A 115,343-nucleotide genomic window follows, 5' to 3' on the forward strand; every position below is an offset into this window, starting at 1 on the left:
CCCATTAAGCAAAATTTTCTAGCTATTATTAAAGATGCGTTAACTTATCATTCAATGTGTAGGGCTTGGACCGTTTCCTGATTGCTCAAAGCAGCAGTTAGAGCATTTAACCTAACTTATTTTGGGGCAGCAGTGAGTTACGGATGAAGCTCTGACTTTGTACAGAGCTGTCATCCATTTCCAACTCATTTGATCCAAAAATGTGTTGCTAAAAAGAACTCAAAACACAACAAAAAAGCGCCTAGGGCGCTTTTTTAAAATCAACTAACTTAATTTAGTGTGGGCTGCACATCTAAGCCATAGCCAAACATTACAGCTAATACTAATACAACTGATGCTGCGACCATTAGTTTAATCAGCAGTGGTAAACAGAATCTAAACCAATGGCCGTAAGGCACACCTGCCATCCCTAAAATGCCCATTAGTACAGCATTGGTCGGAATGATCATATTTGAAAAGCCATCTCCAAATTGATAAGCAAGTACGGCAACTTGTCTTGGTACGCCCACTAAATCACCTAGTGGGGCCATCAATGGCATAGTGACATAAGCTTGTCCTGAACCTGATGGAATAAAGGTATTGAGCAGGGTTTGAATAACCAACATGCCTATTGCTGATATTTCAGCTGATACATAAGAAAGCGGTAACGACATACCATGTACAAGGCTATGCAGGATTTGACCGTCTTCTAAAATAAGTGCGATACCGCGTGCAACACCGATTAAAACTGCGGTGGTAACAAGATCAGACACGCCCTCTATAAATTTGTTTGCTGCTTCATCAGCAGATAGTTTGCCTAAAATGGCTACAACGACACCCCAAGCGATAAAAACACCGCCTAGCTCGTATAAATACCAGCCTTTGGTTGCTATACCCCATACTGCAATTGCAAGGGTAATGATAAAGCTGCCTAAAATAAGTTTATGGCGCAGGGCAAGTGCTGGGTAACTTGTTGCTGTTTGATTTTCCAGTGGGCAAGGCACGCCAATCATCATCGATTTAGACGGATCGTTCGCTACCTTTTTGGTGTATTGCCAAACATGATGAAAACCAATGAGCACAAATGGAATAAATATAGCTAAACGTAACCACAGACCAGAGTAAACAGGGATCCCTGCAATTTGCTGTGCGATTAATACGGTAAATGGGTTAAATGCCGATACACCATAACCAATACCATAACCTGCTACTATCATACCTACGGCAGTCATTGCGTCTAGGCGCATTGCTTTACACAGCGCAACGAGAATAATAACAAAAGGAATATATTCACCGGCGGTACCGATACTGCTTGATGCCAAGGCAAAGCAAAACACCACCATAAAGATTAATCGCTGCGGCTTTTTACCGTGTCGCTCTAAAAGCCTACCAATGAGTGCATCAACAGTGCCTGTGGCACGTGCAACAGCTAATACGCCGCCAACGATTAAGACAAAGAAAATAACATCTTGAGCAGCAGCAAATGCACGAGGTATGGCTTGTAATAAATCCCATGGGGTTAAGTAATGGCGTTCAGCAACCGTTTGATAGGTACCCGCAACGACCATTTCGCGGCCAGATTCACTCAGTGTCGTGCTGAAAAAACCTTGTGGTACTAACCATGTAGCAATAAGCGCAACAACCATCATGCCAAGCAGCAGTATCAAGGTATGTGGAACTTTAAAACGTAAACCCATTTATTCTCCGTAATTATGTTAGGTTAAATTGTTAAAATCATAACATGATAAAAGCTGATAGATTGTCTCAAAAATATATACACTGTTAAAAAATGTAATAATTTAGACACAAAAAAAGGCCAGATAGCTGACCTTTTAATAGTTATTTAGATTTTATTTAGCTAGGCCAAATGGGTCGTCAATACTATGAGCTGGCTCGGTAAACCAACGCGGGCCTTCGTCTGTCATATAAAAATGATCTTCTAAGCGAATACCAAACTCATCGGGTATAACAAGCATCGGTTCGTTACTAAAACACATGCCTGTTGCGAGTGGGGTAGGGTTTCCACCGACAAGGTATGGCCATTCATGAATATCCAAACCAATGCCATGGCCAGTTCTGTGTGGGCAACCTGGTGTTTGATACTCTGGCCCCATGCCATTTTCGGCTAAGTACTGTCTTGCAGCATCATCTACTTTGCCACATGGCTCACCAATTTTTGCTGCAGCAAAAGCGGCTAGTTGGGCATTTTTCTCGTGTTGCCAAAACATACGTTGACGTTCGGTTGCTTCACCAAATACATAAGTACGGGTAATGTCAGAGAGGTAATCATGTACTTTACAGCCAGTATCAATCAGTACCACATCACCTTTTTTAAGGGTTTGTGGGTTTTTAACGCCATGCGGGAAAGACGACGCAACACCAAATAGCACAATACAAAAATAGTTACCCGGTGCACCGACTTTTTGGTGGGCTTTTTTAATAAAGGTTTCTACTTCAGTAGTGGTGATACCTTCATAAAGCATGCTCGCCGTTGCTTTGTGTACTTCTAAAGTCATGTCCATAGCACGTTGCATTAAGGCAAGTTCATTGGCTGATTTATGCATGCGGCAGTGAGCTGTTACGCACTGTGCGTTAACAATATTATAATTACCATTAGCTTTATTAATGCCGTCGTAGATGAAAAACTGTGCGCTTTCATCAATACCAAGGGTGCCATTTTTGCTAATACCCATTTCTGACAGTACTTCAACACATAGTTGGTATGGGTTTTCGTGCTCTTGCCAGCCTCGAATTGGGCCATCAATCACCATAAAGTCGTTTAAGCTGCCGATTTCAAAAAACGGTGCGATATATTGCACATCACCTTTAGCAGGTAAAATAGCGCCAACTAAACGCTCACTTGCGTACCAACGCATACCAGTAAAATAAGCAAGGTTAGTGCCTGCATTTAAATATATTGCATCAATGTTATTTGCTTGCATATACGCTTGTGCTTTTGCGATACGCGCATGAAATTCGTCATTTTGAATAGGGGTTAAATCTGTTGTCATATCTGACAAAGAGTCAAGCGCCTGCTCTGGCGTTTGTGTGCCAATACCGTATGTTGTCATTGTGTACTCCTTGGTTTTTTGTGCATTGTGGCTTGAGTAAACACCTGATGCAAACTCACTGCGACTAATCGCATAATATTCGTATTTATGTACATAACTGTTAGCATGCGCAAAAAATAAGGAGCTACAATGCAAGTTAATTACTTAAAAAGACAAGCTGAATTTAAAGCCTTGCTAGAGCTGCAAGGTTACAGCGCGATGTTAGTACTTGGTCATGAAAATATTCGTTACTTAAGTGGTTTTAGTGGTAATGCTGCTTATGCATTAATTACTCAAAATGCGTGTGTGTTGATCACTGATTACCGATACCACCAACGTGCAATTGCTGAAACAACAGGATTTGAAGTTGTTTGTCGAGACAGAGACAACGAAACCCTTGGCCATTGCATAAATAGGCACCTTAGCCAGAACAGCCATGTCGCATTTGATGCAAGCTATGTCACGGTAGCAATTTGGCAAGGTGTGGCAGATGAGTTAAGCGGCCACACTCTAACAGCGGTAAACGGCTTAATTGAAAAACTAAGGCGCGTTAAAGATAGCTGGGAAGTTGCACAAATTAAAGCTGCTGCAGCCATCGCTGATGAAGCATTAGCACAAACGCTACCTTATTTTAAACCGGGTGTAACTGAGCGTGACCTTGCCTTAGAGCTTGAATATAGAATGCAAAAGCTAGGTTCAGAAGGAATGTCGTTTGCAACTATTATGCTGTTTGCAGAACGCTCAGCCTTGCCGCATGGTAATCCATCAAATCAGGTTTTAAAGCAAGGAGACTTTGTAACCCTTGATTTTGGCGCGGTTGTAAATGGCTATCGCTCTGATATGACTCGTAGTTACATTATTGGCGAAGCGTCAGAAAAACAAACCCGTATTTATAATACTGTTCTTGATGCGCAAAATGCGGCACTTGAAATGGTTAAACCTGGCGTTAATTGTTTAGAATTAAATGCTATGTCAAATAAGGTGATTGCGGATGCGGGGTTTGGCGAATACGCCGGAAAAGGCCTTGGCCATGGTTTAGGGCTATTTTTACATGAAGTACCATTTATCAACACTCTGACAGATTACAACCTTGAAGTAGGTAATGTGATCACCATTGAACCTGGCATTTATATACCAGGCTATGGTGGTGTGCGACTTGAAGATGACATAGTTGTCACCGAGTCTGGCTTTGAGGTGTTAACCCATGCGCCTAAGCCATTCATAATCTAATGCTTAAATTTAGCGATTACTTTTTAGCATAAGCTAAGCGGGCTAAACGTTCAGTTACATGGTAACTATCAAGCCCGCTAACTGCGACTGTATCAATGGCTTCAATATCGACAAAGCCGTCTTCTTGCAAACAAGCCTCATCTAAGTAGATATCAGTGATTTCTCCAATAATAAGCTCAGTGCCATTAATGGCAAGGTGGTGGTGTTCTTTGAGCTCAAGAGCATACTTAAGCTTGCTCTCTTTAACAAAAGGTGCTGTGAAGTTATTTAGGTATTCAGTGCAGAGCCCTGTAGCATCAAATTCAGATTCGTCTTTGTCGTAGCGTGCAGATGTTTGATGTGCTTTATCATAGATATCTTTGTTCACATCGTTAATCGTATAGTGCTTAGTCGCTAATAGGTTCTCTAGAGTATGGCGAGGAACTGAATGAGGTCTGATTATCATACCCACCAAAGGTGGATGCGCGCCGAGATGAAATACTGAACTCACGATAGCTAGATTAGTTTGGCCGTTGCAATCTTGTGTGCCGACTAAGTTGGCACTTTTAAACCCCGACAAACTATTAATTAAATGGGCGCGGTAGCGGTTTTCTAGATCTGCAATGGCTTGTTTTGTAAAATGCATAATTGTCCTGTTACCAGTCTATGGGTTTTCCTTGCCAGTCAAAGTAGGCAGGGTTTTGTGATTGTTGTAAATAGTCAGCATCACTTATCAATGAATACAATTGCTCGGCTACAAACTCAGGGGTAAATAGCTTCCCTTCGGGCACATTTGCCTGAAAAGGTTTTGATAATGGCGTATCAGTAGTTCCTGGGTGAAATAACACGCAGTGGCATTTTTTATAGCGTCTGTTAAGTTCAATCGCTGCAGATTTAAATAACATGTTTAGTGCCGCCTTAGATGCCCGATAGCTATACCAACCGCCTAACTTGTTATCACTAATGCTGCCAACACGTGCACTCAGTGCACATACAACCGTTGCTACATGCGGCTTTAAAAGCGTTGAAAATAAAGTCACGCAGCGAATCGGCAGTAGGGCGTTTGTATGCATGCTATTTATAAAATGCTGCTCAGATATTTGCTCAAGTTTACGTTCAGGTGCATTATCTGGATCATGCAGCAGGCCGTTAAATATCATCAATTGTGCTAAATCATATTGGTTACTAGTTAATTCTACGGCAATTCCTCTTAGGCTTTGCTCTGAGTAATCAGTTATAAAATGCTGGTGGCTGATCTCATTGTTTGATATTTCATCAAAAGGCGCCTTAAATTCACTTCGACTGATGGTTACGATATGACCGCTTCTGATTTGTTTTCTTAGAGTAGTGAAATAGGCTTTAGCGATTTCACTGCTTGTGCCACACAATATATAGAGTTGCATTTATGACCCGTAATAAAAATATTCGAAATTTTTTTCGCTCAAACTATCACCAATTAATAAAGTGTTAGTAACCTTGGTTGTCTTTTGCCAAAACTAAAACACATAAAATAGGTTGATAAATAATTGACCATACAAAAATGAAAGATGCCTTAATTCACAGGCATTTTATCATTTTAATTGGTAAGTCCATTTTACCAATTGGCCATATTGTAAAGTACAGTCTCTGACTAGGCTGCGTATTCATTACACTTTTATGTTTACAGATTGGTTATTCTTTTTTACGAGTATGTTAGAAAATTCGATCTATTAAATTAACGCTGACAATGATATTAATAAAAGGGATCAGTATTTAGCTGCGTTCGTGCTTGGTTAAATACTGTGCAGTAAGTACTTTCAACTTAGTTAAAGAAAGGAGTATGAGAATGAGTGAACAATACGCTGCACTTCGCGGTAATGTTAGTATGCTTGGACAAATGCTGGGTCAAACCATTAAAGATGCACAAGGACAAGCCATTTTAGATAAGGTAGAAGAGATTCGCGCTTTATCTAAATCGTCACGTAGTGGTAACGAAGCCGACAGACAAGCGCTTATCGAAGTACTACACGCTCTCACAGATGAAGAACTATTACCGGTTGCACGCTCATTTAATCATTTTTTGAATCTTGCTAATGTTGCAGAACAATTTCATACCGTTTCGCGCTTTAATGATGTTGGTTTTTGCCAACTAAACCCTCTCACTCAAACATTAAAAGCGTTAGCAACTGCATCAAAGCAAGGTCAAGTGGACCCTAATCACTTGGCACAAACACTCTCAAAACTCCACATCAATTTAGTACTCACGGCTCACCCAACTGAGGTGACACGCCGTACAATGATCAATAAACACGTTGAATTAAGTGATTGTCTTGCCTCTTTAGAGCGTAAAGACAATTTACCAAGTGAACGTGCAGATTTATTAAATCGCATTGCCCAACTTATTAGCCAAGCTTGGCATACCGACGATATTCGTCGTTCGCGCCCAACGCCAATCGATGAAGCTAAATGGGGTTTTGCAGTTATTGAGAATAGCTTATGGCATGCCGTTCCACGTTTTCTACGCGAGTTTGGTGAAGACGTAAAAGCAGAGCTTGATCTTGAATTACCGATTGATTTCAGCCCAATTGAATTTACTTCATGGATGGGGGGTGACCGTGATGGTAACCCGTTTGTAACCGCTGAAGTCACTCAGCAAGTGTTAGACCATGGCCGTTGGATGGCACTTGATTTGTATTCGCGTGACATTGAGACGCTAAGTAATGAGTTATCTATGTCTGATGCAAGCGATGAATTAGTTGAGCTTGCAGGGCAAGACTTTGAACCTTACCGTGCGGTACTTAAAAAATTAAAGAATCAAATTGCCGAAACCGTGACGCATTTGGGCGCTAAAATTAAGAAAAAGCGCACTGACTCTGAAGATTTAATTACCGATATTGCGCAAATTAAGCACCCTATTGAAGTGTGTTATCGCTCGCTAATTAAAACCAACATGAAAGTGGTGGCAGACGGTTTGCTACTTGATGTACTGCGCCGCATTAACAGCTTTGGTTTGCGCCTTGCAAAACTTGATGTGCGTCAGGACTCGTCACGTCATGGTGATGTTTTCTCAGAGCTAACACGTTATTTAGGTTTAGGAGATTACCATCAATGGCAAGAAGAAGATAAACAAGCATTCTTACTTGCGGAGCTGAACTCTCGTAGACCACTAATACCTAAACATTGGCAGCCAAGCCCTGAAGTACAAGAAGTACTTGATACGTTTGATGTGATAGCAGCGCAAGACGCACAAACATTTGGTTTGTACATCATTTCCATGGCACGTACTGCATCTGATGTACTGGCAGTGCAATTACTGCTTAAAGAAAGTGGTTGTAAGTTTAACTTACCGGTTGCGCCATTATTTGAAACGTTAGACGACTTAAACAATGGTAAAGAGGTTATCGAATGTTTACTTGATAACACTTGGTACCGTGGTCATATTCAAAATCAGCAAAATGTCATGATCGGCTACTCAGACTCAGCAAAAGATGCAGGCATGATGGCTGCTGGTTGGGCACAATATGAAGCAATGGATAAACTCGTTCAATTAGCCGAAGAGCGCGGTATTGAGCTTATCTTATTCCACGGCCGTGGTGGTACTGTTGGTCGTGGTGGCGCTCCAGCTGCACAGGCGCTTCGTTCTCAGCCTCCTGGTTCATTAAAAGGTGGCCTGCGTGTAACAGAGCAAGGTGAAATGATCCGCTTTAAGTTTGGTTTGCCTGCTGTCGCACTACAAAGCTTAAATATTTATGCCGGTGCGGTACTTGAGAGTAACTTATTGCCGCCGCCAGAGCCTAAGAGTGAATGGCGTGATGTTATGGATCTTATTAGTGCAGACTCATGCGAGCATTACCGTCAAGTTGTGCGTCATGATGAAAACTTTGTTCCTTACTTTAGAATGGCAACGCCAGAACAAGAGCTCTCAAAATTACCTTTGGGCTCTCGCCCGGCTAAGCGTAACCCGAATGGGGGTGTAGAAAGCCTTCGTGCTATTCCATGGATCTTTGCATGGAGCCAAAATCGTTTAATGCTGCCTGCTTGGTTAGGTGCATTAACAGGCCTTAAAGCTGCTTTAGATAAATATGGCATCGAAACACTTCACGAAATGAGCTTAAAATGGCCATTCTTCCGTGCTCGTTTAGAGATGCTAGAGATGGTATTTAGTAAAGCCGATACATGGTTAAGTGCTCATTATGATGATGCACTTGTTACTGAGCAATATAAGCCATTAGGTGTGAAGTTACGTCAGGAATTGAGCGAGGCTATTGAGCTTGTTCAATCGCTTAGCCCACAAAAGAGCTTACTTGCAGACCAGCCTTGGATCAAAGAGTCAATCGCGCTTCGTAACCCTTACACAGATCCACTTAACTTATTACAAGTTGAGTTACTGCGTCGTTCACGTGAAGCTGATGAAAACTCTGCAAGTGATATTGATAATGCCTTGATGATCACGATGACAGGTATTGCAGCAGGTATGCGTAATACCGGTTAATAGCCAGTGTCATCTACTAATTGAGCATCGATTGGTAGGCTAATAACAAATCGTGCGCCGTGTTTACATGACTCGGCGCCGATTTTGCCTCTTAGGTTGTATTTAACCGCGTTAAATACCACGTTTAAACCAAGCCCTAAGTGATTACCCCCTAGATTAGTGGTGTAAAAAGGGGTAAATATTTCATTTAGAATTTCATCACTGATTCCCACACCGTTATCTTGATAGATAATTTCAACCACATGCGTAAACGCTTTGACTGAAACTTCGACCACTCCCTTACCCGAATTAACAAAGCCATGCTCACAGGAATTAATAACTAAGGTTTTTAATACATCACTTAAAATAGTTGGATAAGATGTAATAGTTGCTTCATCGCCATGAATTTTAAAATCAATTTGTTTACCAAGATGTTTGCTCAAAGGACATAAACGATGGTTAAGAAAGCTTGAAAGCTGTATTTTGCTCATCGGTTTATCTAGGTGTATAGACACATTAAGCGCTTTAAATTCTTCTACAATTCCGGCAAGTCGATTAATACTGTTGATCACAAGGTCTTTAGCACTATTGGTATCGGTAATAAATTTATGAAAATGCTTGCTAGAAAGCTCTCGGGCTTTAAATTTTTCTTCTAAACCTTCCATGTAATCATCTATTAATGAACTTGCTGTAACTATGGTGCCTATAGGGGTATTAAGTTGATGCGCCATACCGGATACTAGTGCTGTTAAAGACGCTATTTTTTCTATTTCAATAAGATGATTTTGAGTATCTTTTAACTGTTTTAATGCTTTAGCTAATTTTTGTTTTTGTTTGTCTATACTATTAATTGCGATAAAAGAGCCAAATAAAATAATTACTAAACATATACTTACAACAATAGTGAGATCTTTAAATGCATTGGCTTTCGTCGCTTTTATTTGTTCAGCACGAGTCAATTCAGAAATTCTTACCTCTTTTGCGGCTACATCAGCTTCCGCTAATGCTTTAGCTAGGTTCACTTTTGCTTGTCTGGTTAAAATAGCTTCATTAATGTACGAATATTGTTTATAAGCGCTTAGTGCATTTGCATAAATTTTTTGTTGTTCGTAAAGCTCTGCAGTTAATTTTGCAATCGATAATAGGGCTTCAAAATTAGTATGGCTAACAGCTTGTATGTTAACGGATGCTAGTGTATCGAGCGCTTTCTCAGTATGACCTTGTGCTTCATACGTTTCTGCTAAGCATAAAATGATATTAAGTTGCTCATTTTCAAGCTTTTTATTTTCAATAAGAGTCGAAGCCTCGTTTAGTACCTTTTCTGAGTCTTCTAAAAAACCTTGAAAACGTAATATTTTGGCTTTTATAACTAGGCTTGAAGCAAGGTGAGTGGTGTAGTTATGTTGGTTTTGTAACCCTATAGCTTCATTGATAACCTTGAGTGCGTCTGAATACTGTTTTAATCCAATTAAAGCAAGCGCTAAGTTATTACTAGCAAATGATTCGTTCAGAGTTTGATTTTTACTGCGGGCATAATCTCGATAGTATGTGAACGAGTCAGCAGCTTCTTTGTAACGGTTTAAACGTAGCTTTACCAAAGCGATATTATTTTCGGTTTGATAAACTAAACGTTCATCTCGAGATTGTGCAAATGGCATGGCATCGCGATAGTAAGCTAAGGCTTCTTCATATAGACCTAAGCGTGCATAAATCCCCCCTGAAATATTGAAATAGCCATACATGAGGTCTTTTTCATCAGACTGAGAAACCATATTCATGTACTTAACAATGGTTTCCATGGCTTGTTCTAGCTCGTCTGTCTCTAATAAGAACCAAGCTTTATAATTAGTAGCAATAATCTTTTGTTCTAATGTTAGCTCGGTAGTTTCTATGAGGGCATTGACAAACTTTAGGCCTTCTTGTGGTGAACTTGCATAGCTTTGCCTTATTGAAAGTCTGAGTTCATTAAACTCTTTGTTAGGCATTGCATTAATTGTTGTTGAATATAATAAAATCAATAGTATAAAGCTAATGAGCAAAACCAAACGCGCTTTCATGGCACACCAATCCATTTTAAAAATGAGTACATAAAGCACTCACTCCTTTTACTGTCTTAATAACGCTTTACATTATAAATTTTAACTAAATACAGGTTTATCTGAAATTGCTTATTTGTTTAGAGGAAATCTCTTACATGTTTATAAAGTAAATAGGGTGTGAACTCGAATGGCAGATTTTCAGATTAAAACTAATCCTAAAATATGAAATATGCAACTGGTCATACCTATTTTATTGCTAGGTATTGACTGGAAGGGTGATATCAATAAAATAGCCCAGCTTTTTAGATCAGCTACCGTTGAGCCAAAAACAACTCCCACACTTTTTTAGAGTAACTTATGCCAAACGTGTCTACTTGCATCACTTATGATGCATCGACGTCACTCGTGATGATGACGTTAAGAGGGACTGCTAGTGCACAGGATGTGATTAATTTTTACCAAATTGCCCAACAATACTCGGTATTATATGGGTCAGAAAAAATACTCGTTGACGTGTCTGAATTGACTCACAACTTCGCACCTGCTGATTTATTCACCATCATGCCGGAAGTGGCAAACTCTTTGAAAGAAGCTGTAGTGGCTATTGTGGTAAGTTTTGATGGATTTATGCACGATTTATTTATGCAAAAAGCAAAGCGCTATAACTTACAAGCTGAAAACTTTGAATGTTTTAACAAAGCTAAAAACTGGTTAGTGCATCAATAAATGCTGAGCTTAGCTATTGGAAATATTTTTGTATATCTGGGCTTACAAATACCGCTAATTTTTAGCTTTTTTTGTGCTAATAATCGGGATGTTTAACGCCAAAACCTAGCAATTCAATACGTAACCTTTTAAACTGTTTAGCCAATTAATAATTATAATTTGTTATGACAGCAACTAGGATAGATGCAAGCAAACTAGCTCAAAAATCTGAGCCGTTTAGCTTCAATGAACAACAAAAAAACTCTCTTTTTGCCCAGCTTAAAAAGCAGCGTGGCATCTTATCTCAATCAGATATTTCTTCTCTTTGTCAGCAGTTCGAAGTTAGCCAACTTGAGTTACAAAAAGCCTGTGTACCCGTCGCAAGTTTATTTTCTGTCGCACCTATTTCTAAATTTTATGTGGGTGCTGTTGCAGTTGGGTTAAACAAACAAGGCGAAACAAACTTTTATTTTGGTGCTAATGTCGAGTTTTCTCATCAAGCATTAAGTTTGGTTGTACATGCTGAGCAATCAGCGATTAATAATGCGTGGCTTAACGGCGCGCAAGCAGTTCAAAAAATTGCTATCAGTGATGCACCTTGTGGTTATTGCCGTCAATTTATGAATGAATTGAGCACCGCAGACTCACTTGAGATTTTATTGCCAGAACGGGACTTTAACCTACATGAGTTGTTACCACATTCATTTGGTCCAAAAGATTTAGGTAATGAAGAATGCTTGTTTTCACATAAACAAAGAGATAAGCAATTTGCAGAAACGAGTATTAACGATGAAAAACTAGTTCAATTGGCGCTTAATGCATACGTACCATATACAGGTAATTTTAGTGCTGTTAGATTAAGTACATATACAGAAGGTGACTTTTACGGAAGCTATGCAGAAAATGCAGCTTATAGTCCAAGCCTTTCTCCGCTACAAAGTGCGTTGAGTCAGTTTTATCTTGCGGGTTTAACTTTTGATGATAAAACGGTTAAGTCAATAACCTTGCTAGAAACACAAGGGGCTGAAAATCAGTATGAGGTGGCTAAAAGTGTGCTGGCAAGTTTTGAAAACCCACCAGCATTTGAACACTGTGTTGCTAAACTAGTTAACGATTAGTTTAGCAATAGTTTTGCAGCTTCAATGACGACGGCGACTGATTTTTTCTCAATCTCGCCGTGGTCAACATTAGGAATTTCTTGTTTAGTACGATTTACTAATACACCTGCAACACACGCTGCACGCAAGCCAAGTGCTGCACACATAGTAAATAGTGTTGCTGATTCCATTTCATAATTCATCACGCCTAGTTTTTGCCATTCTTCACAGCTGCCTTGGAATGAACGAGGAACATAGCCAGAATAGGTATCGTAACGTTCTTGTCCTGGATAGAAGGTGTCACTAGATGCTGTAATACCAATATGGAAGCTAATCCCTAACTTATCACACGCATTTACCATAGCTTGAGTAGCAAAAAAGTCAGACACTGCAGGATAGCTTAGCGGTGCGAAATGCTGGCTTGCGCCGTCTAAACGAACTGAGGCTTGGCTAATTAAAATGTCGCCTTCATTAATGTGTGGCTGAATAGCACCGGTCGTGCCAATTCGCAAAAAGGTATCTATACCTAGCTGGGCAAGTTCTTCAACAGCGATTGATGTAGATGGTCCGCCAATACCGGTTGAACAAACTACAACGCTATGGCCGTTTAGCTCACCTCGGTATACATGAAATTCACGGGTCTTCGCTAAGCATTCTGGGTTATCGAGAAGTGTTGAAATGCGTGCTGAGCGGTCAGGATCGCCTGGGACAATCGCAAGGGTTGCGCCGTTTAAGTCCTGACGAGTAAGCCCTAAGTGAAATACCTTTTCCATTATTAAACCTTATTTTTGTCTAAAGCGTAATACTTTAATCATATGTGTTTAAAGTACAGGACAGATGTCCTATTAGATTACTAATGTTGCAAGAATTGCACAGATAACCTAAACCTAAAGAAGTAACGATAAAAGAGGATATATTATGCCTGCTTCATCTTCTATGAGTAAACACCATGAGTTTGCACGCTGTTTAGAAAGCTCGAAAATTTCAATCGGTGCGCCTTTTCATTGGTTGGCACTCGCATTTAAAGATATCGCTAATGCTCCCATACTAAGTCTAGTATACGGATTAGTATTTACCTTGATACCTGCGACTATCATGTATTTTGTTTATCAGTTTGATACACACTTGGTTATTTTACCTGCCGTAGTTGGCTTTGCACTAATAGGCCCTGCATTTGCCGCTGGTCTTTATGATGTTGCTTGGGAGCTTGAAAAAGGTCACAAGCCCACTTTAATGCACAGTCTTAAATCGATGTTCAGAAACCCTGCAGGTGAATGGGGCTTTGCCGTGTTGTTAATGGTGATTATGATTGTATGGATGCGTTTAGCAGCTCTTATTCATGCATTGTACCCGAACGTTGTTAACCCGACTTTTGAGCAGTTATCTGCATTCTTAACGCTCGGCAGTATTGTCGGCGGTATCTTGCTGGTGACTGTATTCGCTATTTCTGCATTTACCCCGCAAATTATGATGGAGCGCCGTGTTGATATTATGACTGCGGTAATTTCTTCTATGAACGCGGTTAAAACAAATTTTGGTGCCATGGTTGTTTGGGCTGGGTTAATTCTGTGCTTAGTGTTTGTAGGCTTTATTACTGGCACTGCTGGTTTTATTGTCATTATGCCTTTATTGAGCTACGCCAGCTGGCATGCGTATATTGCCGTTATCAAAACCAAGAAGCCAAGAGGCTATGAATAATGAGTATTCACTTCGCTTGAATATAAATCTATAGCGGCAATCGAGTAGGTTGCCGCAAAATTTGACTTTCTTTTCGCGCATGTTATACCTGCCCAAATACAGCGCTCTTATTTGACTAGAGCAGTTTAAATTCTTCTGCATTAAAATTATAACCTTTTAATTTCAGAGAGTTATAAGTTTGGTTGGGCAAGTATTTGTTTAGCCTCAAAAATCTAAACGATACACAAACCTGATTGCGTAACTTTTTTTATTACGCATGAATATGCAGATAATGATCAGCGGAGTAGAGATGAGTAACACACAAAAAGCATTCCATGAAAAACTAAGTCAGTGTCTTTGTCCTCCTGGCGATGGCGTATTTACAGTCAATACAGCAAAAGAACGTAAAGATGCGCTGCGTACTAAATTATACGGCCAAACAGACAATGTTGATGTGCTTTGGAAAGAGTCACTTGAAACACTGACTGACTCTGAACACAAAGCCGTTATTTTAGGTATTAGCTCTGACTGTGGCGGTGGTATCTTACGTGGTGCTAATTGGGGACCATTGTTTTTGCGCTCTACTTTGATTGATCAACAACCTCAAGCTCGCGCTTTTGATTTGGGTGATGTACGTGTAATCCCACATTTATTACATGATAAATACCTTAACGATGCGACTATCACAAACTGCCAAAAAGCGTTATATGCAGATGAAAACAGTGAATACCATGTATCACCTTTGTCTATCACCGAAGATGTTTGTGATGGCTTTTATGCAAACTATCCTGATAAGGGTATTTTTGGTATCGGTGGCGACCATTCAATTAGCTACCCGCTGACTAAAGCTTACTTAAAAGCAAAACGTGATGCAGGTAAACGCACCGCAATCATTCACTTTGATGCTCATACTGACTTATTAGTTGAACGTTTAGGTATCGATTTATGTTTTGGTTCATGGTGTACACATATCCTTGAGTATTTACCGGCGCCGCGTAATTTAATTCAATTTGGTATTCGCTCTAGTGGTAAGCCTAAGCAACATTGGGAAGACACTTTTGGTGTTAAACAACATTGGGCCCACGAAATCATCGAACGTGGTGCTAAAGCAGTTGCTGAAGAGGTAATTGCACAACTTAAGGCTGATAATGTAGATGAGCTTTATGTAAGCTTTGATATTGATGCACTTGATGAAAGTTTTGCTTCAGCGACAGGGACACCAGAAGCAGGTGGCTTAACACCACAACATGCTTTAGATATTCTAGTTGCGTTGGCTGACGAGTTCCCAATTACTGGTGCTGACATGATGGAAATTGCGCCATTCACAGACAGCTCATTAATCGGTCAAACAAGTTCTGAAACAACACTTAGAGAAGGTGCTAAAATCTCAGCATTTTTGATTAATGCAATAAATAAGTAATTGACTCTAGGGCGGAAACACCCCGTTTCCGCTCATTCCTTTTTACTAAATAATATTTCAATATCTGCAACTTCGAGCTATATTATTATAAAAAATAATTATAATTTATTTGGTATCGCTCATTATGCGCACAATTCTAACCCTGTCATTGCTGCTATTTCTGCAACCTTGTTTTGCAGCAATTACAGTGGTGACCGAAAATTTCCCTAATTTTCAATACCTAAATGAAAACGGCGTATTAACTGGAACTGTGGTTGATCAAGTTAAATCAGGTCTAGAAAAAAGTGGATTGGATTATGAGCTTTCTGTAAACACTTGGTCAATTTCGTATAACGCAGCATTACGTGACAGCAATACCTGTATCTTTTCTATGGCAAGGCTTCCTTCACGTGAAGACAAATTTAATTGGATAGCCCGCATTGGTGGTTTTTCGGCGTCATTTTATTCTTTTAAATCTGAACAAGTAAAAATAGCTAATATTGATGAAGCTAAAAAATACCGAATTGCAGTTTTAAAAAATAACTATTCACACATATACTTAAAAGAGAATGGCTTTGATGAGCGCAATCAGCTGATCTTACTTGATAGTTTTGACAACATTTATGATGTGCTTAAAAGCAGACGCTCAAGTATAGATTTAGTCATCCTCAGCGATGAACAGTTTAAATATGAACGTGATGGCGATAACACGCTTGAAGATTTAAAACCGATATTAAAACTGCCCGTCGGAACACCTCAGTTATACTTCGCTTGCAATAAAAACATCAACCCTGTGACTCTTGAAAAATTAAACAAAGGCTTTGCTGCTAACGATTAAAAATAGCACTTGTTGAATGCTACAAAGTGGCTATAATCAGCTGCTTTTTGTCCATTCTCGCCAAACTCTAGCTAGCCTAAACGAGCAAAAAGTTGTTTGCATTCAACACTCTGAATGCGCTTAATTATTAGGAGCTACAATGAGTGATTTACTCATTATTATGATTTTAATTTTGATCAGTGCATTGTTTGCAATGAGCGAAATAGCGATTGCTGCATCTCGTAAGATCAAATTACGAGTTATGGTGGACGAAGGAAATAAAAAAGCCCAAGCAGTGCTTAGCTTACAAGAGCAACCTGGAGCATTTTTTGCGATGATACAAATAGCCTTAAATGCGATTGCGATTTTGGGGGGGATTGTTGGTGAGCAAGCATTATCTCCTTATATCGAACAAGTTTTAGGGATGATTTATCAAGGTCCGTTACTGAGCCAAGTTAGCTTTTTGATTTCGTTTTTTAGTATTACTTCTTTGTTTATCTTATTTGCTGACTTGTTACCAAAACGCTTAGCGATGATTATGCCTGAGGCGGTTGCTGTTAATGTGGTATCTATTATGCGCTGGGTTACTTTTGCGCTAACACCTTTTGTTGTTTTCTTTAATGGTATTACTAATTTGGTTTTACGCGCGTTTAAAGTACCTGCAGAGAGAGAAGATATTGTTACCACAGAAGACATCGTCGCGATGATGGATGCAGGGGCAGAGTACGGCAGCTTGCAGCAACAAGAATATGAGTTAATTGGCAATGTATTTGATTTAGAAGCCCGCTTTTTATCGAGTGTGATGACGCCTCGTGATCAAATTGTGTTTTTTGATGTCAAAGCAGATGCTCAAGAAGTAGTAACCAAAATAATTGAGCACCCTCATAATCACTTTTTAGTGTGTGATGGCAGTTTAGATAAATTAATTGGTTCGGTTGAATCAAAAGATATTTTGCGCAAAGTACTAAAAGGACAAACTGCCGAAATAGATAATGAATTGATAAGCCGCGACATTTTCTACCTGCCAGAAACATTGAGTCTTTCAGAGGCGTTAAATACCTTTAAAAAAGCGGCAGAGCCGTTTGCCGTTGTGGTTAATGAATATGCGCTAATGGTCGGTATTGTCACTGTTAAAGATTTAATGAAAGGGTTCATGGGCGATTTAATTAGCCATCAAGGTGAAGAGTTAATTATTCAACGTGATAATTCATCCTGGTTAGTTGATGGTTTAACCCCAGTGGTAGAGCTTGCAAAGGTACTTGAAATTGAAGAGTTCCCAGAACAGTCTCATTACGAAACAGTCGCAGGATTTTTGATCTACACCATGAAACGCCTGCCAAAGCGTGCAGAGTTTATAAACTTTGCTGGCTATAAGTTTGAGGTTGTCGATGTTGAAGGGGTGAAAGTTGAGCAACTATTAGTATCTAGAATCACTAGCAATGAAGGCGCATAATGCGCCTCTATCTTTCATTTTCAGCAATCTAAAAAGTCGGTATACTTTTGTTAATTTTATACAGCTAAATACCGATACATGCGCATTTTTAAAAAGTTATCCTTATTTTCTCGCAGTGCATTACTTGCAGGTACTGCGTTACTTCCGTCATTATGTTTTGCTGAGCCTGCAAATCAAACCTTAGTTATGGTTGGTAGTGACCTAGAAATCTGTTCAAGTAGCAAACCAAAGAATTGCTCAACAAAAGAAAGCATAATCGGTAAGCAAGAGAATGTTTTTAGCGTAACAAAACAATCAATTAAAAAAATTGACCAATTTTGGCCTAACAACAATACAAAGCACCGAGACCATGTTGTTGCTGTATTAAATAAATTAACACATAAAGAGTTCCAAAAAGTCAGTAAAGCAACTTTGTTATGGGCTTGGCGAGATCTTGATAATCAGGTGCTATCGTCTCTATCTGAAAATGAATTTAATTACGTATTTGATATATTAGAAGTTGTTATTCTTAATACACAAAAACAAAGAATTACAGAGCGAGTGTATAAAGACTTAACTACAGAAACCTCTACTACAGATATTTTAGATTTTGTTGCTGCTTCATTAAAAACAACCACCAAATCACCAACAATTTTGGCTGTTACAGCCTCTAGCCGAGATCCATATGAATCAGCTGACTTTTATGAAGGGCTATTAAACTTTAAGGGGGTAGAATCAAGCTGGTTACCTCTAACCCCCGCCTTAGCAAAAGCGATTACGAGTAAGCAATGTGAAAGTTTGGATTCTTTACGCACTGACTCTATGGGGGTTTTTAACCGTGAGACTATTTACCCTGATCGAATTAAGGCCGAAAAAGTGCTTTGTGATAAAGGGGTAGATCATTTAGTTAAGCTAATTGAAAACGCGACGGGGATGATGTTTAACGGTGGCGATCAGAGTTTAACCAGAAAAGTACTGTTTGATGTTAACGGTAAGCAATATCCTTGGACTCACGCAATTTTACAAAGACCATTACTTGTTGGCACAAGTGCAGGCACTGCTGTGCAAAGTGGTGGTAAAAATGAATATGGTTCAGTGCCGATGATTTCAAATGGTACAAGTTTAGCGGCAATGAGAGAAGGCTCGTTTGCTGTTTCACCTCCAAGTGAGCGCTGTGAAAATGAGTGCAGTAATAAGCTTTCGTCTGATAGCCTAACTTATGAAAAACAAGGTGGGCTAGGTAGCTTTACGTACGGTGTTCTTGATACACACTTTAGCGAGCGCAACAGAACAATGCGTTTAGCTAGATTATTGGCAGATACAGGGCAAAAACATGGCTTTGGGGTTGATGAAACTACAGCGCTTGTATCAATACGAGCTGGTGGAACTTCCTTAATGACTGTTATTGGTAAAAGCGGTGTTGTGCATGTTCAATCAGACGCTAAAAATAGCGGAGCTATTAGTTATTGGCCTGCAGGTACGGTTATTGATGTAACAAAGGATGGCTTTAACTTAGCTAAACGAACTGTTGATAATGCACTCCCTAGTATTAAAATTCCGCCACTGCCGATGCAGCGTTTCGGCACCATATTTTCAGATGCTAAATTACGCTCGCTTGTACAAGCTATGTGTTTAACACAAGAGCAACAAGCAGTAGCACAGCATGATGAGTTTTTATTGGATTTAAATGCTACTGAAAACACTCATTACTACCGTGTAAACACAAGCAGTACAGGCTGTGCGGTAGAAAACCTAGCCTTTAAAGTTAAGACCTTTTAACAGTATAAGATACTGAAAAAGTAGTGGATTATTTGTTCATTATTAGTTAGCGTAAGACTAATAATGAACAAACCATGGAATGGAGTTATGAAATATAACGTACTACTTTTATCTATTTTTGGCTGTTTATTTGCCTATTTATCTATACCCGTTATAGGCTATGGATCAGCTATTGCGATTCCAACTGAAGTACTTTCAGCCCTTTATGAATTGTCACCTAACTTTGCTTTATCAATGGTTGATATCGTTACTTTAGGCCTTCCTTTATTAGCTTTACTTTTAGTGTTTTTACTCATTAGTAAGTCGCTGTATCTTAGAGACAAAGCGTATTCATATTTTATATTGCTGACACCATTTTTAGCGCTGCATTTATATTTTGCTGTTAACACCTTTTCTGCAAATATTGATAACACCACTTTACTGACTAGTTTGCCTAAGTATGTATTACTAGTGCTTTTTGTGGCGCTGTTTTCTACACATAAAAAACCGCGTTTTAGTTGATGTAAGTCATACGCGAAAGTTCAATATATAAGCTAATCTGTAATTAATCAGTGAACGAAGTTGGTAACACGATGAAAAAATTACTGCTATTAACAAGTGGGGGTGATTGCCCTGGGCTTAATGGGGTGATCAGAGCGGTGGTTAAAGCAGCCGAACATGATGGTAATTGGCAGGTGTATGGTAGCCGAAGAGCATATTGTGGTGTGCTTGAAAAACCAAATGATATTATACACTTAACGAGTGAAGTGGTGGCGGGTATTCATGTTCGAGGTGGAACAATTCTAGAAACCGTTAATAAAGGGAACCCAACCGCATTTCCTGCTGAAATAGCGGGTGAACAAGTGTTTATTGACCGCTCTGATGAGTTAATTAGTATTATTAAGCAACTTGGTTTTGATGCCGTTATTAATATTGGTGGTGATGGTTCACACAGAGTATCTCAGCATCTATTTGAGCATGGCTTAAATATTGTCGGCGTGCCAAAAACCATTGATAATGATTTATATGGCACTGATTACACAATAGGTTTTCAGACTGCTGTCGACACCGCCACAGAAGCCATTGATCGATTAATACCAACAGCACAAAGTCACAACCGGGTGATTGTAACTGAAGTCATGGGTCGCGATGCAGGTTGGATTTGTTTGCATTCAGCAATTGCAGCAGGCGCTGAAGTAGCCCTTATTCCAGAAATTCCTTACGATATTGAAGCGATTAAAGCAAAACTTAAATCACGTTTTGACAAAGGGCATGGATTTGCCAATATTGTCATTTCAGAGGGGGCTAAACCACTTGCTGGCAGTGTAGTGAGTAAACAATCAAATGAGTTTGGTTATGAAAACCCAATTCTTGGTGGTATTGCAGAGCATTTGGCTTCACAAATACGAGTCGCACTTGATCTAGATGTGAGAGTGACAGTACTAGGTCATATTCAACGCGGTGGTACACCTAATGCGTTCGATAGAGTATTAGCAGCCGAATTTGGTGTGCAAGCATTCGAGCTTGTTAAACAAGGCCGATTTGGTTTTATACCTGTCAGTAAAGACGGAGAAATTAAACCAATCAGTTTAAAAGAAGCTACCTCTGAATATCGTGTTATTCCTTTAGAACACTCGTTAATTTCAAGCGCTCGTGCAATGGGTATGTGCTTAGGCGAAGAGCTCAGTTAATCTAGCGAATTTAGTATAACTGATAGTTTTAAAACGATTTTTTTAACAAGCTATCAGTTATAATATCAAACCTTCTATTCGTTTTATTTCTTTTGAACAAAACATGCTTTACAGCAAGTTATTTATTTAATGTAAAGTTATTTAAATATGGTTGATCTGTGCCTTTTTTAGTTTAGAATGATCGTTCACTCTAAACTAAGGAAATACACATGCAGCGCTCTCGCATTCCATTTTTTGCAGTGTCAGCTTTGGCTGGTGCTGTTTTATTATCAGGCTGCGGCCAATCAGAATCGGCTCAAGGGCAAACGCAGGCAGCTCAAGCTGTACCTGTTGGCGTTATTGAGATGCAAAGCAAACCTCTTACGCTAACTAAAGAATTACCAGGTCGTGTTGCTGCTTCACGTATCGCGCAAATTCGTCCGCAGGTTAACGGTATTATCCAGTCGCGTATGTTCGTTGAAGGTGCTGAAGTTGAAAAGGGCCAAGCCTTATATCAAATTGATCCGTCTACATTTGAAGCTGAAGTAGCTACCAGTAAAGCTGCTATTTCTAAAGCTCAAGCAAGTATTGCTAATGCCAAAGCAAAAGCTGAACGTTACAAAGAGTTGTTGAGTATCAAAGCTGTAAGCCAACAAGATTATGATGAAGCAGATGCTGCATATAAAGGTGCAAAAGCAGACTTACTAACAGCTCAGGCACAGCTTAAAACAGCTGAAATTAACTTGAACTATAGCAAAGTATTAGCACCAATTAGCGGCCAAATTGGCAAATCAGATGTAACAGCAGGTGCCCTAGTTAGCGCTAATCAAGCAACTGCGTTAGCAACAATTACTCAGCTAGATCCTATTTATGTTGATTTAACTCAATCGAGCAGTGAATTAACACGTTTGAAAAAAGCGATCGCTGCCGGTGAACTTGATAAAGATGCTGCTTTACATTCAAAAGTTGAATTAAAGATGGAAGATGGCAGCACTTATCAACATAAAGGCACGTTACAATTCTCAGAAGTAACGGTTGACCCAAGCACTGGTTCAGTCACCTTACGTGCTGAATTTCCTAATCCTGAAAAATTACTTCTGCCTGGTATGTATGTTCGCGCAGTGATTGTTGAAGGTGTCAAAAATGATGCGATTTTAGCACCGCAGCGCGGTGTCAGTAGAAATACCAAAGGTGAGCCTACTGCCATGGTTGTAAGCAAAGACAACACCGCAGAAGCACGCGTGCTTAAAACTGATCGTACTGTTGGTTCAAACTGGTTAGTGACAGACGGCCTAAACAATGGCGATAAGTTGATTGTTGAAGGTTTACAGAAAATCCGCCCAGGTGCACCAGTCAATGCAATGCCTGCAGAATCAGCAGCTAACAGCCAGTAACGGAGAAACTTAATGTCACGATTTTTTATTGATCGGCCCATATTTGCATGGGTACTTGCTATCGTAGTTATGCTGGCAGGTATCTTAGCAATTAGAAGTTTGCCAGTTGCGCAATATCCATCAATTGCACCGCCTGCAATTAGTATTCAAGCCTCATACCCTGGTGCGTCGGCCCGTACTCTAGAAGATACGGTTACACAGGTTATTGAACAAAAAATGAAAGGGCTAGATGGCTTGCTCTACATGTCGTCAACGTCAGAATCTAATGGCTCAGCTACTCTAACGTTAACCTTTACTGCGGATACAGACCCAGATATCGCACAGGTTCAAGTACAAAACAAGCTGTCGTTGGCAACACCGTTATTACCAGAAGAAGTTCAACGTCAAGGTGTCTCGGTTGCAAAATCAGCACGTAACTTCCTAATGGTTGTAGGATTTGTTTCTGAAGACGGTAGTATGAACAACATCGATATCGGTGATTATGTTTCATCAAATGTGCTTGATATTATCTCTCGGGTTAACGGTGTCGGGGAAGTACAGCTGTTTGGTTCTCAGTATGCAATGCGTATTTGGTTAGACCCAGCTAAATTACTCAAGTACTCGTTAACTCCTGCTGATATTAGTGCAGCAATCAGTGCCCAAAATGCACAGGTTTCGGCAGGTCAACTGGGTGCCTTGCCAGCAGTGAGTGGCCAGCAACTTAATGCGACAGTGACTGCACAAAGCCGTTTACAAACACCTGAGCAATTTAGAAATATCTTTGTAAAAACTAATACTGATGGTTCAGTTGTTCGTTTAAGTGACGTTGCAGATGTTGAACTAGGTGGTGAAAACTACGGTGTTGTAGCTCGTTTTAACGGTAAACCAGCATCAGGCTTAGGTGTTAAGCTTGCCAGCGGTGCTAATGCACTTGATACAGCAGATGGCGTAAAAGCTGCACTTGCAGAGCTTGAGCCTTTCTTCCCTGAAGGCTTAAAAACGGTTGTTCCCTACGATACAACGCCATTCGTATCACTTTCAATTGAGAAAGTAGTCAGTACGCTGATTGAAGCTGTCGTGCTGGTGTTCTTGGTAATGTACTTATTCTTACAGAACTTCAGAGCAACACTTATTCCTACTATTGCAGTGCCTGTGGTATTGCTAGGTACGTTTGCTATCTTACAGGTTTTTGGCTTCTCTATTAATACCTTAACTATGTTTGCTATGGTGCTTGCTATTGGTCTACTGGTTGATGATGCAATCGTCGTCGTTGAAAACGTTGAACGTGTAATGACCGAAGAGAACTTGTCTCCACTTGAAGCAACACGTAAATCAATGGACGAAATCAAAGGTGCGCTTGTTGGTATTGCGATGGTGCTCTCAGCAGTATTTGTGCCTATGGCGTTCTTCCCTGGCTCAACCGGTGTTATTTATCGCCAGTTCTCAATTACCTTGGTCACAGCGATGAGCTTATCAGTACTGGTTGCATTGATTTTAACGCCAGCGCTTTGTGCGACCATCTTAAAACCAAGCCATGTTCACAATAATAAATCATTTATTGGTCGTTTCTTCCTTGGTTTTAACCGTGGTTTTGATAAAACAAACTCGGGTGCGCAAGGTTTTGTGTCTCGCATGATCAAACACAGTAAACGCTATTTACTTATTTACGGTTTAATTGTGGGTGGCATGGTGTTTATTTTCTCACAATTACCATCGGCATTCTTACCAGATGAAGACCAAGGTATTTTGTTTAACCAAGTAAGCCTACCTGCAGGTGCGACAACAGAGCAAACCTTAAAAGTTGTTGAAAAGATGGAACACCACTTCTTAGAAGATCAATCAGAAGCGGTTAAATCTATCTTTACGGTAACAGGTTTTAGCTTTGCAGGTTCGGGTCAAAACGCGGCAATCGGTTTTGTTGGTTTAAAACATTGGGATGAGCGTCAGCGCCCAGATCTATCAGTGGGGGCGGTTGCTGGTAAAGCCATGGGATACTTCTCAACGATTAAAGAAGCATTCGTGTTTGCTTTTCCACCACCAGCTGTTGTCGAGCTTGGCACTGCAAATGGTTTTACATTATACCTTCAAGACCGAGTTGGCTTAGGTCACGAGAAATTACTTGAAGCACGAAATATGTTTTTAGGTATGGCTGCGCAAAACCCAGTGCTATCAGGTGTACGTCCTAATGGTCAAGAAGATAAACCAGAGCTTGAGCTTGATATAGATTTAGCGAAAGCAGAAGCGTTAGGTCTTACTCAAGCAGACATTAATAACACGTTATCGACGGCCTGGGGTAGTAGCTATGTAAATGACTTTATTGACCGTGGTCGCGTGAAAAAAGTGTACCTACAAGGCACACCTGAATCGCGCATGGTGCCAGAAGACTTAGATAAGTGGTATGTACGTAATGCAAATGGTGACATGGTACCATTTACTGCGTTTGCTCATTCATATTGGACTTATGGCTCACCGCGTCTTGAGCGCTATAATGGCTTCTCTGCGATGGAAATCCAAGGTGCTGCAGCGCCGGGTTACAGTACTGGCCAAGCGATGACCGAAGTTGAAAAAATGGTTAAGAAGTTACCGCCTGGTGTGTCGTTCGAATGGACAGGTATTTCATATGAAGAACGTTTAAGTGGTGGTCAAGCACCATTACTTTATGCACTTTCATTGCTGGTTGTATTCTTATGTCTAGCGGCGTTATACGAGAGCTGGTCAGTCCCTGCGGCGGTTATGCTGATTGTACCGCTAGGGGTATTTGGTGCTTCGATTGCCTCATTTGTATTTAACTTATCAAATGATATTTATCTACAAGTTGGTCTATTAACCACTATTGGTCTTGCATCAAAAAATGCCATCTTGATTGTAGAGTTTGCTATTCATAAAATGGATGAAGGTATGAAGCTTGTCGATGCAGCCGTGGCAGCCATTCGCCTGCGTTTACGTCCAATCTTTATGACATCAATGGCATTTGTGTGCGGTGTACTACCTCTTGCAATTGCATCAAGTGCAGGTTCAGGTGCACAAAATGCGCTAGGTATTGCTGTTATTGGCGGTACACTTGCGTCATCGACCATAGTTGTGTTGTTTGTGCCATTGTTTTTTGTACTAGTGCGTCGTGTATTCCCTGGCAAAACAAAGTCAAACAATGAGGAGCAGGTATAATGAAAGTAAAACTTATCTCAGTGTCTGTTGCTGCACTTATGTTATCTGCCTGTAATATGGCGCCAGATATGGAGCAACGTGAATTACCCGTTGCACAAAACTATGATATCCAAGGTACAGCAGGTGATATCAATGCACTAAATTGGCAGTCATTTTTCAGTAATACGCAACTTCAACAGTTGATTGCGCTAACACTTGAAAACAACAAAGACATCAAAACTGCTGCACTAAATGTGCAGCAGGTAAGAGCAATGTACCAGATTGAAGATTCAGCGTTATACCCAAGCATTGATCTAAATGCGTCGGGTACGCGTCAGCGTCTTCCTGCTGATTTATCTGGTACTGGCCAAGCAACTATTTCTGAAAATTATTCAGCTACAGTTGGCTTAACTGCTTATGAAATTGACCTTTGGGGTAAAGTACGTAACCAATCTGAACAAGCTTTACAAAACCTCTATGCAGCTGAATATAGTTTAACCAGTGTGCGCATTAGTTTGATTTCAGAATTAGTGAATGCATGGCTTAACTATGCGACGGACAAAGAGCTGTTGGCGCTCGCCAACGAGACTTTAAAGTCTCAGCAAGAGTCTTTAGAGCTAACTCGTAAAACATTTGCTCTTGGCGCTGCTTCTCAGTTAACGCTATCACAACTTGAGAGTACTGTGGCAACGGCTAAGGTCGATATTGCGAATTATCAGCGCTTGTTAAAGCGCGATAAAAATGCGCTCGACTTTTTAGTGGGTAAAACCGTCACTGCGGATTTATTACCAACTGAAAGTATAGATGATGTACTGAGCTTACCAGATGTGCCGGTTGGTTTGCCGTCAGAACTGCTTACTCAACGACCAGATATTAAGGCTGCTGAGCATGATTTACTTGCAGCCAATGCAAATATTGGGGTGGCAAAAGCGGCATTCTATCCAAGCATCAGTTTAACCGCGAATGCGGGTACGGCTTCTGCTGACTTAAGTAATCTTTTTGATTCAGGTTCAGGCACATGGAGTTTTGTACCATCTATCAATTTGCCTATTTTTAACATGGGCCGCAACCAAGCCAACCTTGATGTTGCACAATCTCAGCAAGAAATAGCACTAACCAGCTATGAGCAAACCATACAGCAAGCATTCAAAGAAGTCTCTGATGCCCTTGCTGATCGTGAAGGTTATATGCATCAGTTAGATGCCCTCAATGACTTGTATCAAAGTAATGAGCTATCTTTTACTTTATCGGATGCTCGTTTTCAAAAGGGCGCAGACAGTTACTTGCAAGTATTGGACGCACAACGAAATTGGTACAGTGCTGGGCAACAGTTAATATTAGGTAAGCAAGCGTATCTGGCGAGCCAAATTCATTTGTATAAAGCACTCGGTGGCGGCTGGAATGCACAAAAAGCTGTGCAATAAATCTGCAAAAGCATAATTTATTTAAGGTTTTGCAGGTTCTTAGTTGTTTTGACTCTCCGCAAAGATTAAGATCCTGTAAACCTTGTTTAAATTAAAGTTAACTGTAGTCAGTAAAGCTTGGAGAAACCATGACGCAAAAAACGAAAAGACACAATGACCCTGCTCTTGCCGAAGCAAGACGTAATCAAGTGCTCTGTGCCGCGGCTGATTGTTTTCGACGTAAGGGCTACCATGGCGCAGGAATGGCGGAAATTTCTAAAACCGCAGGCATGAGCGCTGGCCATATCTATAATTACTTCGCCAGCAAAGAGGCAATTATAGAATCAATTGTCGAACGTGACATGGAAGAAATGTTCTCAATTTTTAAAGAATTTGCAGATAAACCCGGCGATCGTGTCACTGTATTGCTTGATGGCCTGGGTAGAGGTGTTGAACGCCATACCGATTTAAATCAAGGTGCTCTTGATTTAGAAATGCTCGCAGAAGCTGCACGCAATGAAAAAGTGGCTAATTTATTACGTGAGTCAGATAGCCATGCTCGTGATTCTATGCGTGACTTATTAGTTGGTGACAGAGGACCTTTACAAGGGACGGCACTTGATGAAGTGAATGCTCGTATTGAAGTTATGTTTTCTGTGATGGGCGGCCTTTTACTGCGTAAAATGCTCAACCCTGACCTCGATACTGATGAGTTACTAAAAGCTCTTCGCCCCGCAATGAAAACTCTATTGTTACCATTTGAATAGAGCGCTCATTAAAAGCGCTCTATAGACCATTGAATTGCCATAATTGCAATTAGCACTGATCCTGCTGGCATAATGGCTTTTTTATACCAGGGATTATTTCTAAGTAGCATTAGTAGCGGTAAACAAATGGCTAAAATAACTAGTTGACCTATCTCAACCCCTAAATTAAACGCTAAAATACTCATTAGCTGGTATTCATTCGATAAGCCAAGCTCACCTAATACACTCGCAAATCCCATACCATGCAATAGACCAAAGCAGAAGGTGATCCAACCTAAACGTACAATCATCGGCCAGATGTTATTAACGGCAGCAAATAAAACTGAAAGCGCGATACCTAATTCTACCCAACGTGTGTTTGGCGATATGATATTCATTGCAGTTGCTGTGAGGGTCATTGAGTGAGCGAGCGTAAATGCAGTGATGATCCACGCTGTATCGACAAGGATTTGTTTTTTTGACTCGACACGTTGCCACTCACCTTGCTTACGCACCAATACACAGCCAAGCAATAGAGCGATTAAAAACAAAATATGATCTGTGCCCATCCAAATATGTAATATGCCTTGCTGTACATATTCAACAAATGTTGTGATAAAGCTTTGCTCTTTAAAGTTGATAACTTGTTTTGGCGTGTTTTCTGTAAACACGCGGCTTGAGTTAGCAATAGCAGCAATTGCTTGATGATGCTCATCTAATTCAAACAAGGCAGTGTAATTAATCGTTATTGAACTATCAGAAGGGCAATCTACTTGTAGTGGCACATGAATGTACGATTGATTAAAGTGGTTATTCACGCTGAGCTCACCTTCAAAAGCGATCTTGCAGCTTAGTTGTTGCTGTAAAACAATCAAATGGCTATTTAGATAGTTAAAAATTGCTTGCTGCTGAGAGGTAATTTCATGCCATGCAATTACATTATCCTGATTTTTATCGAAGTTTACTGCTTTATCGAGATCAGTCACAGAGGCTTGCCAAGAGCCAGTTAATGAAAGTGTATGACTCGTTTGTTGTTCTAAAGTAAGGTAAGCGGTGCTTTGCTGGTGGGCATAACTGGTAAAACTAAAAATCAATAGAAATAGCGTAAACAACAACGACTTTTTCATTTTTATTCCTGAGATAATACAGGCGGGCAAGTCTTATGCTCGAATGACCGCATTTATTTAAGATAAGTAAAAAGGGGCTGTTACTATAGCAAGTACAAAGGTTTAACGGCTAGGTCATCTGTCTTAGAAATAGTGGCTTTGCTCGTGTTTTAATAATGAATCTTTAGGCTGTGTATGGTTAATTAACGTTAAGTTTAGCTGTATAAATAATTTCACTTGGGGAGCCTGATTGTGAACCGCCAGTCGGCTCGCGGCTTATTGCTAGCAACGCAATATTTTGCGGTTTAAATAATGCATTGCGGGCAATTTCTTTGCTATCTGTTTTTGGTAATAAAACAATAGGAATAGCGTTGGGGTAGCCTTTTAAACGGATCCATAACTGGTAGTCATAATCAGTTTGTATACTCATATCACTAGCCGCTTTAAGTAAAATACTGTGATCGCTTATATCTAAATTCCAAAGAGGCTTATTTGATGAATCATAAAATGTAACTGAATGACTGATTTTATCGCTAAATGACTCTTGCGGTTGCCAAGTAATCAAAACCAATACAACGCACGCCGCAGAGGCAATAGCCGCCCAAGCATTAAAAATTACAAAGTTAAAGCCTTTTGCTTTCTTTTCTGCCGGTAAAAGTATCGGGTCAATTCTTTTTGATATTTTATCCCATACTTGTTGATCGGGTGGGTTAGATTCAATCGCGTTTTCTAAATTTTTTATATACCTTTGCCATAATGAGGTTGCGTAGCGAGCTCTTGGTGAGGTTCGCATTAAGCGGCTAAATCTATCTCGGGCATGGCCATGTAATGTGCCTAGAACGTATTCTGCTGCAAGAAAATTAAGTAGCGTGTGGTCATCGTATTTCATAACGAATTAGGCTCAGGATTGATTTAAGTTTTTAAAATAAGCTTCACTAAATATAAATGTCTAGTGTGCTTAACTTTAATTTTAGACTATTAGAGAAAGCCAGCCTTAAAATTTATGATATTTTGCGTATGTAAATAATTGTAAGTTATTCAAAAAGTTGTGAAAAAATGTCCTAAACTTAAAGGGTAAGTTTTCAGTTTGAATCTAAGTCATTGATTTTAAAAAGCCAATAGTGTTTAACAAGTAGATTTAACTGGAGTGAAATTTGCATTGTTCTATTCAATTAGAATAACAAGGAGTGATTATGTGGGCAGCTTTTAGTTACTTGGCACTAGCGATTGTATTTATAATTGCGGCTATTATGGTTGAAACTGTGTATTTTGCGCTGTTCTTTTATTGGACTGCTCTGTCGTTGCTTTTAGTTAGCGGCGCTTACTTTTTTAATATCGCACGTATTTTCAGAAAACGAGAAAACGGAGTGATACCCATCTACATCCGTTGGGCATTTATTCCCTTTTTGTTGGGAGCACAACTTTATAACGCATGGTCGAGAAAGCACGACAAAGTTCCGCCACTACAACAAATTAATGAACATTTATTTTTAGCCTGTCGGTTATTTCCTTCAGATATAGACTCAATGAAAGAAATGGGTATTACGGCTATTTTAGATGTAACATGCGAATTTGATGGCCTTGAATGGTCTTCAACACAAGAGAATATTCGTTATTTAAATATTCCTGTACTTGATCACAGTGTACCTACTCGTGCCCAATTACATCAAGCCATTAATTGGATTGACCATCAAGTAAAAGCAGATAGACGTGTCGTTGTGCATTGTGCACTGGGTCGAGGACGCTCAGTATTTGTAATGGCAGCTTACTTACTTAGCCAAAATAAAGATGCAGATGTACATCAAATTCTCGCACAAATTAAAGAGACTCGACAAACAGCCAATCTAAATAAGCGTCAGCTGCGTCATCTTGTTCGCCGACATCGCTCTGGTGACTTATTAATAAAGAATAAAGCCGTACTTATTGCTAACCCAGTATCAGGCACAAAGCTTTGGGAATCAAAACGTAAGCAAATAACATCACGCTTATCTGAGTATTACGATTTAACCGTTTATACAACTTCAGAAGAAGTCGATGGTACTCAACTAGCAAAAGAAGCCCTAGAGTTAAGCCCTGATGTGGTTATTGCTTGTGGTGGTGATGGTACAGTAACTGAAGTTGCAAGTGTGCTTGTTAATACTGATTGTAAACTAGGCATTATTCCTTTGGGTACTGCTAATGCGCTTGCCCATGTTTTAATGGGTATTAAGTCTAAACTTATACCAGTAGAGCAGGCTTGTGAGCTCATTATTGAAGGTCAAGATAGTCGTATTGATACTGCAGTTTGTAATGGCGAGCGTATGTTGTTACTAGTGGGCATCGGTTTTGAACAAAAAATGATCGAAAAAGCGCATCGAGATGCAAAAAATGAGTCAGGTCAACTGGCATATTTACAGGGCTTTTGGCAAGCATTAGGCGAGCATGAAGCGCAAGACTACGATGTTACCATTGACGATAACGAGCTGAAAACCATTAATACTACAAGTTTAATCATTGCCAATGCCGCGCCATTTACCACGTTACTTGCTCAATCTGCAGGGCAGCCAGATCATCAAGATGGTTTACTTGATGTAAACTGGTTAACACCCAGTGCCGACTCTAAAGCGAGTACTTTAAGCATAGCGGAGTTAGTGTTTTCAAGTATAACCCAAACAAGTTTCGCAATTAATAGTCATCACACAAATGCTAAACGAGTGACTGTGAGCGCAGAAGATGGCTTGAGCTATGTTATTGATGGTGAGGTAAAAACAGCGGATAAACTAGATGTTGAGATATCACCGAAATCGCTTTCGGTGATTGTAGCTGCTGAAGATTAGCAATGATTACTTTTTAATGCTTTTCCACTGGAAAGAGCCATCATCGGCATGGTCACTATTGATAATGGTATCAATATATAACTGTTCTACTTTTTCACGTGCCCAAGGGGTCTTTCGTAAAAATTTAAGACTCGACTTTACACTTGGGTCATTTTGAAAGCAGCGTACATCGACGTGCGCTGCCATCCCGTCCCAACCAAGTTTTTCTACCAGTTTAGTAACTATGTCAGCTAATTTAACGCCATGTAATGGATTGTTTGGTTGATTGTCCATGATAAATCTTAGGTTATTTGCAACCGCGCAATAGTAACCTATATGCTGGTTTTAAGCTAATTGACATGAATCGTTTTAGCTTGTTTCGGATAAATAATCTCGCCATTAGCATTAAGTCTTAGCCAAGCTAAATCACTGTTTGAAAAATTAGGCTGTTTGGCGGTGCATATTAACGTAATGTCACCAACAGAAATATAAGCACCTTCGGTATAGCGTTTATTTTCATACCAACAGACTTTTTGGTTGTTCAATGCTTCTTGACCGTCGAGCACAATCACTGGATTTTCCTTTGCTAGTGCTTTATTTAAAAATACTAAAATAAACAAAGTGCTTAACAGTAAAATTTTCTTTAACAAAATACCTCTCCCGTTGGGCAGATTTGTATAACTACACTAAGCTTATGACAAGGAATAAATAATAAAAAGGTGAACACATGCAATTTGATAAAAATATGATCGACGAACTAACCCTACTTGCAAAATTTCCTCGTAATTCACAAATGCAGGGAATTAAAATTCACTCCGATGCCGAAAGTTCAATTAGAGATGCAGCACAACGTCTTTATGATAAGGGCATTACTGACAGCCCAGATGGAGGCTACTTAACCGATTTGGGACTCGATTTAATTAACCATGTGAGTGTGATTAACTCAGCGCTTAGATAAGTATTGTCATAAAAATCTTAACTCCTTCTTTAGTTTTCCAGTAAGTAAATTCTATTACTATCTGGAAAACTACAAATTTTTGGCTATATTAAAAATCCATTCATCTTAAATTCATATAAAGGGAGTTAAATGAAAAACTTCAAATTTAAAACAACTATTTTATGTACTAGCATCACACTTATCCTTTCTGGCTGTGGCTCTGATTCTGATGATAAAACTGAAAAGCAGGTTAGTATCGATTCTCCCCCAGTAATTGAGTTAAGTAGTGAAGCGACTGTCAAAGAGCAGGAGAGTATTGTTCTGACTGCAACCGTAAGTGATGACAATTCAGGCCTCACTTACGCGTGGACTCAAGATTCAGGACCAGCTGTTACTGTAATTGGCGAAACTACCGCATCAATTAATGTTAGTGCACCTTCACTTGATAGTAATGCTGAAGCTGTATTTACTTTAACAGTAACTGATTCTGCAGGTCAGTCGGAATCAAAATCTATAACGTTAGAGATGTTAAATAATGTAGCTCCAGTTATATCTGCTAATTTCGGTTCCGCACAAGAAAAATCTATAGCAACTTTAGCTGTAACTGCCTCAGATGATGATGGTGTCATCGAAAGTTATAATTGGGAGCAAACCGCAGGACCTGAAGTTAGCTTAGATAACAGCTCTAACGAACAAGTTTCTTTTGATGTACCAAGTGTATCAGAAGATACTGAATTGATGTTTAAAGTAACTGTTACTGACAATAATGGTGATAGTACTGAAATTGAAGAAACCTTTTTAATCTCTAGCATTGATAATAGTTATGTTTTATCAGGCTCAGTTGCTAGCGAAAAATTTGTAAACTCGACTGTCAATGCTTTATTTCAGGGACAGGCTTATCAGCAAACTACAGATTCAAATGGTGACTTCTCATTTACATTTACTGCGGATGATGATGAAACAAACTTATTCAGTAGGATAAACGCAATATCAGCGATGAATTCTAGTCTTGAATATAGTGCTTTTGTTCCAACCTTAGGTCTGAGTACGCAAGAAGAAACTCCTTCTATAAATAAAATGGATACAGTATCTAATACTGATCAAGCAAATAATGTTAGCTTAAGTGCTGTTTCTACTGCTTTAGTTGCCTTAATCACAGCAGCAAATGGTGATAATCCACCTGAAGATTTAGACAGCTTTACATTAGTTGAAAAAGGTGTTGATCCCGATGTACTGATTGAGGCTGCAGCAGTTGTAAAATACGCTTCTGAGAATGATATCCAACTTCCAGAAGGTACTGAAAATCTAATTGATTTAGTTCAAGACCCTGATGCCTATAACGAATTTATAACAGTAGTCGAACAGACTGACCCTGGCGCTATTGCAAATGAAGTTGCCAAAATTATTGCGGACCCAGAATTAACTCCTCCAGTTGATGAAACTTCCCTACCTTCATACTATGTAAGAACTTACCCTACAGCAGCAGGCTTTTTATCTAGAGGGGGCCAGCAATATACTTTTGAAGAGGATGGCACCGGTAAATACGTGCATAGCAATGGTGCATTAGACTATAACTGGTCATTAGATGATGGTGTCATTACCTTAACATATACAGGTGGTCAAGGCTTTATAAGCTACTTATCAGTTGAAGTTGGTAATGCAGGTCTAACACAGCAACAGGTTGATCAATTGATTGACTCTGGCATTTTTCAAGTTGAAGTGACCTATACACCTGAAACTACAACGTTGAAAAGAATTGTTGAAGGTCAAGCAATTGACAGTTATCGATTAAACGTAATTGAATCTGCAAAAATGACCCCGGTAGAGTTAGGTGATAATGTCATTGAAACTGAAAAATACACTACATCAGGTGAGTTTGATGTACCCATGCGTAAAGTGGCAGAAAACAGTGACCTTGCATTTAGTGAAGTTGATATAGCTGGTACATGGGCCATTCAACATTACAATAATGAAAGCTTGAACTTTATTCTTGACCCATATGTCCTTGCGCAGGATAAAACTGGTACATTGCAGGATTCAACAGAAGTAATAGAATGGGATCTGGTTGAAGGTGTTTTAAAAGTAACATTTGCAGATAATAGCTATCAAACAAGCACAATCATCGATCAATTAAATGGTGATCTACAACTATTGAATATTGCTTATAGTGCTGCTGGTGAAATTGAAGCAACAGAAGTAATGTACGGATTCAAAGTTGATACAGATGCTGCTGCATTAGTCGATGTTAAAAATGAGCCATCTACATTTTGGCAGGGTATGGTGAACCAATGGACTAAAGATAATTGGACTGATGGTAAGCTTGAGTTTTACTATGCAGGTGAAGTTAATAATGGATTGAATCTATTTGGCTTTCAACTGACAGAGTCTGATAGTCGTAGGATCAATTATTTAGAAGGTACGCAGGAAGACTACACATTACAGGGAGTAAATGTTGGTTGGATGCAGGAAATGAGGGATGTAACAATCAACTACTTTGGAAACTTTTCATGTAGTGATGATCTTTCAAAACCATGTAGAACAAGGGAATGGGAGATATTGAAGTCTCAGCCTGGTGTTGCGGGTGAGCGTTTATACGTTAAAGAAAGAGACTATTACCTATTGGATGAAAATGGTTGGTACAATAGCCAAGGTGAGCAGTGGGAGATTATTGCTCCAAGAATTAACATATACGAAAATATTCCTGAAAACTACTGGATGAATGAAATGGTTAACGGAATTACACCTTCAACTAATCTCAGTAACACAGGCACTAAATTAGGATATAAAGTTTTAAGTCCTAATGATAAACATTCAAGTAAGTATTGATCACTTTAAAAAGGCCCGAAGTGTTCGGGCCTTTTTCATGAATAATTGAAAAGCTTAAATTGCATCCGGCTGATTTTGTGGTGCAGCATCAATAAATGCATCAAGCTTATTACATTGCTCATAAACTGCGGCAATTTTAGGGTACTTACTCATATCAACCTTAAAGCGCAGAGCATTAAATACTTGCGGCACTAAGCACACATCAGCAAGCGTTGGTTTGTTGCCCACACAAAAGGTGTTCGCTTCATTGAGAAGTTTTTCGATACTCTCAAAACCAACTTCTACCCAATGTTTATACCAGGTGGTTTTTGCCTCTTCGTCAACACCAAGATCGTTAGCTAAGTACTTTAATACGCGCAAATTATCGATAGGGTGGATATCACATGCTACGGCATAACATAAATTGCGTATTTGAGCTTTTTGCCAAGCATCTCCAGTTAAAAGAGGTGTTTCAGGGTGGGCTTCTTCAAGCCATTCTAAAATAGCCAGTGATTGCGCAAGTACACCTTGTTCAGTTTCAAGTGCTGGCAATAATCCTTGAGGGTTTTTTGCTAGATACTCGTCGCTTTGCTGCTCTGATTTTAATAAATTTACAGTCACCAACTCGTGATCAATATTCTTTAAATTAAGAGCAATGCGTACTCGGTATGCAGCTGATGAACGAAAATAGCTATAAAGTTTCATTATGCGTCCTGTTTACCAGTGAAATATTTTTTAATCGTGCGCCAACAGTCTGTGTAGTTAGGCTGACGCTCTTTGCCTTCAAGGGCATATTTAGTTGGTGAAATAACGTAACGCGATTCGAACATAAATGCCAAGGTGTTTTCGTAACGTTGTGGTTCAAGCTCAGCATTTGATGCCTTTTCAAACACATCGGCTTCAGGACCATGTGGCGACATGCAATTATGTAAGCTAGAACCGCCTGGTACAAAGCCATGCTCTTTAGCATCGTAAACGCCTTCAATTAAGCCCATAAATTCACTCATAATATTACGGTGGTAATAAGGTGGGCGGAATGTGTTTTCAGCCACCATCCAACGCGGAGGGAAGATAGCAAAGTCGATATTAGCAACCCCTTCTGTTCCCGATGGTGATGTTAATACGGTGAAGATTGATGGATCAGGGTGATCGTAACTTACAGTATTCATTACATTGAATCTTGCAAGGTCATACTTATAAGGGGCGCTATTACCTGTCCAAGCTACGACATCTAAAGGAGAGTGACCAATATCACAGCGAAACATATTGCCGTTGAATTTAGCAACCAGTTCGAAATCACCTTCAATATCTTCATAAGCTGCTACAGGGTAGTGGAAGTCACGATCATTTGCATAACCGTTTGCACCTACAGGGCCGCGCTCAGGTAAAATATAAGCATGTCCGTAGTTTTCGCAAATATAGCCACGGGCTGTATCAGTAAGCAAATCAACAGCAAATTTAATCCCTCGAGGAATAACAGCAATTTCACCAGCACGAACGGTTAGTTTTCCGCACTCTGTTCTTAGTAACAGTTCACCTTGTTGCGGTACAAACAGCATTTCACCATCAGCATTATAAAAGTAACGGTTTTGCATTGATTTATTAGCGACATAGATATGAATACCAATACCTGTTTGTGCATTGGCACTGCCGTTGGCAGCCATAGTAACTAAACCATCAATAAAATCAGTTGGCTCTGCTGGAATTTCAATTGGATCCCAACGTAGCATTGTCGGTGGTGTTGGCACTTCTGTTATAGGTGCTGTACGAATAAGGCCATTGTCGATTGGCGTGTAATCACCTTGTACTACTGATGGGCGAATGCGGTAAAACCAAGTACGTCGGTTATCTGCACGAGGCGCTGTAAATGCCGTTGTGCTGAACTGCTCTGCATATAAATCGTATTTTACTTTTTGTGGGCTGAATTGACCGATAGGTAATGCACCGGGTAATGCTTCGGTTTCAAATTCATTACCAAAGCCTGTCATATATTGTAATTCGTTATTCATCACTAGACTCCTGAAAGGTTTTAGGTAAGATACTCTCATGTGAGACTAAATTCAAACCGCACTGAATTTGCTTGTGTAAATATTTTTTGACAGTAGTGTAACCATGACAATAGATAAACAGCCAACGCTCGATTTACAGCAATTCTTACCTTACTCATTAACCAATATTGCAATGCAGATGAGTGAGCAATTTAGTGAGCTATATCAAAAGCAGTTTGATTTAACCGTGCCACAATGGCGAGTAGTCGCGAATCTTGCTCAATACGGTGAATGCACTGCTAAACAGTTGTGTGATATGGCACAAATGGATAAATCAACGGTGTCCCGTGCAGTAAAGTCGTTATTAACAAGAAACCTTATTGCAGCAAAAGCGAACCCAACAGATAAACGCGCAAACCTGTTATCGTTATCAGAGGCAGGAGTAGGTTTGCATAAACAAATTGTTCCACTAGCAAATGAGTGGCAATCAAGTTTAGTCAGTGGCTTAGATAGCCAAGAAATTAAACAATTTATGAACACTCTTAGTAAGCTTTCCAGTCACTTAAATAAAAATGTGTAAATCTGTAATCAAGGCTTTATAGCAATTGATTTAGACAATCGATACGTATATGATAATGGCTATCATTTACAATTAGAAACTTGGATGTCCCCCCTATGAAATTAGCGTTAAACACCGTTAAAACACTAGGTCTTAGCCTAGTATTAGCATCTACTTTTATTGCCCAACCTGTATTGGCAAATGGTCCAATTGGTGAGCACGTTAATCATCTAAAAGAAAATTTAAAAGATTACTCAGAAGACGTTGAGTGGATGATCGGTAAAGTTGACACCATGGTTACCGATTATGAAACAAAAGGCGCAAAAGCGGTTAAAAGCGATGATTTAATTGAATACTGGGAGTCAGTTAAGTTTCACAGTGCAATTGAAACTAATTATGTGCCGGTTTATGCATCAATCTGGCAAGGTATTTATGGTATCAAAATGGCCATTGATGACAAAAAGCCAGCAAGCGAAGTTCGTGAGCACCAAAAGGCCTTAAATGCTGCCTTGTGGCAGGGTCTTGGAGCTGTTAAACTTGCTGCCGATTTTCAGCAAAAAGGCTTATTAAAAGCTGTAAAAGCAACTGCTTCTGAGACAATGACGCAAAGCGCTACTATCGATGAGATTAAACACAAATTAGATCGTGTTGTTGCAAAATATGCAGAACGTTTAAGCGATGAAGCAACACAAATCGTACACGATACTTACCTTCATTTATTCGAAGGTGTTGAAGGTACACTTATTGAAAAAGATGCGAAGTTAGTAGAAGTTCTCGAAAAAGATTTTAATGTAACCCTGCCAAAAGCTATTTCTGATAAAGGGTCTGTTGACCAAGTACGTGCAGTGGTTGTTGATATGCAAGAAAAACTAGATCGCGCTAAGGTGTTACTAGAAGAAGCCGAAAAAGCACGTAAGGATGTATTTTAGTGAAGCGTAGGACCTTTATTCAAGGCCTGGCTGCGTTTGGGGTAGTGGGCGCAATGCCACTACCTCTTTCTCGTGCCTTTGCAGCCTCTGCTGCAAGCCCAATTTCAGTGAAAGACTTACCAGCCCTTGAGGGTGACCTAACATTATATTTAGGCCGTGGTGAAGGTGGTTTGTACGAAAACGTACTGCAATCAATTCAAAAGAAAAACCCAAAACTTAACTTATCTATTCGACGAGGGCCAACTGCTGCATTAGCCAACATGATTGTGGCTGAAGCGAAAGCAGGTGTAAAACGTGCTGATTTATTTTGGGCGGTTGACTCAGGTGCTATTGGCTTAGTAACAGACGCGGGTCTAGCTAAACCTTTACCATCTGACTTAGTAGCGCAGTTACAGCCGCAGTTTCGTTATCCTGGCTGGGCACCAGTGACAGGCCGTATTCGTACATTGCCTTATAACACTAAGCGTCTAAGCAAAGAGCAGATCCCAGATAGTATAATGGCAATTGCTGACAGTGATTTATCAATTGGTTGGGCACCTGCTTATGCATCTTTCCAATCATTCGTGACGGCAATGCGCATACTTGAGGGGGATGATAAAACAGCTAAATGGCTTAAAAAAGTTCAAAAACGCTCTAAAAATTATGCTGGTGAACTCGGTGTCGTCATGGCTGTTGAACGTGGCGAAGTGGATATTGGTTTTGCTAACCATTATTACACATTACGCCTTAAGGCAGGTAAACCGGATGCTAACCTTGATCTTGCTTTTACAAATCAAGATGCAGGTTGTTTAGTTAATGCATCGGGTGTCTTATCGCTGACAGATAATCCTAATGCAATGAATTTTATGCGTTACTTACTAAGTTCAGAAGTACAAAGTTACTTAGCTCGTGAAGCATATGAAATCCCATTGATCCAAGGTATTGACCAGCCAGCTGGGCTACCTGCGTTAACTGATATTTCACCTCCGAAAATCGATTTAACTCAATTGGCAGATTTAAGGCCAACTCTCGACCTTATGCGCAGTAGCGGTGTTTTATAATGCGCATACCTGCTTCTTATCCCATGGCGCTGCTTGCAGCGCTTTTGGCATTAGTGCCAGTATATATTTTAATCACTTTAGCCAGTGATGCGACTGCTGTTTTTGATAGTCATAATTTAAAAATTCTTGGTAACACCTTATCACTTATGGTGTTAACGGTAATAGGCTCTATTTTAATTGGCGTGCCTCTGGCGTTTATTAGTGCTTATGTTCAACTTCCATTTAAAAAGCTTTGGCTTGTTCTATTTGCAGCTCCGCTTGCAATCCCAAGCTATATTGGTGCGTTTACTTTGTATGCTGCATTTGGTCCCGGCGGTGAGATAAATCAGCTGTTGGGCTTTAAAACGCCCCCTATGTATGGGTTAACTGGTGCTGCCATTGTAATGACGCTATATACATTTCCGTTTGTAATGCTTACAACGCGTTCGTCTTTACTGAGCCTTGATGCGAGCATGGTTAATGCCGCGCGTACATTAGGTATGTCGATGCCGATGAGTGTATTTAAAGTAATACTGCCACGCGTAATAAATGGGATAGCTGCGGGTTCATTATTGGTTGCACTTTATACTTTATCAGATTTTGGTACACCAGCTATGATGCGTTTAGATACCTTTACTCGTGTAATCTATGTTGAATATAACGCATTCGGTTTAAGCCGCGCAGCTATGTTGTCGCTACAATTAATGGTGATAGTTGGCTTTTTACTGTTCATTGAGTCACAAATTAAAACAGCATCTGAGCGCCACGGCAGACCGCTGATGTTATTCCCATCTAACGGTCAAAAATTAGCAATGCTGGTGACTTTTTTGCCTGTTTTGTTACTTGCGATTTGTTTGCCGTTAGCCATTTTTACCCTTTGGCTTGCCCGTGATGGTGTTGCTGATTTTGATTTTAGCATAGCTTGGAATTCGGCTTATGCGTCTGGTATTGCAGCTACTGTGGCTGTTGTTGTTGCAGTACCTGTAGCCCATGCTGCATTAAGCGGCAAAGTAGGGCGTATTATGGAACGGGTAACTTATTTTGGTTTTGGTATTCCTGGTATCGTGATGGGTACTGCTCTTGTGTATGGTGGCCTGCAATTGCCGCTTCTATACCAAACTCTAGCATTATTAGTGATTGCCTACGTATTGCGTTTTTTACCGCTGGCGGTTGGTTCTGTGCGTACCAGTACTGAACATTTAGATTCCAGCTTAATCAAATCAGCACGCGTTCTGGGGGCAAGCCCTCGCGAAGCATTTATGCGTATTACCTTGCCTTTAACAATGCGCGGTATCATTGCCGGTGCCGCCTTGGTATTTTTAGAATCAATGCGAGAACTTGAAGCTACGTTGTTACTTGGTCCTACAGGGTTCGAAACCCTATCAACCTATTTATGGCGTGTTTATGAAGCCGGTTACTTTGGGCGTGCTGCAATACCTGGCTTATTGTTGGTAGTGATATCAGCATGTGGCTTAGCTATAATGCTCTCAGGTGAAAAACGCAGTCAATTAGAACATTAAGGATCAGTTTAATGCTATCAGTTAGTAAGCTGTCTATCGATTATGGTAGCAATCGTGTGGTAAGTGAACTTAACTTATCACTTGGGGAAAGTGAGATCCTCATGCTAGTTGGTCCAACTGGCTGTGGTAAAAGTACAATTTTACAAGCGTTAGCTGGGCTAATTCCCATTAGCGAAGGTGAAATTAATTTAGGCTCATGGCGAGCAACGCCAAAGTTAAAAGTACCACCTGAAAAGCGAAAAGTAGGTATGGTATTTCAAGACTTTGCGCTATTTCCGCACTTAACGGTACAGCAAAATATTTGTTTTAGATTGACTGATACCTCAAAAGCAGATCATTGGATTAAGCTACTGGGTCTTGAAGCTTTTCGAAATAAAAAGCCAGCTACATTATCAGGCGGTCAAAAACAGCGCGTAGCGCTTGCTCGTACGCTTGCCCATGATCCTGAGTTTGTATTACTAGATGAACCCTTATCTAACCTTGATGCAGCTTTAAAAGATACCCTTCGTTGGGATATCCGTAATGCATTAAAAGATGCTGGTGTACCTGCAATTTGGGTAACCCACGACCAAGAAGAAGCTTTATCTGTTGGTGACCGTGTCGGCGTGCTTAAAGAAGGTATTATTCAGCAAATCGATACCCCTGAACGCTGTTTTAGCTTACCAAGCAATCGCTTTGTTGCGCGTTTTTTAGGTGAAGCAAGTTTCATTGCCGGCAATTGTGAAGGTAATATTGCCACTACTGATTTAGGTAATGCACCAGCTATTAGGGTTGATCACGATACTGCGAAGGTTGATGTATTACTTCGCCCTGATGATGTTCACCTTATTCAAAATGCAACTACTAGCAATGGAAAAGTGACATGGGTGCGTTATGAAGGTGGCAGCCGTTTATGCGCGGTTAAATTAGCGTGTGATACTGTGGTGACAAGCCGAGTAAGCCATGAAGTTATGGTACGCCCAGGTGATGCAGTACATGTATCTATTAACACAACACATCCACTTGCGGTTTTCGCAGCTTAAATAAAAATATCTGTGCAGGTCTAAATGGCCTGCATTTTTTAGAAAGCTTTCAGCCATCAGCTGTCAGCCATCAGACGCGAGTAAAATCTGCTACCTAGCAACTTGCTAACTTTCCTCTTAAAGCTTTACTCTCGTAACTCTTATCTCGTATCTCGTTACTACAACCATTCCCGGCTAAAGCCCGTCCTACGGAAATTTTATGAGGTATTAGGCTCTAGTTTTTGGTACTTGGTTTCAGATACAAGGACGCGATGTAAAATCGCTGCTACCTTGCAACTTTCTAACTTTACTCTTGTTCCTTGTTAACTTTCCCCTAGTAGCTTTACTCTCGTAACTTGTAATAGCTAACTTTCTCAAAACGTAAAAAGCCCGCCAGTAGGGGCGGGCTTTTGCTTTATAACAAGGTTAACTCGTTATTAGAATGTGTAACGTACACCTACACGCATTTCCCAAACTGATGCGCTGCTTTGAGTTGCAGTTTTACCATTGTTAGGGTTAAAGTCTGAGTATACGTAGCGACCTTGGTCGTCAAGGTCTACAGTCACCATGCTGTTACCAACAAAACTACCTTTCTTAAGTACGCCCCAGTCATCGTTTAGCATGTTTGTTAAATTATCGATAACGAAGAATACTTCACCTTTGTGACCAGGCATGAAACCAGGTAACTCTTGAGTCATCTTGAAGTTAACTTTAGTGAACCAATCAGCATTTTGACGATTACGACCAGAGATTTCACCGCGTTCAAGGCCTTGAGCAGAGATCCACTCGTTGAACTCAGTTACTTCTTCAGGAGTCATGTTGTAAACAACGTTAGAGTCATCAACTTCAGGGATATACATTAGCTGACGGCTACGGTTTGAGTTGCTATCACCCCAAACACCGTCAGAACTATCAAATGTGTAGCTGTAAGGTAGACCTTTGTACGTTTCGCTGAATAGGTTGAAACGTGTGTTGTAACCATCGAACAGCTCAGTTGTGTAACCTAATGTCATAGTAAAACGATGTGGGATCTCGTAATCAGATGTGTGCGCACCTGGGTTAGTCGGATCGTATGTCGCTAAGTTACCGTAGTTTGAGCTCGCTACAGAGCTAGTCATAGGGTTAACATCAGTTGAATCAGTGTAAGCGTAAGCTAGTTGTACGCTAATGCCGTTATCAAAGCGTTTGCTCATTGCAGCAGAGATAACATGAGACTCACCGCTATCGCCACTTACGTTTGTAAGTAGTAAATCACCGTAACGACCTTCTTCTTTTTCTTCAAGAATCGGACGACCATCAAACGTTGTTTCACCAGAATCTTGTAACGCGATGTCTTCTAGGAAAGCAGCATCTTTACGTTTAGTGAATAAGTAATCAAGTGAGAATACATACTCATCTTCAGTTGTGTATGTTGCACCTACTGAGTATTTCCACTCTGATGGCATTTCGAAGTCTGGGTCAACAGCGTTTACAGATGAATCACCTGAACCAATAACTGTGTTTGCAACTTGATCGTACAAGCTTTGTGGTACTTCGTAACCTGGCGTGCCGCCGTTTACGTTTGGCGTAGCGAATAGGTCAACACCACCTCTGATTGATGTACCAATGTTAGTGATACCATCATTCGAGTATGAGTTAGATAACCAAACGTTCGGGTTACCACCAGAGAATAGGCCAACACCTGCGCGAACTTCTAATGCATCCGTTGCATACCACTCAAAACCAACACGTGGTTGAATTAAGTCAATGCCGTCGAATGTTGCTTGGTTACTGAAACCGTAGCGGTTAGTAAAGTTTTCATTGTAGTTAGGTTTGTCGTCACTTGTGTATTTGTCGTAACGAAGACCAAACGTTAATGTTGCATCTAAATCTGTGAAGCTGTACTCATCTTGCACATATAAAGTGTGTTGTGCATAAGAGAAGTTAGCCGCAGCATCTGTTGGATCGTTAGTACCAGCCGCATTGTTGTAATAAACACGATCTGCAAAACCAGCTTCAAAATCATCTACAGATTTAAAGCGCCACTCACCTTGAGTGTGCTGAACGAATTGGTTGAATACGTCTAACTCTTCAAACTCATAGCCAGCAGTAATCGTGTGTTGATCAAGGTAGTATGTACCCGCAATTTTTGCTGTCACTGTTTCGTAGCTAAGAGCATTTGATTGACGAGAGTCATCTGGACCAATGTAGATAGTACCGCCATCTTCTGTGCGGATTTGCATTTCACCAAAGCTACTTGCTGCATCTAAAGAGCGAACTGTCTGGTCTAATTCTGATTTACCTAGACGAACCTCAGTTGAAAATTCATCAGACCAATCTGAGTAAAGTGAACCAATGATTGATGTAAACTCAGCACTTTGCTTGAAGAAGTGATTATCTAAAGTAACAGTGTTGCTGTAAGCATCTGACTGAGACAGTGTAAAACCATCGTTATAGTTATAGATTAAGTTAGCACGGTGATCATCGTTGATGTTCCAGTCAAGTTTAACTAAGATTTTTTCATCTTCAACTGGTGCGCTTGATGGCATACCACCAGCATCATAACCATAAACGTCTTGAGCGATTTGTTGTACACGAGCAACGTCAGTAGCTGTAACACTACCTGTGTCTAGGCCGCCGTAGTTGTATTGTTTTACACCTTCCAGTTTTTCGTAAGATGTGAATAAGAAAAGGTTATCTTTGATTAGTGGTAAACCAACGTTGAAGCCGTAACGTTTTTCAGTGTAATTACCGTTATCGTAGTCTTCACCTTCGATTTTGTCGCCTTTCATTGAATCATTTGTATAATCGAAGAACATACCACCGTGTACTTCGTTACCACCAGATTTAGTAACAGCGTTGATGTTACATGATGTGAAACCACCGTATTGAACATCAAAAGGTGCAAGCTCAACGGCAACCTGCTCGATTGAATCGAAAGAGAAAGGAGCGCGGATTGTCGGGTAACCGTTTGAGCTTAGACCGAAGTTATCGTTCATACGAACGCCGTCTAGCGTTAAGCTGTTAAAGCGTGGGTTACCACCACCACAGTTGATAGAACCACGGCTATCATCGATTGTTACACGTGGGTCGATACGAACGATATCTTTTAAGTCACGGTTGATAGCTGGTTGGTTTTCTAAATCTTCAAGTGTGAACGTTGCAGCTGGACCTGTACCACCAGACATACGGCTGATAGGACGACCTGTAACTACGATTTGTTCTACATCAGATTGTCTCTCTAACGTAACATTAACTGGGTAGTCAGCACCCACTTGTAGGTTGATGTTGTTGAATGTTTGATCTGCGAAAACGTCAGAATCTACAACAACGCGGTAAGGACCACCTACACGTAGGCCTTTTGCTGTGAAGTAACCCGCATCGTTCGTTTCAGTTTCTTTAGTTGAACCTGAAGGTAAGTGAACGATTGTAATCTTAGTGCCTGCAGCAGGGTTGCCGCTAGGACCTTTGATTTGACCCTTGATAGCAGATGTTGTTTCATTTGCTAACGCTGCACCACTCACACCAACACATGCTGCAATAGCAAGTGATAGAGCTGTTTTGCGGAGTTGGATTTTCATTATGTTATTTCCCGTGTTAGAGGTTATGTTTCATTTATAGTTTGCTGTCAGTTGGCATCTTGAGCGCCTTTACTAACGGTTTTGCCGATTTATCAAATAAATTATTTAATAAACCAGCTAATCTTATGCCACCTTGTTGTAGGCGAGTTTTAACAATCGGTAAGTTTTTATAGATATAACTATAACTTACGTTTGTTTCATTTTCATTATACAGAGAGTTTGCAATATTATTTGATTCGATTAACCAATCGCTAGGTGAACTGGCAAGGTAGTCCGTTATTAACGCTTGATTTGTTGTATTTATAAATTGCGCAAACTCAGTATAGGACAAATTTTCATTCTCGATGAGTTTTGAGTCCCATAAACTATGCAAATTGGTATCTTGCCCGAAGAATGTTACAGAAATATTGTTGCCACCACGATCTTCAGCGCGACCTGCGTGAAAAGGTTGGTGGCTGTCACCAACTAGGTGAACCAAAAAGCGCAGTGCAAATTGCTTTTCAGCTAATGAAGCTTTTTGATTTTTTAATACAGAAATTGAATATTCCATGCCTTCTAGGATATCTGACACGGTTTCTTTATTGTGATGAGAGTGTGAGTCGTAATGAGGTTTGGCATCGCCTTCTTTGAAATTAATGTAATGCCAGCGCGAGGATTTCTTTTGCCAAAAACTCTCTGGAGCAGATCGCATTTCATCAGCCCAAGTCGCAATTTGAGGTAATGATTCACCATCAAGTAATGGAACTAATGCTTGTTTAGTCGTATCAGTAATATGCTTAGATGCAATTTCACCAACAATACGGTGACCATTCTGACCCCATGCATTAACTGGGGTACTTAACACTGCTGAAATAACAGGTGTCGATAACAGCAACATTTTTATTGTTTTTTGTAACATTGACTCAGTGTCCAAAAATGAATGTGCCATGAAGCACGATTTCTTGGTGAGTATTTTCCTGAATTTAAAAGCAAATAGAAAGGACTCAATAAGATTCATAATTTCTTGTTCATATATCTTATATTTCAATGGGTTAATTTATTCAAGTAAAGTTACCTATTGCAATGAGTAAGAATAATTGTTCAAATAGAGACAACGGAGCGTTGTTGGCTATTAAAATTGAATTTAAGAACAATACTAATAAAAAAATCGTCGATTGTTACATTTTTGTTTCTATCATTGATTTTGTTTTTTTATATTGGAATTTTGCAGGGTAAACCAGCTGTTTCTGATATCAATGCATTTATTGAAACGTCTTTCCAATGTGATACCAAATCAGATGTTAATCTAAATGAGCTAGTTGTGTACTCATCTGGCAAAGTGCTGGCTGAGGACGTCGCTAAAACCTTATGTTCTGACGACACTATCAGTAAACAATATGGTAAGGTAACATCTTATTGGGGCTATAAAACCTCAGACACTATTGAGTTTTTAGGTAAAGGGATCGCTGATCTGATCCTTGCTAAAGAAAACTTAATTAACGCCTTTATGGCCGAGTCAACCTATAACTACCAAGCTGTTGTAGGGTTTCCTGATTACACAGCGTATTTAATTTCTAGTAAAGAAAAGCCAAGAATTGAAAAAAGTTACTTTTTAGATAAACGCATAGGTTTGCTTGACTATCCAACCAGCCGTTCAGGCCACATTTTGCCCAAACAATTATTTAAAAAACTGGATATAAACTTAGAAAACCTAAATATTAATTATGCTAGTTCGCATACGGAATTAAGAGAATTGCTTGCCAGTGGTAAAGTCGATTTAATTTCTTCTTATTGGCAAGACAGCGATCAACAACGCTTTTCTAAAAATTACATCACACCAATACGCGATAATATAAGCGGAAGTCGTTGGTATTTAAAAATGCAAGACGAGAACACGGATCTTTTATGTGCAGTTCAAGCACGCCTTACACAGTTGGCTCACAATCAGAATTCTCATTATTTTAATCATGTAGAGTCATTTTGGAGCTGTGATTCACAGCAGACAGCTAAACTAGGGGATAGCAATGCTACCAACTAGAATTAAACTTGCATATAGCGCAGTGTTTCTTACCTGTTGCATGGTATTTTTTGCTACTTTTATTGCTGCAAAAACCTACCAGACAACAAGTAATGATGAATTGACCCTAGCTAAAGTTGAAAACCGTATTGCTCTTGACTTGAACCATTTAAATTTACCTGATGATTTTTTAAAGCATTCAGGTAGTAAAGATATGGTACTTAATTATATAGCACGACTTAATGCACAGCTGACAGACTCAGGAATGATGGTCTATTCGATCGAGGGTATAACGGATTATCCTGCGCGTGCTAACTTAATTACCAAGCAATTACATGCCCCACAAAAAACCTTATCGGTTAGCTTTGTTGTGACATCCTCTTTATTTTCTAAAAACGATATCGCAGTATTAATTCTTGTATGTTTAATTTCAGCGGCTTTAACTTACTTATTATTTATTAGTGAGCGTACTAAGATTCAAATAGCAAAACATGAACCGGAAATTGAGCTTCAAGCTGAAGAAAAGCCAAGATTAATAGTCGATCTGCAAAATAAAACCTTGGCAGCAAGTTGTGCTATTGATAAAACCGTTGCACTTGCTAATAAACCACTGTGCTTCTATCTAGCTTTGGTTGAGTTTTGTATAGAGCACCCGGATGTAGTGCTCAATCAGAATAAAGATGTTCCAGAAGAATTACTGACGCTTGCTAACAAGTATTTTTACCGGTTAGTCGAACTTGGGCATACTATTAGAAAGAGACCAAACTTTACTAACAGTTTAGAAAAAACCTTAAGTGAAATTCGAGCAGCCCTTGATGAAGTTTGGCAAGATCAGCTTGAGATAAAAGAAACCTATTATCCGCCAAAAGCCCATGGTGAAGGTTCGCGTTCTCGGTTACATCATTATGGATTGAAAACAATTGAGATTGCGGACATCGAGGTCATAGGTAAGTAATTTAATCTTATTGTTAACTAAAAAGGGAAGTCACTGACTTCCCTTTTAACATAGAGATATTATTTACAAGACGTTTATTGTTACTTAGGCGCGTAATCAGCCGCTTTAACAGGACTATTTTGTTCAAAGAAACGTTTTAGTGCCTGTGCATCCGTATCATCAGTGCTAACAAAGCCTTCTTTATTTGTAAGAGTAGGGTAGCCATCACCGCCCGAGGCATTATAGCTGTTAATACTCATACGATATGTTTTTGCCATATCAAGCGGTTTGCCGGCAATTTTAACATTAGATAATGTGTCGTCATCGCGCTTAAAGCTTAATTTATAGTATTGTAAGTAGGCACCAGAATCAGGTGGGAAAGAAGTGACAACCGACAAGTAATCGAATAACTCTTGGCCTGTCATATCAATATAAGTGATACGGTTTTTAAAAGGATGTACTTTTAAAATATCTTTATAACTGACATCGCCTGCTTGAATACTATCGCGAATACCGCCGCCGCTGATCAAGCCAAAGTCAGCTCCGACAGATTGCATTTGTGCTGCAATAATTACGCGAGCTAAGTTTACTTGCTCGTAGCGTACTTTGTTACGATCACCTTCTAGTTTTGCATCAACAGAACCTATCTTACCTGCAATTTGAGCTGCGCCTTTTTTCTGATAAACTGCGAGTACATCTTGTAATCCTTTGTTAGGTTCGATGTAATCAGCAGCAAGCTTTTTATTACCATTTTCATCATCGATATAAAGATTTACTGGGATCAGTTCGTAATTAAGCAGTGTTAATTCATCATTTTCTAATTTAAACTCGGCTTTACCAACATATTTACCCCATTCATGAGCTTGCATGATCCAAGTACCATTTTGTTGATCTGGCTTACAAGCTTTCCCTGGCATGAAGCTCTCGTCTGCCACATTGGCCTCTTTCATACAAACAGGCTCTTGTGAATGGCCGCCAACAATAATATCAAGCATGCCTTCGGGTAAGTTACGGGCCATTGTTACATCACCCGGCGCATTAATACCAAAGTTTGCATCAACATAGTGACCCATGTGTGTCACTGCAATCGTAATATCAGGGTTATATTTAGCTTTGATTTTAGGAACTAGATTGGCTGTTACTGTCACAGGTCCTTTAAAGTCAAGGCTACCAATATATTGCGGGTTACCGATTTTAGCTGTATCTGTTGTTGTTAAGCCGATGACTGCTATTTTAAGACCGTTTTTCTCAAAGATTTCGTAAGCTTGGTAGCGTGGCTCACCTGTTTTCTTATCAATAATGTTGGCAGATAAAAATGGAAAGTTTGACCACTGTTGCTGTTGTTCAAGTACAGTTAATGGATTATCAAACTCATGATTACCAATTGCCATGGCATCATAACCTATTAAAGACATACCCTTAAAATCTGGCTCTGCGTGTTGTAAGTCAGACTCTGGAATGCCTGTGTTGATATCGCCTCCAGAAAGAAGTAATACGGCATGTCCTTGTGCTTTAGCATTGGCTCTTAGTCGATCGATCAACGTTTTACGAGCTGCCATGCCGTACTCGCCTTGTTCATTGTGCCAAAAGCGACCATGGTTATCATTCGTATGAAGCAGAGTTAAATATTGTACTGAATTTGTATTGTTAGAGGATGAGCTACACGCGGTTAAGGTAACCAGTAGCGATATTAGTAAAAAAAAGCGCATAATTGTTTGCCTGATTAAAGCAGTAGGTTAATTATGCGCATAGTTTAAACGACTTAAGTTTAAATTAAATGTCTTTTATAAATTTTTATTGTCATTTTCTACATTTAGTTGCCCTGTTGCGGCAAGTTGTCGGCGTTGTAGTTCTTGTTCTGCATAGTGTGATTTCTGATGATTATTGCCTACCATCCAGTTTAAAAAACTAGCTGGTAACTTACTGTATGGCTCACCTTGGTGTAGGCCAAAATCGCATATCGCGTTCTCTTCATTCGCCATGGTTATTTCCTGTGTGTTCATTGTTGTCGTGCAAATACTAACAAACTCTGTCTATTTGATAAGACGATTTTGATTTAATGTTCAAACTTTTTATAACCAAAATGAATACACTGTGTGAATATATGTAACTGAGTTGTAATTGCTTTGGCGTGTTTTGTGTAACTATTTTGTTTGCTATTTAAGCGCATATTATTTTTGTTTAAGCTTCAAGCAGTTTTATAATAAAAATTATCAGGAAAGATAAACAATGAAAAAACACTTACTTGCAACAGCACTATTAACAAGCTGTTTCTCTGCCAATGCTACAATTGTAGAAATGCAGACTGATCTTGGCAGTATTACTGTTCACCTTTATGACCAACATACGCCTGTTACCGTTGAAAACTTTTTAAATTATGTGGCTGACGGTAGCTATGATGGTACGGTAATCCACCGTTCAGTTGATAATTTTGTTTTACAAGGTGGTGGCTTTAAATTTGAAACTGATTTTACAGAAATTGAAACCAAAGACTCTATTATTAACGAGCCTGAACTATCGAATGTTAAAGGTACTATTGCAATGGCCAAAATTGGTGGCAATGCTAATAGTGCGACAAGTCAGTGGTTTTTTAACTTAAAAGATAACAGTGCTAATCTAGACCTGCAAAACGGCGGCTTTACAGTGTTTGGTGAAGTTACTGTAACAAGCATGGATGTTTTAGAACAAATTACATCTTTAGTCCACTGCGGCGAAATTCCTGTCGTAAATTTAAATGAAGATCAGTGCCCAACTACAACATCAGGTTTTAATGGTGAGAACTTATTTTATATAAATAGTGTCACTGTGGTTGATGATGATCCTAATTCTTCTGCTTCTTTATCACCAAAAGAAAATACATTAATTGATCAAGATAATTCATCTGATAACGGCGGAAGTAGTTCCGGTGGTAGTCTTGCGTGGATGTTATCTTTATTGGCCCTAGCAGGTTTTACTCGTCGTAAATAATTCCAACCAACAAAGTATACCCAAACCACCTCAAGATGCGAGTTTCAGTTGGAATTAAAAGCGATTTAGGCAAGGCATTGATTGCAAGTAATAGTGGTTCTATTGTTAAAATCAATAACGCAGTATAAATCGCTTTTAAACCAACCCTTTGGGCGCTTCACAGGCACTTACTCTCATCGTTGTTACTTCTTAAAAGGGACTGCCATTCTTGCAAAGTAACGCCTTGATATTAAGCACCTGTGAAACGCTGAATTCTGCATCTTGAGGTGGCTTGGGTATATATAAGGCGCTAAAAAGCGCCTTATTTTTTGATGTTCCTGATTATTAGAAGATTCTTACTAAAATTAGAACCCACATTATTAGCATAATAAAGCTACTGACAACGAAACTATAATAGCGAGATTTTAAGGTATTTGATGTTAAGTGTATTACGCTATGAATAATTCTTAATACAACATAAACCCAAGCAAGTGCAACAAAAACAGTACCCACAGCATTTACTTGCAGGGCTGTTAAACACGCAATAAAAAACAGCACAGGCATTTCGAATTGATTAATAAAGTTACGATCTGCTACGCGAACGTTATCCCCAGCCTTTTCAAGTTCCATTGTTAAGAAGTCTTTCATTTCAATAGTTTTTTGTTTTGCTGCACGAAAACGACGTTTACCCATAATGTACATCACAGTAAAAGTCAGAAAGACCTGAGTGAACATTGCTACAATTAGCCACTTTTCCATAGCTCATCCTTTGTTGTAATTATTGCTATTAATCTTAACCGTAAGTACTGCATTTTCACAATGTGTTACAAAGTTTTGCTGTAACTTAGCTGAAAAGCATTGAATTGCGGCGCTCGAAAACACATGATAAATAAAAATTTATTCAATTTCTAATGGATACAAAATAATGAAAAAAATAATAGGACTTAGTGCAATCGCATTTGCAGTGCTAGCAGGTTGTTCTTCTACTTCTACCACAACGCCTCCTGCTGCTAATACTAACCTTATTCCTGATTCGTTGGTAATCAGTCCAAACGACACCCGCGAATATAAAACATTAAAACTCGATAACGAAATTGATGTAATTCTAATTTCCGATCCAAGTGCTGAGAAGTCAGCTGCTGCACTTAGTGTTGGTGTTGGTTTATTGCACGACCCTATGTCGCAACAAGGTATGGCTCATTATCTAGAGCACATGTTGTTCCTTGGTACAGATCGTTACCCAGACACTAAAGGTTACAGTGATTTTATGACTAAAAATGGTGGTGCACATAATGCTTACACCTGGTTAGATATCACAAACTACATGTTCAAAGTTAATAACGATGCCTACGACGAAGCACTTGATCGCTTTGCAGATTTCTTTAAATCACCAAAGCTTTACCCTGAATACACAGACAAAGAAAAAAATGCGGTAAACGCTGAGTGGTCAATGCGTCGTGAAATGGACTTTTTTGGTCAGTTTAAACTGGCACGTCAAATGATGGGCTCACATCCTGCAAACCGCTTCTTGATTGGTAACCTAGAAACCTTAGGGGATAAAGAAGGCAGCAATTTACATAAAGAAACCGTTGCTTTCTATAACAAATATTATTCATCGAACATTATGAAAGTGGCGATGATCTCAAATCGTCCACTGGCTGAAATGGAAGCAAAAGCTAAACAGTATTTTGCTGATATTGAAAATAAAAACATCGAAAAACCTACTGTGACTGATAAGTTAGACTTTTCTGTTGCTGGCGGAAAGCGTGTTTACTACTCACCAAATGAAGATGTAAAACAGCTACAGTTAGAGTTCACAATTGCAGATAACAGTTCACAATTTGCTGTAAAACCAAATCGTTTTGTTTCTTATCTTTTAAGTAACGAAATGCAAGGTAGTCCTGCACAAATTTTGCGTGATAAAGGCTGGGTATCACGTTTATCAGCTTCAGATGCACCAACACAATATGGTAACTACGGCAGCTTAACGGTTAATATTGAATTGACTGATGCTGGCATGCAAAACCGCGAAGAAATTGTCGCTATGGTTATGCAATACATTGCGCTTATTAAAGAGCAGGGGGTTGATAGCAAATACTTTAATGAAATTCGTACCTCTCTAAATAACGAATTTCAATTCCTCGAAAAAGGTGATGAGTTTGGTTATGTGAGTAACCTTACTGATAGCATGCAAAAGTTCCCTGTGAACAACGCAATAAACGCACCTTACTATTATGCTCAGTTTGATGCAGATGCGGTGCAAAATGTACTTTCGCAATTAAATGAAGATACTTTACGTATTTGGTATATTTCAAAGCAAGAAGAAACAGATTCACAGCTACATTTCTATGATGGTAAATATCGTATAGAAGACATCAGTGAAGCAGAAGTTGCAAGTTGGAACAAACCAAGCGAATACGCTTTAGCATTACCAACAGTAAACCGCTTATTACCAGAAAGCTTTGCAATTAAGACTGCTGAATTTAAACAACAAGCGCACCCTGAACTGGTATTTGATAAGCAAGGTGTTAAAGTTTGGCGTCAAGCTAGTCAGCAGTTTGCTGAGCAACCAAAAGGCCTTGTAGAAGTTTACATCAATACGCCAGATGCCCTTGTGAATGTAAAATCGCAAGTTCTTTACTCAATTTGGGCTGATCTTTATAACTTACAACAAAGTAAATTAAGTACAGAAGCAGCAGTTGCCGGTATGAGTTTAGGGTTACAACCAAGTAATGGCCTAGTGCTATCGCTTAGTGGCTTTACAGATAAGCAAGATGTGCTTCTAGCTCAGGCTCTTGAAAATCTAACGTTAGATGTGTCTGAAGAAGGCTTTGCACAAGCTATCGATCGTTTTAAGCGTGATTTACTAAATCAGCAAAAGCAGTTCCCTTTCTATCAAGCATTTGGTGAGTACTCGAAGCTTACTCGTAGCGGTAAATTTGATACTGAAACCTTGATTGCAGCGGCAGATGCGCTAACTCTTGCAGATTTTGCTGCTATCAAGCAATCAACTCTTGCTGCAAATGATTTACGCGTATTCACGTTTGGTAATTATAACCAAAATGACGTTGAATCTATTGCTAGTAAGCTAACAGCTATTCTGCCTAAAGGTCATAAAGCAACGGAGTTTGCCAGAAGCAAAGCATGGTTACCTCAACCTGGTGAGCGCATTGTGCTGCAAAAAGATATCGATGTAGCTGATGTGGCTATCATTGATATGGTTGTTCACCCAACTCCTGGCTATAAACAAAAAGCGCAAGCGCAAATCTTACAAAGTCACTTTAGAACCGTTGCGTTCGATAAGTTACGAACAGAAGAACAACTTGCTTATGCAGTTGGTGCTTTAGCTCGTCCTATTGAAGATTATTCTGCTTTAGGCCTTTATATCCAAACACCAGTGAAAGGCCCTAAAGAAATGCAAGCGCGTTTTGATGAGTTTAAGAAGCAATATGCTGTAGAGCTTGATAACATGACAGAAGAAACATTTGCACAACTTAAAAATGCAACTCTTGTGTCTTTAAAAGAGCAACCTAAGAACCTAAGTGATGAAATGTCACCGCTGATTTCTGATTGGTACCGTGAGAACTTTAAGTTTGATTCTAAGGAAAAGCTTATCGCCGAAGTTGAAAACGTAACCTTGGCAGATCTTAAAGACTACTACAAGAAAACCATGCTAAATGATCAAGCTTCGCGTTTGAACATTCAAATGCGTGGTAGTAAGTTTGCTGATAAACCATTCGCAGATCTTAAAAACCAAACTAAAGTCGACAGTTTAGAGACTTACTACAAAGGAATTAAATTCCAAAAGTAACTTAATAGTTGATAAACAAAAGCCCAAGCAATTGCTTGGGCTTTTCTTTTTTCGAAAAGTAAACTTAGGAGAAGTAATCCTGAATATATTTTTAGTCAATAAGAATTTTTATTGTGGGGATAATTACTTTACACTCATCAATTATGTCGCATAGTTATTTAAATTGAGCAAAGAGTTTATGGCTTTTTCAGATACTTACAGGCTCAGTAGTCATGCAGTTATCACCAATAGTCAAGGTCAGGTGTTGTTACTAAAAGCTAACTATGGTCAAAAAAGTTGGGGGCTACCTGGCGGGGCTTTAGATAAAGGCGAAACCATTCATCAAGCGCTACTGCGCGAATGCCAAGAAGAACTTAATTGCGACGTTGAAATAGGTTATTTAAGTGGTGTCTATTATCACACTGTGTTCAACTCACATGTGTTTATTTTTCGTGCTTATATGGATGATGATGCTGAGATAATGTTAAGCAATGAGCATACTGAATATCGTTATTTCCCTATTGATGAGCTTTCAACAGTTCAAAAAGAGCGAGTGCTTGATTGCCTTAATTTTACTCATGAAGTCGTCAGTAAGGTGTTTTAACAAGTGTTAGATATATATTTAAGGGCAGGGCATCCAGATGATGCCACCTTTATTGTTGAGCTATTAAATCAAGCAACATTTTTAGAGCATATCGGCAATAAAAATATAAATACTCCAGCACAAGCTGAACATTATATTCAACAAACGTTTATAAATAGCCACCAGCAATTTGGGTTTGGTAGTTACATAGTATGTTTATCTGATGGTACACCTGTTGGCATGGTGGGTCTCTTTCAGCGAGATGCGTTAGCTATTCCTGATTTAGGATTTGCACTGCTAGCCAAATATGAAGGCAAGGGTATAACAACATCAGCTGCAAAGTTATTGCTGGCTAAAAAGCATGTATTAGAGTTTGGTATACTTACAGCAATCACCTCGCAAACAAATATTGGTTCGCAGAAAGTTTTACAAAAACTTGGTTTTGAGTATATCGGTGATGTCATCATTAACGAAGACAATCAGCCACTAAAACTTTTATTAAAGAGCAAGCTTTGAAATGTCGCTTGCTACTTGTTTGTTGACTTTAAGCCAAGAAGATTCAAGTGTGGCAACAAGTCCTTCGTAGTCACTCTCTTTTAAAGGCGTAAGCTCATTAAAATAGTTTACAGCTTTTAATTTTCGGCCCGTGTCTGGCGTTGTATAGTACAAGCGCCAAAGCCCAGCAATGTTGGCATTACCTTTCTCATCACCGTTAAAGTGATGTAGTTCAAATTCTAATTCATAAAAGCTTTGCTGATCTAAATCAGTAATTACAGGTAAACCTTTTATTACCATCCAATTATTAAGTTCAGTGTAAAGTTGTTGATGGGCACTTGCAGTTAACATTAAATCAGGTGATTCACTCCATAGGTGATAGTTAGCAGCGTTCACTCTGTTGTTATCTAATACCATAGCAATACCACGATTATTTAGCGCACCGCGTAATTGTACCGTGTTAATCCTGAGTTGAGCTTGAGTGTTCTCAGCTAAGCGTTGCATTGTAACTATTGGTTGCGAAAATTGATAATACTCAATAGTTGAAAACGAAGTTTGGCTGCAGGCCGATAGTAATAGCACTGATGCAATTGAAGCACAGAGTTTATAGTTCATTATTGTTTCCTCGGCGTTGGATCTGCTGGTAGCTCTTTATCAAAAATCAACATATTAGGTTGCTGGTTTAAGCCACGAGTGAGCGGTTGGAGCTCTTCACTTAAACGTTTAAATTCAGACAATGTTGTTTGCAACTGCTGGTGGAACGTTGAACCTTGCTCGTAGCTTGCCATGGTTCTTTCAAATTGTTTCATGGTTTTATCGAATTGTTGCATGCTCTTTGTCATTTCTGCAAAGTTGCGATTAATATCACCCGGTAAGTCTTGAGTATCTTGTTTATTTAGTAGCTCTCTCATGTCTTGAGCAAGTGCTTGATACTCGGCAAATGTGGTCTGCATTTGCGCTAAGCTATCTTCAATTTTAAGGTTATTAACTTTATTCAATACATCAGATACTTGGTCGGCTAATACTGTTATGCCGCTCGACACACTAGGGAATACTGTGTACTCAGCTATGGTCTTTAATTCGGCGGGTTCTGCGTTATCATATATGTCTAAGTCGACATACACAGCTCCGGTCAATAAATTACCTGGTTTCAGCGAGGCACGAAGGCCGCTCTTGATCCAGCCATCTAAACTTGAATGCCAAAACTCACGCGCTGCAGTGCTGTCGTGGTATAGGCGACCATATTCAATTTTTACAAGGGCAGGTACTGCGGTGTTATCGGTTCTAAAGTGCGCAGGTTTGCCATCTATGATTACACTTGCAGGTGCTTCGACCACACTACCGATGCGCATACCTCGGTATTCAACGGGGGCGCCTGGGCGTAAGCCACGAATTGATTGTTCAAAGTCTATTAAGTAATAGTCAAAATCATAAAAACGTTCCTCAAGAGCAGCTTTATAACTATTACTTAATGAAAAACTATGGCCATTACTGGCAACTTCACCGGGTGCTTGCTGTTCAGGAATACCAACTGAAATTCCCCCTTTTAGTAGTTTGCTTAATGAGCCAGTATTTACATTAATACCATCAGCCGACAGGTCTATTTCAATGCCTGAGTTAACCCAAAATATGGAATTTAAGGTGATCAAATTTTGATAAGGCTCCTTGATGAAAATACCATATTTCATCGCTTGGTTTTTCCAATCAAAGGTTGCTGTTTCTATTTGACCAATTTTATAATCTTTGAAGTAAATGCCAGTGCTGACATCAAGCACCTCTGCGTTATAGCTAAGCAGTGTAAAGCGTCCACCTTTAACATCTTTACCAATTAATGCTGGTTCATCCTGAAGTTCAAAACTCTCGGCAAGTCTTTTACTCTCTCCGGGTGCAAATTCTAAATACACCCCTGACAGTAAGGTACTCATTCCGCTTATACCGGTATCATCAATACGTGGTTTTACAACCCAAATTTTTGCATCATCTGTGAGTAGGTTGTCATAATGTTTATCAATTTGTGCACGTGCTATTACACTATTTTGTTTATCAGACAAACGTACATGGTCAATTTGGCCAATCTTCACGCTACGCACTTTTATTTCTGTCTTACCAGCCACAATCCCTTCTGCATGAGGCATTTTTATAAAGATGGTGGTGCCTTTATTCGCTTGATACTGGTACAACATCCATGCGCCAATTAATAAGGCAATAACTGGTATGATCCAGATTGCTGATATATTTGGCGCTGTTTTTATTTTAGCAGTTTCGCTCATGCCAAGGTCTCTTGTTTCGCAGTACTTAAATTATCTGGGTTATCCCACAATAAACGTGGATCAAATGCATGGGCTGCCAACATTTGGCAAATAACCATGGTAGTAAAAAAGATTGTGCCAATGCCAGGGGTGACCGACATTAGGTTTCCTAGTTGTACTAAGGCTACTAGAATCGCCACAACAAATACATCGATCATTGACCATTTGCCAATAAATTCAGTCAATTGATATATGCGTGTATAACTTTTTGTTTGCCTGTTTGCAGGCCTCATAACCATAAAACACAAAAAACTTAAAATAAGCGCTTTTGCTAGAGGGACAACTACACTCGCTAAAAAGATAATCATCGCGATGGGGTAAGATCCACTATTCCATAAAATCATAACCCCACCAATAATAGTCGATGGCATCTCATCGCCAAGACTCGTTGTATACATAATTGGGTAGACATTGGCTGGTATATAACAGGCGACTGAGGTAATTAACCAAGCTGCAGCTTTTTGCACACTAAATGGGTTACGGCTGTATGTTTTAGAGTGGCAGCGTGAACAGGTTTTTGTTGCACATAGCTGTCCACATACATGACAAGCTCTTAAACCTTGATCAATTGCACGCATATTCGGTTGTGTTTGTTCTATATAGTCAGGCTCTTTTAGTTGGTGCCACAAAGAGTGTTTATTTAATTTTGCTGTAACCGCTACATAGCAAATTACAAAAGCACTGTAAGCCCAAAAGCTCACACCAAACTCGATATCGGCCATCGACATAATTTTGACCATGCTCACCATTACGCCTATTAAAAAAATTTCCGACATGATCCAAGGTTCTAACGCAAAGGTAATTTTTAATATTCTTTTTCCCCATTGGTATGGTAGCGCTTTTAGTAAACCTAAATGCAGAGGAATTATTAGTACCAATAAAAGTAGGGGCAGACCGATAATACTTGTGTCAATGAACAAACCTAAAAAGTCGTTGTCGTAATTAAAGAGTATTCGTGCGGCATCGGGTAAGGTGATTGTTTGGGTAATACCGCTACTTGTAAAAGATAGAAATGGATAAAACATACTACTAAAGAGCATAACGATAGCACTTAAACTCAGTGCGACAACCATGCTATCTTGATTAGCTTGCGACGCCGAAAGCTTTGTATTGCAATGTGGGCATAATGCCACTTGTTTTGCACTTAAGTGTGGGATCTCTATAACAAGATCGCAGCTAGGACAGGCTGTTTGCAAACTTATGGTCTCTTAAACAAGAACTTAGTTTAGTTTGCATCAAATAGTGTATAAATTCAAATGCACCTTTGTTCAATATAAGCTAATATTTGTACAAAGTGATTACGCTTTTTAATACAGTTAATTTTTAAGGTGAGCAGTGAAGCAATTATTTATCCTTTTAATGTTGTTTGTTAGTGTTAAAGGCGAGTGTTTATCAGAGCCAAATACGCAAAAGCCAATTATTGTTGCTGCAAGCTCCTCTTTACCTCCTTATGTTATTGAAGACACGAACAGCGGAATCCAACTCGAAATACTAAAAGCGGCTTTGAAATCTCAAGGTATTTCTAATATCGATATCCATTACATGTCGAATAAGCGTGCTGAGCAACAGCTAATGCATGGTAAGGTTGATATTGTACTTAACTTTCCTGATGCACTTACGACACGAGTCTATAAAAGTGACGAACTGCTGCGCTACCAAAATGTAGCGGTCAGCCTTGCTAATAAAGAGTTAAAAATTAACAGTATTTATGATTTAGCGGGAAAGAGTGTTTTGGCGTTTCAAAACGCAACCAATTTTATTGAAGCACCATTTAAATCGGTTACCAATATTTTACGCTCATACGAAGAAGTCGTTAATCAAGAAGCACAAGTTGATCACCTTATGAAAGGCTGGGTTGATGTTATTATTTTAGAGCGTCGAGTGTTTTTGTATTATTTTGAAAAATACAAACAAAGCGGTGAAGTAAAACCGTTTGTTGTGCATGCAATATTTAAAGAAGCACCAAGACCTGCGTATTTTCATAGTAAAACGTTAAAGAATGTCTTTAATTTAGGTCTTGATGAGATCATTGAGTCAGGCGAATATCAAGCTATTATTCGCCTTGATGGAACTGAATATGCCCAGCTTTTAAATTCTAAGTTACGCGAATAACGCAACGGTCTGGCGACTGAGAGCGATAAGTTTGCCATCTTCACTCCAAATACAGCCATCTTCTAGACCGTAGCCATCTTTACTATGATGTGTAATTGCTTCATAGCCAAGCCACCCGTTATGGGCAATGGCAGGTTCTTCTACAAATTCAATGTACCATGACATGCTACTCGCCGGTGCTGGTTGCTTATACATTTGCAACAGGGTGGGTGGCCATGCATCTGCTAACGCGATTATATGTGCCTCTTGCATCTGTTCTGGTATGTGCTTGAATTTCATCCAACCGCCTAAGTGAGACGTATCTGAGTTAGTAAATGGCATATTGCCTTGTTGTAAGCAAAGGGAAATATGTTGGAAGAAAGCTGGCATCTGCCCTTCTAAATATGGAAGAACAAATTGCTCATTCACAGGAGTTAGTTGCATTGTTTTTGTAACATCAACCTTAACTCCTGATTGTCGTTGTGCGCCAAAACAGGCTTGAGTTATTACACAGACTTCACCACCCTGAATCACTTTTGCTAGTACTTGAGCGCTATTCTTTCCTTCACGTAATACGTCGACATCAATAGTAAAGTCAGTTTCGGCAAGAAGCGGTCCAACAAAATTAGTGCTTAATGAAAGTAGCCTACGAGAACTATCAATATGTTGACGAATTGCTTGGTAGAGTAGTGCTGCAGATAAGCCACCAAAGGCAGTTCTACCTTGGCACCAATTTTCTGGAAACTGCATCACTTTTGTGTTGTCTTTACCAAGCTCTGTTGCCATTGCGAGCAATTGTTCAAAATGCATAATTTTCCTTGTTATTTATCATACTTATTTTCTTATAGCATAGCTAAGCTCATCAGACCAGTTTGTTTGATTTTAAGAATGTATCTGAAAACTTATTTTTTTGAGGAAAAAATGCCCATTTAGAAAATATTTCAAAAAAAAGTATATTTTTTTCATTTTTACAGTTGAATTCAGTTTCCTGCACCCCTATTTACTAGTCATCGAACGTTTTAACGAATTTTGAAGTTGGAGAAGATTCATGGGTAGAATTATTGGAATCGATTTAGGTACTACTAACTCTTGTGTAGCAGTACTAGACGGTGATAAAGCACGTGTTATTGAAAACGCGGAAGGCGATCGCACAACACCATCGATCATTGCTTATACGCAAGACGGTGAAACATTAGTTGGTCAACCTGCAAAACGCCAAGCAGTAACGAACCCAACTAACACATTATTTGCAATCAAGCGTCTAATTGGTCGTCGTTTTGAAGACGAAGAAGTACAACGCGATATCGGTATCATGCCTTTTAAAATTGTAAAAGCTGATAACGGTGATGCATGGGTTGAAGCACGTGGCGAAAAACGTGCTGCACCACAAATTTCAGCAGAAGTGCTGAAAAAAATGAAGAAAACAGCAGAAGACTTCCTAGGTGAAGCGGTTACTGAGGCAGTAATCACAGTTCCTGCATACTTCAATGACTCACAACGTCAAGCTACTAAAGATGCTGGTCGTATCGCAGGTCTTGAAGTTAAACGTATCATCAATGAGCCAACAGCCGCTGCACTTGCATACGGTATGGACAAAAACAAAGGTGAAAACGTTGTTGCAGTATATGACTTAGGTGGTGGTACTTTCGATATCTCTATCATCGAAATCGACGAAGTTGAAGGTGAGCACACGTTTGAAGTTCTTGCAACTAATGGTGACACTCACTTAGGTGGTGAAGACTTTGATAACCGTGTTATCAACTACTTAGTTGAAGAGTTTAAGAAAGATCAAGGCATCGATCTTAAAAATGACCCACTTGCAATGCAACGTGTTAAAGAAGCTGCTGAAAAAGCGAAGATTGAACTTTCTTCTGCACAGCAAACAGAAGTTAACTTACCGTACGTGACTGCTGACGCAACTGGTCCTAAGCACATGAATGTTAAAGTTACTCGTGCAAAACTTGAGTCACTTGTTGAAGACTTAGTAACTAAGTCAATCGAGCCACTTAAGCGTGCACTAGCTGATGCTGATTTATCAGTAAGCGACGTAAATGACATCATCCTTGTTGGTGGTCAAACACGTATGCCTTTAGTACAAAAAACAGTTGCTGAGTTCTTTGGTAAAGAACCTCGTAAAGATGTTAACCCAGATGAAGCAGTTGCAGTAGGTGCAGCGATTCAAGGTGGTGTTCTAGCTGGTGACGTTAAAGACGTACTACTACTTGACGTATCTCCGTTATCACTAGGTATCGAGACTATGGGTCAAGTAATGACAGCATTAATTGAGAAAAACACGACGATTCCTACTAAGAAATCACAAGTTTTCTCAACAGCTGAAGACAATCAATCAGCGGTAACGATTCACGTACTACAAGGTGAGCGTAAGCGTGCAAGCGACAATAAATCTCTAGGTCAATTTAACCTAGAAGGTATTCGCCCAGCACAACGTGGTACACCTCAAATCGAAGTAACATTCGACGTAGATGCGGACGGTATCTTACATGTATCGGCTAAAGACAAAGATACAGGTAAAGAGCAGAAGATCACAATCCAAGCTTCTTCAGGTTTAAGCGATGAAGAAGTAGAAAAAATGGTTCGTGACGCTGAAGCGCACGCTGAAGAAGATAAGAAATTCGAAGAGCTAGTAGCGACTCGTAACCAAGCAGATGCAATGGTTCATGGCACACGCAAGCAAATCGAAGAAGCGGGTGATGCATTACCAGCAGAAGATAAAGAAGCAATTGAAGCTGCGCTTACTGAGCTAGAAGCTTCGATTAAGAGTGATAACAAAGAAGAGATTGAAGCGAAAACTCAAGCTCTAGCTGAAAAATCACAAAAGCTAATGGAAATTGCACAAGCTAAAGCACAGCAGCAACAAGGCGGTGCGGATGCTGGTGCACAGCAATCTTCTGCAAAACAAGACGACGATGTTGTTGATGCAGAGTTCGAAGAAGTGAAAGACGACAAGTAATTGCTTGTTTCGCTTCTGCCTAACGCAATAATGGCTGCTTTGTTTAGCCAATTAAGTTAGGATGAAATGATTGAGGCGCGCCAGCGATTTCGCTTGACGCGCCTTTTGCATGTATATAAACGGTAAATTGATAAGAGACCAATCTGCTTAGATTTAACTTAACACGATTGGTATGAATCGATTTATCTTACGCAGTGTAGCTGCAGTAAAAAGAGTAGTGTGATAGATATGTCAAAAAGCGATTATTATGAAGTTCTCGGCGTGAGCAAAGATGCCAGCGAACGAGACATAAAAAAAGCGTATAAGCGCTTAGCGATGAAATATCATCCAGACCGTACAGCAGGCGATAAAGACCTTGAAACTAAATTTAAGGAAGTAAAAGATGCCTACGAAGTACTGACTGATCCGCAAAAACGTCAGATGTATGACCAATACGGCCATGCAGCCTTTGAACAAGGTGGCGGCGGCCATGGCGGTGGCTTCGGCGGCGGTCAGGGTGATTTTGGCGATATTTTCGGTGATGTGTTTGGAGATATCTTTGGTGGCGGCGGTGGTCGTCGTCAATCTCGTCAACAACGTGGTTCAGACTTACGTTACAATATGGATTTAAGTCTTGAAGAAGCGGTTCGTGGTAAAGACGTTGAGATTAAAGTTCCAACATGGGTAAGCTGTAAGCCGTGTGATGGCAGTGGTGCAAAAGCAGGTTCTAAACCAAAAACGTGTACTACTTGTCATGGTGCAGGGCAAGTACAAATGCGCCAAGGTTTCTTCGCGGTTCAGCAAACCTGTCCTACGTGTCAAGGTACGGGTCAAATTATTTCTGATCCTTGTGACAGCTGTCATGGTCAAGGTCGTGTAGAAAAAACTAAGACCTTATCAGTGAAAATTCCAGCTGGTGTTGATACCGGTGATCGTATTCGTTTATCTGGCGAAGGTGAAGCGGGTATGCATGGTGCGCCTGCAGGTGATTTATACGTACAAGTGTCTGTGCGCGAACACCCTATTTTCCAACGTGACGGTAATAACCTGTATTGTGAAGTACCTATTGGCTTCACAACAGCTGCACTTGGTGGCGAAATTGAAGTGCCAACACTAGATGGTCGCGCAAAGCTGAAGATTCCATCAGAAAGCCAAACGGGCAAAATGTTCCGTATGCGTGGCAAAGGTGTGAAGTCGGTTCGCAGTGGCGCACAAGGTGATTTGATCTGTAAAGTAGTTATTGAAACACCGGTGAATTTAAACGAACGTCAACGTGAGTTACTTGAAGAGCTTGAGCAAAGCATGGGTAAAGATGGTTCTAAAAACCGTCCAAAAGAAAAAGGTTTCTTTGACGGTGTAAAGAAATTCTTCGATGACCTAACTAAGTAACTTTAGTTAGATAGTAAGAAGGCGCTAATTAGCGCCTTTTTTTATTGGTAATTGCCTACTTTAGTGATCTAAGAATAGGTAGTTTTGCCAACTTTTCATTCTGATCAACACTTTACGCATCACTGAGACATGTTCGAAGTGTTCAGAATAAACAGCTACCTCAGTGCTTGTTCCTTGTGGAAGATGGTACTGGCTCATATCATCTGTAATTTTTAAGGTGACAATAGCGCGGCCTTGACGGGCAAAAAACTCACTGCCCATAAGTGTGCCTTGTGCTTGTACTTGTCCCTCACCAATAGCGGGTAACACATCGATTACTTCGCCCGCAAATGTTTTACCAGGAATTGCTTTAAAGATAAAATCAGCTTTATAGCCTGGTTCAAGTCTTAATAGCGAATTTTGTCTAAACGCAGCCACATAAACAGTGTCTTCTTTGTGCACAAAAGTCATTACCGGACGTAGTGGCATAGGGACCGCAATCATCCCAGGACGTAATGTAAGTTGTGTAACATAGCCATCGGTTGGTGCATGTACGCGGGTGCTATCTAAGTTAAATTGTGCTTGCTCTAAATTAGCGCGAGCAGCAGCGATTTTGGTTTGTTCGCCGTTTATTTCTGATTCAAATGCCAGCTTCTGACGTAATTCTTCTGCTTGTGCTGCTTCATAACTTGCCTTTGCTGCTAAGTAGACTCCTAATTTATTATCCACTTGGCCTTTTGAGTAGGCGCCGCTTTTTGCGCCTTTTTCATAGCGCTCGTATTCTTTCTTGCTGCGGTCATATTCAGCTTTAGCCATCAGAGCACTTGCTTGCGCTGATTTATAGGCCGCTTCCAAACCAAGAACTGACTGCTTTGCATCTTGTAAAGCCGCAATTGCTTGATTTAGTTTTGCTCGATACAAGGTGTCGTCTAGACGAAATAGTAAGTCACCTTTCTTAACTGGCTGATTTGGCTTCACTGCAACTTCTTCTACCGTGCCACGTACATTTGGCACAATCGGCGTTGTGACATAGGCACTGCTAGCCATATTTGAATGTGGGTGGTTATAGTTCATTAAAAGAATTAAAGCACCAATCAGCACCACACCACCGAGTACTGCTGTGGGTACGGTCCATTTATTAAGCGGGATCTTAAAAACTTTAAATATGCCTATGCACAATGCGGTATATGTGAGTATTAATAACAAATCCATATTTTATTTCTCTTTATTATTCGATTGAGCATTAACCTGTGCTTGTAGTGCTGCGACTGTTGCTGTCAGACTAGCCACCTTCTCAGCTAAGTCTTCTTGTTCCTTTTGAATCTGGTTGAAGCCCCAACCGCGGTCATCACGCCATAATGTGGCCCAAACCCATAAAAATGGCCACAATACATGCAGTGTAAATAGGCTAACCCAGCCTGCATAATGGATGGCATCTTGATGAGGGTGATTACGTTTTTTCGCAATTTCGTAGGGAATATCGTGGATAGCGATTACACCATAAAATATTACAACCGTCACAAACACGAGCATGACTAGCGCAAAGTAGTCTAAAAACATGTACTTTCCTTTGTTTAACTTATAATCAATTTAATAATACGTGAAATTTATCTAATTCCTAGTCGGTATTTTCAGATTTAGTTAAGCACAACGTAGTAGTCTGTATCGGCAAGACAGCGACATAAAGTCACATCTTCTGAAAATGTTGTGCTTTGTATTTTACCTTTTTCTAAGCCAAGCGTATGGCATTTGCTTTGACAATTCATGTAGGCATTCCATGCGAGGTATTCGTTGCACACAAAATTAACTGCATACAAAAGGGTGAGTATGATGAATAATTGCTTGGCTAGATACAGCCCTGTGCGTCTAGACATACTTGTTACCTTGCCCAGGATTCATTATTCAAGTGTAGTTCAATTAGAGCCATTAAGTGCTTTTTGAAGTCGTTTTTCTATTGCCTTATGTTCCTTTTTCACGATATGTTTTATAAGTTACAGAAAATTAATCAGTTATAGGAAAATCAATGACGCCGGCTATAAACTTATTAAAAAAGAAAGGCATTAGTTTTGATGTGCTCAGCTATCAGCATGAGCCTTCACAACAACAGTTTGGCCTTGAAGCGGTTGAAAAATTGAATCTTCCTGCTGAGCAAGTATTTAAAACCTTAGTACTCGAAGATACAGAACATCAACTCTTAGTTGCTATTGTCCCTGTTAGTCAGCAAGTTAATTTGAAAATGTTGGCAAAGGCTGCGTGCGTTAAAAAAGTGCAAATGGCTCCACAACAGAAAGTCGAAAATACGACTGGTTATATTTTAGGTGGTGTAAGCCCACTTGGTCAGAAAAAACGTCTTTTGACCTATGTTCATGAATCTGCACAAGAATTTGATGTTATGTATGTCTCGGCTGGTAAACGTGGTTTAGAAATTGCCCTGTCTCCGCAGGATCTTTGCAGTTTACTTAATGCTAAATTTGCTAATTTTTAGCAATGTATTTTTGGTAGGTTATGCCACCGAGTTGTGTAGTGAGGCGATAGATACTCACGCTTCATATGCCAACGAGTTGTGGGTGTTTGGCTGGCTATCGCAAGCGTACCAACCCCATAACGAGCATTGATGTTATCAAGGCACTGCATCAGTTTAGGGTTATCTATAGGTGCTTGAAATAAATCTGGTTGCTGAAACATTTGACTTGATAACTCAAGTGCACCCACACCACATTTGTAAAATTGCACACCAGGCTTATAGAGGTGTTTAAATATCTCGCTGATGGCATTCGCAAACACGCAGCTATCAGCTGTGGCGACACTGAACTCATAAATATAAGATTTTTTATAATAGTCGTCTTGATGAGGCGAGCTGGCGACAAACAGTAATAAGCGTTTAGTTTGTGAGCCTTGCGTACGCAGCTTTCTTGCCACAATAGTGCCGTGATTGATCAGTGCAGTTTTTAGCGCTGTGGCATCAGTGATACGTTCCCCAAAACTGCGGGTCGAGAAAATCTCTTTTTTGTCTTGGCGCACTTCATCCCACGCTAAACAACTTTTACCACGTAACTCGTTCACTGTTCGCTCTAGGACTATACTGAACAAGCGTTTCATTTTTCGTGGCTCTTGCTCAGCTAAATCAAAAGCCGTATTTATATTTATTGCTTTAAGCTTTTTAGCTAAGCGTCTGCCAACTCCCCATACATCTTGTACATCCATCGCTTTTAAAATGGCTAACCGTGAAGGTTCCGAATCAATCACTGCAACGCCATCAAAGCCGGGTAGCTTTTTCGCTGCATGATTAGCCGCCTTAGCAAGGGTTGCTGTTGGGCCAAATCCAACACCGACTGGCAGCTTTGTTTCGCGCCACACGGTACGACGAATATCATGGCCATAACTATGCCAATCGTGAACAAAGCTGGTGAAACCTGTAAAGTTTAAAAATGACTCATCTATAGAGTATATATGTTGGTTATCGCAAAAGCGGCCAATTACATTCATCATCCGCTCGCTTAAATCGGCGTACAGCTCATAGTTAGATGAGCGGATCACTACTTGGTTATCTTCGAGTATTTTCTTTACTTGAAAATAAGGCTGAAACTTTGGAATAGCCAGCTTTCGTGCGATTGGACACACGGCACAAATACAGCCATCGTTATTGGTCAGTACAACGACAGGTTTACTGCGAATTGCTGGATCAAACACTTTTTCTGCGCTGGCATAAAAAGCTACGGCATCGACTAAGGCGTACATGATAATAACTCTTTACTACTGCGATGTAAGCGAATAGAGCGAGTGACCACGCCTTCTAGTTGAAATTCATCAGATTGACGTAGTTGCACTGCAGGGTATTTGGGCGATGCTGATAATAACTGTGCATTGTGTTTATCTAACAGTTTACAGACAAATAAACCATTTAGATTTGCCACAATTACATCGCCATTTTTAACGTCTTCGGCGCGATCAACCAGCAATAAGTCGCCATCAAAAATCCCCACACCTTGCATTGATTCGCCAGAAGCAATACCAATAAATGTTGCATCAGGGTGCTTAATCAATAGTTGATCTAATGATAAGCCTAGCTCTTTGTATTGTGCTGCCGGTGATTCAAAACCACACACGCCAGCTTCGATATAAATAGGAATAACACGCATAACAAAACCACTATACTGTATGTCTGTACAGTATAGTGGTTTGTGGTTATCTTGCCAATAAGATCACGGGGTGTTGTTATTGATATTTTCGATCATGGTTGTGGCAATAGCGATAAAATTACGTACTTGTTCATCAGTTAAACCTTGGCAAAGTTTAGCATCGACCTCTTGCTCTGCAACTTCTAAGCGCGAGAACAGGGCGTTACCTTGATCAGTAAACGATAAAATTAAACAGCGCTTGTCATTTTCGTCGGCACATTTATAGACCAGTTCAAGCTTTATAAGCTCTTTTACTAAGCGTGCTATTTGTGCTTTATCACGGCCTGTTTTGGCGACAATATCATTCGCGGTACAGTGCTGTGTTTGGGCAATAATATGTAAGCAGCGTACATGCAATGCGTTAAGACCAAGCTCGTTGGCGTTAATTGCTTCTCGTACAGTGACACGATAACTTTGTGCCAGTGTAAATAAAGCAGAAGAAAGAGAAGTTTGTGACATGGCTTACCTAAATTATGCTAGTTGGCATTAGTTGACATAATCAACTAAAAGTGTATAGTTGACTATATCAACTATTGGGGCGTTGTGCAATTTAACCAGCTAGGAGACCAACATGGCTAGAAAAGTTCGTCGTGCAACTGTATTAAGTACTACGCGTATTTCCCCGCATCTACAAAGAATTGTCGTTGGATCAGATGAGTTTGCCGATTTCCCGCAAGACGCAAAAGGTGCGTACGTAAAAGTACTGCTACCTCACTCGGGTGAATCTAAGGTTGAACTTGATCTACAAGCTAAGCGTCCTGCATTAATGCGCTCTTATACTATTCGCAATATTCATCCTGTTAACGGTGCAATTACCCTCGACTTTGTAGTTAACCAGCACATAGGCGTGGCAAGCAACTGGGCACAAAATGCGGTAGTAGGCGACGAGGTAGGTATTGCAGGACCTGGGCCTAAAAAACTCACCGACTTAACTCAAACACATTATCTAATGTTGGCTGATTTAACTTCAGTGAATGCAATAAATGGCTATTTACAAGTATTACCGAAAGACGCAATTGTTGATGTCATTATTCACGTTGCAGATAAAGCTGATATCATCGAGCTTGAGCAAATTAAAGCTAACACTCAGCACAGCATTAAATGGCTAGTTACAAAAAAGCCTGAAACAGAACTACTCGATCAAGTAATACGATTTTGTGCAGGATATAACACACAACCTATGGTATTTATGGCATTGGAAGCAAGCTTAGTAAAATCTGTGCGCCGCTTAATAACAAACCGCTTTGCTGTTGACCATGAGCATATTGTTGCATCAGCATATTGGAAGCGAGGTATTGATGCCGATGGCCTAAAGGTGGAAAAACAGCAACAAAGTCGTGCTTAATTAGCATTTGAAAAATAGTCATTCGCTCTCATTTACTAAATATAATGAGTTTAATTTTGGAGAGCGAATGTCTGACCTTACCAACACGCCTTTTTCATTGCTTGAGTTGAGCCCAATGAAAGAGCACGAAACAGTTTCGCAAACATTAGCTAATAGCGTTACTTATGCACAAACAGCTGACAGACTTGGCTTTAATCGGTTTTGGATGGCAGAGCACCACAATATGCGCGGTATTGTTTGCGCTGCAACCTCAGTACTGATTGGTCACATAGCAGGTAAAACCCAGAATATTCGCGTAGGTGCGGGTGGGGTGATGTTACCTAATCATCCACCGCTGGTGGTTGCTGAACAATTTGGTACTCTTGAAAGTTTATATCCCGGTCGAATTGATTTAGGGCTTGGCCGTGCTCCAGGCAGCGACCCAATTACCAGCCGTGCCTTGCGCCGAGACGAACAACGCGCTGAACACTTTAATGATGAAGTAACTGAGCTTCAAGGTTTGCTTGGCCCATACAAAGGTGATTCACCAGTACGTGCAATCCCAGGTGAAGACACGAATGTGCCTATCTGGTTACTTGGCTCAAGCCTTTATAGTGCACAATTAGCTGCTAAAAAAGGCTTACCATATGCATTTGCAGGACATTTTGCCCCGCGTTTTGTTGAAGATGCTATTGCATTATATCGCAGAGAGTTTCAACCATCCGAAGTGTTAGATAAGCCATACGTAATGCTGGGCTTACCTGTTGTAGCCGCTGACACAGATGAACAAGCACGATTTTTATCAACAACCGCGAAACAGCGCATTTTAGCACTTATGCGTGGTAAGCCGCTTTGGCTTAAAGAACCTGTAAAAAGCATGGATGGTTTATGGACAGCGCAAGAAAAAATGCAAGTAGAAAACTTTTTAGGACTTTCTGTCGTTGGTGATCAAGCGAGCGTTAAGCATAAGCTGAGTATGATTAAACAGACGCTACAGGTTGATGAGTTTATTTTTACTAATGACCTGTATGATTTGAGTGACAGACAACATGCGCTAGAAATATTAGCAGACATCATGAACTAATACAGTCAAACGAATGATGAAAAACATGATGCGTATAACGATTTATTATACGCATAAATTGGACTCTGACACTCATGCAATAAACGGTTTTATAGATTGAAACAATTTAATTATTCCGTTTTAAGGATTGAAATTAACTTTATACAATACATTTATAAACTATTACCCTAGGAAGGTGCACCGTGAAATCTCAAACAATTGCCGCAGTAGAACCCCAATCAAAAACAGCATTAATCGCTGAGGGTGGTGGGCAACGAGGGATTTTTACAGCAGGTGTGCTCGATGCATGGTTAGAAAACAATTACGATCCATTCGATTTATTCATTGGCACATCGGCAGGCTCACAAAATTTAACGAGTTATTTAGCGCGTCAAAAAGGCTATGCAAAACGTTTGATCAGAGGGCTTTCTCGTCATAAACGTTTTTTCCAACTTGGCCGTGGGCTGTTTGGTAAAAGCATTGTCGATCTTGATTGGTATTTTGATAAAACCAAAGAAGTAAACCGTGCCCTTGATTTTAAAACAGCAACGCAAAGCCTAGGCAATCGCGAACTATTGATCACAACTACTAATGCGGCTGACCGTAAACCTTATTACTTGAGCCCAAATGGTGAAGATATGCAATGGTTGGCACTGTTAAAAGCATCAAGCGCATTACCGTTTTTATATAAAGATGGGGTTAACTTAACTCCTTGGCTGACAACTAAAGCTGCGAACGATGCAATTATTCAGAGCTCTAATACTGATTTAGTTCATGATATGTATCTAGATGGTGGTTTAGCAGCTCCATTACCAGTAAAAGAAGCCTATAATCGGGGAGCCCGAGATATTGTGGTTATCCGCACTGTGGATGAAAACTTTCAAGTTCAGTCAGAGTGGATGAATAAGATAAAATCGATAGTACGTGTATCGGGTTATTGTCCTAAAACAATCGATTATTTAGTACAGCACGAACAAGCTTATCAAGATGAACTTGATTTTATTGCCAATCCTCCAAGTGATGCGCGGATCACGCAAATTTTTGCAGGCGATAAACTACGCAGTAAGCTACTTGGTAGTACAGACTATGATCTACGCTACGATCACAAATTGGGATTAGCGGCGGGTCGTGAATTTTTACAGCAACAACTGCTAAATTAGTCGGGCGTAAGTTCGGTTAATTAATCACATTGCCTACTTGAGATATTTGTAAATAGAGTTAAAGTGGTTAGCTATTCACTTTTTGTGATTTGTTATTCTATAAGAAAAATAAAGGCTTGCCATGTTTAACACTTTGGTATCGACAATCAATGGTCTTCTCTGGGGAGAAGGCCAAATTCTTATCTATATTCTTCTGTTTGCCGGAATCTGGTTTTCGGTGCGACTTAAAGCGATTCAATTGGTTAAATTTCGTCATATGTTTAGCCTATTAAAGACGAGTAGCAGCACAGATAAAAACTCAATCAGCTCGTTTCAAGCCTTATGTACTGGTCTTTCAGCCCGTGTTGGTACTGGTAACCTTGCTGGGGTTGCCGTTGCTATTTCATTAGGTGGCAGCGGAGCAATATTTTGGATGTGGGTGATTGCCATTTTGGGCATGGCCACAGGCTTTGCCGAAAGCGTACTTGGGCAAGTGTACAAAGTAAGAGATGCTAATGGCGAATTTAGGGGCGGGCCAGCTTATTATATTCAACAAGGGTTAGGTAGTAGGGCGCTTGCGGTGAGTTTTGCCTTTTGCTTGTTTCTTGGGTATGGCTTTACGTTCAGTGCTATGCAGACTAATACAATTACTGATGCTCTCAATTACGCATTTGAAATTCCAACATTGTATTCAGGTATTGTGATCACAATACTAGCAGGCTCAATTATTTTAGGTGGTTTTAAAGCGATCGCCCGCTTTGCTGAACGAATTGTGCCAGTAATGGGCATTTTATTTGTGCTAGCCGCTATCATTATCACCTTGCTTAATATTGGTAAAGTGCCCGAGATGATTGAAGATATCTTACTTTCAGCCTTTGGCTTACAAGAAGCTGGAGCCGGGGCTATGGGCGCAGCAATAAAAAATGGCATTCAGCGTGGCCTATACTCTAATGAAGCTGGCGCCGGTAGTGTACCGCATGCATCAGGCTGCGCATCGCCAGTTCCGAATCATCCGGTCACTCAAGGCTATATTCAAATGCTTGGGGTGTTTTTTGACACCATTGTATTGTGTAGTTGTACTGCGGTAATTATTCTACTGGCTGATATTGATATAAGCGGCGAAATGGAAGGAATACGCTTAACTCAATCTGCAATGACAGCGCATATGGCTGCTGGTGGCATTTACTTTGTAGCGGCTGCGATTTGTTTATTTGCGTTTACTTCTGTGGTTGCAAATTATGCCTATGCAGAAAGTAACCTACATTTATTTAAGCTTGATAATAAACTTGGCCGTGGCATTTACACCTGTTTATATTTATCAATGATGATTTGGGGAGCTTCAGCAACTATTAAACAAGTGTGGGATCTGGCAGACATTGCTTTAGGTTTAATGACAGTGGTGAATGTAATCGCTATTATACGCTTAACGCCAACCATCTTATCTGTGACAAAAGACTATCATAGTCAACGTGAAGCAGGGCAAGAACCGAGCTTTGATTCTGAAAAAGTGCAGGTTCAAGGTCAAACAGAGCAAGGAATTTGGCGCAAATAAGCTAAAACAATAACGAGCAAAGTAACCATGATAGATATTTACGCAGGGCCAAGTGCTGCAAAAGTTATTCAAGAGCAAGGCCTATCTGCCGATTTGTTTAATACCTTTTTAGGGGCAAGCGGCGGGCCAAAGTGGTTTACTTTATTTGGTCTGGATAAATATCTATTTGGTGAATTTTTTAAAGACCGTAGCACACCTTTAAACTTATTAGGGTCAAGCGCTGGCGCGTTTAGATCTGCCTGTTTTGCACAAAACGATCCTGTTGCTGCTATATCAAGATTAGCAAAGTCATATTCTGAAACACGTTATTCATCCAATAAAGCAAAGCCTGAAGAAATAACAACAAAAGCCCGAGAGTTGTTACGCTATGTGTTTGCCGAAAAAGGCATTCAAGAAATTATTAATAACCCAATTTTTAAAGCCCACTTTATAGTTGCAAAATCGAATGGATTTACAGCATCAGAAAACAAAGTAATGCAATTAATGGGTTTATCAAAAAGCTACTTACTAAACAGAATGAATAGACGTTTTTTAAGTAAGCAATACGAGCGTTATGTGTTTCAGCCTGCTGATAGTCAGTTATCATTTTCAGATAACAATACTTTTAATACCCATACTATAGAGTTAAACGAAGATAACTTACCGGATGCTTTACTTGCTTCGGGCTCTATTCCATTAGTAATGCAAGGCATTAAAAATATAACAGGAACACCGCCTGGTATGTATCGCGATGGTGGTATCATCGATTATCACTTTGACTTAAATATACATAATGATGGGCTTATTCTATATCCACATTTTAATAGCAGCCCTAAAGCAGGGTGGTTTGACAAAAGCTTAAAGCGCGGTATAACCTCAAGTAACTATGATAAGGTGGTGATGATCACCCCATCAGCTGACTTTGTTGCTTCATTACCCTATGGCAAAATCCCTGATCGTAAGGATTTTACTGAGCTTGGTGCAGATACACGGATAAAATATTGGCAGCAGGTATTCAAAGAAACCGAACGGCTAGCAGATGCTTTTGATGCAGTGTGTACTAAAACGCACACACCGAAAGTAAACCTTATCAATTAAAATAAAACATTGATAGCCGTTATTTAAACTGATTAATCAGCGCAGTCTGCTCAGTAACTTTACTGAGTAACGCTTCGCATAACTGCTGTGAAGTATGGCCAAGCTCAGTACATTTATGAGCAAAATCTTGTGCTGCGGTTAGGTTTGTAGCAATAACCTGACTCGCAGTCAGTTGCTCATTCATAGCATGAGCTATAATACTATTGAGCTCACTTAATTTTATTGATTGTGCTTTTATGTGGTCCAAACTATCACCGCTTTGATGTGCAAGCTCTACACTTTTAGCTGACAAGTTTAGCCCGTCTTTCATGGCAACTTGGGCTTCCTTTGAAGCATGAGTAAGTTGATTCAATACATTGTTTATCTCTTCTGTTGATTGTTGAGTTCGTGAGGCCAGTGCACGTACTTCACCTGCAACAACCGCAAAACCTCGGCCATGATCACCCGCTCTGGCAGCTTCAATAGCCGCATTTAAGGCAAGTAAATTAGTTTGATCAGCAATAGCGTTTATTTCAGATAAAATTGCCACAATATGTTGGTTACCTTCTATTAAGTTTTCTAATTGGCTACTAGCTGTCTTAAGCTTTTTATCAAGCTCGCTGATTGAGTTTATGGTTTGCTTGACCGCAAGTGAGCCTTCTTCGGTTGCTTGATTAGACTCTTCGGCAGCTTGATTAGATTGTTTAGTACTTGAAGATAGTTCATTAATAGACGCGGTCATTTGTTCTGTTGCGACAACAATTTGAGAAACTTCATCCGTTTGTTTATTTAAAAGCTCAGTAACATTATGGCCGGACTCTGCACACTGCTGAGCATTTTGATTAACGCCCATGGTCACATCATTAACACGGCCAACGACAGCCTTTAATTTAGCTTGTTGCATCTCTAAAGCAAGATTTAAAAAACCAGAAAGATCATTGGTACCAGAATAGAGGTAAGCCATTAAAGGATTATCGTATACTTGTTTTGCTTTACTGATCAGCGCTAAGTATTTTTGACGCCAAAAATACATGAGCCCATTAGCTGATGCTAAGAGGAGTACAAGTAAACAGTTAAAAATATCGAATCTAGAACTAAATACGCCAGCCAACGAACCTAAAAAACTAATGAGTAATAGGGCACTTATGTAAAGAGTGGCATCGAACTTTGCCGCAGTAGCATGGGATTTTTGATTATCGTTTATTTTAGCGTATTCCGCTGTTGCTCTTTGTACAACATCATCGCTTTGCTTGGTTCTTACAGATTGAAACTCAACAGTACGACCACTTTTATCTTTAATTGGTGTTACAAAGGCATTCACCCAATAGTAATTACCATTTTTACAACGATTTTTAACGGGCCCCATCCAAGATTGACCATTTTTAAGGTGTGTCCATAAATCAGCAAAAGCAAGTTTTGGCATGTCTGAGTGGCGAACGAGGTTATGAGGCTTACCCTCCATTTCATCAAGTGTATAGCCAGCTATTTTACAAAATTCATCATTGGCATAAGTAATAAAGCTTTGTAAATCTGTAGTCGATAAGAGGATGTCAGATTCAGAAAATTTAACTTCGGTATCGGTTTTAATTCTATGTTTCACGTCAAAATCATCCAAGTACAGCTTTGGTTTCAGAAAGTTAAATTAGCGTTTAACAAAACAACCTAAAATCAAAAAGAAAGTTAGTGCTAAATTAGCTACTAATGTTTATAAACAATTTAGCGATAAATTCATGAAAAAAAACTAGGAAAATTCCGGTTTTATGTTACAAAAGTTAATATTATTTAACTAAGAAAAGTTAGGAAGATGGGTTAAAAGTTGGCTAAAATTGTAAACTTTTAGCAAACTTGATTTTTAAAATTACATTAATCACGCAAAAGGAAGTTACTCTGGCAGGGCGCTTCACCAGGGCTTTGATCTAACTTTGTATTAGGGCAGTTTTTAGTAAAAAATAGCGCTTCTTCTAGTGAGTTCATTTGGCTGCAGTATTGTCGGCCATCACACTCATATTTTGTCTTCTCGTAATCAGAAATTGTGATGTCACGATTATGGCTGTACTTTGATTTTACAGGATCAATAATTTTTATTTTTATCGCTTCCTTCGGCGAGATACCACCATAATTCACCGCATAATGATCCCATGCAAAATAGCCAATGATGATAATTAGAAAAAATTTCCTCATTATAAATCCTTGTTATTATTGTTTAGACTAAAGTGAAGAGCGAATAGGCTTTGAGGCAGTAAGCCATATGTACAATACAGTAGCCGTACTATAATAAGGTGAAGAGGTAATATTAAGTAAAATTAGAGGCTTATAAGTTAAATGTGAAATTTCTGATAGGTTAGATAAATCTAAAGTTTGAACTTAATAGATGTTCCGAGTATTTAATTATTAGAAATACTGTCTTTGTAAAACAAACTGAAGGTATCTTCTTAAGATATGAAATATTAGGACTTACAGGTAAACCTATTAAATACTACCCATAAATTACGTTATGTTAAATAGGTTAAAATAATTAAAAGTGGGAGTTAAGTTGCTAACTAGCCCACTTTTAGAAGGGTTTTTGAAAGGTTAATTTAGTTCAGAATCCACCCAAAACTTAGTGCCTTTGAGTACTGCTTGAAGAGCAAGTCCATTTTCGGTTAAAGAATAAACCGTAACTTGGTCTGCAATTGCTTCGGCAACTAAAGCACCACCTTTTTCTTCATATTTTGCTGCTGCATCAGCATTTCCACCGAATGCCCAACCATGTTCAATAAAGCGATTTACTGCTGCTTGGTTATGAAAAACCATTACTACATTAAAGTCTTTTACACCTAAACCGAGTCCCAAACCAGCTTCACCCATATTCATATAAGTTGATTTACCAGTTAGGTTATTTTTAACGACACCATAACCGCCACCAAAACTGGCTAAAACAACGTTAACATTGGCATTATCAAAAACGGCATAACCAGCAGAGTTAGCAATTTGTTGTTTAACATCTGGCTTTTGTGCGTACAATTCACTTAATGTGTTATTTTTCATACTTTGCACTAAAGCACGTTTTTCATTAGGGGACGCACTACCTGTAGTGGCGCAACCGGTTAAAATTGTGGTCATTAAAACTAAACTAATAACGATATACTTTTTCATACATATTCCTTGAATATTAGTATGGCAATCTAATTAATGATTAACTGTTGCAAATATTTAAGATATCTTAAGTCCAATACTAGACAGTATCGGACTTTATGGTAATCTTATAACTAGTTATTTTACAAGATTTTTCATTATTATGCTCGTTGCTCTCGTTGATACACTTAAACAACTGCGATACCAAATTGCCCATCTAGAAGATGATACTCTTGCAATAGAATATCCTGAACTTGATAACTTTATACAACAAGTAGGATTGACAGTTGCTGAATCAAAAAGTGACTTATCTTTTGTTTATCAATTTTTATATGTGTATGGTCGAAAATCAGAAGCAACTTTTAATCGCTTTCGAAATGAACTTGAGCGATTTTGTTTATGGTCATGGTTGATTGCTGAAAAATCGGTTTTTGAACTAAAACGCGAAGACATAGAAGCATATGTTGATTTTATGGTTGAGCCAGATTCAGCTTGGTTATCAAACTCAGTGCAATGGCGTTATAAAGATGAACAAGGTATTAGAAAGCTTAATAAAAATTGGCGCCCTTTCATTAATAAAGAAAATATAGCAAGCCAACAAACACTAGCAGCTATGTTTACTGCACTAAATGTATTTTATAAATTTGCGATTTTAGAAGAAAAAACGTTTGCTAATTTTGTACCGGTAGTTAAAAAGAATAGTCCATATTTAGTAGTGCAATCACAAATTAAGATTCCAGATACACTGAGTGACATTCAATGGGAGTATGTGTTTGGTGTAACACGTGACCTATGTGAGCAACAGCCTGATTTAGAAAGAAATTTATTTACACTAGCTTGTTTGAAAGGTTTGTATTTACGTATTTCTGAGTTATCTGAAAGACCACAGTGGTCGCCGGTGATGTCACATTTTTGGCAAGACAATGATGGCTTTTGGTTTTTAAGAATTATGGGTAAAGGTAATAAATTACGTGATGTCACTTTAAGTGAAGATTTTATCACTTACCTAAAACGTTACAGATTATACCGAGGCTTACCTGCCCTCCCCCGTGTTGATGAAGCCGAACCATTAGTACACAAAATTCGTGGTAAAGGTGGTATGACTGTTCGACAAATTCGTCGGTTAGTACAGCAAAGTTTTGATTTAGCAAAACAATCATTATTAGATGATGGTTTTAAAGACGATGCGGAACAACTTGAAGCGGCAACGGCTCACTGGTTAAGGCATACAGGTGCAACCCATGATGCTCAAACAAGACCGCTTAAACACTTATCGGAAGATTTAGGTCATGCAAAAATTGCTACGACTGATCAAATTTATATTCAAACAAATATAAAAGAACGCGCAAAGTCTGGAATTAAAAGGAAAGTTTAATGGAATATACCATACTCGCATTAGTTGGTTTAGCTTTGTTATTTTACTCACTGACAATTCGTCAGTTAGAACGAACAGAAATAACCGGGCCAATGTTTTTTGTTCTAGTTGGCATCGCTATGTCTTACTTTTTGCCTAGTGAGTTCAAGTTAGGTGAAGCGGGACTCAGTGAAATATTACCTTTAGTTGAATTAACTCTTAGTATTTTTTTATTTACCGATGCAGCAAAATCAAAACTGGCAGTATTAAAACATAGTTATCAATATCCTAGTCTTTTACTTTTTGTAGCTTTGCCAATGACATTACTATTAGGTGTTGCAGGTGCGTTGTTTTTCTTTTCTGAGTTATCACTTTTTCAATCTGCTTTGATTGCTATTATTTTAACGCCGACTGATGCAGCTCTTAGTAAAGGCATTTTAGAATCCACATCTGTACCTGAAAATGTTCGCGAAGGTATAAATACTGAGAGTGGTTTGAACGATGGACTTTGCGTACCAATATTTTTAGTTCTACTTTTATTAGCACAAAATCCTGAGAGTGCAGTAACAACGGTTGATACCCTACTCGTTTTTGGTCGAGAATTAGGAGTCGCACTCGTTATTGCCGGCGTGTCTATGGCTGTGTTTATACCTCTATTAAAAATTGCATTAGCACGTCATTATTTTGCAAATAACAGCAGCCCATTTTTATTAATTGGCTTGGTAATGGCTATTTTCTCTTTAACACAAAATTTTCATGGTAGTGGTTTTATTGCCGTTTTTGTAGCGGGACTATTATTTGATTACTTAGCACCTAAAAAAATTCGTTCAACATTAGTTAAAGACTCTGAACATATCGCTGAATTTGTTGCACTACTTATTTGGTGTTTATTCGGTTTTGTTTGTGGGCACTTAATTGTGAATGATATTACATGGCCAATTGTATTTTATGCCTTACTAAGCGTAACGATTTTTAGAATTGTGCCAGTTTTAATTTCGCTTATATTCACTAATTTAAATTTCAAAGACAAATTTACTTTTGCTTGGTTTGGTCCTCGAGGTTTAGCGTCTATTGTTTTTACTTTAATGGTTATGGACACAGCAATTGTGAACAAAGAACAAATTGCTACAGTGACATTAACGACAATTTTATTTAGTGTATTTATTCATGGCATGAGTACCAAGCCAATTGCAAAAAGTTACCAAAAATAAAGGCGCGTTAAGTGCCTTTATTTTTTTAATGAATTTAATAGCACTTTAATTTTTAAAGTAGCTCAGCAATTAATTGTAATGGATGTTTTGGTTTGAATTTTTCATAGCGCTTTACTTGGCTGCGACATGAGAACCCTGTTGCTAAAATTGTTTCAGGTTCATTGTCGGCAACAATTGGTTGCCAACTCATTTCATAAAGTGCGCGTGAATTTTCTTGGTTCTGTTTTTCGTGGCCATAGGTTCCTGCCATTCCGCAACAACCAGTACTTGTTGTGTCTAATTGTAAATTCAGGTCAGCAAAAATAGTTTGCCAAACTTTAGACGCATTTGGCATTGCTGTTGTTTCAGTACAATGACTTAACAGCTTAAATGGCGAAGTCTTATTAGTGGTAAGTGAAACTTGTTTGAAGTTTTGCGTTTGAAGCCATTCATGGGCAAGTTCAACTTTAAAATCACCACGGTCTTCTTTTAAGATTGATACATATTCATCTCGGTAACACATAACCAAAGAAGCATCGAGTCCAACTAATGGTGCATTGATTTCACTCAGTGAATTTAAAAACTCAGCAGCATTTTTTGCTGTTGTTCTAAATTCATTTAAAAACCCTTTCACATGCTGTGCTTTACCATTTGGTTTAAAAGGTAATAGCATTGGTTTTTTGCCTAACGCTTTAATTACTTTAATAAAGCTTTCGACTAATTCGGCTTCATAAAAACTAGTAAATGGATCTTGTACTATCAGTACATATTCGGCTTGCTCTTCTTTTGAAAGCGAATTAAGTAATTCAAAATTGAAATGCTGCTCTTTTGAAATACGTTTTGAAAGTTGCGGGACGCTTAAACTGGGCGTATCAACATAACCAATCGTATTTTTGATTAACCCAGAAACAAGTTTAGTGTTTACTATTGGGTTAACAACTTTAGCAAATTTTGCCATAACAGGTGCAGTTTGCTCGATACCCGCAACTAAGTAATCCTTAGCTGGTCGTGCATAATAACTGTGATAGAAATTTAAAAACCTTGAACGAAATGTTGGAACATCCACTTTGATTGGGCATGCAGTGGTACATGCTTTACAAGCTAAACATTCGTCCATAGATTCTTTCACCTCGTGAGAGAAATCATAAACGCCCTTTTTCTTATCATGACTATGTTGATAGCGCTCCCACCAAGTGATGACTTCGCCATTGATCAATTCTTTTTCAACATTGAGCAAATCAATATTTTCTGACTCTTGAAGTCGTAGCCATTCACGCATTAAACTTGCGCGCCCTTTTGGTGAATAACGGCGGTCACCAGTAACTTTATAAGATGGGCACATTGGTGATTTTTCGTCATAGTTAAAACACAGGCCATTACCGTTACAGGTCATAGCGTTATTAAATTCTGTTTTAACATCGATAGAAATTTCTTTGTCGAACCAAGCTCGCTTTTGATCATCAACAGAAACTAGTGAGTCTTTACTTTCAAGTGGAGTACAGATTTTACCTGGATTTACTCTATTATTTGGATCAAATGCCGCTTTAATTTTTCTTAATTGTGTAAATAAATGTTCGCCAAAAAATTCAGGGCCATATTCACTACGATACCCTTTGCCATGCTCACCCCACATTAAGCCGCCATATTTGGCAGTAAGTTTAACGACTTCATCTGAAATATGTCGAAGTAATTTTTCTTGTTCAGGGTCGCACATATCAAGAGCTGGTCGAACATGTAATACGCCAGCATCAACATGGCCGAACATACCATATTGTAGGTTGTGTTTATCGAGAAGTTCACGAAACTCGACTATAAAATCGGCTAAGTTTTCTGGTGGAACCGCAGTATCTTCAGCAAAAGCTAACGGTTTTTGACTGCCTTTTACATTACCTAAAAGGCCTACTGATTTTTTACGCATTGCATAAATTTTTAAAATATCAGCTTTGTCATTCGTTAACTGATAACCGATCACCCCATTAGTTTGTTTTTCAACACATTCATCAAGTAACTTGCAAAGAGTATCTACTTTATCTTTAATATCTTCAGGTGAAACAGCATTAAACTCAACCATGTTGAGTCCTTGCATTTCTCTGTTTTCAACATCGGTTATTAAGTCCGATACTGAGTGCCAAATAATATCTTCACGAGCAAGGTTAAGTACTTTACTGTCGACAGTTTCTACAGAAGTTGCATTTGCTGCAACTAAGAATGGTGAATGACGCAGAGCAGAGTCAAAGCTATCATATTTAATGTTAATTAAAGTCTTAAATTCTGCAATTGGTGTAATGTTTAGTTTTGCTTCAGTTACAATACCTAATGATCCTTCAGAGCCAGTAATTAATCGGCTCATATCAAAGGTTTGTAAATCATCAGAAAAAATATGTTCTAAATCGTAGCCGGTAAGAAAGCGGTTTAAACGCGGGAACTTTTCTAAAATAGCATCACGGTTCTCAAGGCCAATATCGATAACTGTTTTATATAATTTACCTATGGTTGTGTTTTGTTCAGCAATTATTTTTGCTTTTTCAACGCTCATAGGTGTTGTAGACATTTCTGTTCCATCAACAAGATAAGTAGTAAGGCCTAAAACATGATCACTTGTTTTGCCATAAACTAAAGAGCCTTGACCTGAGGCGTCTGTATTTATCATTCCACCAATTGTTGCTCGGTTACTAGTTGACAGATCAGGTGCAAAGAAAAAACCGTAAGGACGTAAAAAGTCATTTAATTGGTCTTTTATTACACCAGTTTGAACGCGCACCCAGTTTTCTTCGACATTGATTTCTAAGATTTCACGCATATAGCGAGATAAATCAACAATTATTCCTGGCGTTAGCGATTGGCCATTAGTACCCGTGCCACCACCACGTGGACCAAAAGTCAGTGATAAAAACGGATCACGTGACGCAATTTGCATAGCAAGTTGTATGTCTTTTGCTGACTTTGGAAAGATGACACCTTGAGGTACTTGTTGATAAACGCTGTTATCGGTCGATAAACTTAAACGTGTCGAAAAGCTTGCATCGGTATCACCACTAAAACCTTGTTTTTTAATTGTTTCTAAGTAATTAGATACGAGTTCTGTGGCAGCTTGTTGTTGGCTTATTGTTGCTATCATGACAGTGATAAATTAAGGCATTTTGCAAATTATATCATGCTAATAGCTAAGATAAATTGAAGATTTTACAGTTTGTAACACTCTTTTTATCGATTTCTGGAGTAATGCTTTTATACTGTGTAATAAAGCAGCAGATGAGATAAACAGATGAAAAAGATTGCATTAATCAGTTTAGGTGCCTTATGCATGTTATTGGGATTAGTTTTTGTTATTATTCCCGGACCGTCGCTGATCTTTTTTATTGCAGGACTTTTCTGTTTATCTTTTTATTATCCTAAAGCGCGTGATTATTTAGCCTTGTGCCAAAAGGCACTTACTAAGTCATGTGCCTATATAGATAAAAAACTTGCTCGCTGATTTCTAATTGAGTAACAAAAATGCCAGCTAAATGCTGGCATTTTTTATATTAGAATCTTTATTTTAGATAAATAAAGTACTTAGTCTGCTAATTTCTTAGCAAGATATAACCAAGTTTCTAATACTGTATCAGGGTTTAGAGAAACAGAATCAATACCCTGCTCTACTAACCAAGCTGCAAAATCTTCATGATCTGAAGGACCTTGACCACATATACCTACGTATTTGCCTTTTGCTTTAGCAGTTTGAATTGCCATTGATAATAGTTTCTTGATTGCAGGGTTACGCTCATCAAATAGATGTGCAATTAAACCAGAATCACGGTCAAGACCTAATGTTAACTGAGTTAAATCGTTTGAACCGATAGAGAAACCATCGAAATACTCTAAGAACTCATCTGCTAGTAAAGCGTTTGATGGTAATTCACACATCATGATTACTTTAAGACCATTTTCGCCACGTTTAAGGCCATGTTCTTCAAGTAGTTCAATAACGCGTTTACCTTCTTCAAGTGTACGAACAAATGGGATCATGATTTCGATATTAGTCATACCCATTTCGTTACGAACACGTTTAATCGCTTCACACTCTAGCGCGAAACAGTCACGGAAATCTTCAGAGATATAACGTGCTGCACCACGGAAACCAATCATTGGGTTTTCTTCTTCCGGCTCATATTGCTGGCCGCCAACAAGGTTTGCATATTCGTTCGACTTGAAGTCAGACATACGAACAATTACACGCTCTGGTGCAAACGCACAACCTAGTGTTGCAATACCTTCAACAAGCTTAGAAATATAGAATTCAACTGGCGATTCATAACCAGCCATCATTTCTGAAATTTCAGCTTTAAGCTCATCAGATTGCGCATCAAAATTAAGAAGCGCTTTAGGGTGAACACCAATCATACGGTTGATTACGAATTCAACACGAGCAAGACCAACACCAGCATTCGGTAAACGTGCAAAGTCAAATGCACGATCAGGGTTACCCACGTTCATCATAACTTTCATTGGTAATTCTGGCATTTCATCAACGCGTGAAGTAAGTACTTCGTAATCTAAAATACCTTCGTAGATGTAACCTGTATCACCTTCGGCACACGATACTGTTACATCTTGGCCTGCTTTAATTAAATCAGTTGCATTACCACAACCAACAACAGCAGGAATACCTAATTCACGAGCAATGATCGCTGCGTGACAAGTACGGCCACCACGGTTTGTAACAATCGCAGCGGCACGTTTCATGATTGGCTCCCAGTCTGGGTCAGTCATGTCAGTAACTAGAATGTCACCTTGTTGTACTTTGTCCATTTCGTCAATTGAATCTAGTACGCGAACTGTACCTGAACCAATTTTATGGCCAATTGCACGGCCTTCAGCAACAACTGTGCTTGTACCATTTAATTGGAAACGCTCCATTACGTTAGCGTCTTCGTTTGAACGAACTGTTTCTGGACGCGCTTGAACGATGTAAAGCTTACCGTCGTTACCGTCTTTTGCCCACTCGATGTCCATTGGACGACCGTAGTGTTTTTCAATGATCACAGCTTGCTTTGCAAGTTCTTGAACTTCGGCATCTGTGATTGAGAATTTGTTTGAAAGCGAAGAATCTACATCAACAATTTCAACTTGCTTACCGTGTGATTCATCCGCAGAGTAAATCATTTGAATTGCTTTTGAACCAATATTACGGCGAACTACAGCAGGTTTACCGTTAGCAAGTGTTGGTTTGTGAACATAAAATTCATCTGGGTTTACAGCACCCTGTACAACCATTTCACCAAGACCATAGCTTGAAGTTACAAATACAACATCTTCAAAGCCAGATTCAGTATCAATACTGAACATAACACCTGAAGCTGCTTTATCTGAACGAACCATGCGTTGGATACCCGCTGATAATGCAACACCACGGTGATCATAACCTTGGTGTACACGGTAAGAAATAGCGCGGTCATTAAATAGTGAGGCAAACACGTGTTTGATGGCAGTCATTACTGCATCAATACCACGTACGTTTAAAAACGTTTCTTGTTGTCCTGCGAATGAAGCGTCTGGCATGTCTTCTGCTGTAGCAGATGAGCGAACTGCAAATGAAACATCTTGTGATGCGTCGCCATGTAATTGGCTATATGCGTCGCGGATGGCTTGGTCTAGGTTAGGTTGGAATGGTGTATCAATAATCCATTGGCGGATTTCGGCACCGACTTTAGCGAGTGTATTTACATCATCCACATCCAAAGTGTCTAAAATGTCGTGGATTTTTGAGTTTAACCCAGATTGCTCTAGAAACTCGTTGAATGCATCAGCGGTTGTAGCGAAACCACCTGGCACTTGAACACCAGCGTTAGCTAGGTTTGAGATCATTTCACCCAGTGAAGCGTTTTTACCGCCAACACGTGGAACATCTTGCATACCAAGCTCTTGATACCAGAGAACGTATTCTTGCACGGATCTTTCTCCATAAACAAATTGTAGTACTAACTGTGAGAGTTAAGAAAGAAAACCTTCTAAAAAGGTCGTAGTCATTCTACACTGGCAACAGACCTCACGTAAACCGTGAAGCCCCTATTTTGCAGATAAAGGTAATAAAAAGGTTAAATATGAGAACTGCATTTTATATTTCTGATGGAACAGCAATCACTTCTGAAGTATTTGGTCATGCGACCTTATCAATGTTTCCTGTGGATTTTAATCACAAAACAATTCCTTTCGTTGAAACTGAAAAAAAAGCGAATGAAGTTAAGAACTTGATCAATTCAACCGCACAGCGTGATGGCGAACAGCCATTAGTATTTTTTACTTTTGTTAATCATGAGCTAAGTGAGATAATTAAATCTTCTTGTGCGGTTTGCTATGACTTTTTATCACAATATAGCGATAAAATTTCTCAAGAATTAGAAGTTGCACCTGTACCAAAAGTACATAGAACTCATTCAATGCACGAGAAAAGTTATGATTTTCGCATTGACGCAGTTAACTATGCGTTGACTAATGATGATGGTGCTAATATTAAAAACTACTCAGAAGCAGATATTATTTTAGTAGGTGTAAGCAGAAGTGGTAAAACACCGACTAGCTTATACCTAGCATTGCAATATGGTATTAAAGCGGCTAACTACCCTCTTACAGAAGATGATTTAGAAAGAGGCACTTTGCCTGAATGTTTAAAGGCTTACAAACATAAACTATTTGGTTTAACTATTGACCCTGTTCGCCTTGCGGATATTCGACAGCGTCGTATGGCGAATTCAAAATATGCGTCTTTAAAACAGTGTCGTATTGAAGTACGTGAAGTAGAAATGCTTTATAAAAAACAGAAGATTCAATATCTCAATTCAACACATCATTCAGTTGAAGAAATATCTGCGAAAATTATATCTGATACAGGTCTTGAAAGACGTAAGTACTAACTTAATTTAGTATCGGACATTAAAAAGGCTGCACGTTGCAGCCTTTTTGGTTAACTTAGGATGTTACTTACGTGCGTCTTTTAATAAATCAGCAACTAAGAAACCAAGTTCTAATACTTGATCCGCATTTAAACGTGGGTCGCACTGTGTACGGTAACGTTGAGCTAAATCTTCATCTGATAATCCATACGCACCACCAGTACACTCTGTTACATGTTGGCCTGTCATCTCAAGGTGAACACCACCTGGGTAAGAACCTTCGGCCTTGTGAACTGCAAAGAACTGGCTGATTTCACGAAGAATATTATTAAAGCTACGTGTCTTATAACCTGAACTCGCTTTTTCTGTATTGCCATGCATTGGATCGGAACTCCAAATAACTTTACGGCCTTCTTGTTGTACTTTACGGACGAGAGCCGGTAACTTTTCTGGAAGAACATCAGCACCCATTCGTGTGATTAAAGTTAAGCGACCAGGGATGTTATCTGGGTTAACTGCATCAATAAGCTTGATAAGTTCATCTGGGTCCATACCCGGGCCAACTTTTACGCCTATTGGGTTTTTAATACCTTTAAAGAATTCGATATGCGCGTGGTCTAATTGTCGAGTACGCTCACCAATCCAAACAAAGTGTGCAGAACAATCGTACCAGTCACCTGATAAGTGGTCACGGCGTGTAAGTGCCTCTTCGTAACCTAGTAATAAGGCTTCGTGTGATGTAAATAAGTCTGTTTCTTTTAGGCTTGGAGCAACAGTTGAGTCAATACCACACACTTCCATAAACTCAAGTGCATCTTGAATTCTATCCGCTAACTGTTGGTACTTCTCTTTAAGTGGGTTTGCTGCAACAAAACCCATGTTCCAACGGTTTACTTGGTGTAAATCCGCTAAGCCACCTTGAGCAAATGCGCGTAATAGATTTAACGTTGCTGCACTGTGATGATATGCCGTCATTAGACGCTGTGGATCTGGTACTCGAGCTTGCTCTGTGAATTCAAAATTATTGATGATATCACCACGGTACGAAGGTAATGACACACCATCAATTGTCTCGTAATCTGACGAACGTGGTTTAGCATACTGACCAGCCATACGGGCGATCTTAACTACAGGGCACTTACCACCATAAGTTAAAACAACGGCCATCTGTAAAAGTGTTTTAAATGTATCGCGAATGTTTGCAGCATTAAAGTCACTAAATGACTCTGCACAATCACCACCTTGTAATAAGAAAGCTCTGCCTTCACATACAGCTTCTAGTTGTTTGTATAAGCTACGCGTCTCTTCAGCAAATACTAAAGGTGGTGCGCTTTTTAATTGTCCCTCAACTGATTTAAGGGCTTCTTGATCTGGGTACTCTGGCTGCTGAAGTATCGGCAGTTTTCTCCAGCTGTCTGGGTTCCACGATTGCATGTTCTTTCCTCATTCCTAACATAGACCGTTAACGAAAACTAACTTATTGCACGTAGTAAGTTCAAGGACAATATTCAGGTATTTGTAATTATTTAGTTATTTAATAAATTCTTTAAGTATTAATGATTAAAACCGAAGAGTTTAAACCATTTAAAACAGATAGTTATCACTATTCTTATGCGTTTACTCTTTACAACAAAGGAAGAACACATCTTACCATAAGTTACTATCTATGTAACCTCAGCTTTACGCTAGATAAATACACTTTTCTAGCACTATATTGAAAAATAATAAAAGCGTGCTATGGAATACTATAAAGAACACATCATACTTTAGTTGTGCTTGAGGTTAGGTCTGCAATGTTAAAAATGGAAACTTCAAATTATCAAAAGAAAAAGGTAAACTTGAAACATGAATATGTAAGATGTGTTCTTATGAGTACAAAGCTAGAAATTCGCAGTCAGTTTGATTTGGTAAGTGAGCTAACCCATTTATTTTGTGAAGAATTAAAACAGATGGGGTTTTATAAAGCGTCATATTATCAGTTGCCAGATATAAATATTAACGATGAAAAACAAGTTCCTTCTAATATCCCTGTTAATAAATTTGAGGGAGAGGAAGCTCAAAAGCAAATTCTTAATTCTTTTGGGGACTTTTACAAGAAAACGGGGTTAAGTAGCCGTGTATTAAAAAGGCATCCTGGGTTGTTAGTACTAAAAGATGTCGATAAGCAGTTTATTACCGCACGAATAAATCAGTTAAATAAAGCTAAATCCGATTTTAAAAACTGTGTGTTAGCAATTGATAATAATGATGCACGCTTTGAAGCTGTTCACAACGCAGTGCCAAACCTTATTACTTTAGCTGCTTATCGTAAAATTCATTTTGAAACTGAGTCCCCCTACTCTGTTCGTTTTACCTGGATGCACAAACATGCAACAAAAACGCTTACAAAAAAAATGGCGTTAGCTATGTTAGAAAAGTCGGCAGGTTATTCAAATCCAAGAATGATCGACCAACATTCTTGGCAAGCACTTGTAGCACAAGAACAAAGTCGTGTTGCAAGTTTGGGTGATAAAGAAAAATTACGAATTCGCAGGCCTACAAGAGTAAGTCCACAAGTAAATGTAAGATACACAGCGCAAAACCGATATCATGTTAGTGCAGCTCTCCCATTTATTTTGATAAACCCAGAACCAGATGTAAAACTTGGTACATTATCAGATTACCAAAAACCGGAGAGTCATCCTCGGAAAAGAGAATATGATTTCTTAGTAGATAGACTTTACTTAGAACAAGTAACAGATTGATTATGTTAAAAAGGCCACATGCGTGGCCTTTTTTCATAGTATGTATTATTAATGAAATTAATCTTCTACTATTTCTTCAATTTTATCTTCATCGATTAAAACTGCATTCTCGACAATACGTTTACCACCTTGAATTTCGATTCGTTTATTATGCTTATTAAGCGTAAGAATCTCATCGCAAAATTGATCAGACGGATGCATCTCGTAAGTGTAATCAATAATATTACCGGTTTTGTCATCTTTAACATTGGTAATGTTATATTCAGAAATTGCACCTTTCTCAATTAAGTCTTTCATTGTAGTTGTCATATCACGACGTAATGCTTTTAATTTATTCTCGGTAATTTCGTCGGTTGAATAAATTGAGCCGTACTTTTCCATGATAGATAAAAGGCGGAAATGGTAAGTTTTACCCGGAGCAGCGTAGCGCCATAAATGATATAAACGAAGCATCATCCAACGAGATAAACCACGTTTTAATTCTTGAGCACTATTGAAGTAGTAGCCTTTATATTCAAGGTTGTCGATCATGTTATGAACAAATGCGTTCAAACATGCCACACATTTCACGTTACCACCCTGACCTTTTTTGCCACTAAAATGAAGTGATGACAAAAAGTTCATGTTCGATTCGTAAAATGAATCATCAATATCTGAGTTACGGGTATCTGTCGCTGAATATTTAAAAGAAAGTTTAGAACCTTGTAATGCCTCTAATGATTCTTTAATTTGTGGATACGGCATCGATTGACCAACCGCTTTTAATTCTTGCGCTAATTCATTCATCGAAAAAACAACCGCGTATTGAATTCCCGATTTAAAATTAATTTTTACAATCTTACCTTTTGAGGCTAATCGAATTAAGGCTCGTTCCACCTTTTCTTCACGATCAGATGGCCAAACAAGGTATTCTACATCTTCACCATCTTTACGTGTACTTACCACTGCAGGTGTTATTTTAATTTCGCCATCATAAAGAATGCCATCTACTTTTTCAGAAATTTTTCGAGTAACAATTGTTTTCTTTGGTGCTTCTTCAACAGGAAGCTTCTTATGACCAGAACGAACAAAACGTCCCCATAAATCATAATGATTAAAAGTATTCGAGTAAGCTCTCAAACCATGTGCTGCATTTTCAATTGAAACGCGCACATCTTTATTGTCTGTAAATAGTGCAAGACTTTCATTATCAATCGCACTTTCCACCCCGTGGATCTGCCCGCGTAAAGTATCGGGTAAGTTATCTACCGAGATGTTGACCTTTCGGCTCATTGTTCTTATTTCCAATTTTTCTTCGACAGTTAATAACAACACATAAAACTTCAAAAGTTAAATGTTTAAGTTAGTATAAACTTGATCCGTTCATAATTTATTTCTTTGGATCAGATTTATACCAACTAATTCTTACTAGCTAATTTTCAGATCAGATTTTTACTAAGTTATAGTTCATAGGTCGTGATTTTACTAACTCAGTTCAAAGTATGTCCTACAAAACGCCTTTTTATAGCAAATTAACACGACATAAATCCCATTTTCAAAACACCATGTGGATAAAGCGACTTCAAGTTAGCATAGATCTGATCTGTACCAACTATAGATCAGATCCATACCAACTTATTGCTTGATTTGATTAGGTTGTCAGTGCATAACTTTATAATTTGGTTAGTAAAAAATTGATCTATACCGATGTTTTTGTGAATAAACTCGTGACTAAGCTGTGCATAACTCAAATGCTCATTTTTTGCTTAGTATTAGGCTGATCTGTGAGTAATAAGAGATCTGATCTTTACCAAGTAAAAGTATGATCTGGCTTTTTACTAAATATTCAATAAAATCAGTTAGATATTTCTATATTTTAGCATCTTAACCTTATATACCTATATATTTAACCGATATTAATCTTATTTATTTATACTTAGCTTCAAGAAAGTTACAATTTTTTATTAAATGTCTTATAAATAAAAGGTATGTCGTCTTAAATACTTGTTTACAGCAATTTGAATGGACATTATACTTAAAGCATAACTTTGAGGAAGAAAGTATGTCTATCAATAATAATGCGCTAGCCACTTATAGGTTACTAAAAGCGACAGCAGAAGTTGCTGAAAAATCGCTAGAAGGACGTATTCAACATTATCGTGCTCATCTAAAGTCTGAAGAAAAAGAACTTCGAACTTATACCCAAAAAGCAGCAGCTGATTTATTAGGCTGTAATAATCGTACCTTAAAACGACGCCATGATAATGGTGACTTTGATAAACTTAACATTAAACGTGGTGCAAATGGTCACTATGCATATACCTTAGTAAATATTTTTGCTATGGCCGATATCATGGATATTAAGCCTGATCACCGTACAGAGGACGATAAATTACAAGTTATCGTTATCAATTCATTAAAAGGTGGCTGTGGTAAAACAACAAGCATGGTAAATATTGCCGCTGCACTTGCTACTACCAACATTAAACGCTATCGAATCGGTATTATTGATCTTGATCCACAAGGCTCTTCGTCAAGTTTTTTCCCACCAAGTGAGCCAGACCCGATCACTGTGGGTGACTTGATGCGTGATTGTATCGAGCTTGAAGAAAATGAAACCTGGCATGAGCTAGTAGGTAATTCTTTTTTACCTACCCACATTCCTAATATTCGTATTTTACCTTCAGGTATGGATGACTTTTACTTTGAGCATGAAACAGCAACTTTATTAAAAGATAGCTCTAGTTACGATAAAACACGTCACTATCATAAGCTGCTAGAAAAAGTTATCGAGCCAGTAAAAGACCAATTTGACATTATTCTAATTGATACAGCTCCATCCCTTAACTTCATGTTTTATAATGCATTAATGGCTTCAACTGCGATGCTTATTCCGGTTCATCCTGAAGCTGTCGACTTTGATGCAAACAATAAATACTTAAAACGATTAGGTGAGATTTACCATACAGTTGCAGCACTTGGTCACCAAGGTTGGGATTTTATGCAATTCTTGGTAACTAACTATGTTAAGGGTAACCACTCACAACGAGATATTGTTAAAGATGTTCGTAGTGCATTTGGTCGCCAAGTAATGAGCTATCCAATTAATCATAGTTCTGCTATCACAGCTAGTTCATCATCTTTTAACACCATTTTTGATCAAAAAACCTCTGACAGCTTAGCTAGTCGTGAGTCTTTACTTCGTGCTCAGGAAAATATCAAAGATGTAGTAGATGAGCTTGAAATGCTGATCCGCTCGAATTGGCAATCAACTCAGTCGTCTCTAAATTCAGCTAAGTAAGGTAAAGAATAAAAATGGCTAAAAAACGTAAAAATGATACCAGCTTAGACCCTTTTTCAACCTCAATTGAAAGTAGTAGCTTAGATGCTTTGCTTGAACAGGCATCGGCTGGCGATGTTATTAGTATGCCAGCACCTAGTGATCCTACTCGCCAAATTACCCTGGTGTGTAAGGTTATTCCTAGCTCAGAAATTGAAGCAAGAACAAAGGTCTATGGTAAAAACCGCCGCGTACAATCATTACTAAATGAAAAGTCAGTTGCCGATATCCTTCCCGCAATTGCCGAAGACGGCCGCAACCAGCACCCTGCACTATGTTGGGATAAAGGTGACGAAATGCTTGTGTTAGCAGGCTCTCGTCGTCGTAAAGCATGTATTTTGAGTAACTCTGATTACTTAGTTTTAAGCTCTGAAGATTTTACAGATCAAGATGCTAAAATCCTTGCTGTATCATCAGACCAATACATTGCCCCAAGTCTGTGGGAGCTTGGTCAAGCTTATCAACAAACCCGTGATGAACTTATTGCTGAGGGTAAAAAGGGCTCTTATCGTGAGATTGCGGCAATTGAGGGCGTATCTCACACTGCGATTGCTGATGCTATCAAAGCTTATGAGAATCTCCCTGCAACAGTTTTGAGCCTTTATCCTACAGCTAACCATGTTGGCCGTGAAGTGGCCAAAAAGCTAATTAGTGCCAAAGAACGTGATGAGCAGTTATTCACTAAGTTAGTAAATGATGTGAGTAGTGATGCTGAAATAGCGCAAATTAGTAGTGATGATAAACGTGCTCTGGCAATTACGAAATTATTAACCGCTGAGCCTGCAACGCCAAGTCGCCGAGAAGCGCTCATCGACAGTGAGTTTGTTAGCGTACAGCGCAATATCAAAAGCGGCGATTTATCTGTCAAAATCGATAATAAAGTGATGACAGACAAACGGTTAGAGCAGTTAACTAAACTTTTAAATAGCTTTAATTAGTTAGTAAAATAATGATCTATCGCGCTTTTACTGTTAGTAAAAGCGTGATCCCAACCTCCCATTTGTTAGTAAAATAATGATCTAATAATGTAAAAATAGCTACTTATTAGCCTCTCAGATCAGTTTTTTACCAACTAATAACCCCTTTACAGGCTTTTAACTCCATAAATTTGTTTACTTAGTAAAAAAGCGATCTGTAAAGCCCCTGCCTTGTTATTAAGCTGTTTATATCTTGTGCGATTGTTGTTTGTTAAATGCTCAGAATGTCAATTTTCAACTTTCATTTTCTTTTAAAGCAGTTTTTTACTAAGTTATCAGCTCCAACCAGTCCAATATTGCTCAATAGTGCTTTAGCTCTGGGTCGATAGATCATATACTGGCAGAATTATTTTTTGTTTTTACTGCCATAAGCGTTATGTCTGCTAACTTATCCAAAAATGACTTATTAGCTATCTTTGAAGAAATAAAACAAGAGCAAGAAACTCAGTTTCCCCTGTCTGAGCGCTTCATTAAACAGCTGTTTAAGCCACATGTGTTAAGTAAAGCAAAAGAGTATCATCAGAACGGCCAAATCAACTGGTTAGAACATAACAGTGACTTTAGTGTTATTGATGCGTCGATGTTTGGTAACGAAGGAAATACCTTCACTCAGCATATTGAGATCAGTAAATTACCAAGTGGATTTTCGGTCGATTCACACTGCACTTGCGGATCTAAAACCAAATGTCGTCATATTGCCGCCGTTTTACTTAAGCTCAAAATTGAACATTCAGGCGACTACGGTGAAGACTACATCATTAACGATTGGTTTAGTGAACTTAAGACGCTTAAGCAGATTGCCAACGAAGATGCCAAACAGGTTTTATTATTTGTTCTTGATGTAGAGAAATCTATAGTAACTATCACCCCGAAGATTGCTAATTATGACCCTGAACATAATTATACCCTAGGTCGAAATCTTACAGAGCAGCAATTAAACAGCTTTGTAACTCCTACTGATTTACTAGAGTCAGACTTTCGTTTATATAGTTGGATACGCTCACAAAATGCACTCGGTAAATTAGAGCTCAAAGGTCAATGGGGGTTTGCTGCACTACAGCAATTAATCGCCACGCAACGTTTGTTCTTAGGTCGTTCACGCCAAGCTATTAAAGCTGATAGCATGCAAGCTCTAGAGTTTGATTGGAAACAAAATAAAGACTTAACCTCATTGAGTATGACGCTAGCAGGCCAAGATAATTGGTTATTATTAAAAACAACACCTCCGACCTACCTTGATCCAGAGAAACTAAAAGTAGGTCGTATTCGTACTCCATTAACAGCTGATGAAATAGCTTTACTCGCAAATATGCCTGCAATTCACACTGAGAACTTTGACCGTGTTTATCAGCAACTCAATGATAACTTCGGTGAAGGGGTTATTCCGCATGCTTTTAAGCAAAGTAAAAAAAGCCTAGCTCGAACTGTATTCCCAGTCATCAGTATTAATAATGACGAGGGTACAATCCGCTTATCATTGCAGTTTAATTATCAAAACTCCTTGTATGATTTAAGCCAAGCTCCAGCGGATATACTCAACCAGTCATTAGAAAATACCGTTGTAAATGAATTAACCAATCTCGGTTTTGAATTATGTAAAGGGGCTTTACAAACTGAGTTTATCTTTAATAAACAATCAGTTATTCATGAGCACTGGCTAAAGTTTGAAATTATTCCTAACTTATTAAAACGTGGTTGGAAAATTAATGATGAGTTAGAGGTCGGCAAAGCTCTAAAACAGCTTTCACTGCAAGTTGAGCGTGGTAAAGGACATCAGATAGTTAGTAAAATCGTGATCTCTGGAGTCAAAACGCAACAACTATTTATCACTGATAATAATATTTATCAGTCACTTAATAGACAAAGTGAGCGTTTCTATTATTTTACTGTAGGTAAACGCTTTGCGGTAGTTGAAAAGGTCGCGATGATGCAACTTAACGATTATCGTGAACGTTTTGAGCATATCAAAACGCGTGACGAAATCTTAATGCCGCTATCGTTTTTGCCAAAGCTTATTGAGCAAAAAGCGATTAAGGTGAATATTGTTGACGATGCGCTAGATGCTTACTTAGCTGAGTTAAGTGACTCACAACAGTTAATTAAAAAGTCCGATATTCAAGGCTTAAACAAAGGTGTGCAGCTAAGAGAGTATCAGCAACTTGGCGTCGACTGGCTCAACTTTTTAAAACGTCACCAGCTCGGTGGTATTTTGGCTGACGACATGGGACTAGGTAAAACCTTACAAGTTATCGCCTTTTTAGCTAACGCAAAACAATCACCTCAATCGGGTCCTACATTAATTGTTTGCCCAACAAGCCTTGTTGGTAATTGGCAAAGCGAAATTAATAAGTTTGCTAGCAACTTAAAAATCACCACAGTATTCGGTGCTGCTCGCAGCGACCAATTACAACAGCTGTCGCAAGCTGATTGTATTTTAACGACTTACCCACTGCTTAAGCGCGACATCGCTTTTTATTCGCCGCTTTATTTTGAAAATATCATTTTAGATGAAGCCCAATATATTAAAAATGATGCAGCTCAAGTTTCACGTTTGGTTAAGCGCCTTAATGCTGACTTTAAATTGTGTTTAAGCGGCACCCCTATTGAAAATAATCTATTTGAGCTTAAATCCTTGCTCGACTTTGCTATGCCGTCTTTACTTGGTTCGCAAACACATTTTAAAAGCTACTTTCAAACGCCTATTGAGCGTGATAACGATGTACAACGCGCTGACGAATTGAAGTCATTGATCATGCCATTTATCTTACGCCGAACTAAAGCGCAAGTTACTCAAGAGTTACCAGAGAAGACAGAGCTAGTAAAAGAATTTGAATTTGAAACTAAACAAAAAGAAATTTATACCGGTATAACTGAATCATTAGAGCAGAAATTGGTCGATCTATTTGCTCAGCAGGGTGTGCAAAAAAGTAAGCTGGCTTTTCTGGATGCATTATTAAAATTAAGACAAATTTGTTGTCACCCCAAATTGATAGATCCAACATCTCAAGCTGGCAGCGCTAAGCTTGAATGGCTTTCTAAACATTTACCTATCATGCTTAGTGAAGGCCGAAAGGTGATTATATTTAGTCAATTCACCATGGCACTTGATGTGATTGCGGAGCGATTAAATGAGCTTGGCATCAGCTTTAGTATGCTAACAGGGCAAACAAGACAACGCGATCGTGTTATCGAAGAGTTTACTCAAGGTGATACATCTGTGTTCTTAATTAGTTTAAAAGCCGGTGGTACAGGGTTAAACCTGACTCAAGCAGATACCGTGATTCATTTTGACCCTTGGTGGAACCCTGCTGTTGAGAAACAAGCGACAGATCGTGCTTATCGAATTGGTCAAACTAATCCTGTGTTTGTTTATAAATTGATTATGGCTAACTCAATTGAACAAAAAGTATTTAAAATGCAGCAGCATAAGCAAGCGCTTGTTGATGCATTATTTACTGAAAAATCAATGAGTTTTACTCAATTTGATGAAGAGCAAATGCTTGCGCTGATAAAAAATTAAATTTTTTTAAAGTTTTTTTGAACTAATCAAATTTTAGGGCGTCTATTATTATGCTTGTTGTTAAATTGCAGTTTACATAAGCATTATGTTGATTTCCCATTTGGTTACTAAATTTTAGTAATGTTAGAGCCAGCTCTTCTTGAGCTGGCTTTTTTTATGCCTGATCCCCCTACTCTGTTGAGAACTATTTCGTTATGATGATGTGTCTTTAAGTTATTGAGTTTTCGATATGATTACAGAGCTAATTGCACAGATTAATTGGCAAAGTGTGGTGCTTGGTGCTGCTACAGGTGCACTCGCAAGTGGTGTTATTTTTGCTCTGCAAAAAAGCCGCTTAAAAGAACAGTTAGCTGAACTGCAAAATAGTCATCAAATTCAGCAAAGCCATTTAGAGCAAACGCAGTTGCAATTACAAGAAAGCCAACTCTCGTTTTCTCAATTGCAGCAAGATTACGCTGAACAACGTGATGAATCTCAACACTTTAAAACCCGTTTTGTAGAACAAGAAAAACAAGCACAGCAATACAACCAATTTTGGCGTCAAGTCGAGGCTGAGCTTGCTGCTACCAAAGCGACTCTCAATCAACGTGATATTGATTTAAGTACTTTACGCAGCACGGTAGAGCAAAAAGAGCTGCACTTTAAAGAACAGCTCAGTCAAATCAAAGAAAGCAAAGAGCAACTTAAGAAAGAGTTTGAAAATCTTGCTAACCAAATCCTTGAAGAGAAATCTCAGCGTTTTAAAACCTTAAATCAAGAAAGCATTGAGCAATTATTAAAACCTGTTCAGGGTGAGCTAAAAGGCTTTCGCGATAAAATGGAATTGATCCATGTTGAAGATCTCAAACAGCGTGCTGCACTTAAAACTGAGTTATTGCATTTGCAAGCTAAAAGCCAAGCTATTACTGAACAAGCTGATAGACTTAGCACTGCGTTACAAGGTCAAAAGAAAACCCAAGGGAATTGGGGTGAGTTAATGCTCGAAAATGTATTAGACAGCGCAGGACTGCGTGCAGGTGTAGATTATCAACGTGAAGTGTCGTTTAACACCGAAGATGGTCGTCTACGCCCTGATGTGGTGGTGTATTTACCACAACAGCGTCATTTAGTTATCGATGCTAAAACCTCGTTAAACGCTTACACACGCTACGTAAATGCCGATTCAGAGCTTGAGGCACAGCAAGCGCTAAAAGAGCATGTCACGGCAGTGCAATCACGTATTAATGAGTTAGCAAGTAAAGCCTACGATAGACTACCGGGTATTAACTCCCCTGAAGTGGTGATCATGTTTGTACCGATAGAGTCGGCTTTTGTTGAAGCGCTCAAATATCAAAGTGATATTTATCAGCAGGCAATCGAAAAAAATATTTTAGTTGCAACGCCGACTACCTTATTGACTAGTTTGAATATCGTTAAACAATTGTGGCGTTTTGAAGAGCAAACTAAATACTCAAAAGAGCTTGCTGCCCGTGCAGAGCGCTTTTATAACAAGCTAAATGGTTTTCTTACTAGTATGGAAGGGGTTGGTAAGCAATTAGACCGCGCCAAAGAAAGCTATGATAAAGCGTTTTCTCAGCTGTATCGTGGTAAAGGGAACTTGATTAAGCAGGCCTCTGAGTTCAAAGAGCTGGGGGTTTCTGTTCAAAAAGAGTTACCCGCGGAAAGTGTTGAAAAAGCCCAATTAGAGTTAGATTAAATGCGATACAAAAAAGCCAACGTCATGTTGGCTTTTTATTAGTTAATTAGTTCAGCTGACACGATATCGTTGAGCATCAAAAAGTGGTTAAGTACAGACTCCTCAAGCTCGAATACTTGCGCTACTTTTTCGCCACTTGCTGACATCCCTGTTTGCGTTCCTGCAAACTCGATATGTAACCCTAAACGCTTCAGAGTTTGGACATCGTAACTATAAATAGCTGAATCACGTTTTTCGGTAATGCCAGGCATCATACCTATGATAGTAACCGCTTGTTCAACATTGATGATTTTAAAAAATTGTCGTTCTGCTGTTTGCCATTTTGCAATATAGCTAGCGACCTCGGGAGATTGCTCCATCGGCACGTATAATGGCTGTAATGAGCCCCCATGCCAGCCTATAACGGCTTGTTCTTCAACGAGAACATGTGGACTTGCGGTAAGTACGTAGTTGGCGCAAGACGATGCACAAAGCTCGTGTACTACAACATTGAGTTGATACTCATGCACTAAGCCACCTAAATGTAGACCCGCCATCACATCACCCCCTTGGCTATTAATAACCAAGGTATTGATTTGTTGATCGCTACTTACTAATAATTGTTCGAACTTTTCAACATTTTGCTTTGATGTTTCGCCCTGAAAATAAATAGTGCTCGGCGATACTTCACTGATTTCAGCAACGTTTTGCTGTGTTGTTTTACAACCAACCAGCAGCACGCTCAATAATAATAAAAAACGCATTAACAATGCCTTGAAGTTTTGTTTGTATACAGTGCGCAATTTAATAATATGTTATTAACGAACTGCAAAAATGGCATAGTACGTTTTTTTGCTTGAGAAATAAATCAACATAACAGGAACAATTGTATGAATATTGGAATTTACATTTATGATGATGCCGAAGTGCTCGATTTCTCAGGTCCATTTGAGGTGTTCAGTACCGCTAAGCGCCTAGCGGATAATGACTGGCAAGTGAGTTTAATTGCCGAAACTACTGGTCCTGTTCTTGCCCGTGGTGGTTATAGTGTAAACCCCCATTACAGTTTCGCTGACTGTCCTTCGCTTGATTTACTTATTGTGGTTGGTGGTGATCATACTCTAGAACTTGAAAAAGCAGAGGTTATTGCGTGGTTAAAAAATACTGCTACTAAAACCAAACGTGTTGCCAGCGTTTGTACAGGAGCATTTTTGCTTGCTAAAACGGGGCTTTTAAACGGTAAAAACGTCACGACCCACTGGCAAGATCAAACCCATTTGGCTGCTATGTTTAAAGATCTTAATGTGATTGCCGATACTCGTTGGATCACCGACGATAAGTTTACCTGCTCAGGTGGAATTTCTGCCGGCATTGATATGAGTTTAGTGTTAGTCGCTGAGCTTATTAGCTACGAACATGCCTTATTGACTGCTAAACAGATGGAATATGAATGGCAGACTTTATAATTGTTCAGCAATATAGTCGGTTATAAACTGTTTTAAACAGACAGCCTTTTTACTCAGTAAACGTGCGCTTGGCCAGATAGCATAAATGTCGCGGTTTTCCCCTCGCCAGTGTGGCAGTACTTGAACTAACTGCTGAGATTTTAATTCATCTATAACCTCAAACCGAGGTAACAAAGCAATACCTTGCTCATCACAAACTAAGTATTTTACAAATCCGGTATCGTTAAAAGTAGTAGCAAATCGGCACATGTGCGTATAAGTTGTATTCGTTTGTGTATTGGTTAGCTGCCACTTATTTCTCAACGTGGTACCAATTAACCTATGCTGTTTTAAATCAGTTGGCTCTTCTATGGAAGGTGCCGAATCAAGGTATGCTTTTGTGCTTACAAATAAGGTATCAACACTGCCTAACTTTTTTTGATGGAGCATAGAATCAACCTGCGGCCCGACTCTTATTGCTAGATCAGCTTGGCTTTTACTCAGATCTTCAAGTTTATTATTAAGCAATAGCTCAAGTTGAATATCAGGGTACTGTTTAGTAAATGCTAGCCACATTGGCTTTAAGAAACCATGACTAATATTCAGAGGTGCTAAAACTTTAAGCTTTCCTGATAATTGTGCTTTTTGATCATTAAGCTGGCGGTGAGTTTGTTCAAACTGCTCAACTAATTCAACATAACTTTGAAAATATACCTCTCCTGCTTGCGTTAACGTGCATTGCCTTGCTGAGCGATTTAAAAGCTGCTCGCCTAGGCGTTGCTCAAGTCGTTGCAAGCGTCTCGATACAGTTGCGGTAGGCAACGACAAGCTCTCAGCCGCATTACTTAGGCCGCCTTGTTTAACAATCTGTATGAATAGGGCAATATCGTCAATCATGTTCTCATTTATGCAATCATAGTTTGTTTATCTTGCTATTTTTAGCATTTTTGCAATTAGATATCATGTCTTTTATTAAATCATTTAAGAGCATCTAATTATGAGTGTTAATGATATTTATGTGATAACTTTTGTAGGCATAGCGGCGACTTTGTTCATTGATCTTTATGCTTTTCTGCTGGCTAAAGTGTTTAAGATACCGTCATTAAACTTTTGTTTAGTTGGCCGTTGGGGCTTGGGTTTATTAGATGGAAAGTTTAAGCACCTGAATATAGCAACTAGTCCAGTTAAGCAGTTTGAGTGCGTGTTTGGCTGGTGTTTACACTACTTTATTGGTGTTTTATTTTCGTTTCTATTTATATTATTGGTCGGTATTGCTTGGCTTGAACAGCCCACCTTAATCGCTGCATGTATATATGGATTAGCTAGCGTATCTATGCCATTTTTTGTTATGCAGCCCGCTTTAGGGATGGGGATAATGGCTACGAAAACAGCAAACCCACTTCAAGCCCGCTTAAAAAGTGCTGTAACTCACCTACTTTTTGGTGTCGGAATATATTTATCAGCTCAATTCATTCAATTTATTTAGGAGTATGTAATGGACGCAAAGCATTGGCATCAACGTTGGGAAAATAACGAAATTGGTTTTCATGAAGGAGACGTTAACCGTTATCTAGATCAGTATTTTACTAACTTAAATTTGCAGCAAGGCGATACTGTTTTTGTACCACTGTGCGGAAAAACTCACGACATTCATTATTTGCTAGCGCAAGGTATGCGTGTTGTTGGGGCAGAACTTAGTGAGATAGCCATTAAGCAGTTATTTGATGAGTTAAAGCTAGAACCCGAAATTAGCCAACACGGCGAACTATTACGTTACCAAGGCGCAAATCTAACCGTTTGGGTGGGTGATATTTTTGCACTTACTGCAGCTGATCTTGGCCCTATCAACGCAGTTTATGACCGTGCCGCTTTAGTTGCGCTACCAAAGCCAGTGCGCATTCGCTATACCCAGCATTTACTTGAATTAACTAATAGAGCTAAACAGTTAGTGGTGGTCTTTGAGTATCAGCAAAGTGAGTTTTCGGGTCCGCCGTTTAGTGTAGTCGCCGATGAACTACATCAGCACTACGATGCTTTTTATCAACTAACATTACTGTGCAAAGAACCTCTCGAAGGTGGCTTAAAAGGGCAAGTCCCTGCCATGAACGTAGCTTGGCATTTAAGTTAGTACTTACAAACTATTGGTGTGTAAATTCACACCCTAGTTGTGCGTTTTTGTGGCTAGTTATTGTACCTCTGTGCGTGCACTATAGAGATACCAATCCGCAATAATACTTAATCATTTTGAGGGATTAAACCTGTCGCTACCTGCGTTAAAAATTTCTGATTTAGAACAACTAAATAACGAAATTTTTGCCTTGTTATCAACGAGGTTTCCTTGCCTCAAAATAGACTACTTAATTAAGCGAATTGGTATGAAAAGCATATTTAAGGAGTACATTTATGCAAAAGCCACGCGTTTTCTTTGTTTCACATGGCGGCGGTCCTATGCCTTTACTTGGCGATCCAAGTCATGCCGATATGGTCACTTGTTTGCAGTCCGTTGCTGCTAAAATTAAAAAGCCATCTGCTATTTTGATGGTGAGTGCGCACTGGGAAGCGAACCCTATTAGTATTACTTCGAGTGCTGCTCCTGAGCTAATTTATGATTACTATGGTTTTCCTGAGCCTGCTTACAGTATTGAGTACCCAAGCCCAGGTGAACCAGCCCTTGCCGAAAAAGTACATCAGGCATTGGCAAAAGCTAATATCGATAGCGCATTAAACCCATCTCGTGGCTTTGATCACGGTATGTATGTGCCTTTGAAAATTATGTATCCAGAAGCAGATATACCTTGTGTGCAATTGTCGTTACATCCAAGCCTTGAGCCAAGCTTACACCTAGCGATAGGTGAGGCTTTACAACAACTTGATTACGATAATTTATTGATCATTGGGTCTGGCTTTACTTTTCATAATATGCGCGCATTTTTCACCCCTGAAACCGCTGAAATTAAAGCGCAAAATATGGCTTTTGAGCAATGGTTAGTTGATGTATGTGGCAATACTGAGCTGAGTGAGCAGCAGCGACAAGCTAAGCTATTAGAATGGCAAATGGCCCCTGCGGCGCGTTTTAGTCATCCTCGTGAAGAGCACTTATTGCCGTTACATGTTTGCTATGGTGCGGCGATGCGCCCTTGTAATGATATTTACGAGCTACGTATTGCCAACAAGCAAGCCAGTATGTTTTTGTGGGACGATTGAGTTTAAGTTCAACCCCCCTGATAACACGATAAAAGCTCAGATTTTATTCATCTAATTTGGTACGCTAGGTAAGTTAAAACCTAGGAACAACAAAATGAATTTAATAAAAACATCAACCCTTGCGTTTGCTGTGGTTGCGGGTTTAGGTTTGCAGGCATGCTCAACTGCAGAGCAAGCTAGCACCCCATCAGCAACAGTGAACGCAACGGCTAATCCACTCTCGCTTGCACAAATTTATAAAGAAAAAGACTTTAAAGCTGAGCGTAGCACCTATTTTACGTGGCTCGATGATGGTACTGGCTATACAGTACTTGAAGAGCGCGAAAGCGATAAAAATACTCAAGACGACAAAGCTAAAGACGATGAACACGGCGTAAAAGGCAATGATATTGTGTTTTATAACGCCGATGGGACGGGTCGTAAGGTGCTTGTTAGTTACGAAAAATTAATTCCCAAAGGTGATAAAGAGCCACTCACCGTTGAAAGCTATCAATGGTCTAAAGATGGTAAATGGCTGATGGTTTTTACCAATGGCGAGCAAGTGTGGCGCTCACGTAGCCGTGGTGATTTTTGGCTATTAAACCTTGAAACAGATTCGCTATATCAGTTAGGTGGCGAAAACATCGAAGCGAAAAAGCTAATGTTTGCTAAGTTCTCACCAGATAGCTCAAAAGTAGCTTACGTGCGTGATAACAACATCTACATGGAAAAAGTCGGTAGCAAGGCTGTGACTGCTTTAACCACTGATGGTAACGACACCATTGTTAATGGTAATTTTGACTGGGTATACGAAGAAGAATTTACTATTCGTGATGGTTTTCGCTGGAGCCCAGACAATAAATCAATTGCCTATTGGCAGCTTGATACCAGTGGCGTGAAATACTTCACCATGATCAATAACACCGATGATCTCTACCCTACCCTTAAAGAATTCCCGTATCCAAAAGCCGGCGAGATGAACTCTGCGGTTAAAGTGGGTGTGGTCAGTCTTAGCGACAAGAAAACTCGCTGGGCTGAACTTGGTGGCGATAATCGTGATCGTTATATTCCACGTATTAGCTGGGCAGGCACTGGTGAATCTTTGATGATCCAAGATCTTAACCGCCCGCAAAGCCACAACAAGGTTTGGTTATTCGACTGGCAAAAACAACAGCTAACTAAAATCCTCGAAGATAAAGACGATGCCTTTATTGAGTGGTTTTATAAAGCAAACTGGTCAAAAGACGGTAAGTTCTTTATTTGGCACAGTGAGCGTGATGGCTGGCGTCATCTATACCGTGTATCTCGCGATGGCAAAACGGTTGTTGATTTAACGCCGGGCGACTATGACATCATTGATATGTTAGCGCTTAACGAAGATAAAAACGTTATGTACTTTACTGCATCACCGGATGATCCTAGCCAGCGGTATTTATTCCGTACGTCGTTAGATGGCAGCTCTAAACCTATGCGCGTAACGCCAGCGTCATTTGATGGCTCAAACAGCTATTATATGTCTAAAGATACCTCTTGGGCGATGCACACATTCTCTAAATTTGGCACTCCACCAATGAAAGAGATCATCAAAGTAAGCGATCATAGCAATGTGAAAACCTTAGTTGAGAACAAAGCATTAAAAGAGAAATTAGCGACTGAGCAATTACCGACTCACGAGTTCTTTACAGTTAATGCCCGTGATGGTGTTGAGCTTGATGGCTACATCATGTTCCCAGCGAATATGGATAAAAGCAAAAAATACCCAATCGTTTTCTATGTTTATGGTGAGCCATGGGGCTCAACAGTACAAGACCGCTGGGAAGGTAACAGTTACTTATACAAGTCGTATCTAACTCAGCAAGGCTTTATTGTTGCCTCAGTTGATAACCGCGGCACGCGCGCACCAAAAGGCAGAGATTGGCGTAAGTCTATCTACAAAAAAATAGGCTCTATTACCGTACGAGACCAAGTTGACGCCCTTGATGCAATGGCAAAACGTTGGGATGTCATTGATACCGACCGTGTCGGTGTATGGGGTCACTCTGGTGGCGGTAGTTCAACACTTAATTTGTTATTCCGCCATGGTGATAAATATAAAGTTGGTATTGCCTCAGCCCCAGTGCCAGATATTCGCTTGTACGATACTATCTACCAAGAACGCTATGCGGGTAACCCAAATACCGATCCTGAAAGTTACGACAACACGTCGCCGATTACTTTTGCAAAAGATCTGCAAGGTAAGTTGCTACTGATCCACGGCACCGGAGATGATAACGTACACTACCAAGGTTCAGAGCGTTTAATTAACGAATTAGTTAAGCACAATAAACAGTTCGAGTTTTTCTCTTACCCGAACCGTTCTCATAGCCTACGAGAAGGTAAAGGCACTACCCTGCACTACCACACTATGATGGCTAACTTCTTCGAAAAGCATTTACTTAATACCAACCCACAATAATACTTAATCATTTTGAGGGATTAAACCTGTCGCTAACTGCGTTAAAAATTTCTCATTTAGAACAACTAAATAACGAATTTTTTGCCTTGTTATCAACGAGGTTTAATTGCCTCAAAATAGACTACTTAATTAAGCGGATTGGTATAACAAGTAAATATGCTTTATAAAAAATGCCGCAGCTTCAACGTTAAGCTGCGGTCTTTTTATGCAAACTGTAAACCCCCGTTACACAAAGAAAGCGTTTAGATGAAAGCTATCAAATGTTCGATGTAAATTTTCAGTGCTGGCAATGGCGGCTGCGAGCTATTGGATTATCGAGCAAGCGTATAATGAATATCTTGTATCACAGTTAAGTCGGTGAAAGAGGCTAACTAATACCCTGTTACAATTGTCTTATTAACTAATATTTATAATTGAAGTAGTGTCATTAAGTTATTGATTAAGGATATAAAATGGCATTACTAAAATTTAGATTTCAGTATCTAGCTTGGCTTATTACATTTGTTTTGTTAGCTACAGGCTTGTATATCGCGATGAAATACCAACAGCACTATAGTTCACGCTTTATTGATATAGATATAAAGTCGAATGCGCTTTCAGAAATGCGCCGAGTTTTCATTCGCTTGCCCAAAAACTACAACCCTAACAAAGCTTATCCGCTCATAATTAAAACTGACGGCAATTTTAACCTTGATACTTGGGATGACGCTTTAAGTTTTCTTGAAAGCACCGATGACAAGCATGAGGTTATTCTCGTGGCCATCCCGAACCTTTTTTGGCATGACACACGAAATCGTGATTTAGTGCCACCTTACGCCCGTAAGGATGTGGCGATAGAAGCGCGCCCAATCAATCAAAATCAACAAGAAATATTTGGTAAAGCTGATGTGTTTTTAAAGTTTATTGAAACAGAGCTAATACCCTATTTAGAGGGAGAGTACCGTATTAGCGGGCAGCGCACGCTAACAGGTTTTTCGGCGGGAGGTAGCTTTGTGTTATATACCATGGTTACTAAACCAGAGTTATTTAATGCATACTTTGCTTTTAGCCCTGCGGCTTGGTATGACGATAATGTTGTCGTAAAACAGTTCAGTAAAAGTTTACCTAATACAGCAGGCAGCACTCACTATTTTTATGTCACATTAGGTGGTGATGAGAATCCAATCATAACCGGTGCATTTAATGGCTTAGTGAATGCTCTTCAAAAGCATGCACCAAACGACCTTACCTGGCAGCACCACATCAACAAAGGAGCTGACCATGAACAAAACGCAGAGCAATCCGTTCGCAGTGCGCTAGATGGGGCGTTTAATCATTTTGATATGGCTAAGTAATGATTAAATAGGGCCTTTTTGGCCCTTTTTACTTTCAAAAAAGTTACAAATAAGTGTTAAACCAACTAACTAGCTCTGCTTCTAGTTGCTTTTTATGGCTCATTAAGAAGTGGTTGTCACCTTCATACACCACGAGTTTATGGGGGATATGATGCTTATCTAGTGCTTTGGCAAATTGAATTGAGTTATCGACCGATACTCGTTTATCGTCACTGCCATGAATAAGTAATATGGGCACTTTAGGTGAGAGCTTATCAACCCAGTTCATAACAGAGCGTGCTTTAAGCTCTGCTTGTTTATTTTCTTTATAGTTGGGGATACGACGCACATACACGTTATTTTCCATGTTAGGTCTAAACGTAAGCTCTTTAACTAAATCGGTCGCCCCTGCAATGGTTGCAATGGCTTTAATCTTGTTTGTGTGTTGCATCGCAACGTGGGTTTGCATGCCGCCTCTACTTACTCCTAACATGCCAATACGGTTTTCATCTGCACTTGCTATGTGCGGAATAAAATCAATAAGCGCAAGTACGTCATTAACATCTTTGCCACCAAACTCATCTAAATCATCATTTTTAGTTGATGTACCGCGGTACTGGCTGCCGATAACCACAAAGCCTTGCTCTGCTAAAGGAAATAAATTGCGCATCATTGCTGCAAAATAAACACTGCCAAAATTACCATTGCCGCCGCGGTTATAAATTAATACTGGTAGCTTATTCTTGATGACTTTAGGTTTGATGATATAACCAAGCACCTCAACATCATCAACCTTATATTTAAAGTTATGGCAGGTTAAATTTGCTTTAAAGTTATCGAACATATCTTGTGGAAAGGTTTCTTCAAAGGCTTTAATACGCTTTAAGTACTCAGTCTCGGTTTTAGCTTTGCGTTTATTCTTTTGCGCTATAAATTGGTGCCACGAATCATAGTCAGCAAAGATGCCTGTGAAGCAGTCTGTTTCTTTTGTTACGTGTTCATCATTGATAATTTTCGTTGCGCTGGTAGAAAAAACAGCAAGAGATAGGCTGGCAAAGAGTAGTAATTTATACACAACAACATCCTTTTTGGTGGCTAAAAGTTACTAAACCACAGTAACTTAAATGAAGGTTATTTGTACAACATTAATTTAGTAAACGCTCAAGCCAATTAATCACAACTTTTTGTATAGATGTTTCAAAGCGATTTTTTTCGGGGATGTAGTAACATAGTTTTGATTCAACGTCTTGGCTATTAAATGGTGTTAGTAACCCTGCATTTAAATAAGGTTGAACCAAGGTTTTTGAACAAAACACCACGCCTTTATTGGCGAGCACCTGATTTATACCAAATAGCTCTTGATCAAATGTTTTTATCTCGAAACATGAGTCATTTAGGTTATTTACTTTGAGCCACTGCGCTAATGGTGGAGCAGGTAGCGCATTATTTTTCCACTGGCTTGTGTATAAAGTGACCTGTTCATCAAGCCAAGGGGGGCTTTTATCTGAGCTTGCTGCAAACACATCAAAGCGCTCATACTTGATGATATCTGATTTGTTTACTTCCTCACTATTTCCTAGCCGAACAGGCAAGGTATGAAGCTGCTTATCTAAAGTTTCACTGGTTGATATATCAAGCTGTAAATGTGGTTTTTTGTTATTTAGCTCTTCTAAAGCGGGTATTAATCTTAGGGCTGCTAGAGAAGATGTTGTGGTGATACGTACTTGGTTATGTGCTTGGCTCACCTGTTCAATTGCCGCAAAAATAAGCTTAAAGCCGCTAGTTGTGTTTTGGCTTAGGTACTCGCCTGATGGAGTTAAGGTTATCTTTCTCACTTCGCGATGAAATAAATCAGTATTCAAGCGGCTTTCTAGATTAGCAATGTGGTGCGATACCGCTGTAGGCGTAATCGCAAGCTCAGCGGCGGCTGCTTTAAAGCTACCTAATCGTGCAGCTGATTCAAAGGCTTTTAAAGCTTGTAATGATATATGCATAGTTGAACCCACCTAAATTTATAGATGAGTATAACTTACTTATAGTGAATTATAACTCGTTTGTTAAATGGCGCACATTTAATGATGATACCAACACATTAACTAATGAGGTATTTACTATGATTACTCTGCTACACATTGATGCTAGTGTGCGTTCAGCTAAAAATGCAAACCCTAATCACGACTCAATCTCTAAAAATATTGCTAAGCAATTTGTAAATCATTTACAGCAAAACAATGCTATAGCTGAGTATATTTACCGTGATGTTGGAATGAATCCACCTTCATTTATTAATCAATCTTGGATTGGTGCTGTGTTTACGCCTGCCAACAAGCTAACGCTAGAGCAAAAAGAAGTACTGGCCGAATCAGATGAATTGATAAATGAATTGGTTAACGCTCATACCATAGTGATATCAACGCCTATGTATAACTATGGCATGCCCGCACAACTAAAAGCATGGTTTGATCAAATCGTTAGGATCAATAAAACATTTGACTTTGATTTGCAGCGGGGGGATTACCCTTTGCAACCATTATTAAGTGGTAAGCGTTTGCTGGTTATAACCTCAACGGGTGAGTTTGGCTTTGAGGCAGGTGGTATACGAGAGAGTATGAGTCATTTAGTGCCGCACATTAAAACGTTGAGTAAGTATTTAGGTGTTCAGCATATTTATGAAATTGCTTGTGAGTATCAAGAATTTAACGACAGCAGGCATCAACGTTCTTTGACTAATGCCTATGCTAAGGCTGAACAGTTAGCACTGAGATACATCAATTAAGATTACAAAACAAAGCCGCAATAAGCGGCTTTGTTGTGTAATGGGGCTTTACATTATAAATTCGATTTAACGTTATTCTACCGAAATGAACACCTCAACTTCTTCACTGCTTTTATAAAACTCATAGTCAGTTTTATATGCTCGGATGTGTGGGCATTGTTCATTACTAAAGTACTGCCAAACTTGACCCCAAACATCTATAACGGTTTGTGGCATGGCTCCTTTGGCGCTAAAGCGAAGGTAGTTACCTGTGGCAAGTGTAGTTTGTTCTGTCTCTGGTGAAGTGACTTGCTGGTCAGTACAAGCAAATACATCAAACTCCCCTGTGACATCTGACTCATAGTGAGTGTATACGCCATATACTTTGCTAGATGGCGTTAAATTTGGCGCTATGTCTGTGTAAAATTGCTGCCATAAGCCTGCAATTTTGGCACCTTTACCACTCATTTCGTTCATATTACTGGTGCGAACCTTGAGGCCAAATAAAGTCGTTGGGTTGTCGATATTGATTTTCGTTACTTGCTGATCCATTGCATTTATCCTTGTTTTTTGTTCCCGCTAAAATACCAGAGCATATGTGCTTTAACCTAGCCTTTTTCATTATTTATTTTATTACCCCTCATTTTGTCAACGGCCTTTACAGCTTAAAAAACAGTCATAGCATCCTTATCAGCATCAGGTTAAGATGGGCAAAATAACAATAAAATCAGCGGGTGTTTAATGAATAAGATCAATGCGCTTATCTACTTTTTGGCCTTTAGTAGCGGCTTTTGTATTATGGGAATTGAGCTGTTAGGCGGACGAATTTTAGCGCCGTACTTTGGCAGTAGTGTGCATATATGGGGCAGTATCATCACTGTATTTATGTTGAGCTTATCGATCGGCTATTTGCTTGGTGGCAAGCTTTCAATCCGCAACCCGTCATTAACTAAATATGGCCTAATATTCTTTGTGGCTAGCATTATGGTTGTGCCGATCGTACTGTTTGCTGAGCCAATTATGACCTTTATTTTCACCTATATTGAAGACAGTCGTTACGGCTCGTTACTGGCTTCAACGGCATTGTTTTTTATCCCAACAACAATACTCGGCATGATCTCACCTTACTCAGTGCGATTATTGGTTACCGATCATGAAAAAAGTGGTCAGGTTGCCGGTGGTTTGTATTTTGTGAGCACTCTAGGAAGCGCCCTTGGCACGATTATTACCTCTTTTTATATGGTGCTAGCATTTGATGTTAACGACATCATTAAAACCTTTGCCGCGGTTTTAGGCTTGCTTGGGTTGCTTGCAATTGTTGTTAGTCAAATAAAAACGAAGGAGCGTACTGTATGTTTAGAGTCTTAATGGTTTGTTTGATCATGACACTACCCTTTAATGGCTTTGCCGAAGTAATTCATAAAGAACGCTCGCTTTATCGCAATATTTTAGTGGAGAAGTCTGGCGATTTATTGTGTTTAAAATTTAACGAAAAAACCCGTAAAAGTACGCAAAGTTGTATGTATAAAAGTAAGCCTAAAAAGCTGGTGTTTAATTACACCAAAATGACGTTTGCAAGCTTACTATTTATTGATGACCCTCAGAATGTATTGATCATTGGGTTAGGGGGCGGTTCGCTTTCTAATACCATTCATGAGCTTTACCCAAGTGCTAGTATCGAAAACGTCGAAATTGATCCCGCGGTAATCAAAGTTGCCCGTGATTTTTTTAGTTTTGTAGAAACTGATAACGTAACGTCTAAAGTGCAAGATGGTCGTATTTTTATTAAACGAGCTGCCCTTAAAAAACAAAAGTATGATTGGGTAATTCTTGATGCTTTTAATGGCGACTATATCCCAGAGCATCTACTCACTAAGGAGTTTTTTACGGAAGTAAAAAGTGTTTTGGCTGATGGCGGAATTATCGCTGCAAATACTTTTTCATCGAGTAAACTTTACCAGCATGAGTCAGCAACTTACTTCGATGTGTTTGGTGACTTTGTCAATGTTGTGACCGATGAAAACTCTAATCGCATTATTTTAGCTGGCTTCGATACTATGCCTAGCCAGCAACAGTTAGCTGAACGAGCCAACAATCTAGCAAATAAGTTAACACCTTACGATGTTGATTTGCAGTTACTCAGCGAGCATTTGTTTTATACTAAGGGTAATCAAGATTGGCCTGCTGATACTAAAGTACTCACTGACCAATATTCACCAGCGAACTTATTAAATTATCAATGATCAAATACGGCTTAATTGCATTTCTTTTATTTGCTTGCTCTGCTGCTACGGCAGAGCACCCTTCTACCGCTCCTTTAGCGGCAAGCCAGCAACAATTGTCTAAACTTTTGAATCAATATAAAGGGAAAATCGTGTTACTCGATTTTTGGGCATCTTGGTGTAGCCCTTGTAGGCGGTCATTTCCTTGGTTTATTGCCATGCAAAGTAAGTATCAAGAGCAAGGACTTAAAGTGATAGCTGTAAACATTGATGTTGAGCGCAGTGATGCTGATGTGTTTTTAACTGAGTTTGCTGTGAACTTTAATATTATTTACGACCCTGATGCTGTTATTGGTAGGCAATACCAACTGAAAGGGATGCCGAGCAGCTTTTTAATCGATAAAGAAGGTATAGTTCGATATCAACACACTGGATTTTTAGCTGATAAATTAGACCTCTATGAAAGCCATATCAAAGAGTTAATTGCTAATTAGTATTATTAAGCAGATAACTTTTGCTGTTATTCGTTTTTGTCGAACATTGCTATCTATTTTATTAATTGCACTAATATTTACTTAGCATGCTAACTACATTAAAATAGTTAGCATGCTAAGTAAATGGAGCGCATCATGTCCTCTACTCCCCCTTTTCACGAAACTCTTGATTTAACATTATGCGGCAGTATGGGCCGTGTGCATCGATTATGTCGCGATGCAGTAACTTTGGCGGTCGAGCCTCTTGGACTCACTCAATCTCGTTGGACTGCAATGATGCACCTGTCTCATTTAAACCAAGGTTGTACGCAGCAAGAGTTGGCAAGCAGCTTAGGTATTGAAATGCCATCGTTGACTCGCACTATTAAGAAGCTTGAGCAACAAGAGATTATTGCTCGCAAAGCTGATGCTGAAGATAAACGCAGTAAACGTCTGTACTTCACTGAGCAGGGTCTACAATTGTTAGACACATTACAAGTGATTATCGCTGATGTGAAAGAGCATCTTTATGCCGATTTGACCACAGAACAACTCGATACTATGGCACATGGTTTAATTCAGATGGAGCAAAACGCTCGCCAGTGTATCCGTCATTATTCAGGAGATGAGTAACTTTATGACGCCAGATCAAAAATTTGCCCGTTACGTAAAAATCTCTTTGGCGGGTTTCATTGTTTTATTTTTATATTTTGTGATTGCTGATCTATACATGCCTGTCACACCACAGGCCCGTGTGTATCACCCTGTTGTGCAAGTGACGCCACAAGTAA

98 protein-coding genes and 1 pseudogene (1 of these 99 running past the window's edge) are annotated in these 115,343 nt (G+C 39.3%); 60 read left to right on the forward strand and 39 right to left on the reverse strand.

Annotated features, from left to right (window positions below):
* Positions 1-269: 269 nt before the first annotated feature.
* Together HCZ11_RS00005 and HCZ11_RS00010 are read right to left on the reverse strand one after the other, a co-directional pair.
* Positions 270-1,676 (reverse strand): YfcC family protein, encoded by a 1,407-nt coding sequence (locus HCZ11_RS00005; protein ID WP_167657259.1) that lies wholly within the window; start codon positions 1,674-1,676, stop codon positions 270-272.
* 153 nt (positions 1,677-1,829) lie between these two features.
* Entirely contained in the window at positions 1,830-3,050 is a 1,221-nt protein-coding gene (locus HCZ11_RS00010) for a Xaa-Pro peptidase family protein (RefSeq protein ID WP_167657260.1), read from the reverse strand.
* A gap of 129 nt (positions 3,051-3,179) precedes the next feature.
* On the opposite strand from HCZ11_RS00010, the gene HCZ11_RS00015 reads away from it, so the two are divergent.
* On the forward strand, positions 3,180-4,259 hold the full coding sequence (locus tag HCZ11_RS00015) for a Xaa-Pro peptidase family protein (protein WP_167657261.1): 1,080 nt from the start codon (positions 3,180-3,182) through the stop codon (positions 4,257-4,259).
* Between the two features lie 16 nt (positions 4,260-4,275).
* On the opposite strand, the gene HCZ11_RS00020 is transcribed toward HCZ11_RS00015, so the two are convergent.
* Both HCZ11_RS00020 and HCZ11_RS00025 read right to left on the reverse strand, forming a co-directional pair.
* A complete protein-coding gene (locus HCZ11_RS00020) occupies positions 4,276-4,884 on the reverse strand; it encodes a flavin reductase family protein (RefSeq protein WP_167657262.1) in 609 nt (202 codons plus the stop codon).
* A gap of 10 nt (positions 4,885-4,894) precedes the next feature.
* A complete protein-coding gene (locus tag HCZ11_RS00025; protein WP_167657263.1) occupies positions 4,895-5,641 on the reverse strand; it encodes an SDR family NAD(P)-dependent oxidoreductase in 747 nt (248 codons plus the stop codon).
* 422 nt (positions 5,642-6,063) lie between these two features.
* Between HCZ11_RS00025 and ppc the strand changes: the two genes are divergently transcribed.
* Positions 6,064-8,709 carry a phosphoenolpyruvate carboxylase gene (gene ppc, locus HCZ11_RS00030; protein WP_167657264.1) on the forward strand — a complete coding sequence of 882 codons (2,646 nt, stop codon included), beginning with the start codon at positions 6,064-6,066 and terminating at the stop codon, positions 8,707-8,709.
* Here ppc and HCZ11_RS00035 read toward each other — a convergent pair.
* Positions 8,706-10,745, reverse strand: a complete 2,040-nt coding sequence (locus HCZ11_RS00035) for a tetratricopeptide repeat-containing sensor histidine kinase (protein ID WP_167657265.1) — start codon at positions 10,743-10,745, stop codon at positions 8,706-8,708. The genes ppc and HCZ11_RS00035 overlap by 4 nt on opposite strands.
* Positions 10,746-11,084: 339 nt before the next feature.
* On the opposite strand from HCZ11_RS00035, the gene HCZ11_RS00040 reads away from it, so the two are divergent.
* On the forward strand, positions 11,085-11,453 hold the full coding sequence (locus tag HCZ11_RS00040) for a hypothetical protein (RefSeq protein ID WP_130052448.1): 369 nt from the start codon (positions 11,085-11,087) through the stop codon (positions 11,451-11,453).
* Between the two features lie 164 nt (positions 11,454-11,617).
* Complete coding sequence (cdd, locus tag HCZ11_RS00045) at positions 11,618-12,550, forward strand: cytidine deaminase (protein ID WP_130052447.1); 933 nt, start codon at positions 11,618-11,620, stop codon at positions 12,548-12,550.
* On the opposite strand, the gene udp is transcribed toward cdd, so the two are convergent.
* Positions 12,547-13,302 (reverse strand): uridine phosphorylase, encoded by a 756-nt coding sequence (gene udp / locus HCZ11_RS00050; RefSeq protein WP_130052446.1) that lies wholly within the window; start codon positions 13,300-13,302, stop codon positions 12,547-12,549. The genes cdd and udp overlap by 4 nt on opposite strands.
* A gap of 145 nt (positions 13,303-13,447) precedes the next feature.
* Between udp and HCZ11_RS00055 the strand changes: the two genes are divergently transcribed.
* The 11 genes from HCZ11_RS00055 (at position 13,448) to HCZ11_RS00105 (ending at position 27,969) form a co-directional block, all read left to right on the forward strand.
* Complete coding sequence (locus HCZ11_RS00055; RefSeq protein WP_130052445.1) at positions 13,448-14,227, forward strand: DUF2189 domain-containing protein; 780 nt, start codon at positions 13,448-13,450, stop codon at positions 14,225-14,227.
* A gap of 289 nt (positions 14,228-14,516) precedes the next feature.
* Positions 14,517-15,626, forward strand: a complete 1,110-nt coding sequence (locus tag HCZ11_RS00060; RefSeq protein WP_130052444.1) for an arginase family protein — start codon at positions 14,517-14,519, stop codon at positions 15,624-15,626.
* Positions 15,627-15,750: 124 nt separating this feature from the next.
* Positions 15,751-16,443 carry an ABC transporter substrate-binding protein gene (locus HCZ11_RS00065; RefSeq protein WP_167657266.1) on the forward strand — a complete coding sequence of 231 codons (693 nt, stop codon included), beginning with the start codon at positions 15,751-15,753 and terminating at the stop codon, positions 16,441-16,443.
* Positions 16,444-16,582: 139 nt separating this feature from the next.
* On the forward strand, positions 16,583-17,875 hold the full coding sequence (locus HCZ11_RS00070) for a hemolysin family protein (protein ID WP_167657267.1): 1,293 nt from the start codon (positions 16,583-16,585) through the stop codon (positions 17,873-17,875).
* 78 nt (positions 17,876-17,953) lie between these two features.
* Positions 17,954-19,633 (forward strand): cyanophycinase, encoded by a 1,680-nt coding sequence (locus HCZ11_RS00075; protein ID WP_167657268.1) that lies wholly within the window; start codon positions 17,954-17,956, stop codon positions 19,631-19,633.
* A gap of 87 nt (positions 19,634-19,720) precedes the next feature.
* A complete protein-coding gene (locus tag HCZ11_RS00080; protein ID WP_167657269.1) occupies positions 19,721-20,134 on the forward strand; it encodes a hypothetical protein in 414 nt (137 codons plus the stop codon).
* A 71-nt stretch (positions 20,135-20,205) separates the two neighbouring features.
* Entirely contained in the window at positions 20,206-21,303 is a 1,098-nt protein-coding gene (locus tag HCZ11_RS00085; RefSeq protein ID WP_167657270.1) for a 6-phosphofructokinase, read from the forward strand.
* 209 nt (positions 21,304-21,512) lie between these two features.
* Entirely contained in the window at positions 21,513-22,676 is a 1,164-nt protein-coding gene (locus tag HCZ11_RS00090) for an efflux RND transporter periplasmic adaptor subunit (RefSeq protein WP_167657271.1), read from the forward strand.
* A 12-nt stretch (positions 22,677-22,688) separates the two neighbouring features.
* Positions 22,689-25,820 (forward strand): efflux RND transporter permease subunit, encoded by a 3,132-nt coding sequence (locus HCZ11_RS00095; protein ID WP_167657272.1) that lies wholly within the window; start codon positions 22,689-22,691, stop codon positions 25,818-25,820.
* On the forward strand, positions 25,820-27,223 hold the full coding sequence (locus HCZ11_RS00100) for an efflux transporter outer membrane subunit (protein WP_130052436.1): 1,404 nt from the start codon (positions 25,820-25,822) through the stop codon (positions 27,221-27,223). Before HCZ11_RS00095 ends, HCZ11_RS00100 begins: the two co-directional genes overlap by 1 nt.
* A gap of 128 nt (positions 27,224-27,351) precedes the next feature.
* Positions 27,352-27,969 carry a TetR/AcrR family transcriptional regulator gene (locus HCZ11_RS00105; RefSeq protein ID WP_130052435.1) on the forward strand — a complete coding sequence of 206 codons (618 nt, stop codon included), beginning with the start codon at positions 27,352-27,354 and terminating at the stop codon, positions 27,967-27,969.
* An 8-nt stretch (positions 27,970-27,977) separates the two neighbouring features.
* On the opposite strand, the gene HCZ11_RS00110 is transcribed toward HCZ11_RS00105, so the two are convergent.
* Both HCZ11_RS00110 and HCZ11_RS00115 read right to left on the reverse strand, forming a co-directional pair.
* Entirely contained in the window at positions 27,978-29,075 is a 1,098-nt protein-coding gene (locus HCZ11_RS00110) for a HupE/UreJ family protein (RefSeq protein ID WP_130052434.1), read from the reverse strand.
* Between the two features lie 178 nt (positions 29,076-29,253).
* A complete protein-coding gene (locus HCZ11_RS00115) occupies positions 29,254-29,943 on the reverse strand; it encodes an anti-sigma factor (protein ID WP_167657273.1) in 690 nt (229 codons plus the stop codon).
* Positions 29,944-30,247: 304 nt separating this feature from the next.
* Between HCZ11_RS00115 and HCZ11_RS00120 the strand changes: the two genes are divergently transcribed.
* The gene (locus tag HCZ11_RS00120; protein ID WP_167657274.1) at positions 30,248-31,870 is read left to right on the forward strand and encodes a diacylglycerol kinase family protein; all 1,623 of its coding nucleotides are present in this window, start codon (positions 30,248-30,250) and stop codon (positions 31,868-31,870) included.
* A 6-nt stretch (positions 31,871-31,876) separates the two neighbouring features.
* Here the strand turns inward: HCZ11_RS00120 and HCZ11_RS00125 are convergent, their stop codons facing one another.
* On the reverse strand, positions 31,877-32,143 hold the full coding sequence (locus HCZ11_RS00125) for a VF530 family DNA-binding protein (RefSeq protein ID WP_130052431.1): 267 nt from the start codon (positions 32,141-32,143) through the stop codon (positions 31,877-31,879).
* 56 nt (positions 32,144-32,199) lie between these two features.
* Positions 32,200-32,499, reverse strand: coding sequence for a DUF1496 domain-containing protein (locus HCZ11_RS00130; protein ID WP_167657275.1), 300 nt, complete (start codon positions 32,497-32,499; stop codon positions 32,200-32,202).
* A gap of 77 nt (positions 32,500-32,576) precedes the next feature.
* Here HCZ11_RS00130 and HCZ11_RS00135 point away from each other — a divergent pair, with 77 nt between their 5' ends.
* Together HCZ11_RS00135 and HCZ11_RS00140 are read left to right on the forward strand one after the other, a co-directional pair.
* The gene (locus HCZ11_RS00135; protein WP_130052429.1) at positions 32,577-32,807 is read left to right on the forward strand and encodes a TIGR02647 family protein; all 231 of its coding nucleotides are present in this window, start codon (positions 32,577-32,579) and stop codon (positions 32,805-32,807) included.
* Positions 32,808-32,936: 129 nt separating this feature from the next.
* A complete protein-coding gene (locus HCZ11_RS00140) occupies positions 32,937-35,612 on the forward strand; it encodes a hypothetical protein (RefSeq protein ID WP_167657276.1) in 2,676 nt (891 codons plus the stop codon).
* A gap of 54 nt (positions 35,613-35,666) precedes the next feature.
* On the opposite strand, the gene maiA is transcribed toward HCZ11_RS00140, so the two are convergent.
* Complete coding sequence (gene maiA / locus HCZ11_RS00145; protein WP_167657277.1) at positions 35,667-36,296, reverse strand: maleylacetoacetate isomerase; 630 nt, start codon at positions 36,294-36,296, stop codon at positions 35,667-35,669.
* Positions 36,296-37,600, reverse strand: coding sequence for a homogentisate 1,2-dioxygenase (gene hmgA, locus HCZ11_RS00150; protein WP_167657278.1), 1,305 nt, complete (start codon positions 37,598-37,600; stop codon positions 36,296-36,298). Before hmgA ends, maiA begins: the two co-directional genes overlap by 1 nt.
* A 103-nt stretch (positions 37,601-37,703) precedes the next feature.
* Between hmgA and HCZ11_RS00155 the strand changes: the two genes are divergently transcribed.
* The 5 genes from HCZ11_RS00155 to HCZ11_RS00175 all read left to right on the forward strand — a co-directional run bounded on the left by HCZ11_RS00155 (position 37,704) and on the right by HCZ11_RS00175 (position 42,628).
* Positions 37,704-38,159, forward strand: coding sequence for a MarR family winged helix-turn-helix transcriptional regulator (locus tag HCZ11_RS00155; protein WP_167657279.1), 456 nt, complete (start codon positions 37,704-37,706; stop codon positions 38,157-38,159).
* A gap of 95 nt (positions 38,160-38,254) precedes the next feature.
* Positions 38,255-39,067: a hypothetical protein gene (locus HCZ11_RS00160; protein ID WP_062565497.1), complete on the forward strand. Its 813-nt coding sequence runs from the start codon at positions 38,255-38,257 to the stop codon at positions 39,065-39,067.
* Positions 39,067-40,107 carry an extracellular solute-binding protein gene (locus HCZ11_RS00165; RefSeq protein ID WP_167657280.1) on the forward strand — a complete coding sequence of 347 codons (1,041 nt, stop codon included), beginning with the start codon at positions 39,067-39,069 and terminating at the stop codon, positions 40,105-40,107. The genes HCZ11_RS00160 and HCZ11_RS00165 overlap by 1 nt, the downstream gene beginning before the upstream one ends.
* Positions 40,107-41,606, forward strand: a complete 1,500-nt coding sequence (locus HCZ11_RS00170; protein WP_167657281.1) for an iron ABC transporter permease — start codon at positions 40,107-40,109, stop codon at positions 41,604-41,606. Before HCZ11_RS00165 ends, HCZ11_RS00170 begins: the two co-directional genes overlap by 1 nt.
* 11 nt (positions 41,607-41,617) lie before the next feature.
* Complete coding sequence (locus HCZ11_RS00175; protein WP_167657282.1) at positions 41,618-42,628, forward strand: ABC transporter ATP-binding protein; 1,011 nt, start codon at positions 41,618-41,620, stop codon at positions 42,626-42,628.
* Between the two features lie 416 nt (positions 42,629-43,044).
* Here the strand turns inward: HCZ11_RS00175 and HCZ11_RS00180 are convergent, their stop codons facing one another.
* Positions 43,045-46,167, reverse strand: coding sequence for a TonB-dependent receptor (locus tag HCZ11_RS00180; protein ID WP_167657283.1), 3,123 nt, complete (start codon positions 46,165-46,167; stop codon positions 43,045-43,047).
* A 34-nt stretch (positions 46,168-46,201) separates the two neighbouring features.
* On the reverse strand, positions 46,202-47,065 hold the full coding sequence (locus tag HCZ11_RS00185) for a S1/P1 nuclease (RefSeq protein ID WP_167657579.1): 864 nt from the start codon (positions 47,063-47,065) through the stop codon (positions 46,202-46,204).
* A gap of 219 nt (positions 47,066-47,284) precedes the next feature.
* On the opposite strand from HCZ11_RS00185, the gene HCZ11_RS00190 reads away from it, so the two are divergent.
* Together HCZ11_RS00190 and HCZ11_RS00195 are read left to right on the forward strand one after the other, a co-directional pair.
* Positions 47,285-48,184 carry a hypothetical protein gene (locus HCZ11_RS00190; protein WP_167657284.1) on the forward strand — a complete coding sequence of 300 codons (900 nt, stop codon included), beginning with the start codon at positions 47,285-47,287 and terminating at the stop codon, positions 48,182-48,184.
* On the forward strand, positions 48,171-49,118 hold the full coding sequence (locus HCZ11_RS00195; protein WP_254869041.1) for a hypothetical protein: 948 nt from the start codon (positions 48,171-48,173) through the stop codon (positions 49,116-49,118). Before HCZ11_RS00190 ends, HCZ11_RS00195 begins: the two co-directional genes overlap by 14 nt.
* 80 nt (positions 49,119-49,198) lie before the next feature.
* Here the strand turns inward: HCZ11_RS00195 and ushA are convergent, their stop codons facing one another.
* Positions 49,199-50,806, reverse strand: a complete 1,608-nt coding sequence (gene ushA, locus HCZ11_RS00200; RefSeq protein ID WP_167657285.1) for a bifunctional UDP-sugar hydrolase/5'-nucleotidase UshA — start codon at positions 50,804-50,806, stop codon at positions 49,199-49,201.
* A gap of 75 nt (positions 50,807-50,881) precedes the next feature.
* On the reverse strand, positions 50,882-51,079 hold the full coding sequence (locus HCZ11_RS00205; RefSeq protein ID WP_167657286.1) for a hypothetical protein: 198 nt from the start codon (positions 51,077-51,079) through the stop codon (positions 50,882-50,884).
* Positions 51,080-51,326: 247 nt separating this feature from the next.
* Between HCZ11_RS00205 and HCZ11_RS00210 the strand changes: the two genes are divergently transcribed.
* The gene (locus HCZ11_RS00210) at positions 51,327-52,064 is read left to right on the forward strand and encodes a peptidylprolyl isomerase (protein WP_130052415.1); all 738 of its coding nucleotides are present in this window, start codon (positions 51,327-51,329) and stop codon (positions 52,062-52,064) included.
* A 324-nt stretch (positions 52,065-52,388) separates the two neighbouring features.
* Here HCZ11_RS00210 and HCZ11_RS00215 read toward each other — a convergent pair whose 3' ends face one another.
* The gene (locus HCZ11_RS00215) at positions 52,389-52,802 is read right to left on the reverse strand and encodes an MAPEG family protein (RefSeq protein WP_167657287.1); all 414 of its coding nucleotides are present in this window, start codon (positions 52,800-52,802) and stop codon (positions 52,389-52,391) included.
* Positions 52,803-52,968: 166 nt separating this feature from the next.
* On the opposite strand from HCZ11_RS00215, the gene HCZ11_RS00220 reads away from it, so the two are divergent.
* From HCZ11_RS00220 to HCZ11_RS00230, 3 genes are all read left to right on the forward strand, one after another.
* Positions 52,969-55,854 (forward strand): insulinase family protein, encoded by a 2,886-nt coding sequence (locus HCZ11_RS00220; protein WP_167657288.1) that lies wholly within the window; start codon positions 52,969-52,971, stop codon positions 55,852-55,854.
* 178 nt (positions 55,855-56,032) lie between these two features.
* Positions 56,033-56,437, forward strand: coding sequence for an NUDIX hydrolase (locus HCZ11_RS00225; RefSeq protein WP_130052411.1), 405 nt, complete (start codon positions 56,033-56,035; stop codon positions 56,435-56,437).
* Between the two features lie 3 nt (positions 56,438-56,440).
* A complete protein-coding gene (locus tag HCZ11_RS00230) occupies positions 56,441-56,932 on the forward strand; it encodes a GNAT family N-acetyltransferase (protein WP_167657289.1) in 492 nt (163 codons plus the stop codon).
* Here the strand turns inward: HCZ11_RS00230 and HCZ11_RS00235 are convergent.
* The 3 genes from HCZ11_RS00235 to HCZ11_RS00245 are packed head-to-tail and all read right to left on the reverse strand — an operon-like array spanning position 56,915 to position 60,416.
* A complete protein-coding gene (locus tag HCZ11_RS00235; protein ID WP_167657290.1) occupies positions 56,915-57,526 on the reverse strand; it encodes a membrane integrity-associated transporter subunit PqiC in 612 nt (203 codons plus the stop codon). The genes HCZ11_RS00230 and HCZ11_RS00235 overlap by 18 nt on opposite strands.
* Positions 57,526-59,181, reverse strand: a complete 1,656-nt coding sequence (gene pqiB / locus HCZ11_RS00240; protein ID WP_167657291.1) for an intermembrane transport protein PqiB — start codon at positions 59,179-59,181, stop codon at positions 57,526-57,528. The genes HCZ11_RS00235 and pqiB overlap by 1 nt, the downstream gene beginning before the upstream one ends.
* The gene (locus tag HCZ11_RS00245; RefSeq protein ID WP_130052407.1) at positions 59,178-60,416 is read right to left on the reverse strand and encodes a PqiA/YebS family transporter subunit; all 1,239 of its coding nucleotides are present in this window, start codon (positions 60,414-60,416) and stop codon (positions 59,178-59,180) included. The genes pqiB and HCZ11_RS00245 overlap by 4 nt, the downstream gene beginning before the upstream one ends.
* 139 nt (positions 60,417-60,555) lie before the next feature.
* Between HCZ11_RS00245 and HCZ11_RS00250 the strand changes: the two genes are divergently transcribed.
* Positions 60,556-61,332: an ABC transporter substrate-binding protein gene (locus tag HCZ11_RS00250; RefSeq protein ID WP_239977856.1), complete on the forward strand. Its 777-nt coding sequence runs from the start codon at positions 60,556-60,558 to the stop codon at positions 61,330-61,332.
* On the opposite strand, the gene HCZ11_RS00255 is transcribed toward HCZ11_RS00250, so the two are convergent.
* Positions 61,321-62,121 carry an acyl-CoA thioesterase II gene (locus tag HCZ11_RS00255; protein WP_130052406.1) on the reverse strand — a complete coding sequence of 267 codons (801 nt, stop codon included), beginning with the start codon at positions 62,119-62,121 and terminating at the stop codon, positions 61,321-61,323. The genes HCZ11_RS00250 and HCZ11_RS00255 overlap by 12 nt on opposite strands.
* A gap of 238 nt (positions 62,122-62,359) precedes the next feature.
* Here HCZ11_RS00255 and dnaK point away from each other — a divergent pair, with 238 nt between their 5' ends.
* Both dnaK and dnaJ read left to right on the forward strand, forming a co-directional pair.
* Complete coding sequence (dnaK, locus tag HCZ11_RS00260; RefSeq protein WP_130052405.1) at positions 62,360-64,282, forward strand: molecular chaperone DnaK; 1,923 nt, start codon at positions 62,360-62,362, stop codon at positions 64,280-64,282.
* A gap of 228 nt (positions 64,283-64,510) precedes the next feature.
* Positions 64,511-65,650, forward strand: coding sequence for a molecular chaperone DnaJ (gene dnaJ, locus HCZ11_RS00265; RefSeq protein ID WP_130052404.1), 1,140 nt, complete (start codon positions 64,511-64,513; stop codon positions 65,648-65,650).
* Between the two features lie 60 nt (positions 65,651-65,710).
* Here dnaJ and HCZ11_RS00270 read toward each other — a convergent pair whose 3' ends face one another.
* The 3 genes from HCZ11_RS00270 to HCZ11_RS00280 form a co-directional block, all read right to left on the reverse strand.
* Positions 65,711-66,841: an HlyD family secretion protein gene (locus HCZ11_RS00270; RefSeq protein WP_130052403.1), complete on the reverse strand. Its 1,131-nt coding sequence runs from the start codon at positions 66,839-66,841 to the stop codon at positions 65,711-65,713.
* A gap of 3 nt (positions 66,842-66,844) precedes the next feature.
* Positions 66,845-67,189 (reverse strand): DUF3302 domain-containing protein, encoded by a 345-nt coding sequence (locus HCZ11_RS00275; protein WP_063703726.1) that lies wholly within the window; start codon positions 67,187-67,189, stop codon positions 66,845-66,847.
* A 77-nt stretch (positions 67,190-67,266) separates the two neighbouring features.
* A complete protein-coding gene (locus tag HCZ11_RS00280; protein WP_130052402.1) occupies positions 67,267-67,503 on the reverse strand; it encodes a hypothetical protein in 237 nt (78 codons plus the stop codon).
* 149 nt (positions 67,504-67,652) lie between these two features.
* On the opposite strand from HCZ11_RS00280, the gene ybaK reads away from it, so the two are divergent.
* Positions 67,653-68,114, forward strand: coding sequence for a Cys-tRNA(Pro) deacylase (ybaK, locus tag HCZ11_RS00285; protein WP_167657292.1), 462 nt, complete (start codon positions 67,653-67,655; stop codon positions 68,112-68,114).
* On the opposite strand, the gene HCZ11_RS00290 is transcribed toward ybaK, so the two are convergent.
* The 3 genes from HCZ11_RS00290 to HCZ11_RS00300 all read right to left on the reverse strand — a co-directional run bounded on the left by HCZ11_RS00290 (position 68,111) and on the right by HCZ11_RS00300 (position 70,266).
* Positions 68,111-69,367, reverse strand: coding sequence for a Y-family DNA polymerase (locus tag HCZ11_RS00290; RefSeq protein WP_130052400.1), 1,257 nt, complete (start codon positions 69,365-69,367; stop codon positions 68,111-68,113). The genes ybaK and HCZ11_RS00290 overlap by 4 nt on opposite strands.
* Positions 69,355-69,768: a LexA family transcriptional regulator gene (locus HCZ11_RS00295; protein ID WP_130052399.1), complete on the reverse strand. Its 414-nt coding sequence runs from the start codon at positions 69,766-69,768 to the stop codon at positions 69,355-69,357. Before HCZ11_RS00295 ends, HCZ11_RS00290 begins: the two co-directional genes overlap by 13 nt.
* A gap of 63 nt (positions 69,769-69,831) precedes the next feature.
* Positions 69,832-70,266 (reverse strand): MarR family winged helix-turn-helix transcriptional regulator, encoded by a 435-nt coding sequence (locus tag HCZ11_RS00300; protein WP_130052398.1) that lies wholly within the window; start codon positions 70,264-70,266, stop codon positions 69,832-69,834.
* Positions 70,267-70,378: 112 nt separating this feature from the next.
* Between HCZ11_RS00300 and HCZ11_RS00305 the strand changes: the two genes are divergently transcribed.
* From HCZ11_RS00305 to HCZ11_RS00325, 5 genes are all read left to right on the forward strand, one after another.
* Positions 70,379-71,152: a siderophore-interacting protein gene (locus HCZ11_RS00305; RefSeq protein ID WP_130052397.1), complete on the forward strand. Its 774-nt coding sequence runs from the start codon at positions 70,379-70,381 to the stop codon at positions 71,150-71,152.
* Positions 71,153-71,219: 67 nt separating this feature from the next.
* Entirely contained in the window at positions 71,220-72,215 is a 996-nt protein-coding gene (locus HCZ11_RS00310) for an LLM class flavin-dependent oxidoreductase (protein ID WP_130052396.1), read from the forward strand.
* Positions 72,216-72,397: 182 nt separating this feature from the next.
* On the forward strand, positions 72,398-73,354 hold the full coding sequence (locus HCZ11_RS00315; protein WP_130052395.1) for a patatin family protein: 957 nt from the start codon (positions 72,398-72,400) through the stop codon (positions 73,352-73,354).
* Between the two features lie 121 nt (positions 73,355-73,475).
* Entirely contained in the window at positions 73,476-74,885 is a 1,410-nt protein-coding gene (locus tag HCZ11_RS00320) for a sodium:alanine symporter family protein (RefSeq protein ID WP_167657293.1), read from the forward strand.
* A gap of 27 nt (positions 74,886-74,912) precedes the next feature.
* Entirely contained in the window at positions 74,913-75,962 is a 1,050-nt protein-coding gene (locus tag HCZ11_RS00325; RefSeq protein ID WP_167657294.1) for a patatin-like phospholipase family protein, read from the forward strand.
* Between the two features lie 19 nt (positions 75,963-75,981).
* On the opposite strand, the gene HCZ11_RS00330 is transcribed toward HCZ11_RS00325, so the two are convergent.
* From HCZ11_RS00330 to HCZ11_RS00340, 3 genes and pseudogenes are all read right to left on the reverse strand, one after another.
* Positions 75,982-77,541, reverse strand: a complete 1,560-nt coding sequence (locus HCZ11_RS00330) for a methyl-accepting chemotaxis protein (protein WP_167657295.1) — start codon at positions 77,539-77,541, stop codon at positions 75,982-75,984.
* 263 nt (positions 77,542-77,804) lie between these two features.
* Positions 77,805-77,951 (reverse strand): annotated as a pseudogene (locus HCZ11_RS19530) (cold shock domain-containing protein); the annotation flags it as partial.
* Between the two features lie 561 nt (positions 77,952-78,512).
* Positions 78,513-79,076 (reverse strand): YSC84-related protein, encoded by a 564-nt coding sequence (locus HCZ11_RS00340; RefSeq protein ID WP_130052373.1) that lies wholly within the window; start codon positions 79,074-79,076, stop codon positions 78,513-78,515.
* A gap of 142 nt (positions 79,077-79,218) precedes the next feature.
* Here HCZ11_RS00340 and HCZ11_RS00345 point away from each other — a divergent pair, with 142 nt between their 5' ends.
* Positions 79,219-80,430 (forward strand): tyrosine-type recombinase/integrase, encoded by a 1,212-nt coding sequence (locus HCZ11_RS00345; protein ID WP_167657296.1) that lies wholly within the window; start codon positions 79,219-79,221, stop codon positions 80,428-80,430.
* Entirely contained in the window at positions 80,430-81,620 is a 1,191-nt protein-coding gene (locus HCZ11_RS00350) for a sodium:proton antiporter (RefSeq protein WP_167657297.1), read from the forward strand. Before HCZ11_RS00345 ends, HCZ11_RS00350 begins: the two co-directional genes overlap by 1 nt.
* Before the next feature lie 52 nt (positions 81,621-81,672).
* Here HCZ11_RS00350 and HCZ11_RS00355 read toward each other — a convergent pair whose 3' ends face one another.
* Complete coding sequence (locus HCZ11_RS00355) at positions 81,673-84,717, reverse strand: FAD-binding and (Fe-S)-binding domain-containing protein (protein WP_167657298.1); 3,045 nt, start codon at positions 84,715-84,717, stop codon at positions 81,673-81,675.
* A gap of 147 nt (positions 84,718-84,864) precedes the next feature.
* Here HCZ11_RS00355 and HCZ11_RS00360 point away from each other — a divergent pair, with 147 nt between their 5' ends.
* The gene (locus HCZ11_RS00360) at positions 84,865-85,074 is read left to right on the forward strand and encodes a PGPGW domain-containing protein (RefSeq protein ID WP_130052369.1); all 210 of its coding nucleotides are present in this window, start codon (positions 84,865-84,867) and stop codon (positions 85,072-85,074) included.
* 80 nt (positions 85,075-85,154) lie between these two features.
* On the opposite strand, the gene ppsA is transcribed toward HCZ11_RS00360, so the two are convergent.
* Entirely contained in the window at positions 85,155-87,530 is a 2,376-nt protein-coding gene (gene ppsA / locus HCZ11_RS00365) for a phosphoenolpyruvate synthase (protein WP_167657299.1), read from the reverse strand.
* Between the two features lie 152 nt (positions 87,531-87,682).
* Here ppsA and HCZ11_RS00370 point away from each other — a divergent pair, with 152 nt between their 5' ends.
* Positions 87,683-88,492: a pyruvate, water dikinase regulatory protein gene (locus tag HCZ11_RS00370; protein WP_130052367.1), complete on the forward strand. Its 810-nt coding sequence runs from the start codon at positions 87,683-87,685 to the stop codon at positions 88,490-88,492.
* A gap of 63 nt (positions 88,493-88,555) precedes the next feature.
* Here the strand turns inward: HCZ11_RS00370 and HCZ11_RS00375 are convergent, their stop codons facing one another.
* Positions 88,556-89,905: a class II 3-deoxy-7-phosphoheptulonate synthase gene (locus HCZ11_RS00375; RefSeq protein WP_054563102.1), complete on the reverse strand. Its 1,350-nt coding sequence runs from the start codon at positions 89,903-89,905 to the stop codon at positions 88,556-88,558.
* A 434-nt stretch (positions 89,906-90,339) separates the two neighbouring features.
* Between HCZ11_RS00375 and HCZ11_RS00380 the strand changes: the two genes are divergently transcribed.
* Positions 90,340-91,215, forward strand: coding sequence for a DNA replication terminus site-binding protein (locus HCZ11_RS00380; protein WP_130052366.1), 876 nt, complete (start codon positions 90,340-90,342; stop codon positions 91,213-91,215).
* 57 nt (positions 91,216-91,272) lie between these two features.
* Here HCZ11_RS00380 and HCZ11_RS00385 read toward each other — a convergent pair whose 3' ends face one another.
* Entirely contained in the window at positions 91,273-92,487 is a 1,215-nt protein-coding gene (locus HCZ11_RS00385) for a hypothetical protein (RefSeq protein WP_054563104.1), read from the reverse strand.
* Between the two features lie 769 nt (positions 92,488-93,256).
* On the opposite strand from HCZ11_RS00385, the gene HCZ11_RS00390 reads away from it, so the two are divergent.
* The 4 genes from HCZ11_RS00390 (at position 93,257) to rmuC (ending at position 100,727) form a co-directional block, all read left to right on the forward strand.
* Entirely contained in the window at positions 93,257-94,495 is a 1,239-nt protein-coding gene (locus HCZ11_RS00390; RefSeq protein WP_167657300.1) for an AAA family ATPase, read from the forward strand.
* Between the two features lie 14 nt (positions 94,496-94,509).
* Positions 94,510-95,472 carry a transcriptional regulator gene (locus HCZ11_RS00395; RefSeq protein WP_167657301.1) on the forward strand — a complete coding sequence of 321 codons (963 nt, stop codon included), beginning with the start codon at positions 94,510-94,512 and terminating at the stop codon, positions 95,470-95,472.
* A 415-nt stretch (positions 95,473-95,887) separates the two neighbouring features.
* On the forward strand, positions 95,888-99,031 hold the full coding sequence (locus HCZ11_RS00400) for a DEAD/DEAH box helicase (RefSeq protein WP_167657302.1): 3,144 nt from the start codon (positions 95,888-95,890) through the stop codon (positions 99,029-99,031).
* Positions 99,032-99,260: 229 nt separating this feature from the next.
* Positions 99,261-100,727 carry a DNA recombination protein RmuC gene (gene rmuC, locus HCZ11_RS00405; RefSeq protein ID WP_167657303.1) on the forward strand — a complete coding sequence of 489 codons (1,467 nt, stop codon included), beginning with the start codon at positions 99,261-99,263 and terminating at the stop codon, positions 100,725-100,727.
* Positions 100,728-100,765: 38 nt separating this feature from the next.
* On the opposite strand, the gene HCZ11_RS00410 is transcribed toward rmuC, so the two are convergent.
* A complete protein-coding gene (locus tag HCZ11_RS00410) occupies positions 100,766-101,470 on the reverse strand; it encodes a hypothetical protein (protein ID WP_167657304.1) in 705 nt (234 codons plus the stop codon).
* 126 nt (positions 101,471-101,596) lie between these two features.
* Between HCZ11_RS00410 and HCZ11_RS00415 the strand changes: the two genes are divergently transcribed.
* Entirely contained in the window at positions 101,597-102,172 is a 576-nt protein-coding gene (locus HCZ11_RS00415) for a DJ-1/PfpI family protein (RefSeq protein ID WP_167657305.1), read from the forward strand.
* Here HCZ11_RS00415 and HCZ11_RS00420 read toward each other — a convergent pair.
* Positions 102,167-103,048: a LysR family transcriptional regulator gene (locus HCZ11_RS00420; protein WP_167657306.1), complete on the reverse strand. Its 882-nt coding sequence runs from the start codon at positions 103,046-103,048 to the stop codon at positions 102,167-102,169. The two genes, HCZ11_RS00415 and HCZ11_RS00420, sit on opposite strands and share 6 nt — an antisense overlap.
* A 100-nt stretch (positions 103,049-103,148) precedes the next feature.
* Between HCZ11_RS00420 and HCZ11_RS00425 the strand changes: the two genes are divergently transcribed.
* The 6 genes from HCZ11_RS00425 (at position 103,149) to HCZ11_RS00445 (ending at position 109,123) form a co-directional block, all read left to right on the forward strand.
* Positions 103,149-103,637 (forward strand): DUF2938 domain-containing protein, encoded by a 489-nt coding sequence (locus tag HCZ11_RS00425; RefSeq protein WP_130052358.1) that lies wholly within the window; start codon positions 103,149-103,151, stop codon positions 103,635-103,637.
* A 9-nt stretch (positions 103,638-103,646) separates the two neighbouring features.
* The gene (gene tmpT, locus HCZ11_RS00430; protein ID WP_130052357.1) at positions 103,647-104,279 is read left to right on the forward strand and encodes a thiopurine S-methyltransferase; all 633 of its coding nucleotides are present in this window, start codon (positions 103,647-103,649) and stop codon (positions 104,277-104,279) included.
* A 151-nt stretch (positions 104,280-104,430) separates the two neighbouring features.
* The gene (locus HCZ11_RS19560) at positions 104,431-104,664 is read left to right on the forward strand and encodes a hypothetical protein (protein ID WP_256854170.1); all 234 of its coding nucleotides are present in this window, start codon (positions 104,431-104,433) and stop codon (positions 104,662-104,664) included.
* Positions 104,555-105,355 (forward strand): class III extradiol ring-cleavage dioxygenase, encoded by an 801-nt coding sequence (locus HCZ11_RS00435; protein ID WP_167657307.1) that lies wholly within the window; start codon positions 104,555-104,557, stop codon positions 105,353-105,355. The genes HCZ11_RS19560 and HCZ11_RS00435 overlap by 110 nt, the downstream gene beginning before the upstream one ends.
* 94 nt (positions 105,356-105,449) lie before the next feature.
* Entirely contained in the window at positions 105,450-107,789 is a 2,340-nt protein-coding gene (locus HCZ11_RS00440; RefSeq protein WP_167657308.1) for a S9 family peptidase, read from the forward strand.
* 452 nt (positions 107,790-108,241) lie between these two features.
* On the forward strand, positions 108,242-109,123 hold the full coding sequence (locus tag HCZ11_RS00445) for an alpha/beta hydrolase (RefSeq protein WP_167657309.1): 882 nt from the start codon (positions 108,242-108,244) through the stop codon (positions 109,121-109,123).
* Between the two features lie 43 nt (positions 109,124-109,166).
* Here HCZ11_RS00445 and HCZ11_RS00450 read toward each other — a convergent pair whose 3' ends face one another.
* A complete protein-coding gene (locus HCZ11_RS00450) occupies positions 109,167-110,177 on the reverse strand; it encodes a prolyl oligopeptidase family serine peptidase (RefSeq protein WP_167657310.1) in 1,011 nt (336 codons plus the stop codon).
* A 70-nt stretch (positions 110,178-110,247) separates the two neighbouring features.
* Complete coding sequence (locus HCZ11_RS00455; protein ID WP_167657311.1) at positions 110,248-111,096, reverse strand: LysR family transcriptional regulator; 849 nt, start codon at positions 111,094-111,096, stop codon at positions 110,248-110,250.
* A 119-nt stretch (positions 111,097-111,215) separates the two neighbouring features.
* Between HCZ11_RS00455 and HCZ11_RS00460 the strand changes: the two genes are divergently transcribed.
* Complete coding sequence (locus HCZ11_RS00460; protein WP_167657312.1) at positions 111,216-111,878, forward strand: FMN-dependent NADH-azoreductase; 663 nt, start codon at positions 111,216-111,218, stop codon at positions 111,876-111,878.
* Between the two features lie 72 nt (positions 111,879-111,950).
* On the opposite strand, the gene HCZ11_RS00465 is transcribed toward HCZ11_RS00460, so the two are convergent.
* Positions 111,951-112,409, reverse strand: coding sequence for a GyrI-like domain-containing protein (locus HCZ11_RS00465; RefSeq protein ID WP_167657313.1), 459 nt, complete (start codon positions 112,407-112,409; stop codon positions 111,951-111,953).
* 189 nt (positions 112,410-112,598) lie between these two features.
* Here HCZ11_RS00465 and HCZ11_RS00470 point away from each other — a divergent pair, with 189 nt between their 5' ends.
* The 5 genes from HCZ11_RS00470 to HCZ11_RS00490 all read left to right on the forward strand — a co-directional run.
* The gene (locus tag HCZ11_RS00470) at positions 112,599-113,225 is read left to right on the forward strand and encodes a fused MFS/spermidine synthase (protein WP_130052349.1); all 627 of its coding nucleotides are present in this window, start codon (positions 112,599-112,601) and stop codon (positions 113,223-113,225) included.
* Positions 113,210-114,100 carry a spermidine synthase gene (locus HCZ11_RS00475; RefSeq protein WP_167657314.1) on the forward strand — a complete coding sequence of 297 codons (891 nt, stop codon included), beginning with the start codon at positions 113,210-113,212 and terminating at the stop codon, positions 114,098-114,100. Before HCZ11_RS00470 ends, HCZ11_RS00475 begins: the two co-directional genes overlap by 16 nt.
* The gene (locus HCZ11_RS00480) at positions 114,097-114,573 is read left to right on the forward strand and encodes a TlpA disulfide reductase family protein (protein ID WP_130052347.1); all 477 of its coding nucleotides are present in this window, start codon (positions 114,097-114,099) and stop codon (positions 114,571-114,573) included. Before HCZ11_RS00475 ends, HCZ11_RS00480 begins: the two co-directional genes overlap by 4 nt.
* A 135-nt stretch (positions 114,574-114,708) precedes the next feature.
* Positions 114,709-115,185 (forward strand): MarR family winged helix-turn-helix transcriptional regulator, encoded by a 477-nt coding sequence (locus HCZ11_RS00485; RefSeq protein WP_167657315.1) that lies wholly within the window; start codon positions 114,709-114,711, stop codon positions 115,183-115,185.
* A 4-nt stretch (positions 115,186-115,189) separates the two neighbouring features.
* Positions 115,190-115,343: the 5' portion of an HlyD family secretion protein gene (locus tag HCZ11_RS00490; protein ID WP_130052345.1), read on the forward strand. Its footprint extends 908 nt past the window's final position; only the first 154 of its 1,062 coding nucleotides appear in the window; its start codon is at positions 115,190-115,192; its stop codon lies off the right edge, out of view.

The organism is Pseudoalteromonas sp. HF66, assembly GCF_011806445.1.
Classification (GTDB): domain Bacteria; phylum Pseudomonadota; class Gammaproteobacteria; order Enterobacterales; family Alteromonadaceae; genus Pseudoalteromonas; species Pseudoalteromonas apostichopi.

Coding starts and splice junctions, on each gene's coding strand:
- HCZ11_RS00005 (WP_167657259.1), bottom strand. CDS start 1,676: ATGGGTTTACGTTTTAAAGTTCCACATACCTTGATACTGCTGCTTGGC.
- HCZ11_RS00010 (WP_167657260.1), bottom strand. CDS start 3,050: ATGACAACATACGGTATTGGCACACAAACGCCAGAGCAGGCGCTTGAC.
- HCZ11_RS00015 (WP_167657261.1), top strand. CDS start 3,180: ATGCAAGTTAATTACTTAAAAAGACAAGCTGAATTTAAAGCCTTGCTA.
- HCZ11_RS00020 (WP_167657262.1), bottom strand. CDS start 4,884: ATGCATTTTACAAAACAAGCCATTGCAGATCTAGAAAACCGCTACCGC.
- HCZ11_RS00025 (WP_167657263.1), bottom strand. CDS start 5,641: ATGCAACTCTATATATTGTGTGGCACAAGCAGTGAAATCGCTAAAGCC.
- ppc (WP_167657264.1), top strand. CDS start 6,064: ATGAGTGAACAATACGCTGCACTTCGCGGTAATGTTAGTATGCTTGGA.
- HCZ11_RS00035 (WP_167657265.1), bottom strand. CDS start 10,745: ATGAAAGCGCGTTTGGTTTTGCTCATTAGCTTTATACTATTGATTTTA.
- HCZ11_RS00040 (WP_130052448.1), top strand. CDS start 11,085: ATGCCAAACGTGTCTACTTGCATCACTTATGATGCATCGACGTCACTC.
- cdd (WP_130052447.1), top strand. CDS start 11,618: ATGACAGCAACTAGGATAGATGCAAGCAAACTAGCTCAAAAATCTGAG.
- udp (WP_130052446.1), bottom strand. CDS start 13,302: ATGGAAAAGGTATTTCACTTAGGGCTTACTCGTCAGGACTTAAACGGC.
- HCZ11_RS00055 (WP_130052445.1), top strand. CDS start 13,448: ATGCCTGCTTCATCTTCTATGAGTAAACACCATGAGTTTGCACGCTGT.
- HCZ11_RS00060 (WP_130052444.1), top strand. CDS start 14,517: ATGAGTAACACACAAAAAGCATTCCATGAAAAACTAAGTCAGTGTCTT.
- HCZ11_RS00065 (WP_167657266.1), top strand. CDS start 15,751: ATGCGCACAATTCTAACCCTGTCATTGCTGCTATTTCTGCAACCTTGT.
- HCZ11_RS00070 (WP_167657267.1), top strand. CDS start 16,583: ATGAGTGATTTACTCATTATTATGATTTTAATTTTGATCAGTGCATTG.
- HCZ11_RS00075 (WP_167657268.1), top strand. CDS start 17,954: ATGCGCATTTTTAAAAAGTTATCCTTATTTTCTCGCAGTGCATTACTT.
- HCZ11_RS00080 (WP_167657269.1), top strand. CDS start 19,721: ATGAAATATAACGTACTACTTTTATCTATTTTTGGCTGTTTATTTGCC.
- HCZ11_RS00085 (WP_167657270.1), top strand. CDS start 20,206: ATGAAAAAATTACTGCTATTAACAAGTGGGGGTGATTGCCCTGGGCTT.
- HCZ11_RS00090 (WP_167657271.1), top strand. CDS start 21,513: ATGCAGCGCTCTCGCATTCCATTTTTTGCAGTGTCAGCTTTGGCTGGT.
- HCZ11_RS00095 (WP_167657272.1), top strand. CDS start 22,689: ATGTCACGATTTTTTATTGATCGGCCCATATTTGCATGGGTACTTGCT.
- HCZ11_RS00100 (WP_130052436.1), top strand. CDS start 25,820: ATGAAAGTAAAACTTATCTCAGTGTCTGTTGCTGCACTTATGTTATCT.
- HCZ11_RS00105 (WP_130052435.1), top strand. CDS start 27,352: ATGACGCAAAAAACGAAAAGACACAATGACCCTGCTCTTGCCGAAGCA.
- HCZ11_RS00110 (WP_130052434.1), bottom strand. CDS start 29,075: ATGAAAAAGTCGTTGTTGTTTACGCTATTTCTATTGATTTTTAGTTTT.
- HCZ11_RS00115 (WP_167657273.1), bottom strand. CDS start 29,943: ATGAAATACGATGACCACACGCTACTTAATTTTCTTGCAGCAGAATAC.
- HCZ11_RS00120 (WP_167657274.1), top strand. CDS start 30,248: ATGTGGGCAGCTTTTAGTTACTTGGCACTAGCGATTGTATTTATAATT.
- HCZ11_RS00125 (WP_130052431.1), bottom strand. CDS start 32,143: ATGGACAATCAACCAAACAATCCATTACATGGCGTTAAATTAGCTGAC.
- HCZ11_RS00135 (WP_130052429.1), top strand. CDS start 32,577: ATGCAATTTGATAAAAATATGATCGACGAACTAACCCTACTTGCAAAA.
- HCZ11_RS00140 (WP_167657276.1), top strand. CDS start 32,937: ATGAAAAACTTCAAATTTAAAACAACTATTTTATGTACTAGCATCACA.
- maiA (WP_167657277.1), bottom strand. CDS start 36,296: ATGAAACTTTATAGCTATTTTCGTTCATCAGCTGCATACCGAGTACGC.
- hmgA (WP_167657278.1), bottom strand. CDS start 37,600: ATGAATAACGAATTACAATATATGACAGGCTTTGGTAATGAATTTGAA.
- HCZ11_RS00155 (WP_167657279.1), top strand. CDS start 37,704: ATGACAATAGATAAACAGCCAACGCTCGATTTACAGCAATTCTTACCT.
- HCZ11_RS00160 (WP_062565497.1), top strand. CDS start 38,255: ATGAAATTAGCGTTAAACACCGTTAAAACACTAGGTCTTAGCCTAGTA.
- HCZ11_RS00170 (WP_167657281.1), top strand. CDS start 40,107: ATGCGCATACCTGCTTCTTATCCCATGGCGCTGCTTGCAGCGCTTTTG.
- HCZ11_RS00175 (WP_167657282.1), top strand. CDS start 41,618: ATGCTATCAGTTAGTAAGCTGTCTATCGATTATGGTAGCAATCGTGTG.
- HCZ11_RS00180 (WP_167657283.1), bottom strand. CDS start 46,167: ATGAAAATCCAACTCCGCAAAACAGCTCTATCACTTGCTATTGCAGCA.
- HCZ11_RS00185 (WP_167657579.1), bottom strand. CDS start 47,065: ATGTTACAAAAAACAATAAAAATGTTGCTGTTATCGACACCTGTTATT.
- HCZ11_RS00195 (WP_254869041.1), top strand. CDS start 48,171: ATGCTACCAACTAGAATTAAACTTGCATATAGCGCAGTGTTTCTTACC.
- ushA (WP_167657285.1), bottom strand. CDS start 50,806: ATGCGCTTTTTTTTACTAATATCGCTACTGGTTACCTTAACCGCGTGT.
- HCZ11_RS00205 (WP_167657286.1), bottom strand. CDS start 51,079: ATGGCGAATGAAGAGAACGCGATATGCGATTTTGGCCTACACCAAGGT.
- HCZ11_RS00210 (WP_130052415.1), top strand. CDS start 51,327: ATGAAAAAACACTTACTTGCAACAGCACTATTAACAAGCTGTTTCTCT.
- HCZ11_RS00215 (WP_167657287.1), bottom strand. CDS start 52,802: ATGGAAAAGTGGCTAATTGTAGCAATGTTCACTCAGGTCTTTCTGACT.
- HCZ11_RS00220 (WP_167657288.1), top strand. CDS start 52,969: ATGAAAAAAATAATAGGACTTAGTGCAATCGCATTTGCAGTGCTAGCA.
- HCZ11_RS00225 (WP_130052411.1), top strand. CDS start 56,033: ATGGCTTTTTCAGATACTTACAGGCTCAGTAGTCATGCAGTTATCACC.
- HCZ11_RS00235 (WP_167657290.1), bottom strand. CDS start 57,526: ATGAACTATAAACTCTGTGCTTCAATTGCATCAGTGCTATTACTATCG.
- pqiB (WP_167657291.1), bottom strand. CDS start 59,181: ATGAGCGAAACTGCTAAAATAAAAACAGCGCCAAATATATCAGCAATC.
- HCZ11_RS00255 (WP_130052406.1), bottom strand. CDS start 62,121: ATGCATTTTGAACAATTGCTCGCAATGGCAACAGAGCTTGGTAAAGAC.
- dnaK (WP_130052405.1), top strand. CDS start 62,360: ATGGGTAGAATTATTGGAATCGATTTAGGTACTACTAACTCTTGTGTA.
- dnaJ (WP_130052404.1), top strand. CDS start 64,511: ATGTCAAAAAGCGATTATTATGAAGTTCTCGGCGTGAGCAAAGATGCC.
- HCZ11_RS00270 (WP_130052403.1), bottom strand. CDS start 66,841: ATGGATTTGTTATTAATACTCACATATACCGCATTGTGCATAGGCATA.
- HCZ11_RS00275 (WP_063703726.1), bottom strand. CDS start 67,189: ATGTTTTTAGACTACTTTGCGCTAGTCATGCTCGTGTTTGTGACGGTT.
- HCZ11_RS00280 (WP_130052402.1), bottom strand. CDS start 67,503: ATGTCTAGACGCACAGGGCTGTATCTAGCCAAGCAATTATTCATCATA.
- ybaK (WP_167657292.1), top strand. CDS start 67,653: ATGACGCCGGCTATAAACTTATTAAAAAAGAAAGGCATTAGTTTTGAT.
- HCZ11_RS00290 (WP_130052400.1), bottom strand. CDS start 69,367: ATGTACGCCTTAGTCGATGCCGTAGCTTTTTATGCCAGCGCAGAAAAA.
- HCZ11_RS00295 (WP_130052399.1), bottom strand. CDS start 69,768: ATGCGTGTTATTCCTATTTATATCGAAGCTGGCGTGTGTGGTTTTGAA.
- HCZ11_RS00300 (WP_130052398.1), bottom strand. CDS start 70,266: ATGTCACAAACTTCTCTTTCTTCTGCTTTATTTACACTGGCACAAAGT.
- HCZ11_RS00305 (WP_130052397.1), top strand. CDS start 70,379: ATGGCTAGAAAAGTTCGTCGTGCAACTGTATTAAGTACTACGCGTATT.
- HCZ11_RS00310 (WP_130052396.1), top strand. CDS start 71,220: ATGTCTGACCTTACCAACACGCCTTTTTCATTGCTTGAGTTGAGCCCA.
- HCZ11_RS00320 (WP_167657293.1), top strand. CDS start 73,476: ATGTTTAACACTTTGGTATCGACAATCAATGGTCTTCTCTGGGGAGAA.
- HCZ11_RS00325 (WP_167657294.1), top strand. CDS start 74,913: ATGATAGATATTTACGCAGGGCCAAGTGCTGCAAAAGTTATTCAAGAG.
- HCZ11_RS00340 (WP_130052373.1), bottom strand. CDS start 79,076: ATGAAAAAGTATATCGTTATTAGTTTAGTTTTAATGACCACAATTTTA.
- HCZ11_RS00345 (WP_167657296.1), top strand. CDS start 79,219: ATGCTCGTTGCTCTCGTTGATACACTTAAACAACTGCGATACCAAATT.
- HCZ11_RS00350 (WP_167657297.1), top strand. CDS start 80,430: ATGGAATATACCATACTCGCATTAGTTGGTTTAGCTTTGTTATTTTAC.
- HCZ11_RS00355 (WP_167657298.1), bottom strand. CDS start 84,717: ATGATAGCAACAATAAGCCAACAACAAGCTGCCACAGAACTCGTATCT.
- HCZ11_RS00360 (WP_130052369.1), top strand. CDS start 84,865: ATGAAAAAGATTGCATTAATCAGTTTAGGTGCCTTATGCATGTTATTG.
- HCZ11_RS00370 (WP_130052367.1), top strand. CDS start 87,683: ATGAGAACTGCATTTTATATTTCTGATGGAACAGCAATCACTTCTGAA.
- HCZ11_RS00375 (WP_054563102.1), bottom strand. CDS start 89,905: ATGCAATCGTGGAACCCAGACAGCTGGAGAAAACTGCCGATACTTCAG.
- HCZ11_RS00380 (WP_130052366.1), top strand. CDS start 90,340: ATGAGTACAAAGCTAGAAATTCGCAGTCAGTTTGATTTGGTAAGTGAG.
- HCZ11_RS00385 (WP_054563104.1), bottom strand. CDS start 92,487: ATGAGCCGAAAGGTCAACATCTCGGTAGATAACTTACCCGATACTTTA.
- HCZ11_RS00390 (WP_167657300.1), top strand. CDS start 93,257: ATGTCTATCAATAATAATGCGCTAGCCACTTATAGGTTACTAAAAGCG.
- HCZ11_RS00395 (WP_167657301.1), top strand. CDS start 94,510: ATGGCTAAAAAACGTAAAAATGATACCAGCTTAGACCCTTTTTCAACC.
- HCZ11_RS00400 (WP_167657302.1), top strand. CDS start 95,888: ATGTCTGCTAACTTATCCAAAAATGACTTATTAGCTATCTTTGAAGAA.
- rmuC (WP_167657303.1), top strand. CDS start 99,261: ATGATTACAGAGCTAATTGCACAGATTAATTGGCAAAGTGTGGTGCTT.
- HCZ11_RS00410 (WP_167657304.1), bottom strand. CDS start 101,470: ATGCGTTTTTTATTATTATTGAGCGTGCTGCTGGTTGGTTGTAAAACA.
- HCZ11_RS00415 (WP_167657305.1), top strand. CDS start 101,597: ATGAATATTGGAATTTACATTTATGATGATGCCGAAGTGCTCGATTTC.
- HCZ11_RS00420 (WP_167657306.1), bottom strand. CDS start 103,048: ATGATTGACGATATTGCCCTATTCATACAGATTGTTAAACAAGGCGGC.
- HCZ11_RS00425 (WP_130052358.1), top strand. CDS start 103,149: ATGAGTGTTAATGATATTTATGTGATAACTTTTGTAGGCATAGCGGCG.
- tmpT (WP_130052357.1), top strand. CDS start 103,647: ATGGACGCAAAGCATTGGCATCAACGTTGGGAAAATAACGAAATTGGT.
- HCZ11_RS00435 (WP_167657307.1), top strand. CDS start 104,555: ATGCAAAAGCCACGCGTTTTCTTTGTTTCACATGGCGGCGGTCCTATG.
- HCZ11_RS00440 (WP_167657308.1), top strand. CDS start 105,450: ATGAATTTAATAAAAACATCAACCCTTGCGTTTGCTGTGGTTGCGGGT.
- HCZ11_RS00445 (WP_167657309.1), top strand. CDS start 108,242: ATGGCATTACTAAAATTTAGATTTCAGTATCTAGCTTGGCTTATTACA.
- HCZ11_RS00455 (WP_167657311.1), bottom strand. CDS start 111,096: ATGCATATATCATTACAAGCTTTAAAAGCCTTTGAATCAGCTGCACGA.
- HCZ11_RS00460 (WP_167657312.1), top strand. CDS start 111,216: ATGATTACTCTGCTACACATTGATGCTAGTGTGCGTTCAGCTAAAAAT.
- HCZ11_RS00465 (WP_167657313.1), bottom strand. CDS start 112,409: ATGGATCAGCAAGTAACGAAAATCAATATCGACAACCCAACGACTTTA.
- HCZ11_RS00470 (WP_130052349.1), top strand. CDS start 112,599: ATGAATAAGATCAATGCGCTTATCTACTTTTTGGCCTTTAGTAGCGGC.
- HCZ11_RS00475 (WP_167657314.1), top strand. CDS start 113,210: ATGTTTAGAGTCTTAATGGTTTGTTTGATCATGACACTACCCTTTAAT.
- HCZ11_RS00480 (WP_130052347.1), top strand. CDS start 114,097: ATGATCAAATACGGCTTAATTGCATTTCTTTTATTTGCTTGCTCTGCT.
- HCZ11_RS00485 (WP_167657315.1), top strand. CDS start 114,709: ATGTCCTCTACTCCCCCTTTTCACGAAACTCTTGATTTAACATTATGC.